The organism is Bacteroidota bacterium, from assembly GCA_016713765.1.
Classification (GTDB): domain Bacteria; phylum Bacteroidota; class Bacteroidia; order AKYH767-A; family 2013-40CM-41-45; genus Pollutiaquabacter; species Pollutiaquabacter aromativorans.
Window position 1 is genome coordinate 1 of sequence record JADJON010000003.1, and the last position, 115,343, is coordinate 115,343.

Below are 115,343 nucleotides of genomic sequence, written 5' to 3' on the forward strand. Positions count from 1 at the left end.
TCCGGTCGTCGTCAACTCGATGCGATCATCCAGTTGACTCCCGCTCGACAAGCAGGACTTCACGCTCGAAACGGAGGCGACGCATACCGGGAGGCAACTTGGGAATTGCGGGATCCCTGGGTTACCCGGAACAAGAACGTATTCCGCGGAGCCGAAGTGTTTGAATTCCGGATAAAGGGCGCGCTCGAAGCCCTTCCCAACTTCTCCGACAGTCCAAACCAAGCGACTCCTGTTCAACACCTACGAGATCGGGCCGGAAGTGTCGCTGTCTTTCAAGAAATTTCTGTTGCCGGGTTTCATGGCACGTAGCACTTCCCGTTACTTAATCGAGGTCGACGCTGACAACCGGATTCAGTACAGGACCGTCCCGACTTCCCGCCGGTCCATCCTTAACCACTACCCCTCCTTTGGCTACCAATGGCGCGGTTCAACAACACCAACGGTCCTCCGTTTTTCCGTTCGAACTGAACTCGTTTATGCCACTCGAGTCTGGGTTTCCAGGGCTCGACTCGACCAGCCTGCAGGACCCGCGCTTACGGTACAGCTACGAAATCACCTCATCGGCCGCGCGCTTTTCCGGTTGTACACCGACCAGAGATTCGGCCTAACCAGAGTTTTTGGTTCCTGCGCGCAACTTTGAAATGTCGGGGCTGGTCAGCGCGGCATCTGCTCCCGTTTAACTGGGAACGGAACGAAGAAGGCAGCTATGTATTTTCCGGCATCAAGTTTCGCAGTACATCAAGCCGGATGTGGATCTTCAGGCTACCACCACATCCTCAACAGGAACAACACCCTCGTATATCGCGTTGCAACCGGCATTGGCTTGCCGTACGGGAATTCCCGGGCGTTGCAAGATTTCGAGAAAAAAGCTTCTTCACCGGCGGCGCCAGCAGTGTCAGAGCCTGGAGCGCGTACACTGGGTCCGGGCTCTTACAATGAATCGCTCAACATCGAACAGAGCGGTGATTTCAGGTTCGAAGCCAATAACCAGTACCGTTCCTTCCTCCTCCAACTCTTCGGCTCCACCATCTTGGAAGGTGCGGCATTCGTCGATGCCGGCAACGTCTGGACACGAAACGAAGACGCGAGCCGGCCGGGATCGCAGTTCCGCATCTCCACCTTCGCACGCGAGCTCGGCATCGGCGGCGGATTGGGCATGCGCTTCAACTTCTCCTTCTTCATCCTCCGCCTCGACATGGCCGTCAAACCGCACGATCCATCCCTCGACCTGTCAGAACGCTGGGTCTATCCCAACCAAAAATTCGTCATCGGCGACATTGTTCCGAACCTGGCGATCGGGTACCCCTTCTGATGGTTCCGGGTTTCGCGTTTCGAGTTTCGAGTTTCGAGTTTCGGGTTGTTCGTGGTTAGTTATTGGTGACTGGTGATTGGATATTTGTTACTAGCTATTGGTGGTTGATTATTAATCACAAATCACGAATATCTAATCACAAGTCCCCAATCACTGTTCACTGTTTACTGTTCACTGTTCTCCCCCACCCAATTCCACAATAAATCCTACCTTTACCGCCATTCACAAAAGCATGCACACCACTATGTCATCTACGAAAATCGCTGAGTTGCTGGGAGCCGGCGCTGAGAGCCTGCTGAACCACCAGTCCAAGACCATTTCCAAAGAACACCTTCATCTTCCGGGACCCGATTTCCCCGGATCGCATCTTCGCCCCTACCAACCATAGCAACCAGGTCATCCGCAGTCTGCAGGCCTTGTATGGACACGGTCGTCTGAAAGACACCGGTTACGTTTCCATTCTGCCGGTGGACAGGGTATCAAACATTCGGCCGGTGCATCCTTCGCGCCGAACCCGATCTACTTCGATCCGGAGAACATCGTGAAGCTCGCGATCGAGGGCGGCTGCAATGCCGTTGCTTCCACCTATGGTGTGCTTGCCTCCGTTTCGCGCAAGTACGCGCACAAGATCCCATTCATCGTCAAGATCAACCACAACGAATTCCTTTCGTACCCGAACAAGTTCGACCAGATCATGTTCGGCACCGTGCAGGAGCTCTGGAACATGGGCGCTGTCGCCGTAGGAGCTGATCTATTTCGGTTCCGATGAGTCGGCCCGCCAGATCCAGAAGTGAGCGAAGCATTCGAATACGCGCACGAACTTGGTACGGCGACCATTCTGCTGGTGTTACCTGCGTAACCCCGGCTTCAAGAAGGACGGAAAAGACTATCAATTCCGCCGCCGACCTGACCGGTCAGGCCAACCACCTCGGCGTAACGATACAGGCCGATATCATTAAGCAGAAACTGCCGACCAACAACGGCGGTTATACGGCTGTCGCATTCGGCAAGACGCATCCGAAAGTGTACAGCGAACTCAGTCCCGATCATCCGATCGATCTTTGCCCGCTACCAGGTAGCCAACTGCTGCATGGGCCGCATGGGCCTCATCAATTCCGGCGGCGAATCCAAAGGCGCGAGCGACCTTTCCGAAGCCGTAACCACCGCGGTCATCAACAAGCGGGCGGGCGGACAAGGGACTGATCTCCGGTCGGAAGGCTTTCCAGAAGCCGATGACGGAAGGAGTTGCCCTGCTCAACGCCATTCAGGACGTTTACCTGTCAAGGATATCACCATCGCCTGATCATTCTCCACGCCGAACAGCCGTTGTAAAGCCCAAACGACATGTCCTGGTTCAAACGCATCAAAGAAGGCATCACCACTTCCACCAAGGAGAAGAAGGAAACGCCGGAAGGTCTTTGGCATAAGTGTACTTCGTGCAAGAACATCGTCCCAACCAAGGACCACGCCGCGCGCATGTACGTATGCGACCAGTGCGGTTACCACGACCGTATCGGTTCCGCCGAATACTTTGAGATCCTGTTCGACGAGAACACCTCTTCCGAACTCTTCCCCAACCTCAGCTCGGAAGATCCGCTCAATTTGTCGACACGAAGAAGTACACCGACCGCATCAAAGAGTCCCAGCGCAAGCGCGGACTCCAGGACGCGATCCGCACCGGTGTCGGCAAAGTGAATGGACAAGACCTCGTGATCGCCTGTATGGACTTCAGCTTCATCGGCGGCTCGATGGGCTCGGTGGTCGGTGAAAAGATCGCCCGCGCGATCGACCACAGCCTGGAGCACCGGATTCCGTTACTATCATCAGCAAATCCGGCGGCGCCCGCATGATGGAAGCCGCCTTTCCCTGATGCAGATGGCCAAGACCTCCGCCAAGCTGACCCTGCTGTCGGATGCCGGCATTCCCCTGCATCTCTTTATTGACCGATCCCACCACCGGTGGTGTCACGGCTTCCTACGCCATGCTGGGCGACCTGAACATCGCCGAACCGGGCGCTCTGATCGGCTTCGCTGGTCCACGGGTTATGAAAGAAAACCATCGGAAAAGACCTCCCCAAAGGCTTCCAAACCGCCGAATTCGTGCTGGAACACGGTTTTTGGACTTTATCGTCGACCGCCGGGAGCTCAAGGCCAAGCTGGCCCAACTCCTTGGCTTCCTGAAAAAATTAATCGGGAAGTCTAGCTATTCTGGAAATTTTCGTACATTTGCACCTCGTTTATTGACCCTTAAGTATTCGAGGAAGTAACATGAAGCTGACAACTGAAGCGAAAAAGCAGATTTCAAGAAGTTCGGTGGCGCCGAGACCAATACCGGTACGGCAGAAGGACAGATCGCCCTCTTCACCGAGCGCATTACCCATATGACCGAGCACATGCAGGTTGCGAAGAAAAGACTTCTCGACCCAGCGCGCGCTGATCCGCCTCGTCGGTAAGCGCCGGGCCTGCTCGACTATCTTCACAAGAACGATATCAATCGTTACCGGAAGATCATCGCGGAATAAACATTGAAAATAATTCAAAGATCCTCAGATTCGGAAAAGGCAGCCAGGTGGTTTGCCTTTCTGTTTTTAACGAGGCACAAAGCGGTACTATGTCACAGAAAGCAATTATCAAAAGAATTCGACCTCGGCGATGGCCGTAAAGGTCACGATCGAAACGGGACGTCTGGCCGAAGCAGGCCGACGGATCCGTCGTTGTACGCATGGGCGATGCCATGTTGCTCGCCACCGTGGTCTCAATACGGAACCCAAAGCCGGCGCGGACTTTCTTCCGCTGACCGTCGACTACCAGGAAAAATTCTCGCTGTCGGACGTTTCCCCGGCGGCTTCCTCAAGCGCGAAAGCCGCATGTCGGAATATGAGATCCTCATCTCCCGACTGATCGACCGCGCCCTGCGTCCGATGTTCCCGGATGACTACCATGCCGACACCCCAGGTGATGGTCACCCTCATCTCGGCGACAAGAACGTCCAGCCCGACGCCCTCGCCGGCTTTGCGGCTTCCGCAGCCATTACCATCTCCGACATTCCGTTCAACGGTCCGATCTCCGAGTGCGCGTCGCGCGCATCGACGGCAAGTTCGTGATCAATCCTTACACCGATGAGCTCGCGAAGGCCGACATCGACCTGATCGTAGCCGGTTCGAAGGACTCCATCGTGATGGTGGAAGGTGAAATGGAACAGGTGAGCGAAGAAGAGATGCTCAAGCCATCCGCTTCGCGCATCTGGCCATCGTCAAGCAGTGTGAAGTGCAGGAAGAGCTGCGCCAAATGGCCGGAAGCAAGCCCAAGCGTTTACTCGCACGAGACCAACGACGAAGCCTCCGCGAGCGCATGCGGAAAGAACTCTACGACCAGGTGTACGCCATCGCCCGTTCGGCCAACCTGAACAAGCACGAGCGCAGCGAAGCCTTCTCGAAGATCAAGAAGCCTTCATCGCGTCCATCCCCAAGAGCAACGTGACGAGCTGAAGCCGCTCGTCGACCGTTACTACTTCGACATCGAGAGCGACGCGATGCGTAACTGCATCATCAACGAAGGCATCCGCCTCGACGGCCGCAAGAGCACCGACATCCGTCCGATCTGGTGCGAAGTGGATTACCTCCTCCCCGCACGGTTCTCGATCTTCACCCGCGGCGAGACGCAGTCGCTCACGACCGTCACCCTCGGCAGCAAGCTCGACGAGCAGATGATCGACGTGGCCATGTACGAAGGTTCGACCAAGTTCATGCTCCCACAACTTCCCCGGTTTCTCAACCGGCGAAGTGAAGCCAACCGCGCTCCGGCCCGCCGCGAGATCGGCCACGGCAACCTGGCCATGCGCGCCCTCAAGAAAGTACTGCCCGGCGATACCGAGAATCCCTACACGGTCCGTATCGTATCTGATATCCTCGAGTCGAACGGCTCCTCCTCCATGGCCACCGTCTGCGCCGGCACGCTCGCGCTGATGGACGCCGGCATCCGGATCACGAGTCCCGTCTCGGGCATCGCGATGGGTCTGATCATGAACAAGGAAGGCCGCCACGCGGTACTCAGCGACATCCTGGGCGACGAAGACCACCTCGGCGACATGGATTTCAAAGTCCGGGTACGTCGAAAGGCATCACTGCCTGTCAGATGGACCTCAAGATCCAGGTCTTTCCTTCGACATCATGCTGGCCGCCCTGCACCAGGCATGCCGGTGTCATTGGACCGGGTGGCAAGGTCATCCAGGAAATGCAGCGCGAGACCAACACGCAGATTTCCATCGAAGAGATCAACAACGAAGGCATCATCGAGATCGCGTCGAGCGACAAGGCCGGCATCGAAGCGGCCAAGGCGCGCATCAAGGCCATCGTCCAGGTTCCTGATATCGGCGAAGTGTACGAAGGCAAAGTGAAGAACATCATGGACTTCGGCGCGTTTGTGGAATTCCTGCCGGGTAAAGACGGCCTGCTCCACATCTCCGAGATCAGCTGGAGCGTCTCGATTCCATGAAGGATGTCTTCAAAGAAGGCGAAAAGATCAAGGTCAAACTGATCGACATCGACAAGAAGACCGGCAAGTTCCGCCTCTCGCGGAAGGTGTTAAATATCCGTGTCATCCGTGTGCTAACCGATCCGAAGCACTCCGCATCTTATTGAAATCAACCAATTCAAGATTCGACAACTAGAAATTATCCTCAGCATTGGTGTTGATTTTGATTTTTTTTCGCGGTTTTTAGGTGTCGGTCATGAAGTCGTCCGCAAAGGCCGGGAAACCTTACAATGGGCAGGCAGGACCGTTATTCCGCTTAAAATCTGAAACTAATTGAATATCCTCCCGTTTCACGACCATATTCTTTTAAGTCAGAAAGCGAGGGAGCATGCGTCAGTTAAAAATCACCAAGCAGGTCACCAACCGGGAGACCGCCTCTTTAGACAAGTATTTACAGGAAATCGGCCGTGTCGAGCTGATTACGGCGGAAGAAGAAGTACGCCTCGCCCAACTCATCAAGAAAGGTGATGCCAAAGCACTGGAACGCCTCACCAAGGCCAACCTTCGTTTCGTGGTATCCGTGGCAAAACAATACCAGAACCAGGGACTTACCCTGGGCGACCTCATCAACGAAGGCAACCTGGGCCTGATCAAAGCGGCCCAACGTTTCGACGAGACCCGTGGTTTCAAGTTCATCTCCTATGCCGTATGGTGGATCCGTCAGTCCATCCTCCAGGCACTGGCCGAACAGTCGCGTATCGTGCGCCTTCCCCTGAATAAGATCGGGTCGATCAACAAGATCAACAAGACCTTTTCCAAGCTCGAGCAGGAATACGAGCGCGAACCGTCGCCGGAAGAGATCGCCGAGGCGATGTCGATGAACATCGACGACATCAAGGAAGCCCTGCGTACCTCGGGCCGTCACGTGAGCATGGACGCTCCCCTGCAACAGGGCGAGGACAGCACGCTGATGGACGTACTCGGCGACGACGACCAGCCGAACCCCGACCATACGCTCATCAAGGAATCGCTTCGCCGCGAAGTGGAACGCGCACTCTATACGCTCACCACCCGCGAAGCCGATGTCATCCGCCTCTACTTCGGACTGGCCGGCGAACAGCCGATGACCCTCGAAGAGATCGGCGAACGTTTCGACCTTACCCGTGAGCGCGTACGCCAAATCAAGGAAAAGGCAATCCGCCGGCTGAAGCATACCTCCCGTTCCAAGATCCTGAAGACCTACCTGGGTTGATCCGCCTGCGGCGGACATCCGAGGCAAAAGAGGGCGCAAAAGCCCTCTTTTTTTGTTTCCTGCCTTTTTCGATGTTATCCGTAATTTCACCACACGATAGCACCTGCCCCATGCCCCTCATAGCCCCTTCCATACTCTCCTCCGATTTCGGCAACCTCCAGCGAGACGTGGAACTGATCAACCGCAGCGAAGCCGACTGGTTCCACATCGACATCATGGACGGGGTCTTCGTGCCGAACATCTCCTTCGGGTTCCCGGTGCTGAACGCCATCCGCCAGCACGCGCGCAAGCCGCTCGACGTGCACCTGATGATCGTGCAACCGGAGCGGTACATCACCCGCTTCCGGGAATCCGGCGCCGAAGTGTTGACCGTTCATTACGAAGCCTGCCCTCACCTCCACCGTACCGTGCAGGAGATCCGCGCGGCCGGCATGGCGCCGGGCGTGAGCATCAACCCGCACACCTCCGTCGAACTGCTCGACGACATCGTACAGGACCTCGACCTGGTGCTGGTGATGAGTGTCAATCCCGGCTTCGGCGGACAGAAGTTCATCGAGCGGACCTACGAAAAGATCGAAAAGCTGCGCAACATGATCGCGCGGCGCAATTCCAAAGCGAAGATCGAAGTGGATGGCGGGGTGGACCTGGCGAATGCCGGCGCGCTGGTACGGGCAGGAGCCGATGTGCTGGTTGCCGGCAATACGGTCTTCTCCTCCCCCGACCCGTTGCGCACCATCGCCGACCTCAAGGCGATCGGCTGATGCGGGATCAGGCTCCCGCTACGTAATCTTTCAGGTATTCGAACCGGCTTGTGAGTTCGCCGTTTCCGGCGATCGTCGCGCGCTCCACGACGCCATCGTTGTCGTCGCCCAAAAGGCTCGGCATGACGCGCTCGAGCAGGTGTTTGCCAAATCCGTCTGAAGCATCCCGCGGCAGTTCGCAGGGAAGGTTGTCGATGGCCATCACGGTGATCGCCTCCTTGGAGAACGGCTCCGTTTCCCGTTCGCTCACCGGGTCATAGCCCATGAACTTATCGTCGATGGTCGTGGCCCGCGTCGTGGACGGAATGCTGCCGTTGATGTCGCAGGTCACGTCGGCGATGACGCTGATCCGGAAGTCCGGCTGTTTCATCCGGTCGAGGGTGAACAGGATGTCGGCCTTGGGGTCCCAGTACGTGCAATGGATGAGCAGGTCGGTGACCGAAGCGAACGAACGTTCGTCGCTGAAGGTGCTGCGGAAGTCTTCCGGATGTTTGTGGAAATCGGAACCGATGAAGGTGCCGCCGTCCTTTCGGACGTAGTAGTCTTCCGAATGCAACTGTACATAGACCGGCTCGCGGAAGGTGTAGTTCAGGAATTCATAGGGCGTGACCTTGCGCAGGTTGATGGCGCCCATCGTCTCACAAGCGCCGTTCGCTACGCGACCACCGCCGGTGATGACGATCTTGAGGTTCGACATGTGGGCCTTCCGCAGTTCGCGGAAGAGTTCCTTCTTGTCGTGGCAGAGGTGCGCGGGCTTCAGGTTGAACAGCCCGTACTTCAGCCCGTATCCCATGATGCCGTTGTAGGCGCCTACGATGCCGGCATAGCGACCGAAGCCGATGATGCGGTTGCCGTTCCGGTCGACCAGGCACTCGTAATCGACCAGCCGGATCTTCTCCCGCAGGATGTGCTGCAGCAATCCGCGGTTGTGCGGTTGCTTCTTGATGGTGTGTGAGAAGAAGAGGTACGTTTTTCCGGGGATCAGCTCAGATTTAGGAACTTCCTTGATACCCATCAGGATATCACAATCCGAAACATCCTCTTGTAAAGCAATGCCGGCTGCCTCGTATTCGGCGTTGGTGTAACAACGCCAGTCGCTGGGTTGCACCACAATGGTGACATGCGGAAAAAGCTCCCGCAGTTGTTGGCATTGTTCGGGAGTAAACGGAACGCGTTTGTCGCGGGGGATCTTGCCCTCGCGGATAATACCCAACTTGATCGGCTTCATACGTACTGGAAAGGGGCCTGCAAAGGTACGCCCTTCCGATGCAGGAAAAAAGCCGGCCTATCGCTTAAAAAGGCTCTTTCGAAATCGTTTATCACCCTGTTGAAGCAGCAATTCGTACGAGCCTGCCGGTAAGGCGCTCAGGTCCAGTACCGCATCGGCTTGCCCGGTGAACCTGCCTTCCATGGCCAATCGTCCGTCGAAGGTGTAGAGCGCCCAGCGTTCCGGTACGACCAGCCCATTGAAGCGTACCCGAAGCATGTCAGCAACCGGATTCGGGAAAACAAGGATGTCGACGGATTCCGCTTCCTCGATTCCGATCAGGGAAACATTGACGGTTTGAACGGAGGTATCGGATGTGCAGCCGTCACTCACCACCTGGGTGACCGTATAGATTCCGGTTGCGGTATACGTATGCGACGGACTTGCCTGAGTGGAAACACCGCCATCTCCGAAATCCCAGGATATCGATTGCGCGTTGTCGGACTGATCGGTAAACTGGAAGAGGCCATTGCCCAAAGCGCTGTAGCCAAAGCCGGCCTGTGGTTCAAACTCCCCGATGTTCCAGGTGGAAGCACTGTCGTTCACCACCGAAGCCGCGATCTGCTGGTAGTGTTGAACCCTGGCCGTGGCAATACCGGCAGTATAGGTATTCCCGACAGGAGTCGCTCCGAACAGGGTGGCATAGAATACGCAGGTTGCCAGGTAGGTACCGTCGATGCTGGGATGGCTGTTATCACCGGACCATAAGTTGAGCGTGCTGTCGGCGTACCAACTCGCGCGCCAGGCCATACCCACCGGCGCTACGAGGGCCTGATTGTCGTCGGCCATCTCCACATACGATTCGCGCAAGCGCATTTGCATGCCCTCGTAGGTGCAGATCACCGGATAGAACGCACAATTCGACTGGTCTCCGTACTTGCGCCCCCAGGTCATGAAGAAGACGGTCTTTGCACAGGGATTGCTCACGTGAATGAGGCTGTCGAGTACCTGTGCAAACGGATAAACCTCCTGTTCCACCTGGGAAGGCGGGAATGCCGGACGCTGGCTTTGCTCCTGAAGAATGACGAAATCCCAACCACCGGCGGCGATCTTCTGCAAGGTGGTGGCATCGGTGCTGTGCGCCTCAAAGGTGTAGCCGCCGGGAGCGCTGGAATCGACGATCAGTGTATCGCCTGCAGCCAGACAAAAGTTACGCAACTGGTTGGGAAGGTCGTTCACGGCTACATAGCTGTTGCCGATGAACAAGACACGAAACGTACGGGCCAGGGCAGTTCCGGAAAACAGCAACACAGCCAGGCCGGCGAAGAGTAACGATCGGGAAAGCATCAGGGTCGGGAGGTGAAGAGGAATAACAGGAGGTTATTTTCGATGAGGGAGTAATCGGCAGCTTCTACCAGTTGGTCGCCGGTGAGGTCTTCGCGCACATACCCGAAGAGAAACTGACTGACACCATTTTCTTCCTGGGCATAATCCGAAGCCTCGATCAGTCCGTCCTGGTTCACATCACCGCTGAAGAGTGTCGCCACACCGCCGATCACCTGCTGATTATTCCCATAAGCCTTCGATGCGGATAGCGTGAAATCATAGCTCACGTTGGTGGCGTCCAGGGTGATGGGGACGGCACTCCAGGTTTCAAGGGAATTGCGTTGGCGCAGTACGATGTAATACTGATTTCCGTACACCTTTCCGGGAAACGTGGCGGTAACCGTACCGTTGGTCATGAGCAACGCCTTGACTGTATCGGTAAACGCATACGGACTGGTTGCAGATGCCAAGAGCACCGTGATCGAGTCACAAACAGTCGGCGCTCCGCTTGGATTCAAAGCCGCCACCTGTTGATTCGCTCCGAGGTAAAAACCCTGGATAAAGGTCTTGAGCTGAAGATTGACCGGAACATGGTCCCCCTCTACCCTCACCTTGTCGATGTAAAGATAATTTCCGTAACGTCCAATGTTCACAAAGCTGGCGATGACGTTGCTCTGTCCGGCAAAGGCATTCAGGTTGACCGTATCCGTCCGCCAGTCGCCGGCGGCTGGATAATAAGCAGATGTACCGATCGTGGGAATCGTAGCCAGTGTTGGCCCCGGTTTGAGATACACGGTCTGGTAGTTAGTTCCGCAATTCGTTGCCACTTTGATGAGCAACGAGTCCACGTAAGACGGGTTGGTATACAACTGATACGCCACATCGAATATGAGGTGGGCGGTGGCATACTCCGTCAGGTCGATCGGAAAGGTCCGCAATTCATCCCGCTTGCCTTGCGCGTTGTAATTCCAGTTGTCGAACACGGCGGAACTGAAGCCAACACCATACGAGGAACCGGAGCCGTAACGTTTCCATACACGCTGGTCTGCACCATCGTCGTAGAGCGACCAGTTCGCCGGAGGAAAAGCGGTGCTCTCCATCGTTTCGATCACCGGCAAATTCTTACCGAGTGTTGTGATGTAAGCGGTTTTGGTGACACTGCTGGTCCCGGAACCGTTGCTGACACTGAGCGTCACGGCATACTTTCCGGGTGAGCTGTAAGTGACCGAAGGGTTCAACGAGGTGCTGCTGGATGGAGTACCGCCGGGGAAGGTCCAGGTCCTGCTGGTCGGCAGTCCGATCGAGAGATCCGAAAATTGCACCGTACCGCCCGGGCACAACTCGGTTTTGTCGGCAGCAAGGACAGCCTGCAGGGGTCGAAGGTTTTCGAACGGCGTTTCCCACATGCCCCTGCCATAGGTCGACACCCGCAGCAAAGCCTGGCTCGTGCCGTTTTCGAAGATGGTGATGTCATTGATGTTGGTTCGGGCAGGTAAACCGCTGCTGTAATTCGTCCAGGAGGAAGAAGATACCTTTCTGTAGTAAACACTGTTGCTCGCGGCGACAAATACCAATTCCTGCGACGGTGAACTTTCGTCGATGAGAATGTCGTTCCAGTTAACGGAAGGAAGTCCTGTGCTGATGTTGGTCCAATTGGTACCGTTGTTAGTTGAACGATAGACCCGTGTATTCATCACCGCGTAGAGGATGTCCGGATTGGTTTTGACGGACACGATCCCGGCCTTTGATCCGGTACCGTATGGAAGCGCGATCTGGGTAAAAGTCGGACTTCCGCTCAGTGCGTTGGTGCTTACGAACAGATTCTGATCGTTTGTGATCACATACAATCGGTTCGAATCGGCCGTGCTGATGTGCATGGCCATGATCGTCTTGTTGATGTTGCCGATCTGGGTCCAGGTCGGGGATGCCGCGGTGAGATTCGTGGTACGATAGACCTGGAGATTGCCGGCAAAAGCCAGATCCGGGTTGGATTTCGTAAAGGCGATATCCTGCAGACTGGTCGGCACAAGTCCGTAGCTATTCTCTCCGCCGGTTATCACATCCCGGCGCTTTGCGTTGGAATAGTAGTAGATCCGGGAACTGCCAGTGGTACAGTCAAACGACATCGGCGAGGTCCAGTCACCGCCACGATTACAATACCAGGCGGCATTTACGGAATACAATTCCCCGTTATCCTGTGTACCGATACTGACCGCGTCACGACGGGTAGGGCTGGTATAGCCATGATAGATCTCGTATCCATAGATGCCGTCACTCTTCGGCGTCCAGTTATTTCCACCATCGGTGCTCAACCATACTCCGCCGTCGTTCATGTTCCACAACTGGGAAGTGTTGTACGGGCTGACCGCCACCTGATGCATATCGGTATGTACCTTTTCCCACCAGTTGGTTTGCTGTGTCCAGTCGGCTCCGCCGTTGGTGGACTTCCAAACGTTATGGGCAACGAACCAGAGGACATCGCGATTGGTAAGATCAGCGCCAACGGCCACATTGTAGTTGCCTTGCCCGGCGTCGTACAACACATTGTCATAACCGGTCAGGTTGGGCATTACCGTATCCTTCATCGCGCTGAAGTTCATGCCCCCATCGGTTGATCTGAAAATCGTACCGTACTTCGCAACGAGCGCGAAGTAGACATAATTCGAATCGGCCGGTGTGACCGCGATGCGTGCACCCGTATTGGTATAGCCTGCCGGCAGGTAAACACCGGCTGTAACCTGCGACCAGGTCTCACCGAAGTCAGTGGAACGCCACAGCGTATTGGCTCCGGTAGCAAACAAGACACGCGAACTCGCATTCGCCTTTTTCACGAGATCGTAAAACGCCATCGCACCCGACTTTAACGTCCAGTTGGTGCCACCGTTGGTGGTCTTGTAAATACCGTTGCTGGTAGCTGCGACCAGGATGTTGTTGTTGGTTGGATCCATCAGCAGTTCGACCACCACTCCGGACGTGAGGCCGGTCTGTGAAAAGGTCGTACCGCCATTGGTCGACTTCCAGACTCCGCTGCCGGTGGAGTAGTAATTCGCATCACCGCCGCCGAGATAGAGCACCTGATCGTTCGTATGATCGATGCAAACAGACGCCAGGCGCGTTCCGTTTGGCATGGCATCGCAGCCGGGCGCCAGGCTCCAACTCGTACTGCCGTTGGAGGAGATGAATAACCCGCCCCTTGCACTCACAGCGTACAGCTTGGATGAATTGGACGGATGAAATTTCATCTGGGAAATCCGGCTGATACCGTGTATTTGTCCGCTTACATTCGTCGGAAAAAGCGCGGGTGCCAGCGGTGTCCAGGATGCGGTTTGCGCGCGGGATGTCCACGTGAAAGCGAACAGGATAACGAAGAGGATCAGACAGGAGACGCGTGTCATCGCTTACCCTCCTTTCCTTCAGCAGCCTTCAATTGCCGGTTGCGTTCTTCCTCCATGACCTTGCGTTCGGAGGGAGTCAGGATGCGACCGTCGTTCTGGACGAATGGCTTTACATCGCGTTGCCATTCTTCGAAACGCTTGCATTGCCAGATCATCTCCTGTCGCCAGGAAGCTTCCTCCGGACTCAGCTCGCGTAACTTTTCCCTGATCTCGGCTTCGCGCTCCGGACTGTAGCCATATTTTTCCCGTTCTTCAATTTCTTCCAACGGATTCTCGCGTCCTTGCCAGAATGCTTCGAAGGCTTTGACGGCATCGTTGTAGTTAACGGCCGTATCGTCCATCATCCGCACCCAATCAGGCAGGATGCCACTGGTAGGATCAGCTGTTTGCTGAGCCTGACAAACGGAAAAGAAGGGATAAAAGAATAAACCGATCCAGAGTAACTGGATTCGCAGGATTTTCATGCTCTCAGGAATTGGGATTCGTATTGCGCAGGGTTAGCTAATATACGTGACCGGCGGCAGAGTAGCAATGACCTGTAGCACGCAAATTCCGGGGAAAAATGGCATCTTCGCAGGATGATGAAAAGGCTTTTGATACTCGTTTTAATGCTGATTTCCGCTTCCGCGTTGCGGGCACAGGACTCCCTGCAAGTGGTGGGCATCCGTTCACCCATGAGCCGGGGCGAGCAGCCGGGGTTTGCCATTCGCATTCCACAAGCCAAACCAAAAGAACTTGGGAGCGGATGGAAAAAATATGTGCGCAGTCAATCCAAAAACAGCGTATCGCTGGAAGGTAACGAGTGGATCATGAACCGGGGACCGGTGAAAGGACTTGGCGAAGATTCGCTCATCAGCTACGCCCGATTCCGGGAGGAAGCAGGCGCGACCCTGGGCGAATTTTTTATTGGTACCGATGACCAGAATTTCTTCACCGGAGAACATGCCAAGGCGGCGCTGGTCCGCTCCTGGTTGCGGGAATTCGGCGTGCAACAATACCGGGAAGCGGTCGAAGACGAATTGAAACAGGCGGAGCGCACCCTGGACACCTACGAACAGGAACTCAAGTCGCTCGAAAACGCCAACGAGAATTCCGAAAAGAGGATCCGGGAAAACAAGCGCGACATTGATCGCTTACAAAGCGAGATCGGAGAGAACAAACGCGAGCAGGAAATGAAGAGCCAGCAGATCCTCGATCAGAAAAAAACAGTCGCCTTGTATCCGGAGGGCGAAATGCGCGATATCGAAGAAAAGAAACTGAAGCAACTCGAAAAGGAAAAGCGCAGACTGGAAAAGGATAAGGAGTCGAAGGAAGGCGATATTGACGACAAGGAGATCGAGAACAAACGCATGGACAAGGCCATCGACGAGAATACCCGAAACGTCATTCCCATAAAGCAGGAATTGATCGGTTATCAGAAAAACCTGGTGGCCGATATCAGGAAAAAACTCGAGGGCATTCGCTGATTCCCCATGCGCATTGATATCCTGACGATCCTTCCCGAATTGCTGGAAGGCCCCTTCTCCCACTCCATCCTCAAACGGGCGGAACAGAAAGGGCTTGCGGAGATTCACCTGAACAACATCCGGGAGTTCTCACTCGACAAGCACCGCAGTGTCGATGATTACGCTTATGGCGGTGGCGCGGGTATGGTCATGATGGCTGAACCGATCGTTCGCTGCATTGAACATCTACAGGAACAGCGCACCTACGACGAGATCATCTACATGACACCCGATGGTGACCTGCTCAATCAGAAGATAGCCAACGAACTCAGTCTGCGCGGCAACCTCATGATCCTGTGTGGACATTACAAGGGGATTGATCAACGCATCCGCGACCGCTGGATCACCCGCGAGATCTCGATCGGCGATTACGTCTTGTCGGGAGGCGAGTTGGGAGCTGCTGTCCTCACCGATGCGATCGTGCGGCTGCTTCCGGGGGTACTCAATGACGAAACGAGCGCCCTCTCCGACTCCTTCCAGGACGATTTGCTGGCGCCACCGGTTTACACCCGACCCGCGGACTTTCGCGGGATGCCGGTGCCGGAAATCCTGCTCAGCGGCAACTTCGCCCGCATCGACGATTGGCGGCACCAGCAGTCTGTGGAGCGAACCCGGCAACGCCGACCCGATCTCCTCAGAGGGCGTGAAAAGGAGTAAAAAAATCCATTTCGAGGCTTTTTTAAAACGAATTATTCCCTATATTTGCCGTCCGGTTTCGGGCGAACGAAGCCGTAAATAGCTGAAAATCATGGACTTGATTAAAATCGCCGCCGAAAACATCATCGTGAAGCGCGAGCACCCGGTCTTCAAAGCCGGTGATACGGTGACTGTTTACTATAAGATCATCGAAGGTAACAAGGAGCGTATCCAGCAGTACCAGGGTGTGGTATTGCAACGCAAAGGCTCCGGACTTGCCCAGACCTTCACCGTTCGCAAGATTTCCAACGGCGTAGGTGTTGAACGTATCTTCCCGCTGCAATCACCGAAGATCGACAAGATCGTAGTCGACAAGCGCGGTATCGTTCGTCGTGCCCGCATCTTCTATCTCCGCGGCATCTCCGGCAAAAAAGCCCGCATCGAAGAAAAGAAGTCTTAAGATATCCGATTCAAATTTCTCTGAGAACCCTGCACCTGCGTGTGGGGTTTTCTTTTTGAGGGACGAGATGCGGCGGACGGGTTAATGGTTCCGCGTTTCGGGTTTCGCGTTTCGGGTTGAGTAAAAATTGAAAGTGAATCCCAAGTCCTGATCTGAAATTGCCTGTAACTTGAATGGTTGAATTTGATTCCCTCGTCCCTCGTCCCTCGTCCCTCGTCCCTCGTCCCTCGTCCCTCGTCCCTCGTCCCTCGTCCCTCGTCCCTCGTCCCTCGTCCCTCGTCCCTCGTCCCTCAATACTGGTCTGTAGCCAACAAGACCAGCGTACACGCCTCTTCCGTTTCGATACCCAGCGCTTCCGCTTTCTTTTTTAGTTCAGGATTCTCGGCTCCGGGATTGAAGATGATTCGGCGTGGACGAAGGGACAGCAGGTAGTCCATCATAGTTTCTTGCGCCTTTTCACCCAGGTAGAGTGTCACCGTATCCAGATCTGTCAAGCCGGGTTGTCCGGTGAGAAACTCCACATTTTCTACCCTTCCCGGTCGTGGGGCAAGGGCCAGTACTTCGTGGCCATGCAGTAAAAGGGAACGAATCGCCTTGTTGGAATAGCGTTCAGGCTTTTCGGAAGCCCCTACGACCAAGGTTCTTTTAGAAACGGTCATGCACAAAGATACCGAACAACCAGGCCCGGCACTATGCTGTTCGTCAGCATTCCTCGATGTAGTTCAGGTCCTTGCTGAAGGTGTCGCGCAGCGTCAGGATCCCGATCAGTGCCAGCAGGGAACAGATCAGTCCCACGACCAAGGCGCTGTAGACCTTTGGTGTCGGGCTGGTTGAAAAGTATGGCTCCAGAAATTTATACAAGAGGGTTATTGGCACGACCGCACCGCGGACGAAGTTGGGCACCGTATTGGTGACCGTCGACCGGATATTCGTGCCGAACTGTTCCGAAGCGATGGTGACAAAGAGCGCCCAGTATCCGGTTGCCGAACCGAGCAGGAAGCACATGAGATAGAACCAGTCCGTTGAGGTGGAATAAGGAAATAGAAACAGCCAGACCAGGACGACGGAAAGCAAAATATATCCGATCACCACCTTCTTACGAGAGCGGAAGAACTGGCTGAACAATCCGCTGAGCAGATCGCCGAAGGAAAGTCCGATGTATGCATACATGATGGCCGTACCGGTAACCACATCCGGAATCCCGAGTTCTTTGGTGATGCCACCCGACAAGGCGATCAGGATACCGATGATGTACCAGATCGGCAAGCCGATGAAGATGCAGCTCAGGTATTTGAAGAACAAAGTCCGGCTGCGGAAGAGGGCGAAGAAGTCGCCTCGTCGCACGTGCGATTCGCTTTTCACCTTCTTATACATGCCCGACTCGATGGTTCCGATACGTAAAAAGAGCAGGAATAATCCCAGCAAACCGCCAACGAGGTAAGCCATTTGCCAACCCACCAGGGCCGTTCCAAGGTGTTCGTTGCACCAGCTTGCCATGATCGCCCCCTCCTTTCCCACGATGGACGCAAACACTGCTCCCAACGCACCAAAGGTCACGATGATCATGGTGCCATAGCCGCGGGTTTCCTTGCTCATGGTTTCCACCACCAGGGTGATGCCGGCACCCAGTTCGCCTGCCAGTCCCAGTCCTGCCAGCAGGCGCACCACGGCGTAGCTGTCGAGGGTGGTAACGAACGCATTGGCTATGTTGGCCGCCGAATACAACAAGATGGATCCGAACAGTACGGAGAGCCTTCCTTTCCGATCACCCAACACACCCCAAAGAATACCGCCCAGCAGCATTCCGATCATCTGGCAATTGAAGAGAAAGATCTCGTTACGCTCGTAGTCGCCATCCCCCAATCCAAGCGCCTGCAGGCTTTCCTTCTTGACGACATTGAAGAGGATCAGGTCGTAGATATCGACAAAGTACCCCAGGGAAGCGACAATGACCAGCAGGTTGAACGGACTACGGATAGCGGTCTGTTGTTTCATGGAATGCAAAATACAGGAAGGTGCATTAGAATAAAAGGGCTATTTCGGAAAAATAAGGGTCGATCCGGCACGCACGCCTGGCCATCACAACAGACTGGCAGACGCGTTATGAGGGGAATCCATCAAACTTGCTGGCACGACTCTTCTATCTGCATCTAGGACGTGCTCCTCATTCGGAATTCGGTATAAACCGCTTCCGTGCGAACGCTCTTCCTGATCCCGTCTTTAGGTAATGTTCAAAGTGAACCGCGCGTTCTTTCTGTTGAAAAGCTGCACACCAAATTAATGATACAGGTCGATGTTTGCTGGTAAAAACACTGCCACCAGACTGATGTCGCTTGACTCGAGCACGAAGGTCACTCGTTCTTCCGACGTAGTGCCGACCATCATTTAGTTTTAGGATATAAACGAAATACCACACGAAGGACAAATTAAAACCTAATCAGTCATCATCTAAACCACTATAATCGGTTTAATTCATTAAACGAAATTGGCACGTCTGGTGCTGCACAAAAGAATGGATGGCTTCGCCGAAGTGCACATGAACTGGACCAAGGCCAAATTTTATGGTGCAAAGTAAAAGGTCCGCCTACGCGCTAAAGCGCTTCGGCAGTTTGAAGTTGGATCCCGTCCGCCGTAGTCCGCATGAAGTGGACCATCATCAGAGCTAAGTGCGTAAAGCAAATGTCCGCCTACGCGCTAAAGCGCTTCGGCAGTTTGAAGTTGGATCCCGTCCGCCGTAGTCCGCATGAAGTGGACCTTGATCAGAGATTAGGGCGTAAAGCAAAAGTCCGCCTACGCGCTAAAGCGCTTCGGCGGACGTAGGCGGAGAGGGAGGGATTCGAACCCCCGGTGCGTTTGACCGCACACCTGATTTCGAATCAGGCACATTCGACCACTCTGACACCTCTCCGTATCCCGTGGTTCCTGAGGGGCGCAAAGGTAGGAATTTACCTTAAAATAATGGTTTATTGGCTTTGTCGTTTCGAGATTCGACGCTGAGCTAAAGCGCTGGCTACCTGAAGAAAAAGCTTTAGGCAACAGAAAGATGAGACTCCAGGCCAGGCAACAACAGAAAAAAAATCGTCCGCCAACGCGCTAAGGCGCTTCGGCGGACGTTGGCGGAGAGAGAGGGATTCGAACCCCCGGAACCTTGCGGTTCAACGGTTTTCAAGACCGCCGCAATCGACCGCTCTGCCATCTCTCCGATGCGAAAATAGGAAATACCGGCCAATCCAAGGCTTTTTCGAGCATTTCAACTGAGGTGAAAATCAGCGATTACGCTGTGTAGGCGACCAGATGCCGCTTCGCACCCCGCCCAGGTAGCGGAAGTACCCCTGGGCCAGGGCAATGTTCATGAAGACAAAATAAGCGACAAAACGCACGCTCTTCAGGTGCAAACCGAACTTGCGCAAGCTCCATTCCCAGGCCGGGGATAACAGCAGGATCACTTCCACCGTGAGCAAGACCGCCCATTCGCGCTGGTAAAAAGCAAGGCAGGCAAGGGTGAAAAGGGAAAGCAGGATGAACAGGGGCGTGAACCAACGCAGGACCTTATGCGAGAGAAAGCAGAATCCGATCGGGTTCAACGGCTGCAGGATCCAGCGTTTGAAGAAGGAGAGATTCTGAAAATTGCCTGCGGAGATCCTTGCTTTGCGCCGGTACTCCTGGTACATGTCGTTGGAGACATCTTCGTAACAGATCGCATCCAGTTCGTTGATCGAACGATACCCCTGCTCCATCACTCGCATGGCGATGTAGAAATCGTCGACCAGGTTGGTGGCCGGAACATCCTGGTACAAGGATCGTCGTAACGCGTAGCAGCCCCCGAACGGGCCCATCATCGTACCCCAGACCAGCCCTTCGTGGTACTTGATCAGATTCTCCCGCTCGATGTACGCCTTCTCCTGAAACGAGATGCCGTCGCGGCGCATACCGACGTTGAGGATGTTCGCCCCAACCAATCCGATTCGCTCATCCCGGAAATGCCGTACGAGACGGAACGCGGTTTCGGGTTCGGGCATGACATTGGCATCAGTAAGGATGAGCAGCGGGAAGCGAGCTTCCCGAACAAGGTCGTTCACCACGGAGGGCTTTCCTCTCCGTTCGGGGAAAAGGAAGATCCGGATCCTGGGCGAACGATTTGCAAATTCACGGAGCAACGAATTCGTCCTGTCAAACGAGGCATCGGAACCTACCAGTATCTCCAGCCGGTCCTCGGGGTAATCGGAGGCCAGGAGGGCTTCGAGCTTTTCTGCAATGACGCGTTCCTCGTTGTATGCGGCGATGATGAAGGAAATTCCCGGAAGTGCCGCTGCGTCCCTGGTAAATTGAACAGTGCCGGAACTTTTATCCCGGGAACGGATCGCCAGGTACAGGGGAAATAGCACATACGAGTAACAGATTAGTCCGGCACTCAACAGAAAAACGGAAAGCAGGAAGAAAAACATGCGGTTCTGGCGCGTAAAAATAGTCAAACTCAGGCGGTTTCTATCGGGTGAAGATGTCGTCTCCTTTCGTCACACCCTTGTTAAAAAAGCCGTCTTCCCTACTGAACCCCAGCCCCTTTCGTATCTTTACAGCATACCCCAACCGCCATGAAAATCAGGATCCTGTTACTTGCCATGCTATGGTCCACGATGGCCGCCGCAGCGGGTCGTGTCAAGGCTTACCTGGACCTGGCCGCGTTTGATTCACCGGGTCAGTCGCCTTATGTCGAATCATATCTCAACGTGGTGGGCAATTCCGTCAGGCTCCGGCAGCTAAGCGACGGGAAGTTTCAGGCCTCCATTGAAGTCCAGTGGATCTTCAGCAAGGAAGAGCAGATCGTCTATTTCGACAAGTACAATCTCCTCGGACCAGCGGTCGACACTTCGGTTATCAGTGTAAGCCCCGATTTCATCGACCAGGTTCGCGTTCCGCTTGCTCCCGGCGAATACAAACTGGAGGTCCGCATTCGTGACAACAACTCCGATGGCGAACCGGTCTCCGTGGTTCAGCCGTTGACCCTCCGTTTTCCTGACAAACAAGTCGGCATCTCGGATATCGAATTCCTGGAATCGATCAGAACTTCCGACGGAAAGAATAAATTCTCGAAGTCCGGTTTCGACCTCATTCCGAATGTTCATTCCTATTACCCCAAGGACATCCAGACCCTTCGGTTCTATGCCGAAGTATATCGTTCCAAAGAACTGATCGGCGGCGACTTCCTGGTTCGCTACTTTGTTGTACAGCATGAATCCAACGCCATTCAAACGGACTTCGCCGGCTTCAAACGCGTCTCCGCTGCCGATGTAGTTCCGGTCATGATCGAAATGCCGATTGATAAACTCTTGTCCGGCAATTATCAGTTGGTTGTCGAAGTGCGCGACCGGGAAAACAAAGTCCTCGGACAGCGCACCGCCTTTTTCCAGCGAAGCAATGTGCTGGAAAAACCGGTCGTCACCGATAACATCTCCGCTATTCCGGTTGAAGGCACGTTTGCCTCGCTGTTGAGTTATGAAGACACGCTTCGCCAAGCCATTGATTGTCTTTATCCGATTTCTTCCCAACTCGAATTACAGATCGCGGAGACCCAGTTGAAGATCTCCGATATCCGGTCGATGCAACAATACGTCAACTATTTCTGGAGCCGTCATGCACCCGAGGATCCGGAAAAAGGCTGGCGGGAATACCAATTGGAAGTCCAGAAGGTGAACGCTTCCTTCGGTACACGGAACATGAAAGGTTATGAAACCGACCGTGGACGCGTTTATCTCCAGTACGGACCTCCGAATACGATCGTCACCGAAACAACCGATCCCAACTCCTACCCTTACGAGATCTGGCATTACTACAAGGCCGGTGATCAGACAAACCGGAAGTTCGTGTTCTACTCGACCGAACTGTCGGCGAACGTTTATCGTCTGCTCCATTCCGATGCCCGGGGAGAATTGCAGGAACCGAACTGGGAACTGAAACTTCACAGCCGTTCACAGCAGTTCGGCGTCGATATGGACCAGGGAAATTCGTTCGATACCTACGGCAGTCAGACGAAAGAGAACTTCCGTATGCCGAAGTAATCCGAGCCTGTTAGGCCATTCCAAAAACCCTTGCATCTTTGCAGGGGTTTTTCATTCGTATGTCCAATCAGCCTGCGCGCGTCGCTGTCGTCATCCTCAACTGGAATGGCAAGAAATTCCTGGAGCAGTTTCTGCCGGACGTGATCCGTTGCAGCCAACCCCTGGGGCGCGTGGTGATTGCCGATAACGCCTCTACCGATGATTCGCTGAACTGGGTACGCAGCCATCATCCCGAAGTGGAAATCATCGCACTGCCGGATAACACCGGCTACACCGGTGGATACAATGCTTCGCTGAAGCAGGTGCAGGCCGAATTCTACGTGTTGCTTAATTCCGATGTGGAAGTTACCCCCGGATGGCTGGAACCCCTGGTAGCGCTCGCTGATCGGCACCCCACCTTGGGTGCGGCCCAACCCCGGATCCGCGCATTCAACGACCGGACGCATTTCGAATACGCCGGTGCCGCAGGTGGATTCATCGATCATCTCGGCTATCCGTTTTGCCGAGGCCGGATCTTTCAATCGCTGGAACGGGACGAAGAGCAATATGCTGATGAACTACCGGTATTCTGGGCCACCGGCGCCTGCATGTTCGTTCGCTCCAAGGTCTTTCACCAGGTTGGCGGACTTGATGATCGTTTCTTCGCGCACATGGAAGAGATCGACTTCTGTTGGAGGATCCAACGGGCGGGCTTTGATGTATGGGTCAGCCCGAAAAGTATCGTGTATCACGTGGGTGGCGGCACGCTTCCGAAGTACAATCCACGGAAAACCTACCTCAATTTCAGGAATAACCTCTTAATGCTTTATAAAAACCTGGATTTCAACGAATTCCAAAAAGTTTACCGAATTCGCTGGTGGCTGGACCGCCTGGCCGCCTTTCAGTTTCTCATCACCAGCGGCCAAGCCGACGCGAAGGCTGTTTTACAAGCCCACCGTGACTTTTTGAAACTCCGTGAACAATACCCGAAGAGTGATCAAAAGCCTCACTGGAAAGGGTTTCCAGGGGTTTATCCACGCTCGATCCTGCTGGATCACTATCTTCGCGGTGTCAAACGCTTTTCAGCATTGCAACGATATTTCCCCGCCAACGGCCGAAATTCAAGCCATCTGTAAGGCGACCGATCAAATTCAGGCAACCGTCCTCCCAGGATACACTATAATCAGGGCTGGCCGTTAGTGGCTCTGAGCACACGATTGTTATGGGTACCGAAAGCGTCGATCTATTGATCCAGCGGGCACAAGTATTGCGCTCGCGGAACGTCCATCAGGCCATGAACCTGTTGGATGACGCTCTTGCGCTTGCCCAACAGTTCGACTACAAGCAGGGAATCGCGCAAGTCATCCGGGAAAAGGCGGCTTGCCACCTCTCCCAGCAACACTACAAGCATGCGCTGACGGCTTATTCGGAAGCCTTGCAGTTCTATCGGGATCTGTCGGACCGTACCGGTCAACTGTCCTGTCTGGCGGAACTTTCGAATATCTACTTCAAACTGGGCGATTGCCCTTCGTCGCTGCAATACGTACTCGACTGCCTGAAGATCCACACCGACGCGGGCGATAGCGAAGGAATTGCGCAGTGCTACAATGAGATCGGAAAGATCTACATCTACCTGCAGGATTATCCCAACGCCATCGAACATTTCCGCAAGGCGCTTCGGATCTACGAAGGATTGAAGTTGCGGCCGGAAATGGTCAATTCATTCTTCTTCCTCGGCAACGCCTATAACTGGGCCGATGAGTTTGATAAATCGCTTTACTACCTCCTACGTGCGCAAAACGCGCTGGACGAGATCAAGGATATCGACATCCGAACCAAAGTACTCGGAAGCCTGGCCATCCTGCACACCAAGCTGAAGGAATACGACAAATCGCTGAATTACTTCAACGAAGCCCTTCGTGCCGCTGAAGACGGCGCGAGCCCTACGGTCAAGGCGCAATTGAAGAAGAGCCTCGGCAATCTGTATATCGAACTTACGCAGTACGACAAGGCAATCGATGTCCTGCTTTCCGCCATGGAAGCTGCACAGTCGTCACCCCTGGAAGCGCAGCTAGTCAAGATCCATCAGTTTCTGGCAACCGCTTACGAGAAGATCGGCGACCATGCCTCCGCGCTGGAACATTTCAAAAAGTACTTCGACCTCGACCGGGAAATCCTCAGCGAGGAAGTCAGCTTGAAAACGAAAGCCCTGCATGTGAAGTACGACCTGGAAGAGTTGCGCAAGCAAAAGGAGATAGCGGAGCTTTCCGATAAATTAAAGGAACAATTCTTAGCCAACGTCAGCCACGAGATCCGCACCCCGATGAACGGCGTGTTGGGCATGGCCCACCTGCTGGCGCGCACCAACCCTACCCGGGAACAGCAGGAATACATCGATGCCATCCGTTTGTCGGCCAACAACCTGATGGTGATCATCAACGACATCCTCGACTTCTCCAAGATCAACGCGGGGAAGATCGAATTCAGCGAGACGGAATTCAACATCCGCGAACTGATGAAAGGCATCGTGCAGATCCTGCAGGTAAAGGCGGAAGAGAAGAAGATCCAGATCGGCTGCACCATCGACTACCACGTAAAGGATGTCCTATCCGGAGACCCGATCCGCCTGAACCAGATCCTGGTCAACCTGATGGGCAATGCCGTCAAGTTCACCGAGAAGGGCAAGGTGATGCTGGACATCCGGGTACTGGAAAGTCGTGAACAAAGCTGCCGGCTGCGGTTCCGCGTGACCGACACGGGTATTGGCATCCCGGATAACAAGCTGCACAAGATCTTCGAGAGCTTCGAGCAGGTGGAAGATCATAAGCGACGTTTCGAAGGCACCGGACTTGGTCTCACCATCGTAAAACAATTGGTCGAACTGCAGGGCGGTTCCATTTCAGTCCGCAGTAAGGTCGGCGAAGGATCCGAGTTTACGGTCGACATGAATTTCCGGATCGGGAAGCAGGTCGGTCAACAACCCGTAGCGGAACCGATCCCATCCGAACAACAGGATGTACAGCATGTCCGTGTATTGGTTGTGGAAGACAATAAGGTCAACCAACTGCTGGTAAAGAACATGCTCCGGAAATTCGGTTTCGAACAGTTCGACACCGCATCCAATGGACGGGAAGCACTCGAGCAGCTTCGCAACCAGGATTATGATATGATCCTGATGGATATCCAGATGCCGGAAATGGACGGCTATGAGATCACGCGCGAGATCCGGCAACGGATGCGCCGGGAGATCCGTCTGGTTCCGATCATCGCGCTCACCGCCGATGCTTCCGACAAGGAAAAGGCACGGGCGAAGGAAGCCGGCATGAACGATTATGTCGTCAAGCCCTATACTCCGGAAGAATTGTACAATGCCATGGCCCGTTTCATTCCCGATCCGGGTGTGCCGGCTCCTGCGCGTGACGCGGTCCCATCCCGTTCCGCACTGCCGGGCATGAGTATCGACTTTCTGGAAAAGTATACGGGAGGCGACCAGGAACTTGCCATCCAACTGATTGACATCTTTCTGCGCCAACTTCCGGACGCGCTGGAAAAACTCGAGTACCACATTCCGAAAAAGGAATGGAAACAGGTTCACGCGATCGCGCACAAACTGAAATCCAGCGTATCGATTTTCGAATTGTCCGAACTGAAGAAGCGCATCATCAACATCGAGGAACATGCCCGTGACCAGGTGAACCTGGAAGAGGTACCTCGACTTTTCTCAGAAGTCAGGGAGTTGGGACGCATCGCGTCGCGAAACCTGGAAGCTGAACTGATGAAATTGCGGGCTGCTGTCCGTTCCTAAGGAACTTATTCGATCGAAAAACGATCACCCTCCATCGCCAGGGTCGTGGAGGCATAGACCGCCTTGGCCTCTTCCAACAGCGGATACAGGTTTTTATAGCGGGCAGAGAAATGTCCGATGATCAGTCGCTTGACTTGGGCATCCCGGGCGATCGCGGCGGCCTGACCGGCGGTCGAGTGAAACGTCTCCCGCGCCCGGTCCTCCAGGTCGCTAAGAAATGTGGCTTCGTGATAAAGGAGGTCAACCCCCCGAACAGTATCCGTCAGTCGAGGATCGTAGATCGTATCTGAACAAAATGCATAGGAGCGGGCACGTTGCGGGTCGAGTGTCAGCTCACGGTTGGGAATGATGCTCCCGGTTTCCGTGACGAAATCTTGTCCGGCCTTGAGTATAGGATACGCGCTAACCGGCACCTGGTATTCAGCCAGCCGTTCCCGGATGAGTTTGCGCGGGCGCTGCTTCTCACGAAAGAGGAAGCCGGTGCAGGGTATCCGGTGATTGAGGGGGAAACACTCCACCACCAGCAGATCATCTTCGTAGACTGTTCCCGGCCGTTTGGGATCGGTGAAGTGCCAATTGATCGGATACCGGAGGTTCGTCTCGGAGTACTTCAATTGGATCTCCACGATCTCGCGAAGCTCCGGTGCCGAGTAGATGTGCAATTCAGTCGTTCTCCCCTGCAAGTGCATGGTGGAGATCAGTCCCAATAAACCGAGGTAATGGTCGCCGTGCAGGTGGCTGATGAAAATGTGATTAATCCGGTGGAACTTGATGCGGTAACGGTTCAACTGGATCAAGGTTCCTTCACCGCAGTCCATCAGAAAAAACCGCTCATGGATGTTGATCACCTGAGCGGTCGGATGTCGTTGGTAAATGGGGGTAGCGGAACTGCTACCGAGAATGGTAATCTCGAAACTCATCAGTGACCGGACACGATCATCCGGCGCGTGAAAGTCTGCTTCCCGTTCGTGACAGAGTACAGATAAACACCGGATTGGAAGTCATCCGCGCGGAATTGCAGTCGGTTCTGGCCTTTTTGTACCTGATAGGTTTCGGTACTAACGATATTACCCAGCAGATCGGCAATGGTTACTACAATACGGTCCGCAGCAGGAGAGCCGACAATCACCTCAGTAATGTTGCCGAAGGGGTTGGGCAGGTTTTGCGAAACGAAGAAACCGGAAGGAACGAGGCTGGTGATTCCCACGTTCTGGTCGATATACAAGGTGTAATTATCGTTGGAAGACGGTAAGGTCTGGGGAACGCCCAACACACGGCCATACACCATCAGGTTGACGACCAACGGGTAGCTGCCGATTTGTCCACTGGTCGGCGCGCTTCCTTCCAATACGAAACATCCGTTCGAACCACCCGGAAAACTACAGTTGCTTGGATTGCAGGAATAGCTGAAACCGGAGGGTAAGCCGGTCACACCGGTAACATTGATGGAGTCGATGATCGCCGGTAATCCGAGGTACGTCGTATCTACGGGTACCAGAATCTGAAAGGTCGTCGAATAGGGAATCCCAACGGTTGCACGCGGTATGCCGGATAAGGAATCCGGGTAAATGCCGGGGCCGGCCGTTGTCGCACCCGGATCCGGCGTGCACTGTGCCATGCTACGCGACGAAACACCGAGCACTAAACATGTTGCGATCGAAAGTAAAATTGAACGCATAGGCTGGATCAGGATTCCTTGTGGAGTTGTTTTTCGACTTCTTCCATAAAGATATAATCGACCGCTTCGCTGATGGTCGGAAGGACCGTGAGCATGTTGTCGAGTTGGGAAATGGAAATGAGTTTACGGACGTGATCCTGCACGCTGGTCAGGACATAAGTACCGTTCGTATCCCGGCACAGGCGGTAACCGGTGAGGATGGCGCTAAGACCGGAAGAATCACAATACTGAACCTCGGAAAGGTCGACGATCATGTTCTTGTATCCCTGGTGGTGCATCATCACGATTTCGGCTTTCAATTCCGGTGCGACACCGGATGTCAGCTTGCTCTCGTGGACTTTGATGACCACGTATTTATCCTGTCTGTCGATCGTCAGGTTCATGTTTTTGCTGTTTATTCAAAATTACGACTAATATGGAGGGGGCTGATCACACGGCTGTTAATTTTCAACAAGCCCGGACCCTTAAATTGTTAAAAAAGCCACCTACTCTACCCGCCCCGCCAGCAGGTACAAGACGGCCATCCGAACGGCAACTCCATTCTCAACCTGGTCCAGGATCAGGGACTGGTCGGAATCCGCAACGTCGCTGGTGATTTCCACGCCGCGGTTGATCGGCCCCGGATGCAGAATGGTGATCTTCTTACCAAGACTGTCAAGGATCTCCTTGTTCAGGCCGAAGAGCATCACGTACTCGCGGAGACTGGGGAAATACCGGATATCCTGGCGTTCCAACTGGATCCGCAACATGTTGGCTACATCACACCATTCGAGTGCCTGCCGAAGGTTATGCTCGACCCGCACACCCAACTGATCGATATGCCGGGGAATAAGGGTGGTGGGTCCACAGACCATCACCTCCGCTCCAAGTTTCTGCAGGCAAAGAATGTTCGAAAGCGCTACCCGCGAGTGCAGGATATCTCCGACGATTGCGACGCGTACTCCTTTCAGATCACCCAGTCGTTCGCGGATTGAAAAGGCATCCAGCAATGCCTGGGTAGGATGTTCGTGGGCACCGTCGCCGGCATTGACGATGTTCGCCTTTACATGCCGGGCCAGAAAGACGGCCGCTCCAGGCATCGGATGCCGCATGACGACGATGTCGACTTTCATCGCCAGGATGTTGTTCACGGTATCGATGAGCGTTTCCCCTTTGCTCACGGAGGAAGATGAAGCCGCGAAATTGATCACATCGGCCGAGAGCCGACGTTCGGCGAGCTCAAATGAAAGCCGTGTCCGGGTGCTATTCTCAAAGAACAGGTTGGCAATCGTCACATCCCGCAAGGAGGGCACCTTTTTGATCGGCCGGTTGATCACTTCCTTGAAGTTCTCCGCTGTCTGGAAAATAAGGTTGATATCCTCCGGTTGGAGGTCCTTGATACCGAGCAGGTGGCGAGTGCTAAGTGGGGACATGACTGCGGGTTCAGTGTTCCGGGTTTCCTGCCTACGCTAAAGCTTCGGCAGGCAGGCGAGTAATATGTTTCTGGTTTCTAGTTTCGAGTTTCGGGTTTCCTGTCTATGCTAAAGCTTCGGCAGGCAGGCGAGTTTCAGGTTTATCATGCTGCAAATGCCGAAGCATAAACAAGGAGGTTTCATTTTCTACTATTCACTGTTTACTGTTCACTATTCACTATTCACTGACCTACACCAACCAAATCCCATCCTCCCCATCCGTTTCTTTCCATTGCACTTTTACTTTCTCCTCTGTGATGGTATCGACTGAGATGCCGATGTAATCGGGTTCGATCGGAAGATGCCGGCTGTAGCGGCGGTCGATGAGTGTGAGCAATTCTACTTTCTCGGGTCGCCCGAAGTCGATGAGCGCATCCAGGCCGGAACGGATGGTTCGTCCAGTATAGAGTACGTCATCCACCAGCACGACCTTCAAGCCCTCGATCACGAAATCCATATTCGTTGCACAGGGGGCAAGGATCTCCCTGCGGCGAAAATCGTCCCGATAGAAGGTCACGTCCAGTTCTCCCAGGCGGATCTTTCGGCCTTCCAGGATGCGTTCCAGGTGCGCTTTCAAGCGGCGGGCGACGAAAACGCCTCGCGGCTGGAGTCCGATCAATGCAGTCTTGGAAAAATCCCCGTGATTCTCGATGAGTTGATAGCACAATCGCTGCATCGTGATGTCGAGGCGGGTGGCGTCGGCCAGGGGGCGTTTCTGCATAGTCGATCCCAAGGTAGGATGTTTAAGGGGCTGTTCCAATGTCCGCGATCAGGCAGGTTGTTGCCAGCCGAATTGCCGCAGATGATGGCGGGCGTGCTTGGCCAGTAACGCTACCCACTGTTCGAAGTTGAGGTCGCCGAAGAATGGGTTACGGATCCGTTTATCGGCTTGCCCTTCAAAGCACTTGACAAAATCGTGCAGCTCTGCTTCCAACTGCCGGATCAACTCCTCCATACTGGTCATCTTAGCAGGAAGCGGTTCCACCGGCATGAGTTGATTGACGGTATTGGGACGAAACTCCTTGGGACCAACGACGAACTCCTGCATGGCCGGCACGCGTTCGGCCGGCGTAAGGATTTCAGGAAATACGTCTTTGCCATTGGCGTTACGCACCGCTTCGCAAAGATGTTCAATCATCTGATGAACGTTCATCTTTCCGAACACAGGTGGCGTAGCGGGGTCGATCATTCGTAACTGGCGGGGAAACTCTTCCAGGAGGAATTGCAGGGATGTTTGCATGGTCGGTTGGCTGGTCAACTGCTAAGGTGCATAGGAATATTCAGCCCGGAAAAAGAAAAAAGCCGTCCCAGGGGACGGCTTTTTCTTTCTTGAGCTTCTGAATTCAACATTATGAAGTTCAGTCCTTTTTATCAGAGTCCTGAGCTTTCTTTTCAGCGGCTTCGAGTTCGGTACGCAGGTTGCTGAGGGCCGCGATATCGCCAAGGGTCGTCTTTTCAACGTTCTCCTTCACTTTCTTCACTGCCTTTGCATTATCCTCGCGATCCTTCTCCTTGGTCTCCTTCTCGGCAACACGCGCGATTCCGCGGGCTTCCTCGTGGATACGGGCATGGGATACGACGATCTTACGCTGGTCTTTGTTAAACTCGATGACCTTGAAGTCGGCTTTGTCATCAGCTTTGAGGGACTTGCCGTCTTCCTTCACCAGGTGCTTGTTCGGGCAGAAGCCTTCGACACCGTAGGGAAGCGCGACTGTTGCGCCCTTCTCGCCGACTTTCAATACCGTGCCTTCGTGCAGGCTGTCGACGCCGAAGATGGTTTCGAACACATCCCAGGGGTTCTCCTCGAGTTGTTTGTGTCCGAGGCTGAGGCGACGGTTTTCCGCATCCACTTCGAGCACGACCACGTCGAGTTTATCACCCACTTTGGTGAACTCCGACGGGTGCTTGATCTTCTTGCTCCAGGAGAGGTCGGAGATGTGCACGAGTCCGTCGATGCCTTCTTCGAGTTCCACGAAGACGCCGAAGTTGGTGAAGTTCTTCACCGTAGCGGTCAACTTCGTGCCGGCCGGGTATTTCGTGATGACGTTCACCCACGGATCAGGCTTGAGTTGCTTGAGGCCGAGTGACATCTTACGCTCTTCACGGTCAAGGGTCAGGACAACACACTCGATCTCTTCGCCGACTTTCAGGAAGTCGTGCGGGCTGCGGAGGTGCTGCGACCAGGACATTTCTGATACGTGGAGGAGTCCTTCGACACCCGGAGCGATCTCGACGAACGCGCCGTAGTCGGCGAGGACAACTACTTTGCCTTTCACCTTATCGCCAACGTTGAGGTTGCCATCGAGCTGCGTCCAAGGATGCGGAGTAAGCTGCTTGAGGCCAAGCGCGATGCGCTTCTTCTCTTCGTCGAAATCGAGGATAACGACGTTGATCTTCTGATCGAGCTTGAGTACTTCTTCCGGATGCGAGATGCGGCCCCAGGAGATATCCGTAATGTGCAGCAGGCCGTCGACACCACCGAGGTCCATGAACACACCGTAGGAGGTGATGTTCTTGACGGTTCCCTCGAGTACTTGACCCTTCTCGAGCTTCTTCATGATCTCGGCCTTTTGGAGCTCGAGTTCCTCTTCGATCAGGATCTTGTGAGAGACGACTACGTTCTTGAATTCGTTGTTGATCTTCACCACCTTGAACTCCATGTTCTTGCCTACGAATTGGTCGTAGTCGCGGATCGGCTTGACGTCGATCTGGGAGCCGGGCAGGAAGGCCTCGATGCCGAAGACGTCGACGATCAGACCACCCTTGGTACGGCACTTCACATAGCCGGTGATGACCTCGTCACCTTCCAGGGCCGCGTTGATGCGATCCCAGGACTTCAGTGCACGGGCTTTCTTGTGAGAAAGCAGGAGCTGACCATTCTTGTCCTCTTGCTTCTCCACGTAAACTTCCACCTTGTCGCCGGCTTTGATGTCCGGCATGTGGCGGAATTCAGTCAGCGGAATCAGACCATCCGATTTGTAGCCGATGTTGATGAGCACATCCTTGGGCGAAACGGATACGACAATTCCTTCCACGATGTCGTGTTCGACCACCGCGTTAAGGGTTTGATCGTACATTTTCTCCATCCGGGTACGTTCCTCGGCGGAGTAATTGTTCCAGCCTTTGCCCGAAGTTTCCCAGTTGAAGGGATCTGCTTTGGGAGCAGCGGATTGGTTCGTGATTTCTTCTGTAATCATTTAATTTTTAAGTTGTTTATAGTTAAGTGGCGTCGTTTCTGTTTGGGGTCGCAAATTTAGGAATTATCTTCTTTGGTTAAAAGTGCTCAATTAGAAACTTTTAAAGGCCATTAGCAGTCTGCCATGACTTGAAATTTTGATTTTTTCAAGGGGTAGGAAGCACCACTACCCGATTGAAGGATCAGGATAATTGATTACGACCATATATTTAACATAATAATACACAAATGGGACAAAATCCTGTATTTACTCCTCTATGGACTAAAAGGTTGCAAAACATTGAAATGAAAGTGGGGAAATAACCAATCCGGAACCCCGGATCAGGCAGAAGTACCGATCGGTTCGAGGTGGCTGGCGACCTTTTGCATCAGCCACATCGGCGTACTGGTCGCGCCACAAATGCCGATTGACTGCACACCATCGAACCAGGCATAGTCGATCTCCTCCACGTCCGAAATGAAATAGGTCCTGGGGTTGACCGCGCGACAGACCTCGAACAGCGCTTTTCCATTGGAACTCTTCTTCCCGGAAACAAACAGGATGAGGTCGTGCTGTTCCGCGAACTTTCGAAGCTGGGGTTCCCGGTTGGAAACCTGCCGGCAGATGGTATCATTGGTGGACAAGTACTCGTCCTGGATCTCGCTTTCCTGTGCAAGTCTCGACCGTTCCTCAATCAACGCCTTCATGCGTTCAAAGCCGCGGGAACTCTTCGTAGTCTGAGAGAAGAAATAGATCGGGCGGGAGAAATCGATCTTACTGAGGTCATCCTCGTTGCGGATGATGAGGGCCTCCCCTCCTGTTTGCCCAACCAGGCCGTTCACTTCGGCGTGTCCGATCTCTCCGTAGATGACGACCTGTCCGTTGTTCGCCACCACTTCTTCGTAACTGGAGCGAACGCGGTTCTGGAGTTTGAGTACAACGGGACAAGAAGCATCAATCAACTCGATGTTGTTTTGCAGCGCGATCTGATAGGTCTCCGGTGGTTCACCGTGCGCGCGGATCAGCACTTTGCAATCGTGCAGTTGCCGCAAGGTCTCATGGTCAATGATCTTCAGCCCTTTGGCTTTCAGCCGCTCGACCTCGACGTTATTGTGGACGATATCACCGAGGCAATAGAGTGAACCGGAACGGTCCAGTTCATCTTCAGCCATCTGGATGGCGTAAACAACGCCAAAACAAAAGCCCGAATGCGGGTCTAAGGTGATTTTCATTCGAGATGCAAAGGTACGAAAAAGCGCTCGAACCAGTTAACTGGTTCTCAAGCCGGTGATTGCACGGAGCGCTGCCGGACCAGGTCCAGCGCGATAGCCAGTTGCTCTTCCTGGTTGAGGTCGGAATTGTCGAGCACGATCGCGTCCTCCGCCTTCCTAAGCGGGCTTTCGGCCCGATGGGTATCGGTATGGTCACGGTCCTCGATGTTCTTGCTGACTTCGTCCATCGTCACCATGAAGCCCTTTTCGTTCAGTTCGTCGAACCGCCGTTTGGCACGCACTTCCGGTCGGGCCGTCATGAAAATCTTCAGCTCCGCATTCGGGAATACCGTAGTGCCGATATCCCGCCCATCCATGACGATCCCTTTATCGCGTCCATAGCCTTGTTGTTTCTTTACCATCCTCCGGCGAATGGCTGGAATGGCGCTGACCGGACTTACCAGATCCGAGATACGCAGGTCACGAATCTGTCGTTCCACGTTCAGCCCGTTCAGGTGAACTTCGGAAAGTTTCGTTTCAGGATTGACCTGAAAAGTGATCTTGATGTGATCGAGAAAACGATCCATCTCTTCGGCATTCATCGATTCCAACTGGGCGACCGTAAGGTCGTGTTGAATCATGAATAGCGTCACTGCCCGGTACATGGCGCCGGAGTCGATGTATCGATACCCCAAATGCCGGGCTAATGCCTTGGCCAGGGTGCTTTTTCCGCAGGAGGAAAAACCATCGATCGCGATAACTAGCTTTTCTGAGCCCACTTCAGGTTCTGAACGGATGGTATACCCCCCATTTCCTTTTAACGGATAGGCAGTCATGTTTCGGAAGGCAATTTAGGAAAATGGACGATGTCAAATGGCTGCAATGCCGGTCAATCCCTGCTTCGCCCTGAAAACGAATTCACTGAATTTTCGTGCGAAGATTGATTTCAATTGGATGAGCAGGAAACCTGGCAACATACAGCCATCCAACCATCAAACTAATATCGGCAAAGTCAAAGGAACGAAGAGCCTGGGCCTGGAAAATCAGTTAGTATCTCCGGCTTTTTTCGAAAATTCAGCCAGGTTCATGGTAATCGAGAAGTGGTCGGCGCCTCCGGCCTGATGGAAATTACCGCGTCCATACCCCAGTACGAACTTGGATATCTTCAGGCCGAAGCCGAACGAAAAGCCGACCGTTCCGGGCGCGGTATCAACTACGAGCTCGCGTCTCCGTTGGAAATTATAAGCGGCACGGAGGTGAAAATTCCTGGAGAGCAGGATCTCGGTACCGATGATGAAATGACGGGAGAGTTTGTTCCAAAAGTTGATCTTCTTCTGCTGTGCCTCGCCGGTCAGTGGATCAACACCGGATAAATCAAAGGGATCATTGTACGAAAGATCGAACTTCTGAAGATGCCGATAAGTGATATTGAACCGAAGCGGCGTATGCTTTAACCTTTTCGAAACTCCCAGCAACAATTCGATCGGCAGGGGTTCCGCATTACCCTTTACATAATAGTCGATCTGCGCGCCGGCATTCCGGGCCAGGATTGTGGCTGTCCAGTTGTTGACGGTGTCCAGATACGTGGCGCTGATGTCCACACCGATTCCGAAGGAATTATAGAGGTAATAATCGCTGTAAATGAATTTCATTCCGGCCCCTACGCTGAACAAGGGATTGTATTGGTAACCCCATCCGAGGTTCAGCGCGTAGTCCGCTGCCCGGAACGTACCCTCCTGATCGCCAAACACGTTTGTCTCCCGGAACTCCCCGTAGTTGGCGTAATGCATGTAGGCGAGGAATGTTCCCAGCTTACCGTAATCCCTGGCAAAAGCGGCGTTGCCGAATTTCACGCCATCGGGATACAAGACACCGCTCAACGCGAGTGAACGGTCCATGGAAGGATTGATGAGGGACGGCGCCTGCAGGGCGGTATTCAGGTCGTGGTCCTTCACGGTAATCAATGTTCCGCCCAGCGCGGCGATACGGGCCGAAGCCGGTACGTTCAGGAACTGGTAGACATAATTACCTCCGATCTGTGCATGGGCAGCAAGCGAAGTGAGGAGAATTGCCGGCAGGAAGAGCGATCGGATGGTCCGGTGCATACGAGGTAAATGTAGGAAATTGAACAGGAACGATTCAGCGACCGGAATATTGCACACAGCAGGTACTGTTTTTCATCCTACGGTGCAACGGGCTTCCACTCCATTGCCTCCCCGTTCCACCCACAGTTCGCGGCCTCCCAGCGCTTCAAGTGTTTTCCTGATCTGATCGGGTGTCCGGAGGTGCTTGTAGTAGTCCGTCAGGGAATCGTACGTGTCCAACCGTGCCCATTCTTCCTGCTGCACTTTGCTCAGTTCCGGAAAAACATTCATGAACGTGATGAGCGGTGAAACGCGTTTCAACAGCCAGGTCAGGGTCTTGCTATTCCGAAACCTCCAATGCCAGGGAAAGAAAAAGTTCACCATTCCGTCCACGATCTTTTTGGAAGTGGTCGGACGGAGGTGCTTCAACACCTGGCGGTACCAGGTAGCTGGATTGAAATAATAGTTGATGCGCCAGGGATAATGGTCGATCACCAGTAGCCCACCCGGCTTAGCCATCGCATACAAAGCAGCGATCGTCCGCTCCGAACTGGGCGTATGCTGAATGACCCCCAGGCAGATCACCACATCAAAGCTCTTCGGCGGAAAGGGCAGTTCATAGACACTTGCCTGCGCCAATTGATAGACTTTGTCGGCTCCCATGTTTTCCCGGTTGACCTCGACAGCATTGCTCAGATCGACCGAATGAACCTGTGCTCCCGCCGAGAGCAATAACTCCGTAAAGCGACCTGCTCCGCTGCCGACTTCCAGCACTTCCTTTCCACGGAGCTGATCAATGGGAAACCCCAGACAACGCTCCAGTCGGATCCTGGTGATCGGCGTTCCGCTATGACTGTCTAATTGGGTGCGCGCAAAGTTCTTCCATTGAAAGCCGAAGGCATCGGCATAGTTCTCGGCCGGTACGAAGCGGGGAATTCCATTAATAACAGGGAATCGCTCCCCGGAGGGAGAAACCAGAAAGTCCCCTTCAAGACGAAGCGTTTGTCGACTGGAAGGTGAAACAAAAGGAATCATACACGTACGCGAATAGCGGGGCGAATGTAGGGAATTTCAGGCCGAGCTTAGCCTGCCGTAGGTCCCCGGCACTCGCCCTGATCGCTTAACCGCCGGAGGGACCGTACGTACCCGGCAAGGGTATGTCCAGCAAACGCAAGAACACTCCTAACTGGGCGCGATGATGATACCAGTGATTCAGGCACCAGGTTCTGGCGACCTGTTCTTTGGGCAGTATGAAGTAAATGGTATCGCCGTTACGCATTGTCCAGTTGTCGGTCATCCGTTCATCCGGAAACTTTTCCAGGATACCTTTAGCGGCTGCCAGGTTTTTTTCGAGTATGCCGAGCAAATCGGCAGTATCCCCGGCAACATAGGGCTTGTAATCACTCTTTTGAAAATCGAGTTCATCGTCCTCCAGGGTATTTTTAAACCAGGACGGAATCTCCGCCACATGCGTAGCCAGTCGCCCGAGGCTCATGCTCTTCGGATGGGGTTTCCAGTCAGCCTTATCCAGGGGGACTGCATTCAAAATATTTCGGGTTGCTTCCGCTTCCCTCGTGAGTTCGTTGAGGAATTCCTGTGCTCTTGTCATGATCGTTTAACTATCAATTGGTGTTTGCTTAATAAAGGAGACTCGCTTCGGTTTCGCAAAAAACTCCTGCACAAATTTTTTATAAAAAAACACCGGCTTCAGGGCCGGTGTTTTTTTACTGCTCACTTATTTGATCGCTGCTTGGGAGTATCTTCCTTCTTTGACGGCAAGGTGCTCTTGGGTGGCGCTGACGGTTTTGATGATTTACCCGGGCGGACTGCAGGTTGTTTGGCCGGTTTAGCCGGACGAACTGCAGGCTGCTTCGCGGGTTGCGTCGGTTTCACGGCAGGTTGCTTTGACGGCCTTGCAGGTTCTGGTGTCGGCTTCACCGCAGGTTCCGTCGGACGAACCGATGGCTTTGTTTCCGGTCGAGTGACCGGCTTACGATCAGGCTCGCGATCCTTTATTACCGGCTTTGATTCCGGAGCCGGGCGGGCATCCGTCGGACGATCCTTGGACGGCACGACATTGATCGGCTTCGCGCCTGTACCAGGTCTGCCGATCGCAGGATTCTTTTCGACATCCAGGTTATGGCTTGGGAAGTTCGGTCGTTGCTCCGGGCGAGGCTCCGGCTTCGGGTTGTTATACGTCTGCTGATAGACGCCTTCCCGTTGGTAATTCGTGAATACGGGTGAAGTCCTTCGTTCTACGCGATAATGCCCGTACCAGGGTTCGAAGTGATGGTGGTGGGCCCGCCAATACCACCATCCATGCCAGTGGTGGCGGTAATACCAATGGTAATAATAGTGGTCCCAATAAAAAGGTTGCCAGGAAACCCACCATCCGGGATAATAGCCCCAATACCACGGGCTTCTCCACGGACGATAGGCAGGACCATACATGAACGTGATGATGACCCAGGAAGAGGGCGCCGGAGCGTAGGTCGGCTGTGAGTTGTAATAATTGTTCTCGGTATAGTAGTTATTGGTAACAACCGTGGTTCGTTCGCCCTGGTAGCCGGGGTTGGTTGTTTCCGTAGCGGTGGTTGCTTCAGCCGGTTCGAGGATATAGTTCTTACCGTACAAGTCCTCGTCACCGATCATCTGGATCTTGACATTGTCACCCTCCTTCTGCACAAAGATAACAGCGACATCCTGCGTTTCCTTTTCATTCAGGTCAACCTGAAGCACGATGGTATGGACATTCTCTTCCGGGCGGTCCACCACTTTGATATAGTCGACCTTTCCGTCATTGTTCAGATCAAGGTTGTTGATCTTACTGGTGTCCGCGTTCAAGGCCGATTCGAATGATTCGAGGGTCGGTGATTGGCGGAATACATCCAACACAGCCGCGAGGTTCAGGTTGTCACCCGGAAGACCCAGCCGCGCGGTACTATCCTGTTGAGCCAGGGCCATTGATGAAATGGCCATCGAGAAGAAGAACAACAGGCCGTGATAGAAACTCGAACTTTTCATGGTTCAGGTATTTTTAAGTGATGATGAGATGGACGGCTTGGATAATCAGCGTAATGCTACACATCCTAAGCAAAATTCTGAATGACAAGGATCAGGCCAGATTCTACTGAGCGACAGATTAAGGGTTCATGGTTTTCGATTCCATCAAATTTAAGGTAGGGTTTTCCACATTTTTTCACCTCCCACTAAAATGCACCCTGCTGAAAGTCGCGAATACTGGTGGCTTCCGGGGATTTTGGAATAGAAATGAATTAACAACGGTGTTAATAACGATTCGCCGGCGGAAACTTCCAACCGAATCGTATGTGCATTTTGAGGCGTAAACAACTGGTGAAATTTCTCTGAGCCCATTTAGTTCTGCCCGAAGAATTACTCACTCAAAACAACGACTCGATGATTCAACGAAACGTAAAGATCCTGCTAACGGCCTTGTTGGCAATGCTCCTCTCCGCATCCACCACCGCACAGATCGCGAATGTCAAAGGTCTCTACGTCAACTTCATCAATTCCTGGCTCGGCAATACGGTGGAGGAAGACAAGATCCTCGATTACTGCCAGGTGAACGGCTTCAATTACATCACCCTGTACGACCTGAACCTGCTGAACTGGTCGGCTACCCAAAAGACGCAACTCGCCGCTTTCATTACCAAGGCGAAGAATGTTTACGGCGTCCAGCAGATCGGCGCTTCCGGTGAAACATCGAACTTCTTTCGCAATTACATCGTCCCCTACAATACCGGAAGGACCAACGCCATCGAGCGATTCAATGTTTTCAATTTCGAATTCGAATTCTGGCTCACCGCCAGTATTGCCAGTTACTACGGCCCGGTTTACCTGACGCCGAACGGATTCACTTCCGACACCGCCGGGGCTTTCGCATTCGCCCGACGGGAGTACGCCAGGATCGATTCCATGGCTACCGTTTACGGCATCCTGAATGAAATCTACCTCGGCTGGCCGAACACCGGACAGATGCAGCAACTGGTCACGTATTCCGACCGCATCCTCCTGCACGCCTACCGGCCTACCGATGTCGACGTCTATCCCTATACGCAAAGCCGGATCTATGACATTGTCAGCGCAGGACGGCCGGTGCAAATCATGCCGATCTTTTCCGCCGAGACCAGCTTCATGGGTCCCTGGCTTACGAACAATCCGATCACGAAACCCTATCAGACCTTTTCTTCCGGCTACGGTCTCGAATCGGCGAATGTCAAACAGCACGCGAACCTGCAGGGTTACCAATGGTTCCTGTATTCACTCATGCCGAAAACTTCGCTCGTGAACGCGTCGATCAGTACGAGCGGCCCAACCACCTTTTGCTCCGGAAGCAGTGTAATACTTACCGCCAGCACCGGTGCAACCTACTTGTGGAGTCCGGGCGGACAGACCACGCGTTCTATCACGGTCAACGCTGCCGGCTCCTATTCGGTCACCGTCACCGGAGCCGCCGGTAACAGCGCGACCTCCGCCCCTGTCGTGGTAACCGTTAACACAGCACCCACGGCGCCGACGATTACGGCGAATGGGCCGACCAGCTTCTGCAGCGGTAGCAGTGTCATCCTGGTCGCGTCCGCAACGTCCAATTACCGCTGGTCGAATGGCGCCACTACACAAGCAATTTCGGTATCCTCGACCGGAAGCTATTCCGTCAGCACGACGAACAATTTATGTACGGCAACATCAACGCCGGTCACCGTGGTCGCTTCTCCCGTACCGGCAGTAACGACGATTTCCGTCATCGGTTCACCCAGTTTGTGTCCGGGAGCCACCGTTACCCTGACCAGTTCCGCTTCCAACGGGTATCTCTGGTCCAACGGCGCTACCACGCGATCCATCGTGGTCAGCGCTGCCGGCACGTATAGTGTGCGTGCCTATTCCGGTCCTTCCTGCTACCGGGCTTCGGCAACCATTACGACGACTGCCCTGACCGGTCCCGCAACTCCTGTGATTTCCCTGCAAGGATCACCGCAGTTGAGTAATAGTCAGCCCACCGTAACGCTACGCTCCACCTCGGCAAACGGGTATGCATGGTCCAGCGGGCAGACCACGCGTAACATCACCGTCAATTCACAAGGCAGTTACCGGGTCACTGCCATTGCAGCCAATGGTTGCAGGGCCACTTCCGCCCCGGTGATCGTTTCTGCGAATGGTTGTACCCCGCCCGCTGTTCCGGTCATTACCGTCAGTGGTTCCACCGTACTGATTCCCGGACAAACCGTGACTTTGACCAGCAGCGCCGCAGGCGGATGGCTGTGGTCGACCGGAGCAACGACGCAGTCGATCGTAGTATCCACTGCCGGAACCTATACCGTTCGCGCATACAACGCCGGAAGTTGCTTTTCCACTTCCAATCCTGTGACAGTGCTCCTGGTCAGTGCCCGTTTCAGTGCTGACCAGTCACAGCCATCGACACAGTCGGAGCCAGTGCTGTACCCGAATCCGGTGAAATCCTCCGCCCATCTGGAGTACACCGCATTTACAGAAGGAACTGCGCGGATACGCGTGTTCGATCTGACGGGACGCCTCCAACTGGATCAGGAATTCCCGTCAGAGCCCGGCCTTAATCGCGTGGAGATCAACACGGATCCGCTCCCTGCTGGTTCTTATGTGCTGTTACTCAGTGGCGAACAAGAAAGATCGGTCCGAATGGTCGTTCAGGATTAATTGAACGCCCTTTTTGCGTAATTTCGCAGATTGCCGTTTTCTCCCGTAGCGGGAGGGCGTAGTCTGTATATGTCGAAGCACCGCGTACCCAAGGGCTTGCTGGAAATTTATGGCGCCCGGGTTCACAACCTGAAAAACATCGATGTCACCCTGCCGCGTGAACAGTTGGTGGTCATCACCGGACTGAGCGGAAGCGGGAAGTCATCGCTGGCCTTCGACACGATCTATGCGGAAGGTCAGCGTCGCTACCTGGAGAGTTTTTCCGCCTATGCCCGGCAGTTCCTGGGCAACATGGAACGGCCGGATGTCGACAAGATCAGCGGACTGAGCCCGGTCATCTCGATTGAGCAGAAGACCACGAACCTGAACCCACGTTCTACCGTTGGCACCATTACCGAGATCTACGACTTTCTTCGCCTGCTGTTCGCCCGTGCTTCGGAAGCATTCAGCTATGTGACGGGCGAGAAGATGATCCGCCTGAGTGATGAGCAGATCGTCGAATTGATTCAAAAGAAGTTTGACGGGCGCAAAGTGCTCCTGCTTTCACCCCTGGTCAAAGCACGTAAAGGACATTACCGGGAATTGTTCGAGCAATTGCAGCAGCAGGGCTATCTCCGTGTCCGTGCCGATGGCAAAGTGCTGGAATTGAAAAAAGGGCTGCAGCTCGACCGCTACAAGGTACACGATATCGAACTGGTCGTGGACCGTCTCGAGGTGAACGACGGCGCCACCAGTCGCTTAACGGAATCGCTGACGCTCGGCATGAAGTTGGGAAAAGGGTCTGTCATTCTCTTCGAACCGGACCAGGAGAAAGACCACTATTATTCCCGACACCTGATGTGCCCGACATCGGGCGTCAGCTACGACGAGCCGCAACCGAACACCTTCTCCTTCAACTCGCCCTATGGTGCCTGTCGCCGGTGCAACGGCCTCGGCACGATCAGCGAGGTTGACCTCAAGAGCATCATCCCCGACCCCAAGCAGACGATCAAAGGCGGAGGTATCATTCCGCTGGGACCGCAGAAAGACACCTGGATTTTCAAACAACTGATCGCGCTGGGAAGGAAGTATAATTTCAACCTGGGCACACCGATCGAGGAAATTCCCGAAGAGTCGATGAACATCATCCTCTACGGTTCCGACGATGTGTTGAATGTGGCCATGGATTACTCCAGCGGATCGACCTATCACCACAGCATTACCTGGGAAGGGATCGTCAATTTCATCATAGACCAGGACAACGAAAGCGCTTCGCCGTCGCTTCGCCGCTGGATACAAGGCTTCATGCAACAGGTCGAATGTCCCGAGTGTCACGGATCCCGACTCAAGAAAGAAGCACTGTACTTCCGCATTGCGAACAAGAACATTTCCGAACTGGCGCATCTTGATATCCTGCAATTGAGCCGGTGGTTCGAGCGTCTGGAAGCGGATCTAAGTGCGCGCCAGAAGAAGATCGGTCACGAGGTCATCAAAGAGATCCGTAAACGGCTGAAGTTCCTGCTTGATGTCGGGCTCGATTACCTCACGCTGCACCGCTCCGCCCGGACACTCAGCGGCGGCGAATCGCAACGCATCCGACTGGCTACCCAGATCGGATCGCAATTGGTCGGGGTGCTTTACATCCTCGACGAACCGAGTATCGGCCTTCATCAACGCGACAATGTACGGTTGATACGGTCACTTCAGGACTTGCGTGATACCGGTAATACCGTGATCGTGGTTGAACACGATAAGGAAACCATCCTTGCGGCCGATCATATCCTGGATCTTGGTCCGGGTGCCGGCGTGCACGGCGGCCGCGTCGTTGCCGAAGGAACTCCTGAAAGTATTCTGCAACAGAGCAGTCTGACCGCCGACTACCTGAATGGCCGTCGTCAAATCGCGCTGCCGGAAAAGCCCCGAAAAGGTAACGGCAAGCACCTTGAGCTGAAGGGAGCAACAGGCAACAATCTGAAAAAAGTCAGTGTCAGGATCCCCCTGGGGAAACTGGTGGTTGTGACCGGCGTATCGGGCAGCGGTAAGTCGACACTCATCAACGAGACCTTATATCCCATCCTGAACCAGCATTTTTTCAACGCGCTGCAGAAGCCGCTCCCCTACCAGAGCATCAAAGGATTGGAGCATATCGACAAGGTCATTGAAATCGACCAATCGCCGATCGGGCGGACACCGCGTTCGAATCCCGCCACCTATACCGGAGTCTTTACCGACATCCGCAATCTGTTCGCTTCGCTTCCGGAAGCAGCCATTCGCGGCTACGCACCCGGACGGTTTTCCTTCAATGTAAAAGGAGGCCGCTGTGAGACCTGTCAGGGTGGTGGCATGCGGGTCATCGAGATGAACTTTCTTCCTGATGTTTACGTGGAATGCGAAACCTGTCATGGGAAACGCTACAACCGGGAAACACTGGAAATCCGTTACCGGGGCAAGTCGATCAGCGATGTACTGGATATGAGTATCGAGCAGGCCGTCGACTTCTTTTCCAACCTGCCACACATCGTACACAAGATCAAGACGCTCCAGGAAGTCGGACTGGGTTACATCACGCTCGGACAACAGAGCACCACGCTATCGGGCGGGGAAGCACAGCGTGTCAAACTCGCTACTGAATTATCCAAGCGTGACACCGGCAATACATTTTACATCCTGGACGAACCGACGACCGGTTTGCACTTCGAAGATGTCCGCATTCTGCTGGAGGTACTGAACCGACTGGTAGAAAAAGGCAACAGCGTGCTGGTGATCGAACACAACATGGACGTGATCAAAGTAGCCGATCACATCATTGATCTCGGTCCGGAGGGCGGTGAGCGAGGCGGCACCATCATTTGTGAAGGCAGTCCGCAGGAAGTGGCCAAATCGCAAGAGAGTGTGACCGCCCAGTTCCTGCGCAAGGAACTGGAAGAAATGGCCCAGCTGGCTGCAAGGCGTTGATCCGAGAACCGGCTGAACTTCCTTATTACAAGGCAATTTCGCCCCGGCAACCTTCTTTGTTCGCCATCGTATTAACAGGGCTAAACCCTCTCCCGCGGCGATTGTTACCTACAAACGCCTGTGTTGAACTAACGTATTATTATGAATCTGGATGAATTAAAAATCAGGAAAGCTTTTTCGGACAAAGACTGGCAGGAAATCAAAGCATTTGATACCTGGCAGATCTTCAAGATCATGGCCGAATTCGTGGACGGATTCGAAAAGCTGAGCAAGATCGGGCCGTGTGTTTCCATCTTCGGTTCCGCCCGGACAAAACCGGAGCATCCCTACTACCAACTGGCAGAGGAGATCGCCTACAAACTCACGAAAGAAGGATACGGCATCATCACCGGTGGCGGACCCGGCATCATGGAAGCGGCCAATAAGGGAGCGCGTACTGCGGGCGGGAAATCCGTCGGGCTTAACATCGAACTGCCATTCGAACAAAGTTCCAATCCGTATATCGACCGGGACAAACTCATCACCTTCGATTACTTCTTTGTCCGGAAACTGATGTTCATCAAATACGCGCAGGGATTCGTCGTCTTGCCGGGAGGTTTCGGAACGATGGATGAACTCTTTGAGGCCTTGACCCTGATACAAACCAAAAAGATCGGTAAGTTCCCGATCGTACTGGTCGACAAGGACTACTGGCAGGGATTGATGGATTGGGTAACTAAAACCTTCATCAAGGAGGGCATGATCGATAAGAATGACATGAACCTGTTCAAGGTCGCCGATTCTGCGGATGAGGCGGTTCAGCATATCAATGAATTCTACTCGCGCTACCTGTTGAAACCCAACTTCTGAGTGCGATTTTTCAGTCGTAACGAAGGCCGTGAGATGCATTTCACGGCCTTTGGTTTTTAACATGGCGGGATGGATAACTGTAAGCAGACAAACCATCCGATTTGAGCTGAAAGCCAGTACTTTGATACGACGCAAAAGCGTATATCATGTTCAAACTGCTCAGCACCTTCCTCTCCGCCTCTGTTCTCTTTGTCTTGTCGTATTTTTTCAGCCCGGAATCGGGGCCGCATGTCAGCATAGACGCGCCGCCACAGATCCGCCCGGGCGAATCAGCGGAAGTCAGGCTGACCGTCGATAAAGGTTCCATGACCGGTTTTGCCCGACTGCAAGTCTTTCTTCCGGAAGGACTGACGGCTGACGGCGGCGCCTTGCAGAACTCCCAGTTCCTGCACGAAGACAATTTCATCAAGTTCATCTGGATCGATCTGCCGACAGATTCGATATTCACGGTCAGTCTGTTCCTGCATGTTGCACCGGACGCACAGGGAACCAAATACCTGAACGGGTTCTTCTCTTATCTGGAAGAAGAAGTTTCCAAAAAAATCACCTTCCAGGAAACCGCGATCGAGATCAGCCCGAACGCAATGGCCACTACCCTTCCGAAACCCGATGTTACCCGTCGGATCATTGCCAACAATCCCGAAAACGGTTCCTATCGCGTTGAGCTTGACATCCGTCCCAACAGCGGACAACTATCGGCCCGTTTCATCGATCAGCTTCCGGCAGGATTCACGGCCGAAGCGATCGAGTCCAAGGGCGCGGAGTTCAGCCAGGATGCGGAAAAAGTGATCTTCCGTTGGACGGCACTCCCGCAGGATTCCCTGTTCACGATCAGTTATCAGGCGACAGGCCCCGTTACAGCCGGTGCCCCGGAAATTTCCGGTATGCTGGTTTTTGGAACCGAAGCCATCGACTTGAATGACGCCACCGCGGCCACGGATACCGAACCTGCCGACCTGATCGTGGAAGAACTGCTTGCTACCACAGCAGCGAAAGAAAGCAACCCGACAGCCTCATCAGCACCTGCCGACATTTCCGTTCCTGCGCCCCAAGCCGGATTGTACTTCACCGTTCAGGTCGCTGCCACGAACCGCAGTCCGAAGCGTGATAACGCCTGGTTCGAGAGCCGTTTTCACTTCAACCGCCAGGTCAGCCGAACCGAGCATGAGGGCTGGAACAAGTACCTGATCGGACAGTTTCCTTCCTATGAAGAAGCCCGTTCCGTTCGGGATAAGGCGCGTGGTGAAGTCACGGATGCCTTTGTGGTGGCTTACGATGAAAACGGGAACCGCATTCCCGTAGGCCAGGCCCTCAGCCGGAAACCCTTGAATCAGTAAGCAGTATAACAGGGATCATTCTACCCACTCCACTGGACATCGCCACCGGCCGGCACCTACGTGCATGCAATCCGACACCATGATCAAGAAAGTACTGCTACCGCTTCTCCTGCTTTTCAGTTGCTCACAAGTCGTCGTTGCGGATGAACCGAATCAGACGAGTACCGAGACCGAAAAAAGCCGTCCGGTACGTTTGCCGACACTGGGCATCAGTCATGGTGTGATGAGTTTCATCGGCGATATCGGTTACCATCGTTTCAATGAGCCGTTATGGAATCGTTCCGGTTTGCAATTCGACCTGCAGTATCCCCTCCTGCCCCGTTTCAGTGTTTCAGCCTTTCTTCTTTCCGGCCGTATCGGGTCGAATGATTATGTCCCGGAACGCCCGTTGAACTTCCGTGCATCCATCGTTTCGGAAGGCGTATTGTTGCGCTACGAATGGATCAGCAATAAAATGAACCAACAGATCCTCATCCCGTACATTACGGGCGGGATCGGTTACACCTTCTTCATGTCCAAAGCCGATCTGAAGGACGGCCAGGGACGCACGTATCACTACTGGAGCGACGGTTCCATCCGCGACCTCGCGGAAGATGCTCCGAATGCTGCGGATGCGGTCAGGATCTACCGGGATTATGACTACGAAACGGACCTGCGCGACGCCAACCTCGACGGTTTTGGGAAGTATCGCCCAGGCACATTGACGATACCAGCGGGAGCGGGTGTCCGGATGCGAATTTCCGGACGTTGCTCCATTCAACTGGGTACGATCCTTCACCTCTACCGGACCGATCTGTTGGAATCCGTCAACGCGGAAAGTGCCGGCAGCCGCAAAGGAAATTCGGATAACGACAAACTCGTCTTCACCTCAACGGGCTTTCGTTACGATTTCTCGGGTCCGCGGGAAAACAGTAAGAAGGCAAAAGGTTATCGGGTGCGGAAGGAGGACGTGAAGAACATCGACTTCAATGCCTTGTTGTCGGAAGACGCCGACGGCGACGGAGTTCCGGATGTCCGGGATGATTCGGCCGCATCGCCGGAAGTCGCACGCAAGAACGTGGATGTATCGGGCAAACCGGTGGATACCGATTATGACGGCATCCCCGATTACCGCGACAAAGAACCGAACAGCGGCCGCGACGCGGTGGTAACGGAGGAAGGCATTACCATCACCCAACAAATGGTGGAAGAGAAATTCCGTCGCGACTCACTGGAAGCACTGCCTGCTGTTCGTGAATATCTACAGAGCTTTGACCGTCTGACACAGCGCAAGGCAGCGGCAGGTCAGCCGCCTCAGCCGCAAGACCGGACCTTTATCCCATCGCAGTATCTCCGACTCGACCGCGACCTGAACGGCACCATTTCACCGAATGAAGTAAGTGCAGCGATCGACGAGTACATGGAAGGCAAATCGCCGTATACGGTGGCGGAATTTTATCAGTTGATTGATTATTTCTTCGGTCAACGACGATAGGCGGTTGGCAGTAGGCAGTAGGCGGTAGGCGGTAGGCGGTAGGCAGTAGGCAGTAGGCAGTAGGCAGTAGGCAGTTGGCAGTTGGCGGTAGGCGGTAGGCGGTTGGCGGTTGGCAGTGGATACAGGATTCATCCTTCCACCGCGATCACTTCGGCTTGTAAGTTTGGCGTTGAAACGATTATTTGTACTAGTTAGTATTTAATCTGACAGATAAGGGTTATCTTTAGGATACGAAACATAACAATAACCCCTAAACTGTCAGACAATGAATACAGAAGCTAAGTTAATCAAAACCAAGTTAGGCTTGTTGAAGTTAGCCGAACAATTGGGTAATGTATCCCAGGCGTGCAAAGTGATGGGCTATTCACGGGATAGTTTCTATCGGATCAAAGAGTTGTACGATACCGGTGGGGAGACGGCTCTGCAGGAGATCAGTCGGAAGAAGCCGATACTGGCCAATCGGATGGATATAGCCTGGGAGAACGCCATCGTACAGATGGCCACCGACTATCCGGCCTACGGTCAGCTTCGTGCATCGAACGAGTTGCGTAAGAAGGGGATTTCTGTTTCACCGGCCGGGGTACGGTATATCTGGATGCGGCATGATCTGGAGACCTTTGCCAAGCGTCTGAGCGCTTTGGAGGCGAAAGTGGCTCAAGACGGACTGATTCTCACCGAAGCGCAACTGGTTGCCATGGAAAAGAAACGGGAACAGCAGGAAGCCATTGGCGAGATTGAAACCGAACACCCCGGTTACCTTGGAGCCCAGGACACGTATTATGTGGGCAATATCAAGGGTGTAGGCCGGATTTACCAGCAAACCTTCATCGACACCTACAGCAAAGTAGCCTTTGCCAAATTGTATGACCGTAAGAACGCCTTGACGGCAGCCGATATGCTCAACGACAAGGTGCTACCATTCTTTGAGGAGCATGGCTTGCCGCTGCTTCGGGTACTCACAGACCGGGGTACAGAGTACAACGGCAAGCGGGAGAGTCATGAGTACAGTCTTTATCTGACACTGGAGGATATCGATCATAGCCGTACCAAGGCCCGGCATCCTCAAACCAACGGCATCTGCGAACGCTTCCATCGGACAATCCAGAACGAGTTTTATGCGGTTGCCTTCCGAAAAAGGTCGTTGGATCGCTGGAGGAATTACAGAAGGATCTGGATCAGTGGATAGAAGAGTACAACTGTGAAAGGACACACACCGGAAAATACTGCTTTGGTAAAACACCAATGGAGACATTCCTGGACAGCATACCCTTGGCGCAAAGTAAAATGCTCGATAAATTAGCAACCGGTTAAAAGTTATTCCGGGCGACGGATCCTTAAAAATCCGTCAGACCGGAAATAACTTTTAACCAACCCTGTCTGTCAGGTGAAGTTCTAACTATTACAGATTATTGACCTATACTGTTTACTGTTTACTATTCACTATTCACTATTCACTATTCACTATTCACTATTCACTATTCACTATTCGCTATTCGCTGTTCACTCCCCACCCTCTTCCTACCTATTTCGACCTTTTGTAAGGATTTCGGGCTTTTTTAGAAAACTACGGGCAACTTCTCTGGTACAATGTTACACGCCGGCCTATATCCGGACGTGAACCATTACCATGCTGCAACACCCACTCCAGATCCTTTACATCGAGGATGATGATCTTGACCGGATGATCATGAAACGTGCCCTGAACAGTTCGGGCTTGCCGGTAGAATTAAGATTCGCGGAAAACATCGATGCGGGCCGAGAAGCCACGCAGGGGGTCGAATACGACTGTATTTTTCTGGATTATAATCTACCCGGCGGTACGGGTCTGGAATTGTTGAAAGTGATCCGTGCTTCGGGCAATAACTCCCCGATCATCATCGTCACATCTCAGGGTGATGAGAAGATCGCTGTGGAAGCCATGAAAAACGGCGCCAACGATTATATTCCGAAGAGTTTCCTGTCTGCCGACGGCCTCTCGCAAAGTCTTCGCTTCGTACTTCGATTCCGGGATCAGGAAAGGGAACGCATACGGCTGCAGGAGGAACTCAACGCCGCGCAGCAGCAGTTGCAGGCTGTAGCTTCCAACTCACCGATCATCCTGTTTGCATTCGACCAGAACCAGCAGCTTGCGCTGCTGGAAGGCCGCAGTCAAACGCTTTTCGGCATTGCTCCGGAAGCGGTACTCCACCAGGGGCTTATCGAAGTCCAAAGCAAGCTGCCGATGAACGCGGAAGACGTCACTACCGCGATGCACGGAAAGGAAGTCACGACAGTAGTGGCATTCAACGACCGATATTTCGAGATCTACTACGCGCCGGTACGTGATGCCAGTCAGCAGATCTCCGGTGTCATGGGAATCGCGGCGGACATCACGACCCACAAAGCGGCAGAAGACCAATTGCTACAAGCAAAGCAGATGGCCGAGGAAACTTCGCGCATGAAGGAACAATTCCTCGCCAACATGAGTCATGAGATCCGAACCCCGATGAACGGGATCATCGGCCTGACCAGGATCCTGCTGGAAACATCGCTCACAGAAGAACAAGAACGCTATCTCCAATCCATCAAGACCTGCTCGAACAATCTTTTGGTGATCATCAACGACATCCTGGATTTTTCAAAGATCGAAGCCGGCAAGATGAACTTCGAACAAGTGCCGTTCAGGATGAACGACATCGTTGCGCATACGATCGAGTTGTTCCAGACCAAGGCCGATGAAAAATCGATCCGGCTGGTGCAGGAGATCGACTCGCAAGTGCCGATGGCGTTGATCGGTGACCCTACCCGACTGAGTCAGATCCTGAACAACCTGGTCAGCAATGCCATCAAGTTCACCGACAAGGGCGACGTGACGGTTCGGTTGAGCCTTCGGTCGAAACGGGACCAGGATGTCACGGTCGATTTCGAAGTCCGGGACAGCGGAATCGGCATCCCTGAAAAGAGCCTCGACAGCATCTTTGAGAGCTTCACCCAGGCATCGAGCGACACGACCCGAAAGTTCGGCGGTACCGGTCTCGGGCTTACCATTGTGAAGAAGCTCATTGAATTGCAGGGCGGCGCAATCACCGTCCGCAGCAAGGTCGGTCAGGGTACCACCTTCGCTTTTCACATCAGTTTCCCGATCGCGACGGAAGCTTCCTTCCGTCCGGTGGAGATGATCCAGGAAGACAAGCTGGATATCTCGCATCTGCGCATTCTGATCGCGGAAGACAATCCCGTGAACCAGTTGATCGTGAAAAAGCTGTTCAAAGACTGGAAGACCGAAGTACAATTCGCCGACAACGGCAAACTGGCGATTGAGCAATTGCAGCAGGCGAATTTCGACCTGATCCTGATGGATATCCAAATGCCCGAAATGGACGGAAACACGGCGGCTCACTACATCCGCACCGAGTTACCGGAACCTTTCCGGAGCATCCCGATCATGGCCATGACCGCACACGCCACGCAGGCCGAACGGGACAAATCCTTTCAGGTCGGTATGAACGAGTATATCAGCAAGCCGTTTGATCCGGCGGAGCTTAGAAAAAAGATCCTGGCTATAACCCAAGACCGTAAAACTCCGTTAAATCAAGCTGCCGAACCGGCCGCAACTACCACTACGGTGCTACTCCCTGAATCCAACAACAACGGAAACGTGACGAAAAATCCAGCCAGCCCTGAACAGGTGCAGGCAATCCTGTCCGAGCACAAGATCAACCTCACTTATCTAAAGTCGATCGCTGACGGCAACGACGGGTTCATCATTGAGATGATCGAGATGTTCCTGAACAAGACGCCGGAAGCGTTGGAGAAGATGGAAGCCTGTTTCCGGGAAAAGAACTGGGAGGAATTGCGTCAGATCGCCCACCGCATCAAACCCTCGTTTGGTTATGTAGGGTTGGCGACTACCCAGCAGATGCTGGCGGAGATCGAGAAACTCAGTGAAGACCCGAGTGGCGATCCCTCGCGTGTAGGGACCTTGATGGGAGAGGTTCGGCAGATCAGCCGGTCCGCCTTTTCACAATTGGAACAGGAACTAGGCAGTATGCGCTGAAGCCGAAGCTTATGCAGTAATTACTGACCTTCCCCTCTTGAAAACTTCAACACCGCTCCGGAATGTTCCGGGGCGGTTTTTGCTTTTATCGCTATCTTTCGGCCTCTTAGAAGAATGAAGATCCTCGTTTGCGAAGACGATGAAATGGTGCTGAAGATGGTGGAGTTCAAGCTCCGAAAGGATGGCTATGAAGTCCAGTTAGCAGGAGATGGGAAAGCCGCGCTTGACCAGATCCGCAGCTTTCAACCTGACCTTATCATCACTGACATCATGATGCCCTACCTCACCGGTCTGGAGATCGTCCACCAGGTGCGGAAGACGCTCAATCTTGCCACGCCAATCATCATCGTTTCTTCTATTGGCTTGGAGAAGACCGTTTTGGAAGCGTTTCAGCTAGGCGCCGACGACTTTATCACCAAGCCATTCAGCCCGAATGAGCTTTCTGTAAGGGTGAAAAAGTTATTGATGAAAACGGCCTGATCCTTGTTTAACTTTTGCTTCCGTATTGCGTAAAGCAATAAGCGGATTCTGTAGTTAATTTCGCAGTCCGACTTCCGGAATCCCTGCCTAAAAAATGCACAATCGCTTTATTTTCAGACACATAACCCTTTTCTGGGTTATGCTCTTGCTTTCGGGGGGAAGCTTTCCGCCCAGAGCAAAGGCGATACAGCGATCGTGATCAACGAGCGTACCGACATTGACGCGCTCTTCAAACAGGCCAGGGAAGTCAGTTTTGCCGGAAACAACCTCCAGGCAAGACGTATCTTACAACGTATCCTGGAACGAAAGCCGGACTATTACGATGTCCGCACCTTTCTCGGTCGCACCTATGCATGGGATCGCCAGTATGACAACGCCCGTACCGAACTCAGCCGGGTTCTGATCGATCGGGAAAATGATCAGGACGCGTTACTGGCCCTGATCGATGTGGAAGACTGGTCGGGTAATCCCGAAGTGGCCAACCAGTACCTGAAGCTCGGCCTCAGCTACTACCCTACATCGGAGGCTTTGCTGATGAAGAAAGCCCGGTTGCAGATCAAGGCCGACGACAAGGAAAGCGCCGCGATCACCCTCCGCCGCATCCTGGATTTCAATCCCGGTAATAAAGAAGCGATCGATCTGATGAACAGTCTGAATACAGCCCGCTTGAACAACCGGGTTCAGATCAGTTACACCGTCGATTTCTTTGACCAGAAGACTTCCCCCTGGCAATTCATCTCGGCGGATATCGGGCGATCCTTCAAGTTCGGATCGGTGATCATGCGCGGAAACGTTGCCGAGCGATTTGGCAATCGTGGCTTGCAATATGAGGTGGAGAGCTTTCTCCGGCTATTCAAAGGGAACTATGTGAATGCCGCGATGGCTTTTTCTACAGCCGATCAGGTATTCCCCGGACAACGTTACTCGGCCGAGATGTACCAAAAGCTACCGTGGGGTTTCGAGCTATCCGGAGGCTTGCGCTATCTGGAATTCACCGATGGTACAACCATCTATACCGGCAGTCTGGGAAATTACTTCCGCGATTATTGGATCGCTTTCCGCGCGTTCATCACACCCAAGCCGGACGTAGTGACCTCCGAGAACAGTTTCTTCGCCAGGACTTCCCAGACCCTCATTCTGACCATGCGTAAATACATGGGCGATGCCGACAACTTCATCGGCTTGCGTGCAGGGCGCGGGGATTCACCTGATGAACGACGGGTGATCGATGCCACGACTCCCCGACTACGTTCCTGGTCCGGTGATCTCGAGGTACAGCGTCGGGCATTCGGGCGATGGATTGTCCGGGCCGACATGGGCTATGCCTACGAGGAGATCCGTCAGGACACCTATCAACAACGTATCACACTGGGACTGCAATTAAGAACCAATTTCTAATCCGCCACATGCATCGATTCCGGCAAATAATCGCGCTTCTTTTTCTCGGTTTCGTCCTTTTCTCCGGACAAGTCCTTTCGCAGACACCTGCAAAAGCTCCCGCGAAGGTGAAGGAAGATCCGCGTGTAACAGCCCGCAGGTTCTTTGAGAAAGACACGATACACACCATTCGGATCTACTTCCCTCAGTGCAACTATTGGGATTCGCTGACCTATTACAAGAAGATCTACGACTCGCTGGAAGTTTCAACCTATATGTTGGCCACGGTCATCATCGACGGTAAAAAGATGTATTCCTGCGGTGTGCGATTCAAGGGCGAGTCCTCTTATGAATTCTATCCGGGTAAGAAAAAGCCCTTTCGAATCAAGTTTAACAAATTCGATAAAAAGCAAGATTATCAGGGAATTGAGGAGATTAACTTAAACAACAACTTCAAGGATCCAACCATGATGCGGGAGAAGTTGTACCTCGACCTGATGAACAAATATGACCTGCCGGCACCTCGCTCCTCTTATGCCAAGGTTTACCTGAACGACAAATACTGGGGACTGTACACCCTGACGGAACCGATCGATAACGAGTTCCTGAAAAGCCGGTTCCGCAATGAGGATGGCAACCTGTATCAGGGCGAACCGGTGGCCAGTATGGCATTTCTGGGTAATGATCCGACCAAATACTGGAACCGGTACGTCAAGAAGAACAATCTGAAGCAGAATGACTGGACCGACCTGGTCAAGCTCATTAAACTGATCAACGACTCCACCCTCTCGGATGCGGCCTATGCCACTCAGTTGGACGGGATCCTGGATACGGATAAGATGCTGCGCGCCTGGGCCATCAATAACCTTATCGGGAATATTGATGCCTATAACATCTTTTATCCGCACAACTACTTCATTTACCACGACAGCCTGGATGGACGTTGGAAATGGATCAGTCTGGATGGCAACTATGCCTTTGCCGCCTGGAACCCGATCATGAACCTGCCCCAACTCCAGCGTATGAGCGTCATGGTACCGGATTCGACCCCCTACCGGGATCCTCGTCCGCTGATGGAGCGTACGATCGGAAAGAACAGCTTCTATCAAAAACGCTACCTGAACATCCTGAAAGAACTGGTGAATTCCGATTTTCTTCCGGAACGGATGAACGCGAAAATCGACAGCTTATCGCTCCGGATCCGGGTTTCGGTCTATGCCGACCTGAACAAGATGTACTCAAATGCGGACTTCGACACCAACCTGGAATCGACCCTTGGCGATCCGTTGGACCCGGGTAATTTCATTCCCGGCTTGAAGGCCTACGTTGCCGAGCGCCGACGGTTCATCGAAGCGGAAATCGAGGAGTTGGAACGAAAATTCCGTTAACATCCCATTCCTAAGAAGAAGCGCCCGATCGGCGCTTTTTTTTGGTGAACTTTCCGGATTTTTACGGGTATAATCCCGTACCCAATTCCACCGGTGAACCGTCTTCTTCAAATCAACTGGACCGACCTGCAGTACTCCGCCGACGAGTTCAGCCGGGAAGTATACACCTTCCCGCTGCACATCCGGATACTGATCGGTATCACCCTTACGTTTGTCGTAGTAGTCATCGTGCTGCTGGCCGTTATTCTGGGAAGTCGTATCCACAAGACACGTCGCGCCAGAACCCGGGAGGAGTTACGCAGAAAGTACCAGCCGGTTTTCATGGAACTCCTGTTCGGCAGTGACGAACCGTTTTCCGAACAGGATCCGAAACGATTGTTCGATCCGCTCGACCTTCAGACTCCTTTCCATCAGGAGATCCTGCTGGAAGAGACCATCCATTTGCATGAGAATTTCTCCGGCGAAACCGCCGCGCGCTTAGAACATCTGTTTGTGAAGTTGGGCTTCCACGAAGTATCGAAGCGTCGGTTGCGCGAGAAGCGCTGGGACAAAGTCGCCAAAGGCATGCGCGAACTCTCGCTCATGAATGTCCGTGAAGCGGAGCCCCTGATCAGTCCGTTCCTCAAAAGCAAGAACGATATTCTCCGGAAAGAAGCCAGGGTGGCGCTCGTCAACCTGTCGGTCAAGGATCACTTGTCGTTCCTTTCGCGGGAGACCGAGCCGCTGACCGACTGGGACCAGGCGGTGATCTATTCCATGATGAGCAAAATGCCGGAGCTTTCCATTCCCGACTTCTCCGCCTGGCTGGATTCCAAGAACCCGACCGTAGTCGAGTTCTGCATCAGTATGATCGGCGCGTTTCGGCAGCAGGAATCGTTGCCGATCCTGATTCGTCTCCTGAACGATCCGGTGGAGAAACGCAAGCTGCTGGCGATCCGGGCGCTACGCGAACTGGGAGCAGCAGCTGCGGAGCAACCCCTGCTCGACCTCTACCCTTCCGCCAACAGCGAGATGCGCCGGGAGATCCTGCGTACCCTCGAAGTGATCGGAAGCGAGCGTAGTCTCCAGCCGATCCACCAACTCCTTTTGCAGCCGGTCAGCGACCTGCCCTTGGCCATCCAGGCCGTACGCTCCCTCCTGGCCACCGGCCCGCGCGGCGTACAACTTGTCGAACAACTTTCCGTGCACGGCGATCCCAAGATCCAACAGGTGATCCGTCACGCCAGAGATAAACGCCTCTGATCCGCTATGGGATATTTCTTCTATTACTTCACCAAGTTCGCGGATCACTTCATCCTCATCTACAGCGGATTGTTGTTTGCCACGTACTTCACCCTTTCGGCGCTTTCCGCCCGGGAGATCATGGGGTACATCCGCCGCAACAGCTTCATCGACTACCGGGATATCCTGACCGCGCCTTCGGCTCCGGCCGTTTCGATCGTCGCTCCCGCTTACAACGAATCGAAGACCATCGTCGAGAACGTCCGCTCGCTATTGAACATCCACTATGTCAATTTCGAGGTGATCATTGTAAACGACGGCAGTAAGGACGACACCTTGCAGTTGATGATCGATGCGTATGAACTGGAGCCGGTTCCATACGCCTTCGATGAAACCCTCCACCACAAACCGATTCGCGCGGTTTACAAATCGCGGATCCCTTCCCTCAGCAAGCTTACGGTCGTCGACAAGGTAAACGGCGGCAAGGCAGACGCGCTCAACGCGGGCATCAACGTCTCCCGATTCGACTACTTCGCGGCCATCGACGTCGACTGCATCCTTGAATACGAGTCATTGCTGAAGATGGTCAAACCCTTCATGGACGCGACACCCGATGAGACGGTCATTGCCGTCGGCGGCGTGGTGCGCATCGCCAACTCGTGCGAAGTGACCGAAGGCAAGATCACGGAAGTCAACCTGCCTCACCAAATGATCCCGCGTGTACAGGTGCTCGAGTACATCCGGGCATTCCTCCTTGGGCGTATGGCCTGGAGCCGGTTGAACGGTCTCATCCTGATCTCCGGGGCGTTCGGGATGTTCGACACCCGGATAGTCAAATCCGTAGGCGGTTACACGCACCGTACGGTGGGCGAGGATATGGAGTTGGTCATCCGTATGCGCCGTCATATGGAGGAAAAGAAACGGAAGTACAAAGTGGTCTATCTGCCGGACCCACTCTGCTGGACCGAGGCGCCCTCCAGTTTCAAAGTGTTGGGGAAACAGCGAAACCGCTGGACCCGGGGCAGTGCGGAGACCCTTTGGATCCATCGCAAACTCATCTTCAATCCCCGGTACAATTTTCTCGGGATGATCAGTATGCCGTTCTGGTTCCTCTTTGAATGGCTGGCGCCGATCGTTGAAACCACGGCCTTCCTGTACCTGATCATGATGGCCTTCCTGGGTATCCTGAACGTCGAGTTGTTCATCACCCTTTTTCTCCTCATCTACGCATTCGCGATCATGTACTCGACCGCGGCAATCCTGTTCGAGGAATTGTCGTTTCACCAGTATAAGAAGAAGCGAGACATCATCCGACTCTTGGGTACCGCGTTCATCGAACCCATTATCATCCATCCCCTGACCGTTTATTACGCGATCCGGGGAAACCTGGACCTCATGACCGGGGTCCGGAACTGGGGCGAAATGAAACGGACGGGCTTTGCCAGGAAAAAATAGTCCGGCCGGCCTTGGTGCGGGGTGATTCCATCCAGGCCTCCCGCAGGATCCGCTGCATCATAGGCAGATAGAATTCCCAAAAGAATCGGTTCCGATCGGTCACATCGACCGCATTGTACATGAGGAACTTCATCCCGGTGATCCCTCTCAACTTGGCGAAGCGGAACTTGGTCGGGTTGTCGGCAAAATCGCCACAGAAGTAGTAGAACCGATAGTCGCCCGTCCGGCGAATGATCGCCGGAAAGATCTTGGGGATTCGCTTTTGAACAAGCACCTCATCCCCTGCCGGACTTGTCCCTAAAATGTACTTGGATACGACCGTATTGGAATCACTCAGGTTTTCCATGATATCCATCCAGTAAGGATAGATCAGGACACCAGGCACATTGTATTCCGACTGAAACTTCTTTTCGGTATAGATCTTCGGGATCGCTTCCTTCAATTCCCGTCCCTCTTCGAGTACCAGCACATCACCACTTTCGTGTACGAAGAGCATTCCCGGGTTATTGAAACGCCAGGCTCGGCCATTCTGTTGTCGCCAGGCACGGATGATCCATTTCGGCAGATCAGGATTGTTGACGGTATCCAGGGAAGCGATCCATCGCGCCATCCAACCGGTCCAGTGAACCCGAAACGTTTCTTCAAAATTCCGACGTACGTCCCTGGGTGTGGGGAACCCGATGGAATTGAACTCCACCACGATCGGCTTCTTCCGTTCCTTCATCTTGCGCATGAACTGCATGTCCTTCTCGGACATACCACCGTAGATGCTTTCCGACACCTCGTTCCGATCCCGGTGCCTGTACCATTCATTGCCGAGTACACCGTAGGTATCCGCACAGTACAGCAGATCGGATCGCTCCGCCACGCTGTCGAGCACGGCGTCGTTCATGGTATCGAAGTCACGGATGGCGTACTTCTCGTTCTCGCCGGGGAAGAAACCGTAATAATCCTGGTTGATATCGTAAAACGAGCTGTCGTGCCGGGCGTATTTTTCGTAATCCAGGATCCAGTTGATCGAACGATGCTTGTAGCTGTTGGAGTTCAGGACGGTCTTATCCAGAATGACCACATTCAATACCCGTTTGGGGCTGAATTCCCATGCAATCCGCATCCAGGCCGGGGTGGCGAGCACGAGGATGATACCGATCAGGATCAGACGACTTTTCACGTAAACTGTAAGAAACGACGCGTAAAAGTATTGGAATTCAGCTCCCCGGGCGCAACATCCGGAGGCGTTTTTCCCTAAAAAGATTCACAAAACACTGTTAACACCATGGCGATCACCCGCATATTCGTAGTTGAAGACGATCAGTTCATCGGGAACCTGATCAAAAAGGCGCTGGAGAAGATGGACAATGTCGATGTCACGCATTTCCTGACCCCGGAAGAGTGCCTGCAGCAACTCCACCTCAACCCGGATATCGTCACCATCGACTACCTGCTTCCCGGCATGAACGGATTGGAGTTGATGGCGAAGATTAAAAATTACAATGCTGACATCCATTGCATCATGGTTTCCGGCCAGGACAAACTGGATGTGGTCATTGAGACCTACCGTCAGGGCGCGGTCGATTACATCATCAAGAACGACAATGCGATCGTCAACCTGGAGAATTCCGTCCGCAACCTCGTGAAGACCGTAGGCCTTCGTCAGGAGAATGAAAGCCTGAAAGACCTGGTCATCGACCGGAATAAGTATAACACCATACTCGGCAACAGCGGTTCCGTGATGCGCGTCCTTCGCCTCATCCAGAAGGTCGAGAAGAGCAACATCATGGTACTGGTAACCGGACAGAGTGGAACCGGAAAGGAACTCGTCGCGAAGTCGATTCACTACAATTCCCCACGGGCCCGGAAGCCATTCGTCACGGTCAACATGGGAGCCATCCCGGCCGACCTGATCGAAAGCGAACTCTTTGGTCACGAGAAAGGCGCGTTCACGGATGCCCGTGAGCGACGTATCGGGAAATTCGAAGAAGCCAACGAAGGCACGATCTTCCTGGACGAGATCGGCGAAATGGATCTGCTCATGCAGACCAAGCTGCTGCGTGTATTGCAGGAGAAAGAAGTCACCCGCATCGGAAGCAACAAATCCATCAAGCTGGATGTCCGCGTAGTAGCAGCCACCAACCGGAACCTTGCACACGAAGTGAAGGAAGGCAAGTTCCGCGAAGACCTTTACTACCGTCTTCAGGGTTTTCTCATCCACCTTCCTCCCCTGCTGGAACGCGGTGATGACGTGGTATTGCTCTCGAAGACCTTCCTGAACGATTTCTGTAAGGATAACAAGCTGGGACCAATCACACTCACGAAAGAAGCCGCGAAAGTCCTGATGGAATACAAGTGGCCTGGAAACATCCGCGAGTTGAAAGCCGTCATCGAACGAGCGGCGATCATGTCGGAGAATGCCACGATCCAGCCCGAAGACCTCATTTTCGCTCAATAACACCACTTCTCCTCTCTCAAGAAGCCGGCCTTGTGCCGGCTTCTTCATTTTCCAGTCTGCCCTCCTCCATTTTCCATCTAAACCTTACAGTTGTAAGCATACGCGTTTGCAACGAGGAGCGAATTCCTTCTGATTCCGTATCCCAGTAATTAACGCTGAATTATGCGCAGACCTCCAAGCAGACTCCGCCATCGTGTACGTCAGCGCAGGCGCATGCTCGTCATCGCGTTTGCCGGATTTGCATTCCTGGCCGGTATCGGCCTGACGATCTTTATCCAGACGGCTCGTGTTGACGATACACGCGCCGGAGAACAGACACGTGCGAGCCGGATCGTCACGATTCCGGAAGAGCACTATGTCAACGACCTGGAGATCGCAGCACCGGTCATCCGGAATACCCCGCTTGGTGATGATCAGACCCAACTCGTCCGCATTGCGAAGCCCTTGACCACCGGGGCTGAAAGCCGGAATCAATAACCGATCACGTCCTGATGTTACAACGCACCGGTTTCAAACGTCGCATACTCCGAGTCCTACTCGGCTGTATGACGCTGCTTTGTCACCAGGATGCGTCAGCCATCATCAAGACCAGTCTTATGAGCGGCAACTGGAGCAACCCCGCCATCTGGCTTCCAACCGGCGTTCCGACTGCAGCGGATGACGTCCAGATCCTGACCACCAATACGGTAACGTTGGACAACAACTTCACCGTGAACAGGGTTACCGTCATGGATGGCGGCACGCTCACCTTTAACAGCGGAATGCGGTTGACCATGACGGGCAACTTCACCGTGAATGGCACGTGCACGATGAACCGGGGAGACATCACCCTGTCCTCTCCCGGACTTCAGTTCAATCTTGGGCCGTCCTCCCAGTTTACCTGGGATCCAGGAACCAACGACGCGGTAAATGCAACGCTTTTCATTCGTGGTACAGAAAACTTCGACCCGGGATCAGTACTGATCATTAAGCGCTGGTATAACTATTCCATCCCGCTGGGCGGAATGGTGAGTTGCAACTTCGGCAACCTGACCATCAATACGCCTGGTCCTACAGCCGGCACCATCGCCGAGTGGAACCAGAGCAATTGGTTTCAAACCCGACGCGTTCTTGGCACCTTGACAATCGACCAGGGCTGGATCACACTTGACAAATCCGGCAATATTGGTACGACTTCGTTCGGTTCCATTGTCCTTACATCGGTCAATTCCACGTTTTATGGACACAGTGGTACACATCCCGGGGCCTTTACCATTCAGACCGGCAGCCTGACCAACAACGGCGGCAACTTCTTTGTCCTGCAAAACGGAAACGGTGATGCCGCTCTGCAAGTCAGCGGGAATGTATTCAACATCGGGAATATCAAAATCATTAACAATTCGGGAGTAGCCGGCGTCAGCAATGGCAATGCTCAATTGATCGTAAACGGTTCTTTCACCCAGAATACCGGTGACACACGAATCATCTACAATATCGCCACCACCAACTCCGGCACCTACACCGCGCGGTTCGGGAACCTGATTCTGAATGGAGGAATTTTCTTCGGACAAACGGGCGTGCACACTGCAGGTGGCACGAACCGGCTGGATGTGACGGGACAATTCACCATCCAGTTCGCGGTATCGACGGATAAATTCAGAGGAAGTTCGCTCTCTTCGATTGGCGTCGCCATGAATAACGCAGCATTTGAGATGACGGTGGGTGGTAACATGAGTATCAACGGACCATCGGCAGCGGAGTTCACGAGTAGCGCAGCGTCAGGAAACGAACAGGTTCAACTCAACGGAAATCTCACCGTAGCAGGTCTGACATCGAGCTTCAACTTCGGCACTTCGGCTTCGGCGCATACGGTGAATCTCACCGTGTCGGGCGCTGTGACTATCAGCGGCGGTGTACTGTTCCTCTCCAGAAATAACGGTCCGGTCACTTCCAGCCTTGGAAGCCTTGCCATCAGCGGAGGACAATTGAATGTCAAAGGAGGAACCGGAACCGGAGTGGTCGACATCAACGGAAACTACACGCATTCCGGCGGGTGGTTCCAGCTACATAACAATTCCGGTGCAGGAACCAACGATGCCGTACGCGTAACCGTAGCCGGCGCATTCAATCACTCCTCCGGCACCATACAGTTTGAGAATTACGGTATGCCGACCGGCGTCATTCACCGGCTCATACTCAAAGGATCAACGGCGGACTTTTCCGGGAATGGAATCATGACGAGCGCTTCACCGGGAACGGGCAGCGACTTCGGAGTATTATCATTTGAACGAACCGGCACGATCACTTACCGGAAGACCGGAAATGTGTACTCCATTCAGCAAGTTCTGCAGGAAATCGCAACCGGCTGCACTCTCCGATTATCTGCAGGCCCTCTCCTTATCAGCAGCCAGATGGAAACCGGCGTCTATGCCTTGACAATCGGGGTGAATGCGACCCTGGATGCAGGTAACCAACAGATCAGCAGCAACGGGCTCCAGCCCTACGCTTCGGTATTTCTTGATTCAGCTGCCGTCCTGCGAACATCGAAATCGGCCGGGCTGTACGACCACGGCAATAATGGTACGCTGGACGCGACCAATAATCTGAGTTTCAAGTTGCATCCGTATAGTATAGTCGAATACAATGGCAGCTCCTCACAAGACCTTACAGGGTATTCTGCTTCGCGCACATTAACTACCGATCAATATTACGGCATATTGCGAATCGGGCTCACCTCCGGCGCTTCCGCCAGGGCGAAGTACGACTTCATTCCGGTCAGAACACGCCTGGAACTCGTGAGCGGATCCATTGATCTGGATGGCAAGGAACTTCAATTGATGAGTGGAGACAGCCAGGCCATCACACGAACCGCAGGCGGAATCATCTCCGACGACCACTCCGGCAGCGGTTCCGGCCGGGTTGTGATGAAAGGCATTCAATCGGGGCCTCATCTCTTTCCATTCATCGATGAAAACGGGAGCTACTTACCGGTTATCCTACAACCAACGTCCGGCTTCGGCGCGGATGTGACGATCTCTTCCAATCATACGGCACAGGATAACCGGCCATTCCCCAGTGGACTCTCTACCGTGGCCGTCACAACCGATTTGATTGCCGGCCTATCGACCGATAATCTCATCGACCGGTGGTGGGAGATCACTGCCAGTGGTCTGACGGCGAATGTCTCCTTCTCCTACTCCGCACTTGAGAACACGTTACCGATTGATCTCCGACTATCGTATTTAGGCGTCGTTCGCTGGACCGGTAGCGGTTGGACCCAACCGGCGGGAAGCGGATTGGGCGTGACATTGGGTACCGGTATGGTGACCATGAGCAATGTCAGCACCTTCGGGATATTCGGATTATCGGCGAACAACCTGGCATTGCCCATTGAACTGGTCTCCTTCGAGGCAAAGGCGAAAGCTACGGAAGTAGAAATCACCTGGACAACAGCAGCCGAAGTGAACAACGACTACTTCACCATCGAACGCAGCAAGGACGGCATCGAGTTCGAAGCGATTCAACAAATTGATGGTGCAGGAAACAGTACCAATATTCTGCATTATGGAGTGGTCGACAAAACGCCGAAGTCCGGCACCTCCTATTACCGTCTACGGCAGACAGATTTTGATGGCCGATTCACTTACTCGGAGATCCGGGCAGTCAACGTGACCGGAGATCCTCCGGGGCCGGGCATCCGCATTGAACAAGCCGGACCGAATCCGTTTAATGAACTCTTCCGGGTATTCTACGCAGTCAACGATGCAACCGAAATACAAGTCATGCTCATTGACCCCGCCGGAAAACCGGTGCTGAATGATAAAGTCCTTGCCACTCCAGGCTCAAACACCTATGAGTTCCGTTATGGTTCAGGCTTGCCCAGTGGCACCTATATTTTCCACCTGACCGATGGAACTGAAAGAAGCAGCGTAAAACTCATTAAAAAATAAATGTGACTGTAAGGAATCATCCGGCTTTTCACTCCTTAAGAATGCGATCACTGTAGTTTATATACGTCCCGCCATACCCTAACCCGAACGCAATGAAGAATAAGAGGAATACACGACTTGGCAACAGAACGAGGTTATCCACCCGATTGATTTGGGTCGTTGGAACCTTTTCTGCAGTCCTGCTGATAACGGCCGGGTGGCTGGTATACCTGAACTTCCACAACCTAAGCAAGACGCGAGCGAGCGGAGAAGGTGAAAGTCAGGGTGGGGCCGTGTTGAACAACGGGGAGATCATCACTGAATTTACCTGGGAAAAAGACAGTCCACTGGAGGCTACCCTTGGCCCCGACGCAATCTCCGCCAGTGAGGACGCCCATACCTTCCGCGGTGGACGTGCTTCCACACAAGGTCTCGCAGCCGGTTCCAATGGAAACGATATCAACCTCGAACTTCCAGGCACTGAGCTCTTCGATGTAGAAGGGATCGATGTCAGCATTGACTATCGTGGGACGGAGCCGGAAGGCAGCTTTCTGAGCCGAGGGAATCATTTCAACTTCGGCATCTCGGATGGCTACTTATCCATTCAATACCGGGTCGACAACCGCAAGGGTGGTTTCACGTCCGTTAAGGAGAAGACGACCTACGAACTTCCGAAAGACGAAAACTTCCGAACCTACCGGTTCATCTACTCGCCCACTACAGGCCGCGGCGAGATCTTCGTAAACGGGATGCCGGTCTGGTCAAAAGGGGGGCTGGCGAATACCGTGATGTATTGGAAAGGAGCAGGAAACCTGTATGTTGGTCGCGGAATGAATGGCGGCGGAAAGGACATGGCGATCCTGGACAACCTGGTTATTCGGACAACAGGTACCATATCGCCACTTGCAGAGTCACTCCTTAATTTCTCCCTCGAAGGCAAAGAGAACGGCGTCAACGTACATTGGCTGACGGCTGTCAACGACCAGGTCGCCTATTTTACCGTAGAGCGATCGATCAATGGTCTCGACTTTTCCAAAGTCGGAACGATCAACGTAAATCCGAAGGCGGGAGAGTTGGGTGAATACAATTATCTTGACAAAACACCGATTGGCGAAACGGTCGCATACTATCGCATTCGGCAGACCTTCAAGAACGGAAAATTCGTCAGCCATTCACTGGCAGCCATTCGCACGAAAGCCAGTCGCGATTTCAGCATCGAACGGGTCAGTCCCGTCCCCTTCAATGACAACTTCGAGGTTTCCTACTTCATGCCGAACTCCGGTCGCGTCTGGTTACAATTGACCGATCCAAAGGGAAAAATCCTTTCAACCGAAACATTTGAAGCTCCACAGGGCAAGAACATTCACAGTTTCCGGGACAAGAACAACCTGCCACCCGGCAACTACGTCCTGCACATGATCTATGACAACAAAAAGGTCAGTGCCAACATCACCAAGAGCATGTAACGAGTAAACGACGATAAAAAGCGAAGGGCTACTGTCAGCAGTAGCCCTTCGCTTTTTTAATGAACGGGTGAATTTACCTCCTCATATCGACGTAGGTGGAGCGGCGGATATCCTGGCCGGTCACCTCGAATGTCACAAAATAGGTCCCATCAGGCAAGGGGTCGCCCTCCTTGTTCTGGCCCACCCAATCGTTGCTCGTGTAATCTTCTCGTTCATAGACCAAATTACCCCAGCGATTGAACACCCGGAACATATTATCCGGATACTGGTTCACACCTCTGATCTCATAGCCGTCGTTCTTACCGTCACCATTCGGGGAAAATCCTGAGGGCAGTTCGAGTCCGCAGAGATCGGGACCATCCAGTCGTACCACGAGCGTATCATATCCATAGCAGGTACCATCGGTGATGGTCCATACAAGCAGGTTATCGCCGACTGCAAGGCCGGAAACAGAAGCCAGCGGTGAAGAAATGCTGCTGAAGGAGGCTGTGCCGCTAAACACCGACCAGGTACCGGTTTGTCCATTTCCCAAGCCGGCATTGAGGCTGACGGTCGGCTCGCATCCGCCCTGATCCGAACCGGCATCAGCGAGCAATTGCGCGGGTTCGTCGATGGTAACTACATCCGTACTCGTACAACCGTTGGCATCCGTTGCCGTTACCGAGTATGTACCCGGAGTAAGATTCGTGATAGCAGCGGTCGTACCTCCGCCCGGTATCCAGACGAACGATGCCGGGCTGATACCGCCGGTTGTACCGGCTTGTGCGGAACCGTCCGTTTGACCGAAACAGCTTACATCAATACCCTGAGCGGTGACCGCGAAGGCGACGGGTTGTCCGATCGTCGCGGTCAGTTGCAACGTACAACCATTTGAGTCCGTGATGGTGAGTGTGGTATTTCCGGCAATGAGACTGTCAGCGGAAAGGCCGGTCTCACCGTTGGACCAGGTATAGGAGTAAGGAGCCGTACCACCGGAGGCGGCAGTTGCAGTAGCCGTTCCGTTCGCATCACCGTTGCAGCGTACATCGGTGCTGGCGCTCAGGTTGGAAACGATGGATGATGGTTGATTGACGTTGGCGGAATCAGCGACCACGCAGCCATTGTCGTCGGTGACCGTGTACGTCACATATCCACCGGAGAGGGAATCAGCGGTAAGACCTGTATCACCATTCGACCAACTCACACTGTAAGGTGCGGTACCACCGGAGATGCCGATAGCCACCGAGCCGTCGTTAATTCCGCTGCATCGTGCGTCGGTGACCGTTGGAGTAAAGACGAATGCTCCGGGCTCTGAAATGGTTGCGCTGGTGGTTTCCACGCAGCCGTTTGCATCGGTTACCGTTACGGAGATGCTTCCAGCGGCAAGGCTGTCGGCGCTACTGCCCGTGTCACCGTTGGTCCAGGCATACGTGAACGGCGCGGTTCCACCGCTCAGTGTAACCGTTGCGGAGCCGGTCGCGGCACCTGGGCACAATACGTCGGTTTGAGTACCAACTACTGCACCCATGACGGGAATCGCGGAGATCGATACGGAATCAACGGTCGTACATCCGACACTATCGGTGATCGTGACGAAGTACTGGCCACCATTGAGGCCTGTTACACTTGCTGTGGTAGCACCGCCCGGTGACCAGCTATAAGAGTACGGGGTCAGACCGTTGTAGACAAATACCGTAGCCGTACCATTGGCAGTACCACAGGTTGCAGCTACTACTGAGCCGATTGAATCCAGGATGGCCGGTGGTTCACTCAGGGTATAACTCGCATTTCGGCTGCATCCATTCGCATCCGTTAAGACAAACGTATAGGTACCGGCGGCAAGACCTGTGAGATCCTCTGATGTGGCAGTGGTCGACCACAGGTACCCATATGGATTTACCCCGCCTGAAATGGTCTGGTCGATCGAACCGTTGGTCGAACCAAAACAAGAAACGTTGAAGCCATTGAAATCGGAAACCGTTGCGAGCACATCCAACACCGGCGGTTCCGTCAAGTAGAAGTTCGTATCCAATACGCATCCGTTCGCATCAAAGACGCGGAGTCCCAGGGTATCAGCCGGCAGGTTACAGATCTGAGCGGTCGTTATGGTATCATAGCCGTTCCAATCGTAAATATATGGTATGGTTCCACCGCCGATCGCCACCGTGACGCAGGCCAGCGAGTCGCCGCTACAGGGCACGTTGAACCCGTTGAAATCCGAAAGCGTTGCCGACATGTTCATGGGCAGCGGTTCAGTGAGGGTAATGGTGGAGGTCGCGACGCATCCGTTCGAATCCGTTACGGTTACAGTGACCGGTCCGGCGAACAAGCCGATCGCCGAATCCGCCACATCTCCGTTCGACCAGGAATAGGTATAGGGACCCACTCCCCCATTCGTAGCCGCATAGGCGCGGCCGTCATTGTAACCGAAACAACTGATGTTGAATCCGCCCGAATACGTCAAGGACGTAAGTCCGATAGAAACAGAATCCGGTGCCGAGATCACGAAAGAAGTATCCTCGGAACATCCATTACTGTCGGTGATGGTAACCGAAATGGTGTCTGCCGGCAGGCCGGTCACGCTGTCGGTTGTTGCCCCATTCGACCAGGAATAAGTATAGATACCGGTTCCACCTGCAATGGAGAGATGAATTTCGCCATTGGTCGAACCATTGCAGGAGACATTATAACCCTGATAATCCGAAACCGAAGCCGTGATATTCAGAACAGGCGGATCCGATAACACGAATCCTACGGAGTCCTCGCAGTTGTTGGCGTCTTCGATCAATACCCAATACGTACCGGAAGGCAATCCACCTACCGAATCGGTTGTCGCGCCGGTGCTCCAGTTATAGGTGTAAGGCGGAGTACTGCCTCCCAGGTTCAGCAGAATGTAAGCGGAAGAGTCTCCGCTACAAGAAGCTGACGCGATGATGGTGTTATAGGAGAACGGGGTGGGTTGGGAAAGTGCTGTGGAACCGACAATGGAACAGCCGTTCACATCACGGACATAGACTTCGACTGATCCGGCCGGGAGGTTGAACAGGGTGTCGTTGATTCCGCCGTTACTCCAGAGGTAGGTATAGGGGGAAGTTCCGCCGGTCACTTCTACCCAAACGGTAGCGCTGGAATCACCCGCACAACGGACATTCACATCACCAAAGAACTGAATGGCGGTGATCAGCGGCACCAGGGTATCGGGCTCGAGGATGGAAATGGTATCCAGGCGCGAGCAACCGTTCAAGTCGGTAATGGTCACGGAGTAGAAACCGGCGAACAAACCTCCAATGCTGTCCGTCGTCTGCCCCAATGGGGTCCAGTTGTAGGTATAACCCGGGCTACCACCAGACGTATTCGCGTTGATCCAACCCGACGCTTCGCCCTTACAGACTACATCGAACTTGGTGAGCGTATTGAGCAGCGGAGTCGGTTCTGTGATCGGCGTATTGATGCTGTCCTTGCAACCGTTAACGTCCGTTACCGTGACCCAATAGTTCCCTGCACCGACACCGGCAATCGAATCAATGGTAGCGCCGGTGGACCAGAGATAGCTGTATGGCGGCGTCCCTCCTACCGGGCTAACCGACACACCACCGTTGGTGGCTCCATTGCAATCGATATTCGTTCCGCCTGGCGTCGTCGTGAAATCACTGAAGCTGGCAACCAAGAGCAACGGTTCGCCAATCGAAAAGGTACTGTCAACCGTACAACCGTTGGCGTCTTCCACGGTCACGGTGTACGATCCGGCAATCAATGTATCCGCCGTATTACCGGCATCGCCATTCGACCAACTGATGGTGTAGGGAGGCGTACCACCCGAAGGGGTAAGGGTTGCAGAGCCGTTACTGCCGCCGAAACAGGAAATATCGGCAAGGCTGAGCGAAGATCCAGGCAGGGAAACGGCGGTACCCGGTTCCGTGATCACCTGGGTGATGATCTGGGTACATCCGTTCGCGTCACGAACCGTATCCGCATAGGTGGCAGGGCCCAGGCCGGTGAGATTGGCCGTGGTGGCTCCATTTGACCAATGGTGGGTATAGGGGCCGGTTCCGCCAGAGACGGAAGTAGTAATGGTCCCGTTGCTGTTACCAAGACAAGTCACGTTGGTAAAGCCCGTGATGGATGCAACAAGGGCGGTAGGTTCCGTGATCGCTACCTGTGCGGTATCGGTGCAACCGTTGAGGTCGGTGATGGTCACCGTATAGGTACCAACACCTACCGCCGTCAGGTTGGCTGTCGTTTGCCCTCCTGGCGACCAGGCATACGTATAAGGAGTAAGTCCTCCGCTGATGCTACTGTTCGCGGAACCATCGGTACCGGCGTTGCAGCTCACGTTGATGGAGGACGCGATCCCTGCCGCGACCGGTGCAGGCGGTTCCGACAAGGATGTTTGCGCGGAACTCGTACAGCCGCTGGCATCTGTTACGGTAACGGTGTAGGTACCGGACGCAAGCGCGGTTGCTGTCTGAGTAGTTTGTCCGGATGGATTCCAGGAGTAGGTATAAGGCAAGGTGCCACCAACCGTTGTAGCTGTCACGGAACCGGTCGCAGCACCCGCACAGGCGACATTATACCCATTGTATTGCGGACTGCTGACGGTGGTATTGATAACCGGGACAACGAGTGAAAAGGAGTACGTCTGGGAACCGTTGGTCGGACAAGCATTGTCGCGCACGGTGACAATGAACGTATACGGCTGCGAACGTGCATCGGAAACCGAAGGCGTCCAGGTAAAGGTACCGATCGGGAACTGTGCTCCCACCGTTGTAAAGGTCGCGCCGGGAATCACATTGTTCCAGTTCATGATGACCGTATCCGTCGCATTGGGATCGGAGGAGTTGACCGAGAACGTAATGGTCGATCCGGGGCAAACGACCGCACTGAAATTGGACGAGCCGTTAATCCCCGTCGCGGTCGGCAACAGGTTGGGGTTACAGATCTTGGTCAGGAACTGCATATCCCGGACCACGCTACCGATGAGTACGCCGTTCCGGTATTCACGCACGAGAATCGCGGTCACCCCGATTTCGCCGTTAACGGTCGGGAACATGTTGATATCGCCGGTGACGGAGTTGATGTTGACCGCAGGGCTCGACGTCAGTGGCTGGCTGGCTGAATAGCCGGCATTGAAGGTGACATTTCCCGTCGTATTGGTCGACGTATTATAAGTGCGGGGCGTGATGAACGAATACACCAGAGAGTCGCCATCGGGATCCACGACACCATGGTTGTAGGTGAAGCTCTGATTGACACACAGGAAAGCCACCGGAATGTTGGTGAACTGAGGAGAGTTGTTCCGCTGGAAGAGGAGGTTATTGAGTGTCGCTTCCACATACATGTTGTCGTTGCAAGGGTTGTTCAGTGTGGTGATGGCACAGTTTCGGCAACACACATAGTAACTGAGCACCCAGTCCGAACACTGCTGTGGTAGCGTTACATTATTCTGGTAAAGGTATTGCTGGTAACCCGCGTTGCTGGAAGAAGAATTCGTACACTTGGTCTGAGCGGTCCGGCACGGAAAGGTGATCTCCTGTCCGGAACCCGCTACCAGATTCAGGGTAAAATTCTGATTACGCGAACAGCTCGAAGAGCGGGCGTTCAGTGTGATGGAATTGGGCGCGGCAACACCCGCGCAATCCCGGTAGAACGCAACGGTTACCCGGTACGTATTTCCGCTCACCCAAGTGTAGGTCAAATCGCTCCCGGCAGAGTGCGTAGCCTTCGCTTCGTTCACCCACAACAGTTGTGAGCAAATCATCATCAGCGCCACGGCTACTTTGTTCAAGAGATACCGCTTCGAAGTTTTGGTAAAATGATGGATCATTTCGTCTGGAATTATTTCGGGCGCGCGGTTGGACACAAGCGCCTTTAAGGAAGCAATTTCGTTGATTTTCATTGCCAGACTGCCTCGGTTCACACAGCCTTTTTAACACGCTTATACACAAATTAAAAAGGGGCTGCGCGATCAGCACAGCCCCTTTTTCAGTCGCCTGGTACCAGGTTATTTTGTCATTTCGATCACCTTGAATTCCGTCCGGCGGTTGGCCTGGTGCTCTTCTTCGGTACACTTGACATCATTCTTGCAACCGTTTACCAACACCCGTTCTCCATAGCCCTTGGCGATCATGCGGCTGGCATCAATGCCTCGGCTGGTCAGGTATTGAACGGCCGACTCAGCGCGTTTCTGCGAGAGCACATCGTTGTACTTGTCATCCGCGCGACTATCGGTATGGGAACTCAGTTCGATCCGGATACCGGGGTTGTCCTTGAGCGTTTGCACTAACTTATCAAGTTCAACAGCCGCGTCAGGACGGATGTCCCATTTATCCAGGTCGTAGTAGATGTTCTCCAGGACAATCGGCTTGTTGATGATGATCTTTTCAAGTTCCAATTTGAGCTTCACGAACATGTTCTCGCTGCGGACTTTACCAACGGTGCTTACGATCTCCGTATTGGTGAAGAATCCGTCCTTACTACCAACAACACTGTATTCCGTCTCCCGGTTCAGCTTGAACATGAACTTACCGTCCGGACCGGTAACAGCGGTTTCCTTCTTCCCGGTCTTTCGGTTCAACAATTCAACCAACACACCGGCCAGCGGTTCTTGGGTACCCTTCTCTACGGCGATACCTTCCAAAGTGAAACGCAGGTCGTTAATCGCAAAGGCGTAGATCTGATCGATTTCCGGATTCCCTCCTCGATTACTGGAAACGAAGCCACCGGTTGCACTGTCATTCACCGCGATGCCAAAGTCGTCAAAACTGGTGTTGAGCGGATAACCTACGTTCTCCGGACGATTCCAGGAACTTCCGGCTTTCTCGGCACGGTAAAGGTCGAGGCCGCCCATGCCGTGACGGCCTTCGGAACTATAGTAGAGTACGGAGTCTTTCCAAAGGGTCGGGAACACGTCGTTATAGGCGGTATTTACAGCCGGGCCCATATTTTCCGGCTGGCTCCAGGTGCCGTTGACTTTGCGGCTCAACCACAGGTCAACGCCTCCCTGACCACCCGGACGATCGCTGGCAAAGATCATCGACTGGCCGTCGGATGACAAGGTCGGATGACCGGTACTGAAATCGTCGCTGTTAAAAGGAACTTCCGTCATGTTGGACCAGGATGTATCCTTTCTGACGATCTGGTAGATCTTCAAATTGACCACGTCCTGATTACTCTTACCCACCTTCTTCTTCACGTAGTTGTTCCGCGTAACGTAAGCGGTATCGCCATTCGCTGTAAACGCCACAGGACCTTCGTGATAAATTCCATTCACCGCTCCCTGCATCGCTTTCGGGCTGCCGGGTTTACCACTGCCATCGAGCTTGGCGTAGTAGAGATCGAGGAACGGACGGGAGGTCCAGGCATACGTCTTTGGAGACGCTTTCATAGAACGGTCGGTGACAAGGACCAGTCCGTCTTTGTAATAGACCGGAGCGAAATTGACCTGACCGGAATTCAGCGGGCTCACTTCTAGGGTGTACTTGGCACTATCGGCTTTCCAACCGGCAATACTGTCGCAACTCTGACGAATCCTGCGCGCCGTCTCATCTCCCGGAACGCTGGCCAGGTAGAGATCCAACTGCTCCTGCGCTTGCGGGTACTTGCCGCTGCGCATGAGGAGTTGACCGTAATGCAGACGGTCAATGGGTTGAACGCTGGAAGACTGGACAACTTTTGCATAGGATTGCTCCGCCTTGCTCCAGTTGTTCATGAGCCTGTAGCTGTCAGCCAGTTTTCGTTCGGCCTCCGGAAAGCTCTTTTTACCTAAGGCTTTCTCGTATTCGGTTACCGCCTGGCTATAGGCGAGCTGGTTGTAGAGGCGGTTGCCCTGCCGGACATGATAGCTGGCACAACCGCTGAAAAGCAAGGAGGCGGCTGTCAATCCGGTGAGCAGTGTATGGCGAATCGTCATGGGCGTATGTGGAAATCGACTTGTTCTTGAAATGGTGTACCCGAGGGACTGTGGACGAGCTGATCGTCAGCTTCGGTCATTAGAAATACCGGGGAGTTTTCATCTTCATGATATCATAGCCGAAGTCATATCCGATCATGATCTCATGGGAGCCCTGGCTATAGTTCTTCATTTCCGTAGTCGTGAAATCGTAACTGTATCCGATCCGGAGTTTCTTGCTCACCTGCAACTCCACCAAGCCTACGATCGCGTCCTGCGTACGGTAGCTGCCGCCGATCCAAAGCACGTTTGCCAGCAGGACATTCAGGTTGAAGTCGGCTTCCACAGGAGCGTTCTGCACGTATTTAACCAATACGCTGGGCTTCAAAACGACGTCCGGATTCACTTCCAGTACCGTTCCAACCGTCGCGAAGTAGTGGCGTACCTGACGCGGCACTACTTCCCCACTGCTGAGGTCCAGGCTAAGGCTTTTTTCAGGATCGTAACTGATGATGGTCGGTACGCTCAGGCCTGCATAGTATTTCTCACCATACAGATAGAGACCGGCACCGACGTTCGGCAGGAAGCGTGTTGCTCGATCACCTGCAAAGGTCGGGTCACCCGGATCGAAAACGATGAGGTCACTGTTCTTATAGGAGTAGTAACCACCGCCGGCGCGTAGTCCAAGCGACAGCTTACTCTTCCCGAACGCTTTCAAATGGTAGGCCGCATTCAGGTAGGCGTCCGTGCGATCGGTAACGCCGATCTTGTCATGACTGAGCAACACACCCCATCCCAGGTTGGTCAACCCGACCGGGCCGTGAATGCTGGCGATCTGAGTCTCGGGCGCGCCCTTGAAGTCAACCCACTGCTTTCGATAAAGCAGGCTGGCCATCATGTAATCCTTGCTGCCGGCATAACCCGGATTGAGCAACAGGTGGTTGAACATGTACTGGCTGACAAGGATGTCCTGCTGGCCGGAGGCAGATAAGCCGCTCAACAGCAGCACCAGGCCTAAGAGTATCTTGCGTAGCGTCATTGTCGCAATATTCGTGTTTTTAGTTCGTGTAAAGTCTTATTTTTCTCCTCTTGCTCAAGGAACAATCAACAGCGGTCGGTGAACAGCGCAAAGGATTTTAATCTCTTATTGTCTGCGCAGATCGACGTAGGTGCTCTTCCGCAGGTTCTTCCCAACTACTTCCAGGACGACGAAGTAAGTGCCGTCCGGCAGCGGGTCGCCGCTATTGTTTTGTCCAACCCAATCTTCGTTTACGTAATCTTCCTTGTCATAGACCAGGTTGCCCCAGCGATTGAACACCCGGAATACGTTGTCCGGATAGCCTTCGATACCTTTGATATGATACCCGTCGTTCTTTCCATCACCATTGGGTGAGAAGCCGCTCGGAAGTTCCAATTCACAGGCATTGTCATAATCCACGCTAACGGTATCGGCAGCAGAACACGGACCGTTGGTGATGGTCCAGAGAAATACGGTATTACCGACCGGCAGGTCCGTGACGGATGTCGAGTCGTTCGTCGGATCAGCGAGATTGCCGCTTCCGGTTACGACCGACCATATGCCTACTCCATTGATGAAACCGCGGGCGATCAGCACGGCATCATTCGCGCAAACGAGTTGATAGTCTCCCGCTTCCGCATTCACCGGCTCCGCTGCCGTAATCAGCAGGTAGTCCGTGGTGGTACAAGCGCCGTTGGTGATCGTCCAGTTCAGGGTATCGGTACCGTAATCGATCAGGGTGGCTACGGCGTTGGACAATACGGGATTGTCGAAGGTGGTGAGACCGGCTGATGTCCAGCTTCCGCTAAAGCCCGCCACATTCGTGGCATTCAACTGCACAAAACCCAGTCCGCAGAAAGCCGTGTCACTGCCGGCGTTGGCGGCGATGTTCGTATAGTTGAAGATGGTCAGTTCATCCAGGCCGGAACAACCGTCGGCGTCCGTCACGGTCCAGGTCAGGCTGTTGAAGCCGGGCTGCAGATTATTGGCGACGGTGGTCGGGTTGGTGGCATTGACAAAGGATGCGCCGGTTGAGGATGTCCACTGACCGGTCATACCGGCACCTAAGGTCGCTTGCAACTGAATGCTGTTCCCTACACACAAGGCGGTATCATTGCCCGCGAAGGCGTTCACCGGCGAAGGCTGATTCAGGTTGACTGTTTGCTGGAAGGTGCAGCCGTTATCGTCGGTGATCGTCACGATATAGATACCGGCATCGACCGAGCTCAGATCCTGAGAGGTGGCTCCGCCGGGATTCCAGAAATAATCAAAGCCACCGGTGCCGCCGCTTACGGAAATATCAATCGAGCCATCCGACCCTCCGTAACAGGTAGGCTCGATGGTGCTGTTGACGGTCACGGTGATCTGGCTGGGCTCGCTGATGCTGATGGCACTGGTACCGGTGCAACCGTTGGCATCGGTGACGGTGACCGTGTAATTGCCGGCGATCAGGTTGGTAACGGAGGCATTCGTGCCGCCATAAGGTTGCCAGTCGTAGGTGTAATTCGGTGTGCCGCCATTCACGATGGAGACAACACCGATGCCACTGCTGTCATTATAACAGGATGCATCCGACGAAAGCACGGTCAGGTTGATCGGCGCCGGCTCTGTGATTTGCACCGTATCGAAAGAGGAACACCCATTGGCATCCGTGATACCGACAGCATAAATACCTGCGCCCAGGTTGAAGGCCGTATCATTGGTTTGTACGGGTGTCGTATTCCATGAGAAGGTAAAGGGCGGTGTGCCATTCTGGGGGACCGCTACCGCGATACCGTTGGTCTGACCGTTACACAAAACCGATTGAATCGCGCTGGCGATGGGCGGTAGTATGTTGCTATCCGAAACGGTTACCGGCAGTGAACTGGTACAGCCGTTGGAATCCGTTACAGTAACTGTATAAGCACCGGCGGCCAGACCCGTGATCGTGGTGGTTGTCTGCCCCCCGACCGACCAGAGGTATTGGTAACCAAAAGAGAACGGAGTTCCACCACTGGCCGACGCGCTGGCCGTTCCGTCAGACGCGCCGCAGGTGGATTGCGTGGAAGAACCCGCAATGACAATGGCTGCCGGTTCATCGATGTTCACAGTATCGGTTCCGACACATCCAAGGCTGTCGGTCACCGTCACGATATAGGTGCCTCCCGAAAGCCCGGTTGCCGTTGTTCCGAATTGAGGAGGCACGGTATTCCAGCTATACGTATAGGAAGGAGTTCCACCGCTTGCAGCGACTGTGGCGGTTCCGTTGGCGTCACCGTTACACTGAAGATCGGTAACGGAAACCGTATTGACATTCACCGCCGGTGCGGAAGGATTGATCGTGGCATTGGCGGTGGCCGTACAATTTCGGCTGTCGGTCACCGTGACGATGTAGGTACCGGGAGCCAGGCCGGTGGCAGTATCGTTGAGCGTCGGGGGAACCGTATTCCAGGAATAGGAGAAGCCGGGAGTGCCACCGGCTGGAGTAGCAACGGCGATACCACTGTTTGACCCTGCACACGGAGGATTGGTCGTAGCAGTTGCCACGGTCAGCACCGCGGGATCATTGATGGTGACAATAGACTGACCCACGCAGCCGGTTACCGTATCGGTGATGGTAACCGTATAGGTACCGGCAGCAAGGCCGGAGATGCTCGCGGTCGTCTGGCCACCGGGCGACCATACATAGGTCAGGGATCCGGAACCGGGCACTACGGTCGCGACGCCGTCATTGGCTCCGTTACAGGAAATATCCGTTCCGGTCGCCGTATAGAGTGGCGAGTTAACGAAAACCTGGAACGAGTACGTTTGGAAACCCACGTTCGGACAAGCGTCATCGGTCACCGTTACCGTGAACGTATAGGGAGTCGGACGAACATCGGCCGGTGAGGGAGTCCAGCAGAACTGACCGGTCGGGAAAGGAAATCCGCTGACGGTAAAGGTGGCACCGGTAATTCCCTGGTTCCAACTCATCGTCACGATCTGATTCGGGTCGATGTCGTTCGACAGGATATTGAAGCACAGGTTGGTGCCTGGACACACCGAAGTGTCACGGGACGCTCCCCCATTGATGCCGCTGGCGGTTGGCAGGTTGTTGCTGCAGGCGCGCACGTAGATCTCCATGTCACGAACGACGCTACCGATCAGCACCCCGTTGCGGTATTCTTCTACCAGCACGGAAACGACCCCTACTTCTATTTGAGTAGGCGTCAAAGTCAAATCACCGGTGGCGCTGTTGATGGCAAATGCAGGAGAAGACGTGATCGGATTCGTAGCCGAGTAGCCGGGTAAAAATGGAATGGAGTCGGTAGCGTTGATGAGGGGGTTCACCAGGCTGTAAACCAACGAATCGCCATCGGGATCGATCACCCCGTGGTTATAAGTGAAATTCTGTCCGACACATAGAAAAGCTACAGGAATGTTGGTAAAGCGCGGAGAAGAATTGCAACTAAGGTTCAGGTTATCGAGCGTCGCGGCGATGTACATGCCGGGATTGGTTCCTTCCAAACAAGGTGACGCTACCAACATTGTTGTAATGTCGCAGTTCCTGCAGCAGTAGGACCAACTGATCACCCAATCGGCGCACTGCATCGGGAAGGTGATGATGCCGCTGTACTGATACTCCTGGATTCCGGGAATGGTGGAAGCGGGATCGTCACAACTCGTGACAAGGGTCGGACACGGATAGGTGATTTCGTTACCGGTGCCGGTGACCAGCAACAAGGTATCGGTGAAATACTGATTACAACTTGCCGAGCGGAATTCGATACCCACTCCGAGCGGTGCTGCCGATCCACGACAATCACGGTAAAAGGTCAGGTCGATCCGGTAGGTGTTGCCTCCCAGACAGGTATAGGAGATGTCGGAACCGACCAGGTGCGTTGCCGAGGCCTTTTTCGGCATCAGACTGGCCGTTGCGGCAATGGTGATCAACAGGATCAGGCGGCGGACAAGTTCTTTCATGGAATTGCTTTCGGGTCGGATCGGTGGAGGGCATTCGCTCCCCCACCCGCTTCCGGGTACTGTAAGACTTAACGCATTTTTACTTGATTTCAGCTAAAAAGTTCCATGCGCAAGCTTGTTTAATGCTTTAAAATCATAAAAAAACCCACCCTTCTTATTAAGGGTGGGTTAAATCCAAGTGTAAGTTGGCTGCTTAGGAAACCGCGTTCGGAATATCCTCCTTGTGGATCTCGAAGTGATCCTCTTCTTCCTTGTACTTCATGATCTGATCCAATGCGTCCGGCACAACATCACTGCAGATGGTAATGAAAGACCCCTTCTTTGCATGCTTGATCGCATAGTCGATCGCCAGGGATTCCTTCGGCATGACCTTGACGGGCTTGGAAGCATCGACGGAATGAATGCCCTTCATCATCAAATCAATGATCTCCTGTTCACTTCTGCCGCGCAGGTTCTTATCCTGCCGGATGATGACTTCGTCAAACATCTGAGCCGCCAATTCACCAAGCGAGACGATATCCTCGTCGCGGCGGTCGCCGACGCCGGCGATGATGCCGACTTTCGGCCTGGCTTCGATCCGCTCCAGGAAGCGTGCGATGGCCTGGAATCCGGCCGGGTTGTGCGCGTAGTCGACCATGACGTCGAACTTCTTGAACTGGAACAGGTTCATACGGCCCGGAGTTTGTGTCGGCGACGGGATGAAGGTCTCCAACGCCAAACGGATATCTTCCACCTTGAAGCCCCGAACGAATCCCGCCAACACGGCCGGTAAGATGTTTTGGATCATGAAGACGGCTTTCCCCGAAAAGGTCAACGGAATATTGATCACCTTGTCGACCCGGATCTTCCAGGTGCCTTTGCAAATCGTGATATAACCGTTCTCTACGATGGCGGCAATGCCGCCACGCTCAGTATGCTTCTGGATGCGGGGATTCTTTTCGTCAAGCGAAAAGAGCGCGACATTGCAACTGACCGTCTTCCGCATCTCATACACCAGGTCGTCGTCGGCGTTGAGGATGGCATAACCTTCCGGCAATACGCTTTCGGCTACGACACCTTTCACCCGTGCCATCTCTTCGATGGTGTTGATGTCTTTCAGCCCCAGGTGATCGGCGCTGACATTGGTCACAATGCCCACATCGCAGTTGTGGAAACCAAGACCGGATTTCAGGATACCACCGCGCGCGCATTCGAGGACCGCGAAATCAACCGTCGGATCTTTTAGGACGAATTCCGCGCTGAGCGGTCCGGTGCAATCCCCCTGCTCCACCATGCGGTTCTGAATGTAAATGCCGTCGGTCGTGGTGAAGCCGACCTTATGCCCCATCGTCTTCACGATGTGCGCAATGAGGCGCGTGGTCGTGGTCTTACCGTTGGTGCCGGTAACCGAAATGATCGGGATGCGCGCGGTGCTGCCGGGAGGATAGAGCATGTCGATCACCGGTTCGGCTACGTTGCGCGGGAGCCCTTCGGCCGGGGCGATGTGCATGCGGAATCCCGGGCCGGCATTCACTTCCAACACGGCTCCGCCATTCTCGTGCAAGGGCACTCGGATATCGGGCGTCATGATATCGATCCCGCAAATGTCGAGTCCGATGATCCGCGCGATCCGCTCCGCCATGAAGACATTGTACGGATGCACGACTTCGGTCACATCGGTGGACGTGCCGCCCGTACTGAGGTTGGCGGTACGCTTGAGGTGCAGTTCTTCGCCGGCTTTGAGCACCGTGTCGAGTGTATAACCCTTCTCCTCGATCATGGTCGCGGTGGTGTCGTCAACCTTTATCATGGTCAACACTTTCTCGTGACCATATCCGCGCCGGGGATCGCTGTTCGTGATGTCGATCAGTTCGCGAATGGTGTGCTTGCCATCGCCGGTCACCATGGCGGGTGTACGCTTGGCCGCCGCGACGAACTTGTAATCGATGACCAGCAAGCGGTGATCGTAACCGGTAATGAAACGCTCGACAATGACTCCGCGCGAAACACGCTTTGCCAGCGCGAGTGCTTCGATCGCCGCATCCATATCCTGGACATTGATGGTTGCGCCACGTCCATGGTTCCCGCCGACCGGTTTCACGACGATCGGGAAACCGACACGGTCGATCGCAGTACGCAGATCTTCTTCATCGTACACGACACGGCCACGCGGAACCGGGATGGAAGCATTCTCCAGGAGGTTCTTGGTCTCTTCCTTATCACATGCCACCTCTACTGCAATACTACTCGTCGTACTGGCGACCGTCGCCTGGATGCGGCGCTGATTCTTTCCATAACCGAGTTGCACCAGGGAATGCCGATTGAGGCGGATCCACGGAATCTTGCGTTTGATGGCTTCGTCGACGATGGAGCCGGTAGAAGGTCCAAGTCGTTCGTCTTCGCGGATCTCACGCATGCGCTGGATATCGTCGGCCAGGTCATAGGTTTCGCCTTTGTACAGCGCGTCGCATATCCGTACTGCCGCCTTCGCGGCATAGATCCCGACTTTTTCTTCCATGTAGTTGAACACGACATTGTATACACCATGCTGGCCGGTACTGCGTGTGCGTCCGAAGCCGACATCCATGCCTGCCAGCGTTTGGATCTCGAGTGCGATATGCTCCACCACGTGGCCCATCCACGTTCCTTCGCGCACGCGTTTGAAGAATCCGCCTGCATGCCCTTCCGAACATTCGTGTGAATACATGGAAGGAAACATCTTCTCCATACGTTCCGCAAAGCCGCTGATCTTGTTCGTCGGCAAATCCTCCAACTCTTCAATGTCCAGCTTCATCACAATCAATTTGTGACGTCGAATGGACCAGTAGTTTGGCCCGCGCATCACGCGAATGTCCTGTATCTTCATAAGGAAAGGGGGTATCGGTGTTTTTGGTCGTTTCAAAGTAGTAAGAAATCCTGAACCGCCAAAATTTGCCCGAAAAAGGCCATCTAACCCGTATCCTTCCCACATTCCTAACGTTATATAGTGCTGAAACGCCCGTCCAATGCGGGGATTTCTATCTTTGCGCTGCCAAAACGCTTTCAGTCAAACGAATATGATGATTCCGAAGGGTAAACTGATCTCCATCGGCGGGAACGAAGACAAGGGGACAGAACCCGAACCACTTTTCACCCAAAAGAACAACCTCAATTTCTTCGAACTGCAGATCCTTTCCAGGATCATGCACGAGTGCGGCGGCCATGACGCGCACATCGAGGTGATCACCAGCGCTTCCTCCATCCCGGAAGAAGTCGGACAAAACTACCTCGACGCCTTCGGCAAGTTGCATTGTACGAATGTCCGCATCATGGACATCCGCAATCGGGAAGACGCTCAGAACCCGGAGATGATCGAGCGCATCCGCAACTGCGACGGAGTCATGTTCAGCGGCGGAAACCAGCTTCGCCTCTCCTCCATCTTCGGCGGAACCCAGTTCCTGGAGATCATCACGGAGCGCTACTTCCACGAGGACGGTTTCGTCATCGCCGGCACGAGTGCAGGCGCCATGGCCATGTCGAATACGATGATTTACCAGGGCAGCAGCTCCGAAGCGCTCCTGAAAGGCGAAGTGAAGATCACGACCGGCCTTGCCTTCATGCGCGACGTGATCATCGATTCACACTTCGTAAAGCGCGGTCGATTCGGACGCCTGACTCAGGCTGTGGCGGCCAACCCATCCTGCATCGGGATCGGGCTTGGCGAGGACACCGGCGTACTGGTCACCGAAGGTCGCTACATGGAAGCGATCGGATCGGGCCTGGTCATCATCATCGACGGACACCACATCCGTCACACCAACATTGCCGACCTGAAGGAAGGCTCCCCCATCTCCATTGAGAACATCATCGTTCACGTCCTTGCCAAAGGCAACTGCTTCGATCTGAAGGAGCGGAAGTTTTATGTGGAGGGTGTGACGCAGAATAGGTAAACCTCTTATTAATAGCATAAAAAAATCCCGCTGTTGATGCAGCGGGATTTTTTTATGCCAAAAAGCCATTATTGTATGACAATGCTTCGCACATCGACCACGTTGCCTTGTGCATTGATCAGATAGATGAAGTAAACACCATTACCTGTCCACGTGTTCAAGTCAAGGTAATAGGATTGCATGGTAATCGTGCTGGTGAAGACCGTCTGACCCATCGTATTATCGATTCGCAGTGAATAGCCATTCATCGTACCATAATTTGATCCACAATCAATCGTGATATGATCACGGCCTGGATTCGGGTAAACCCGGATTGAATTCTGATACGTTACCGGACGGAAGGAGGTCAGGTTCGCATTGATGATGAGTGTATCGGTTACCGTTACGTGATCGAAACAGAGTTCTTCATAATAAAGCGCCGCCACTTCAGAAGAATCCAGGGCACGGTCGTAAATTCGGATATCATCAATAACTCCCTGGAAGAAGTCATCCGATGTAGTATTATTTCCAAAATACATCTCTTGGCCGTATGTACTAAGTGGCCCGGAAGCCGCTTGATCGACGATCAACTGGTTATTGACATAGAACTTATGCCTTGAACCATCATACGTAGCTACAACAAAATACCAGTCGCCCGGTGTCCAATAGTTATTCGGCGTACTTGCTCTACTTTCATTTCCATTAATTGCCAGTGACGAGCCTATGAACCACGAATTATTATAATCAGCTCCTGCCCCCAACTTATACTGATAATAGGGTGCAGTATGCGAGGTATATCCTTTAGCTAACAAAGGGCTGTAACCATCGCCGGTAAAAAAATCACCTTTAAACCAGGCGCACAAAGAGATTTCGGCCGAGGGATTAAGTGATGAAGCATCATTTACCAGAATGAAGTCATCAAGACCATCAAAGTAATAGGCGCTGGAAGCCCGGCCAAACCGATCCTGTTCAGGCGTCGGGCCATTAATCAATATACCGTTATTACCATTGCCACTTTCATCATCTGCATTCCCGTTAAAAGGCCAATAACCTCGGAGGCCATTTGTCGGGACCTGAGCAGCTGCTCCCAGCCCGATCATCATGAAACAAAATAGAAGTCTGTATCTCATTTTTTAAGGTTTTAGTTTACCCTAAAATAATGCAAATTATCAATTACTTCAAAGTAAAAAGTTGATCAAAGGCTCTTCCTCAACCAATAATTTAAAACCAGAAGCCGCCATACCAGCGTAGCGTGACGGTTACTACCATTCTTAAAATCTTTAATGACAGGTTCGATTTTGGCAACATCCCATGGGAAATCTTTAAAAAACGGCTGGTCCAATAGGTATTTCAGGGGGCCTCTCAGCCATTTCACCTCACCAGGGGTCACAAATCCCTTTTTATCCTTTCTGTTAAAAATCTCCTCAGGAATAACTCCCCGCATGGCGTGTCGCAAGAGGCGTTTGGTTTGTCCGCCTTGAATCAAGTGTCGATCAGGTAAGGAAAATGCAAACTCCACAAGGCGATGGTCCAGAAATGGCACCCTGGATTCAATGGAAAATGCCATGCTGTTCCGATCCTCATATAAAAGCAGGGAAGGCAAAGAGGTAGTAAAGGTTAGGTGATACAAGAATTCCTGAAGGCGAGAATACCCAAACAACTTCTTTAAGTACACATCTGATCGAACTCCGGAAAGCAAACGCGGGTAATAACGATCATACTCGAGCCTATATAATTTATTCTCACTCGAGAATCCGGCCAAGATGCTTTTCAATAAAATATCCCTACCCTTACTTGACCCGAAGTTCTGATCGATCATGTGATGACGCCATTCACTTAAGCCTTGCGCAAATCTGAATTTCGCAAAACTTCCGCCAATCAGCCGATAGAAGGAGTGCATATACCCGCCAAGGAATTCGTCGCTCCCTTGACCGTCGAGCAATACTTTGATATTCCTTTCTGATGCGGCACGCATGACAAAAAACTGGGAGACAGGCGACGAGCCGGCTATGGGAACATCTGCATGATACAAACACCGTTCGAATGCATCGACAAGTTCGCTTTCCTGAGGTTTATAGAATGTCGGTTGAAGATTCGAAAATTTATTCAAAACATGCTTCGCCCAAGGACGTTCGTCCACCTCTCCCTCTCCATCATAATAGACCGTAAACGTCTTAAACTCTTTTGTTGAATAAGCAGTACCTATCGCTGAAGCGATTGCGGAAGAATCGATGCCGCCGCTGAGGCAACCGCCGATCTCAACATCACTTCGCATATGCAGGCGAATGCTGTCGAAAAACAACTCACGAAACCTATCCGCACTATCCTCGAGGGAAAGACCAGTGTCAGCATGCGCAGCAAGATCCCAATACTGGCTTACTTCGATCTGGCCGTTCCTTAAGACCAGATTGTGTGCCGCGGGAAGCGAATGGAGTCGGGAGTAATAAGTTTGGTCGCGGTACTCCATCCATCCCAACTGGAGACCCCGGGATACTTGATCCAGATTAATACTGCGCTGAAAAAAGTCGAGATCGAAAAAAACTTTGTATTCAGAGCCGAAATAAAATCCAGGGCCACTTCTTGAATAATAAAATGGTTTGATGCCAAAACGATCGCGTGAACAGAATAATTCCTGCTTGGACGGGTCCCAGATCGCCATGGCCCACATTCCGACGAAATCCTCTACACAAGCATGTCCCTTTAATGCATAGCTCTTTAAAATTACCTCGGTATCTGATTGCGTTTTAAATCGAACTCCTTTTAACGCTAATTCAGCTCTTATTTCCTGGTAATTGTAAATCTCTCCGTTGAAAACGATGACGTTACCGGTTTCAGCATCAATCATGGGTTGATTAGCTTCTTCCGATAAGTCAATAATGCTGAGGCGGTTATGGCCCAAGCCAATGCCATTCTTAAACCACAAGCCTTGTGCATCCGGACCGCGATGCAAAATTCTTCCCAGTTGCTTTCGAAGAATTTCTCCTGCCCGATGCTCAGACACATTAAAGTCAATAAAGCCTGCAATTCCGCACATACTAGGGGTTGAAGATACAAAGAAACGAAGGCCCGCTTGCGAACAGAATGCAGATCAGGAAAGAATCAAACTTGCAAGTGCACCGGCCAATTCTCTCCTTGCATACTTAGCAGGTTGCGTCCGAGCAGTATTCGAGAATCCGGAAATTAACTCTTGCAGATGCTCACGGATCCCTGATTCTTCCTCCCTCCCAAACATCCTCCCCGCTCCCGTCTCTTTCAGGATCGTAGCGGCGTCTCCATCGACCGGGCCCAAGGCGATAATGGGACGTGCGGCGCCCAGGTATTCGAAGAGCTTTCCGGTCAGGATGCCGTTCGCCTTCGGTACATCCGGGATAACCAGCAACAAGGCATTGCTTTCCTGCATGTAACGCGTAGCCTCCCGATGCGGGACGTGCCCGATGAACTCCGCAATGTCCTGCAAGCCGTACGCCTGCAGGATCGGCTCCAGCGCCGCCCGTGTACTGCCGACAAATCGCAACCGCAACGGCAATGACGTACCCTGCTTTCGCAATGCTGCAACCGACTGAAAAAAGGCACCCGGACGATAACTCTCCGCCATCGTTCCAACATAGGTGATCCGAAAAACATCTTGTGGCGGTGCGACTGCCGGATCGAAATCGCCCGGATCGAAACCGTTCGGGATCACATGGATCTTTTCCGCCTTGACCCGCTCCGACTTGGCGGCGAACATACGCCGTATATCCGGGCTCACGACCAACGCATGGTCGCATTGCTCCAGCACTTTTCGTTCCAGCTTCCGATCCACCGCCTTCGCCAAACCGGTATGCAACAAGTCAGGATAATAATAGATATCGGTCCACGGATCCCGGAGATCCGCGATCCAGCGAACATGGGGAAAGCTGCGGTTGAGCGCCAATCCGATCAACTGGGAACTGTGCGGCGGCGAAGAAACCACGATCGTGTCGATCCGCTCTTCGCGAATGAGCCGCGCGGCTTCGCGCAAGGCGTATTTCACCCAGCCTTTCCGCGCGTCAGGAAGAAAAAAATTACCACGCACGAAGCGCAGCAACTTCTGCGTCCACTTTTCCTTGTCCTTATTGGCAAACCCTCCATACGGGATCTTGTTCTTTCCTCCGACGAAGCGCGACAGCACTTGTAAGGGCTCAAAGGAACCGGTCCGGATCACCCGTAGGTTTGGCGGGACTTCGGATGACAAACTAGGATCCTCGACCGGATAGGTGGCTGCCGCTGCATCAACGGTCAGCACGATCGGTTCAACACCGAACTCCGGCAGATAACGCGCCATCTTGAGCGAACGCTGCACGCCCGCGCCGCCACTGGGCGGCCAGTAATAGGTGATGTAGAGGACTTTTCGAGGAGCCGCGCTCATGGCAAACCGGTCGCGGATCAGGCAGGACGCTTACGCAAGGCCAGGAAGCCCATGCCGGCGCAAAAGAGGAGCAGCAACGACGAACTTGCCAGCGCGATCTTCTCGCCCACGACAACCGCCCGTGGTTCGAACCGGAACTCGATCGTGTGCTTGCCGGCCGGGATGCGCATGGCACGCAACACGTAGTCGGCACGGAAGTAATCCGCGGGCTTACCGTCGATCGTGGCGTTCCATCCTTTGTCGTAATAGATCTCCGAAAATACCGCCAGTTGCTCGGTCGAGGCGGAGCTTTCGTACTTCAGGTGATTCGGCTGGTAGTCGGTGAGCCGGATGAAGGCACCGGAATCCGGAGCCGCGGTAAATCCTTTGACAAGATCAGCGTAGCGCTGGTCAACCACGAGCGTACGGGACGGATCGAACCCGCGAAGCGCGGCAATCTCGGAATCCGCATTCGCTACCAGTTCCACATTCTGCACAAACCAGGCATTGCCCAATGCACCTGTATTGATGAGCGGTGCAGCATCGGGATTGTACACGATGTATTTCGTATTGAGCATGTTGACGGCCGGTTGACCGGACAATACGCCAAGCGTTGAAGAATCCTGGTTTTGTAAGGCGTTGCGCATTCCCATCAACTCGGGCGCGAGCTCGTTCTCGATCAACTCCTGGTAGCGCTTCAGCTTGGCGCCGTGGTACCCGCCGATCGACTGATGACGATACGACGTGCTCGCATCGTTGAAGGTGCTCTCCGCCAGGTTCAGGACCCGATAGCTCTTGGCGGGATCCTGCAGGATCACCTGGTCAGCCGTGGTCATGGGATACGCCTCCGCTTTACCCTTGCTGGCGCGCACATAATCATCGTCGCCAAGATAGCGCGCGTTCACACTCCACATATCAACGAGTACGAGGGCCAACAGACCGAACACGAAATACTCGGCTTTGTAACGCATACGCGCGAAGGACACGATCAGTGCGGCGCCTAACAAGAGGAACAGGAATGAGCGCCAGGCGTCTGCCGTCACGATGGCCTTGCGTGCAGTGCTCAGGTTGGTGAAGATGTTGTCGACCACGTCCTGCGAGATACCCTGGTTCTTTGCCGTAGCCATCACCTGTTCATATTCTCTCGTCGAATAGAACGAGGTGAACATGCCCGGCGCGACCGCTATCAGTAAGGTCAGGCCCAGCGTGATCCCAATGGCATAGTACAGGCTTTTCGCATGCTGCTTGAAGTAATCCGGTTCCCGGATCAACTTATCGAGTGCCAGTATACCTAACAGCGGCATGGCAAACTCCGCGATCACGATGATAGTAGTCACCGCCCGGAATTTGTCGTAGCCCGGAACAAAATCGAGGAAGAAATTCGTCAGTCCCATGAAGTTCCTGCCCCAGGAAAGCGTGATGGACAACAGGAAGGCCGCCAGCAGCCACCATTTTTCCGGACCCTTGATGGTCAGCAGCCCGAGCAGGAATAACATGCAGATAATGGCGCCCACATAAACCGGTCCGGAAGTAAACGGTTGCTCGCCGAAGTACGCGCCGAAACCGCTTACGTATTGCCGGAAGTTACTTTCGACCTTTTGCAGTACGTCCTTATTGTTTTTCGCGATAGGCTCACTGGCGCCCCCTTTGATGCTGGGCACGAGCAGACTCAGGCTCTCGCCCACCCCGAAACTCCAGTCGGTGATATAATCCCGGTCAAGACCACTGGTCTTGTTCTCTTTCTCGCTGGTCAGTTCCGACTTCCCGCGGGTGGAGTACTTGCCGTACTCCTGGGTGGCCCAGAGGTTGGTGATGTTCGAGCCGACAGCCAGTCCGGCTGCGACCAACAAGATGCCGGTCGCCTTGAAGAAGTAACCAAGCCGGTTCTCCCGGAATGCATTGTACAACTCCATGATGCCGAGCAGCACCACGGTCAATAAGAGGTAATAGGTGATCTGAAGGTGATTGGCATACAATTCCAACGAGAGCGCCAGACCGGTGATCGCGGCTCCCAACAACATCCTTCCCCGGAATGTGAGCAACAGGCCCGCCACGACCGGGGCCATGTAGGCGATCGCGTGTGCCTTGGTATTGTGCCCGGCTTCGATGTAGATGAAGAAATAACTGCTGAACGCGAATGCGACAGCACCCAAAATGGAAAGCCGTTGATTGACGCCCAGGACGATCAGTAAAAAGTAAAAACCCGCCATCAGCAGGAACACCATGTTGGCTGGCGTAGGAAGCCCCAACTGGACGACTTTATCGAGGTACTGCACCAGGTTGGCGGCATAGACGGCCGAGATCTGATACGCCGGCATTCCGGAAAACATGGAATTCGTCCAGTAAGTATCCTCGCCGGTCTTTTCCTTGAAACTGACGATCTCCTGCGCCATACCCTTCCAGGTCGTGACGTCCGACTGCTTGATCTCCTTACCCTGGAACAAGGGTAAAAACACCAGCACTGACAACAGCAAAAAGAAGGCGACAGCCAGGATATGCGGGAGGTACTTCTTCATAGAGATGGTTTGGAAGGACGAAGATAATCGGTTTCGGGTTCCGAGTTAAATAGAAGGCGAGGGACGTGGGGCGAGGGACGAGGGACGAGGGACGTGGGACGTGGGACGTGGGAAGTGGGAAGTGAATGGAGTTGCGAGGTGCGTAGGAGTTAGGGACGAGGGACGAGGGACGAGGGACGAGGGACGAAAATCCGACTAAACACACAACTCAATGAAGCCAAGTTTCAAATCGATCAACTTTCATCTTTCAACTTTCAACCATCAACCAACCCGAAACCCGGAACTCGAAACTTTTAGACCCTAGTCAACTTCCTCATACTCCACATACTCCCCCTCATCCCGCTGCTTCTTTTGCACCCGGACGCTGCCGGCTTCCTTTCGGCTGCGCTCGCGTTCGAGGTCGTCGGCGGCTTTGCGGAAGGATTGCAGGGCGTTGTAATAGAGGAACCGGCGCAGGAAGCCGAAGGCGATGAACGCCACGATGAAGACGAGCAGGAATTCTTTGAAGGACACGGAAGGTTCGGTTTACCGGCTCAGGTAGAGGTTGCGCTCCGAATAGACTTTTTGAAAGAACTCGTCTTCCAGGTCTTCGATGAAGTAGATGGCTTCGCCCGTCGATTTCATTTCAGGTCCCAGTTCCTTGTTGACGTCCAGGAATTTCTCAAAGGAGAAGACCGGGACCTTGATCGCGTATCCGCCGGTCTTGGGTTGAAACTTGAAGTCGTTCACCTTGTTGGCTCCCAGCATCACTTTGGTGGCGTAGTTCACATACGGTTCGTCGTAGGCTTTGGCAATGAAGGGCACGGTGCGCGAGGCACGCGGGTTGGCCTCGATCACGTATACGGTCTCGTTCTTCACGGCGAACTGGATGTTGATCAGTCCTTTCACCTGCATGGCCAGGGCGATCCGCTTTGTATAGTCTTCGATCTGTTTCATCACGACGGGCGACAGGTCGAACGGAGGCAATACGGCATTGCTGTCGCCGCTGTGGATCCCGGCCGGTTCGATGTGCTCCATGATGCCGATGATGTACACATGCTCCCCGTCGCAGATGGCGTCGGCCTCCGCTTCGATGGCTCGGTCGAGGAAGTGGTCGAGCAGGATCTTGTTGTCAGGAATGTCCTGCAGGATCTTCACCACGTGCTCCTCCAACTCCTCTTCGTTGATCACGATCTTCATGCTCTGTCCGCCCAGCACGTAGGACGGTCGCACCAGCAGCGGGAAACCGAGTTCACGAGAGACCGGTCCGCTCTGGTCCGCGTTCTCGACCACGCCGAATTTCGGGTACGGGATGTTCAGGTCGCGCAAAAGTGTAGAGAAACGGCCGCGATCCTCCGCCAGGTCGAGCGACTCGTAACTGGTCCCGATGATGCGGAAGCCATACTTGTTCAGCTTCTCAGCCAGCTTCAGGGCGGTCTGTCCGCCCAACTGCACGATCACGCCCTCGGGCTTTTCGTGCAACAGGATCTCGTAGATATGCTCCCAAAAGACCGGCTCGAAGTAGAGCTTGTCGGCGATGTCGAAATCGGTCGACACGGTCTCCGGGTTGCAGTTGATCATGATCGTCTCGTACCCGCACTCCTTCGCGGCCAAAACGCCGTGCACGCAGGAGTAGTCGAACTCGATCCCCTGCCCGATCCGGTTCGGACCCGAGCCAAGGATCACGATCTTCTTCTTGTCGCTGACGACGCTTTCGTTCTCTTCGTCGAAGGTGGAGTAATAGTACGGCGTCCGCGCCTCGAACTCGGCCGCGCAGGTGTCCACCAGTTTCCACACGCGGTGGATGCCCAGCTCCTGGCGACGACGGAATACCGCGCTCTCCAGGCAACGCACCAGGTGGGCGATCTGCCGGTCGGCATAGCCTTTCTTCTTGGCCTCCATGAACAGCTCGCGCGGCAGGTCCTCGATGCGGTATTGTTCGATCTGCTTTTCCAACTGGATCAGCTCCTCCACCTGGCGCAGGAACCAGGGATCGATCTTGGTCAGCTTCTGGATGGTGTTGAACGGAATACCCAGCTTGAACGCGTCATAAATATGGAACAGCCGGTTCCAGCGCGGACGCTCCAGGCTGTCGAGGATGTCCTCCGCGTCGCGGATCTCGCGACCGTCGGCGCCCAGGCCGTTCCGCTTGATCTCGAGCGATTGACAAGCTTTCTGCAAGGCCTCCTGGAAACTCCGACCGATGCCCATCGCCTCGCCCACCGATTTCATCTGCAGGCCGAGGTGACGGTCGGTGCCCTTGAACTTGTCGAAGTTCCAACGCGGCACCTTCACGATCACATAGTCGAGCGTCGGCTCGAAGAAGGCCGAGGTGCTCTTGGTGATCTGGTTCTTCAATTCATCGAGGCGGTAGCCGATGGCCAGCTTCGCCGCGATCTTGGCGATCGGATAACCCGTCGCCTTCGAAGCGAGCGCCGAGGAACGCGACACGCGCGGGTTGATCTCGATGACGATGATCTCGTCTTCGTTGTTCGGGTTGACGGAAAACTGGATGTTGCAACCGCCCGCGAAATTGCCGATCCCGTTCATGCACTTGATGGCCAGGTCGCGCATCTTCTGGTAGGTGGTATCGGGCAGGGTCATGGCCGGGGCCACAGTGATCGAATCGCCCGTATGGATACCCATCGGATCGAAGTTCTCGATCGAACAGATGATGATCACGTTCCCGGCGGCGTCGCGCAGCAATTCGAGTTCGAACTCCTTCCAGCCGAAAATCGACTGCTCGATCAGCACCTCGTGTACCGGGGAAGCGTGCAGGCCGCGGTTCAGCGCGGCGTCGAATTCTTCCCGCGTGTTCACGAAACCACCGCCCGTGCCGCCGAGCGTAAACGACGGACGAATCACCAGCGGAAAGCCGATCTCCTGCGCGATCTCCTTGCCTTCGAGAAACGAGGTGGCCGTACGGCCTTTGCAGACACCGGCATTCAGCTCCAGCATGCGCAGCCGGAATTTCTCCCGGTCTTCGGTCGTGTGAATCGCGTCGATGTCGACGCCGATGATGCGCACCCCGTACTTTTCCCAGATGCCGGCCTTCTGGCAGTCGATCGCCAGATTCAAGGCGGTCTGTCCGCCCATCGTAGGAAGCACCGCGTCGATCTTGTGCTTTTCCAGGATCTCGATGATCGACTTCCGGGTGAGCGGCTTCAGGTAGATGTGGTCGGCCGTGACCTTGTCGGTCATAATCGTCGCCGGGTTCGAGTTGATCAGGATCACTTCGATCCCCTCTTCTTTCAGCGAACGGGAAGCCTGGCTGCCCGAATAATCGAATTCACAAGCTTGTCCGATGATGATGGGACCGGAACCAATGATGAGGACGGAATGGATGCTGGTATCGCGCGGCACGATGGTCAGGTTGCGTGTGTCCTCCCGGGCCCCTTGCCGGATTTGTAACTAATTAATTTTCAATAAATTACAAATTGAAAAGGGAGCAGCGGTAAAGACCCACGGGTTTGCGCGAAGATACAGGAAATGTGGCTCCCGTTTTCCCGAGTTTTCGACAGCATGTTGATAAGCATCGGTGCCCGCCCGCACACCATCGCCGGTGCTCCTTTGCGTACTTTCGTCGCGTGTCAAGCCCGCAGTCAGTCAAGCACGGTCCGTTTCATTGGGAATACCTGGTGTTTGGCAATGGCCCTGAACTCTTGCTTGCATTTCACGGCTTTGACAACAACGCCGACGATTTCCGGCTCTTCGAGCCCTTGCTCGGTCAACAGTACACCATCGTGGCCGTCAACCTGTTCTACCACGGCCGCAGTTACGCCGAAGGGGCGCCCGACCAACTGCAATTCCGCCGCGAAGACCTGCAGGCGCTGATCACCCAACTGCTCGAGCGCTTTCCGCATGCTCGATTTTCCCTGTTAGGATTCAGCCTGGGCGGTCGCATCTGCCTCGAACTGGTTTCGCTCTTCGCGGGTCGTGTCGATCGTTTGATCCTGCTCGCGCCCGACGGACTGGTGATCAGTCCCTGGTACGTCTTCGTGACGCGCACCATCGCCGGACGCTGGCTCTTCCGCCGCGTGCTGAGACGTCCGCAACGATTCCTCCGCCTTGGCGGATGGTTGCGCACGCTCGGGCTGGTCGGCGAGAAGCAATACAAGTTCGCCCTCTCCTACTTCGGCAGCGGACCGCAGCGCGAACTCGTGTTCAAGGTCTGGATGATCTTCCGCTACCTGCTGCCCCGCAAAGCCGCGCTGAGCGCCGCCTTGAAACAACACCCCGTCCGCACCGACCTCTTCTTCGGCCGCCGCGACAGCATCATACGGCCATCGTTCGGAATAATCTATCAGAAAAAGGTGGACGCACAGGCCAACATCCACATCCTCGAAACCGGACATAACTTGCTCAAGCCGGATGTTGCGGAACGGGTTGCGGCGGTTTGCAGTAGGCAGTAGGCAGATTGCAAGTTGAAAGTTGAAAGTTGAAGGTTGCCCCCTCGGTCCCGTTCCTCGGTCACGCTCCTCCTTCACCCCTAGCAGCTAATTGAAGCGACACGCCGACCGCTCCGTCCAACCGCCTCCACCCGCTGTCCGCTCGCGGGAGCTCGCTGCCATCGGGGCTATTCACCGGCAACCGGCTTCGTCAGAAAAAAAAAAAACGACCCCGGCACTAGGATTATTGCGCCCCTACGGGGCTATCGAGATGTGTTCGGAGGCAGTGCATATACGAACGTCGAAAAATACTGGTCCGATTTTTCAACATGGATTCATTTCATTGGCTTCTTGATTCTCACTTCATCGCAGCTATCTTCCCGTCTCTCACAACTACCTACAAACTCGCTGCCATCGGGGCTATTCACCGGCAATCGGCTTCGTCAGAAAAAAAAACGCCCCCTAGGATTATTGGGCCCCTACGGGGCTATCGAGATGTGTTCGGAGGCAGTACATAATCGAACGCCGGAAAATACTGGTCCGATTTTTCAACATGGATTCATTTCATTGGCTTCTTGATTCTCACTTCATCGCAACTAACTTCCTGCCTCTCACAACTACATCCAAACTCGTTACCCTCGGGGCTATTCACCGGCAATCGGCTTCGTCAGAAAAAAAACGCCCCCTAGGATTATTGGGCCCCTACGGGGCTATCGATAAGTGTTTCACGATATTACACTCATTAACGCCTTGATTGCTTTTGCTGACCACAACTCATCTGGATTGCACTCTCCTTTTTTCCTTTCCTCGCTCCTCGCATCACGCACCTCGTAACCCGATCCCGTCCCTCGCCCCTCGACCCTCTTAACTTCGGTCTTGCAACTCGCGTCTCCCTTCGCGCACCTCGCATCTCGTCCCTCGTCCCTTCTAACCTCGTTCCCCGGTCTCGTAACTCGCACCTAAAAAAAAGGGGCCATCCTTCCGGACAGCCCCAATTCTTCATTCGCTCTAGGCGATTATTTCTTCTTGAACTCGCTGGAAACGGTCAGTTTCTTGCGGCCACGTGCACGGCGGGCAGCCAGGACGCGGCGGCCGTTGGCGGTACTCATGCGCTCACGGAATCCGTGCTTGTTCTTCCTTCTGCGGTTCGAGGGTTGGTAAGTCCTTTTCATGATATCGGGCCGGGTTGTTTATCCGGAAACAGGACGGCAAAGGTAGGATTTCAATTCAAAAACACAAACCTGACCAATTTTTTTCTGTACAAAATGATACTGAAAATAGCCCAAAAGGCGGTTTTTCGCAAATTAATTGGGTTTAAGCGGCAGATTCAGCATGCATCCAGGCACAAGCACGGCACGATTCTCAACCCTTCCTGGTTTGGAGCAGCCGACTAGTCATTTACAACAATCAACCTGTGGTTGGCACACAGGTCGCCTTCGCGGTAGGCCTGTACCAGATAACTTCCGGGAGCTATCCCCTTCAGGGACAAAACTAAGTCTGGTTCTTGCCCTGAAACCAGGAGTTCTTTCAGCAGCAACCCAGTAAGTGAACGCAATTCTATCCGGTAATAATGGCGATTTGCATCTCCGAAGCGCAAGCGCACAGTAGATGAAGCCGGATTAGGGTAAACGGAAATTGACTCCTTTTCCAAATCTCGAGTTCCGGTCCATTCCAGTGTATCGCAAGGGGAACCAAGCAAGCGGCCAAGACGGTAATTGGGCGGGCTTGGAAGTTTGCTATAACCTAGACCTGGATAATACAAAGCTGAGCGAATAAAGCCGCAAGCCGGCGCCGGCAAATCGGGATTGGGAATAGAAGCGATCCAATTACCCCCACCGCAATAGAGATAAATAACAGAGTCAGGAGCTAAAAATGGGAAACCAAATTGATTGACCTGGCCATTTGAGGTATCGCGGGTTCCGTCGTATGAAGCAACATGCCTGATTGAGCCGGCTTGCCCTAACAAAGTCATGTCTAACTGATAGATCTGAGTAACTTGAACAACATACAGGAATCTTGAGTCGGCAGAGAAAGCGAGCCCCACAAAGTCATTATGAACTGGATTGTAATAAAACTGGTTTGTGTCCGGGAAATTCGCAAGTGCCGGCAATAGAACAGGATTGCTTAGTTCGCCCGAACATCGGTCAAAATTGAATAACTCCAACCCATTCCTAAAATCAAACCTTGCATACCAGTTTCCATCCGGTGAAAATACCGGTGTTCCGATACCTAAATATGGAACCTTTGGGAAACCAATGACTTGATCCTATACAAACCTGCCATGCGGAGTCGATAATATCTTATAATATTTATTTGAAGTAAACTTCTGTACTAATACCCACCAGTCACGGCCATTTCCATGCTGTACAGCCGCCAACAAACCCGGCTCGAACGTATCCGCCGATAATACGACTTCTGAATTAACTAAACATTCACCAGAATCATTTCTTGCATAAGGATTAATCTCAGTATGCAGTACAGATAATGGATATGGATATGTTAAATGATTGCTATAATCCATGTGAAATAAATCATATAATTGGCCGCTTGGATCCCCACGTTTTACTCCAATAATACCATTAAGACAATACGGGCCGTAATCATAATAAAAGCCAGGAGCTAATGAATCTGTTCCTGGCATTTTTCTTAGATAGCGATTCTCAACGAAAGCTCCGTTGGAATGAAACAACAGGCTGTCATTTGAGTCGGAAATAGACATGGGGGACCATACTTGATTGGCCATGGTAGAAATTTGATCAAGCCTCAATGACGCATTCCTAAAACTCATCAATACGGAACCCTGACCTGGCACTGTACTAATACCTATTACATATTGCTGCGCAATCAGTATTTCAAACGACAACAAACACAGGATAGTCGTCAAACTAAGAACGAGACAGGCCTTTCTCATCGCAGACAAATTAAAGTTTGACCAACCTTGCCTGAGCATATTCTACGCCCGATTCCCCTTTTAATTGCACAAAATAAACTCCAGCTGGAAAATCTGAAATATCTAAATTCACTTGATTGATTTGACAAGGAAAGACCCTTACCGGGCGGCCAAATTCGGCCAACTTCGCATTGAATTCATCAGAGACCGCTCGCCGCCCCACTTCATCAATCCCGCACAACCGCCAGCCGCCGACTGCCCAACACATAACCATTCTGCTGAGCCTGAAGCATGTACAAGCCAGCAGGCAGATCGCCTACCCACAGCCGGGTTGGCGCCCCGCTTGTTACTGAAACGCGCTTCAACAAACGACCATCCAACGAATACAAGGAATAAACCTCTGCGGCCGCTCCTCCGGAGACCCCGGATCCGGCTTTCAAAGATACCAGCACTTCATGAATTGCCGGGTTGGGAGACAACTCCCAAACAATTTCCGTCTGTGTGCCTGAAGCAACTCCTGTCCACTCCAAGGTATCGCAAAGCGAACCCGTCAAGCGACCAAGATCATAGTTGGGGGGCTGAGGAAGCCCTGCATAGCCAAGCCCAGGATAATATAAAGCAGCTCTGTTGAACCCGCATGCAGGAGCGGTAAGATCTGGATTGGGGATGGAAGCAATCCATTTCCCACCTCCATAGTATAAATAAATAACTCCATTGGGTGCGAGGAAGGGGGTCCCAAATAACATCCGCTGATTATTCGTAGTATCCCTTGTACCATCATAAGATGCCACTAATTGAATGGCACTCGCTTGACCGATTAGTTGTAGATCTAATTGGTAAAGTTGATTTGTACGAACAATGTAAAGATATCGTGAATTTGGTGAGAAAACTAATCCGGTGGGATCGTTATGATTCTGATTATACCAAAATTGATTCGTATCGGCGAATAAACTAGTTGGCAGTGAAATTACACTCATAAAGCTTCCACTACAACGATCAAATTCCAAAAGCTCCAACCCATTCCAATGGTCAAAACGAGCATACACCGTTCCATCTGGGGAAAAAGCCGCTGCCCCCGCTTCAAGATAACTAAGTTTAGGACTCCCTATTACCTGCTCCCTAATAGTTATCCCCTCTATCGAATTTAATATAATAAAGTACTTATTTGATTCGAATTTTTGAACTACAAGCCAAAAATCACGCCCGTTTCCTTGCCTTGTGCTAACTATAAAACCTGGAACTAGTGTATCTCTCAATACAACTTCCGAATTAATAATGCATAAACCAGTATCATTATTGCTAGCGAAATTAATGGAAGTATGCAATAATCGCGAAGGCCACAATCCTTGCAATAAACTATCATAATCTACATGAAATAAATCAAACAGAGCACTGGTTGGCTCTCCTCGTGGAAGTGCGATAATACCCATCTGACAAGGAGCGCCATAGGTATAATAAAGTGGCGGAGCCAAACTATCCGATCCCGAAATCTTTAATCCATATTTATTCTCGGTACATTCTAACTTCTAACGCAACATTTTGTTAAAAATAATACATTTGTCTTAACTGCATTTTTTCATGATTTCGTTTTCGAAGACATCAAAGGGAGATTTCCAGTTGAGCGTTTTGCGTGGCCTTTCGTTCAACAGGTCCTGAACTCGTTTCAATTCCCGCCGCGTGATTTTATTGAAGTCGGTTCCTTTCGGATAAAAATCCCGGATGAGCATATTCATGTTCTCGTTGGATCCGCGCTCCCAGGGAGAGCCTGGGTGACAGAAGTACACTTTCATGCGCGTATTCTTTGAGAACAGCTTGTGCTCGGCCATTTCGTGTCCCTGATCATAGGTCATGGACTTCTTCATTTGCCTGGGAATTGATTTGAACTCTTTCTCGAAAGCTCTTCGGACACTTTCTGCGTCTTTCGCCTTCAGTTTTACCAGTATCACAGCCCGGGTTTTTCGTTCAACGATGGAGCCAATGGCGGACTGATGCCGTTTTCCAACAATCAGGTCTCCTTCCCAATGCCCAGGTACAGACCGATTGAGAATGTAATCAGGACGCTCGTCGATGCTCACCATGTCCGGGATCTTACCCCTGCGCTCAATGGACAACCCTCTCTTGTTTCGTTTTTTCTTCTTCTGACGCAAACTCGCAATCAATTCCTTGCGCAAATCGCCTCGGGGCATCATATAGATGAAAGTATAGATCGATTCGTGGGATATCTGCATTGTTGGATCATCTGGGAATTCCTCTATCAAATGTCTTGAAATTTGTTCAGGAGAGTAACGCTTCCTGAGTAATCCGCGAACTTCCGCCAGTAAAGCAGGGTTGGCATCCAACTTCCTTGTTTTTCGTTGAGTGACACGTCTGAGTTCGGCCAAATGCTGAGCCTCGATTGCAGAGTAGTAGCCATCAAATCGGTCCAATTCTCGCGTAATGGCACTAGTGGGGCGCCCCAATTCCTGCGCTATCGCAGTACAGGTATACCCTAACCCAAGGAACGTCTCGATCTGGATTCGCTCCTGTAAATCAATTCGTTTATACTTGCTCATGTTGCAACATATGAATAGTTTTATGTTGCGTTAGGAACTTGGAAGTAAGCTCTATAAAACTTCCATTCGAATAGAACAAAAGACTATCATCTTGATCAGAAAAAGAAATTGGAGTTACCGGGAAATTTTTCTGGGTACTAATCAATCTTAAATTTGGGATGCTTCCATTAAAACTCATTAACACCGACCCTTGTCCGGGCACAGTGCTGATACCCATGACATACTGTTGCGCAATTGAAGATGAAACTCCTGTCAAAACTAAAAGAAGACAAGTGAAGGTAGCAAAGTAGCGTTTCATAATATGAAATTAAAGCTTCACAAATTTTGCCTGACCTGTCCAAACACCTGAACTTTCCATTATTTTCAATATATAGATTCCAGGAGGAAGGTCATATACATCAAGGTTAATAGAACCACGACTGCTTTTAAATTCAATATCTTGCTTGAGAATACCGTCAGTTGAAATTATTCGAATTGTTAATTCCGATTCAGGGATTGCGCTGGAAAATTCCAATTTAAGGAGATCATGTACCGGATTCGGTGAAATTATAATATCACCAAAGGACAAATTACTACTCCTATATCCAAAACCCTGCTCTGTACAAGCCAAACTATCCTGATACACCATGCCAGGAATAAAAAGACTTATTATACTCCTGGCACGAAAAACCAAATCCCCACCTAACATTGGACACATAGCTGCAATGTCGTACAAGGTGGTTAGATCCGAAGTACTTAATTCATTGAATCCCGTTTGTGTTAACTTCGAATAAATGCTGCTGATTGATTGGTCCCACTGCACTAAATCGCTGCCTTCCGAATCAAGTTGAATCAGGGCATTTTCAGCAATTTGTGCCGCTGAAACTTCAGCTATCGTTTTTTCGGAATCCAAATAATCCAACATCATGGATAAGGATTAATTAATCTACAATATCTACTTTTTCTCAATTCAAACAAACTTTACAAAACCAGCAGGGCGAAATTCGCGAACAATTACGCTCGATCCGTTATTACTATTTAATGAGTCATCAATGAACTTAAAAAAAACAATCAAAATCCCACATATACGACCTTTTTCGTCGCAAAGAACTCCTCCCGGAAATGGTCGGACAGCGAAAAGACCGTTGCGGGGCGGTTGAATTCAGCCAGTTCTTCTTCCAGGTCCCCGCCTTTCAGGTACAGGATGCCGTTCCTCAGGGCATTTCGTCCGCCCGGTTCGATCAGGTGCCGCGTATGCTGGTAGAATTCCTGCAGTCGGGTCACAGCCCGCGAGACCACGAAGTCGCAGCGGCGTTTCAACTCTTCCGCCCGGATCTGCTGGGCACTGACGTTCGTTAACCCCAAGGCCTCCGCAACGCCCTCCACCACTTTGATCTTTTTTCCGATCGAATCGATCAGGTGGAACTGACTGTCGGGGAAAAGTATCGCCAACGGAATCCCCGGAAACCCGCCGCCGGTTCCCACGTCAATCACCCGCGTACCCGCCACGAAACTGATCACCTTCGCGATCCCGAGCGAATGCAACACGTGCCGCTCGTACAGGTTCTCCATGTCCTTCCGCGACACCACATTGATCTTCGCGTTCCACTCCCCGTACAACGCCTGCAAGGCCGCGAAGCGCTCACGTTGCTGTTGCGTCAGTTCGGGGAAATAGCGTTCGAGGAGAAGCAAGGGACGTGGGACGAGGGACGAGGGACGAGGGACGGGGGACGAGGGACGAGGGACGAGGGACGAGGGACGGGGGACGAGATGCGAGGTGCGAGAAAATAGGGACGAGGAACGTGACCGAGGAACGAGGAATTGAAATGAGTTACGAGGGACTAGGCACGAACCGATTGTACTAGTTACTAATTACTAGTTACCAATTACCAGTTACTAATTACTAATTACTAATTACTAATTACCAACCCGAAACCCCAAACCTCAAATCTGTTCTTCCTGATTCTTCAGGATCTGATACAAGAACTCCCGCGCGCGAAAGAGTTGGGCTTTGACGGTGCCGAGGGGAAGCTGGAGTTCGTCGGCGATCTCTTCGTAGGAACGTTCCTGGAAATATCGCAACTCCACCAGGCGCTTGTAGCGGGGCTTGAGCTTCTCGACCACGTCGCGCATGAGCGCGGCCTTCTGCTTCTTGATCATCTTCTCCTCCGGGTCGAGCATCGGCGACTTGATCTCGAACTGCATCTCCTGACCACTGTCGTTCTCCATGCTCTTATCGATCGAGAACGTGTACTTCCGCTTGCGGCGGATGAAGTCGATGCAATTGTTCGTCGCGATCTTGAACAGCCAGGTGCTGAAGGCGAAGTCGGGTGTGTACTGGTGCAGGTTCTTGAACGCCTTACCGAACGCTTCGATGGTCAGATCCTCCGCGTCGTCGCGGTTGTTGACCATTTTCAACAGCATGAAGTAAATGCTGTCCTTGTAGCGCGACATCAGTTCGGCGTAAGCCTTCTGGTCGCCCTTGACAGCTTGTTGCACCAGCTTGAAATCAACCTGGGCTTTTTCGGAGAGATTCGGATTTACTTCCATGCGCGTTTTTTGGTAAGGAGTTGAGCGAGGTAGATGATCGGGAGGAGGAAGCTATACAGCAGTTCCAGCAAGGGATAGAGCCAGATGAGGTCCTTCTCCCGCAGCTTCGACGCGCTATATGCAAAGATAGGCAGTTTCAGGGCCCACACGACGCCGGCCGCCACCAGGGCTTCTTTCGTGCGCTGTCCTGATACCAGCAGGGCGATCAGACTCAGCCAGACCAGCATCGGACAAATCCCTGCCAGGAATAACTGGAAACGATGACCACCCTTGTAATATTTCGAGGTAGTGGTATGCCGCACTTTCTGGTTGAACCAGTCTGCGAACCGCTCCTTCGGAAGCGAATAGGTGAACGAATCCGGCTGTACTTCTATGGCCGTATTCGCTGACGTGGCGTTTTCATTCACAAAAAGGTCGTCGTCGCCCGACGGCAGGTGATTATGCCGCGCGAAACCCTTGTTGCGAAAGAACAGGTCCTTCCGGTAAGCCAGGTTACGACCGGTTCCCATATAAGCGTTCCCGCCCAGCGCGAAGCCGAAATACTGCATCGCGATGAAGGCCGTATCGAATCGGATCAGCTTGTTGAGAAAGCCGGGCATGCGCTCGTAAGCGCCATAACCCAGTACGATCTCCTTGCCGTCGCGGAAATTGTACTGCATGTTCGTGAGCCAGTTCCGGCTGGCCGGACGACAATCCGCATCGGTGAACAGCAGCCGGTCATGCTTCGCAGCTTTGATACCCAACGTGATCGCGAACTTCTTGCCGTGCTTGTACTTCTCCTGTTCCTGGATATTCACGACCCGCAGCCGGGGATATTCCTTCTCTGCAGCTTCCAGATACTCACCGCTATCGTCCCAGGAACAATCGTTCACCACAATCACTTCGTATTCCGGATAGGCCTGATCAAGAACGGCTGGCAAGAATCGCTGCAGATTCTTCGACTCGTTGCGGGCACAGATGATGACCGACACGGGCTTCGTCTCACCACCGGATGCGGCGACTTTCAGGAACGCGAATCGCCGGTACACCAGCCAGTAAAAGAGCAGGTGAACCGTCCCCGCGCTGATCAACAACACCAACAAGCCTGTACCTATCGTCGCGACGTCCGTCCGGATCATATAACATCGTCTTTTCCAAAAGGAAAGACACTCCCGACAAAAGTAAAAGTACGCGTCCCGGCAAAGTCCGTATCTTTCGCGAAATATCAACGCTCCAATGTGAACAGGGAGATGCGGGTTCCGGGTGTCGGGTTCCGGGTTCTTAGTTCCGAGTTCCGGGTTTCGAGTTCCGGGTTTCGAGTTTGTGCATCGTTAGTAGTCGATCTCCTCGTTCCTCGGTCACCTCTCTCGCTCCTCCCTTCAATTCATCCCCCCTCGTCCCACCTCACTCCCTTCAATTCCTCGTTCCCCGGTCACGTTCCTCGCAACTCCCTTCGTCCTTCCCCATGTTCTCCCTCCTCCGCACCCTACCCGACTCCGCTGCCAGAGCCGGAGAGCTGACGACCGACCACGGGAACATCCCCACGCCGATCTTCATGCCGGTAGGGACCGCCGGTACGGTCAAGGCAGTGCATCAACGCGAGTTGGTCGATGACATCCACGCGAAGATCATCCTGGGCAATACGTATCACCTGTACCTCCGGCCGGGACTGCCCATCCTAGAAGGTGCCGGCGGTCTGCACAAATTCATCCACTGGGACCACCCCATCCTCACCGATTCCGGCGGCTATCAGGTGTACTCCCTGGCCGATAAACGGAAAATCACCGAAGAGGGCGTCTCCTTCACTTCCCACATCGACGGCTCCAAGCATTTCTTCTCGCCCGAGAAGGCGATCGACATCCAACGCTCCATCGGCGCAGATATCATGATGGCGCTCGACGAATGCACGCCCTACCCCTGCGACCATCGTTATGCGAAGAAGAGCATGGAGATGACGCACCGCTGGCTGCAGCGCTGCCTGAAGCACTACCGGGCTACCGAACCGAAGTACGGCCATTACCAATACCTCTTCCCGATCGTCCAGGGCAGCACCTTCCGCGACCTGCGGATCCAGTCGGCCGAAACCATCGCTGCTGCAGGAGCCGAAGGCAACGCCATCGGCGGCTTGTCGGTCGGCGAACCCGCCGAAGTGATGTACGAGATGACCGAAGTGGTCAACAACATCCTGCCGAAAGACAAACCCCGCTACCTGATGGGCGTCGGCACGCCGATCAACATCCTGGAAGGCATCGACCGGGGCGTCGACATGTTCGATTGCGTAATGCCCACCCGCAACGCGCGCAACGGCATGCTGTTCACCCGACAGGGCATCATCAACATCCGCAACGAGAAGTGGAAGGACGATCACGGACCGATCGACCCCGACGGCACCAGTTTCGTCGACCAATACTACTCCCGCGCCTACCTGCGCCACCTGGTCGTGAGCAAGGAGATCCTCGCCGCCCAGATCGCCACGCTGCACAACCTCGCCTTCTACCTCGACCTCGTCACCGAAGCCCGCCAACGCATCCTCGACGGCAGCTTCAAGGTCTGGAAGGAAGGGATGGTGAAGGTGTTGGGACGTAGACAGTGAACAGTAAACAGTGAACAGTGAATAGTGAATAGTGAATAGTGAATAGTGAATAGTGAATAGTGAATAGTGAATAGCGAATAGTTATAGGTTGTTTTCTAAAGATAAAAATCAAATTTAACACGATTGTTTTTTCAAAACACCACATATGTTTGCAATAATGACGCGAATAGTCAGCCGAAATATTGAAAGTGAATTCCTGCCCTCAGCGCTCTTGAAAAATCAGAACTTACCTGTACTAGTTAGTATTTAATCTGACAGATAAGGGTTATCTTTAGGATACGAAACATAACAATAACCCCTAAACTGTCAGACAATGAATACAGAAGCTAAGTTAATCAAAACCAAGTTAGGCTTGTTGAAGTTAGCCGAACAATTGGGTAATGTATCCCAGGCGTGCAAAGTGATGGGCTATTCACGGGATAGTTTCTATCGGATCAAAGAGTTGTACGATACCGGTGGGGAGACGGCTCTGCAAGAGATCAGTCGGAAGAAGCCGATACTGGCCAATCGGATGGATATAGCCTGGGAGAACGCCATCGTACAGATGGCCACCGACTATCCGGCCTACGGTCAGCTTCGTGCATCGAACGAGTTGCGTAAGAAGGGGATTTCTGTTTCACCGGCCGGGGTACGGTATATTTGGATGCGGCATGATCTGGAGACCTTTGCCAAGCGCTTGAGCGCTTTGGAGGCGAAAGTGGCCCAAGACGGACTGATTCTCACCGAAGCGCAACTGGTTGCCATTGAAAAGAAACGGGAACAGCAGGAAGCCATTGGCGAGATTGAAACCGAGCACCCCGGTTACCTTGGAGCCCAGGACACGTATTATGTGGGCAATATCAAGGGTGTAGGCCGGATTTACCAGCAGACCTTCATCGACACCTACAGCAAAGTAGCCTTTGCCAAATTGTATGACCGTAAGAACGCCTTGACGGCAGCCGATATGCTCAACGACAAGGTGCTACCGTTCTTTGAGGAGCATGGCTTGCCGCTGCTTCGGGTACTCACAGACCGGGGTACAGAGTACAACGGCAAGCGGGAGAGTCATGAGTACAGTCTTTATCTGACACTGGAGGATATCGATCATAGCCGTACCAAGGCCCGGCATCCTCAAACCAACGGCATCTGCGAACGCTTCCATCGGACAATCCAGAACGAGTTTTATGCGGTTGCCTTCCGAAAAAAGGTCTTTGGATCGCTGGAGGAATTACAGAAGGATCTGGATCAGTGGATAGAAGAGTACAACTGTGAAAGGACACACACCGGAAAATACTGCTTTGGTAAAACACCAATGGAGACATTCCTGGACAGCATACCCTTGGCGCAAAGTAAAATGCTCGATAAATTAGCAACCGGTTAAAAGTTATTCCGGGCGACGGATCCTTAAAAATCCGTCAGACCGGAAATAACTTTTAACCAACCCTGTCTGTCAGGTGAAGTTCTAACTATTACAACTTACCTTTGGCTGTTCACTATTCACTGTTCACTATTCAGTAAAAACTATTCGCTGTTCGCTATTCACTATTCGCTGAATAACCCAACACAGCCTCCACTCAGTACGCGCCCCATTGAAAATCCTCGACCGCTATATCATCCGCAAGTTCCTGGGGACGTTCTTCTTCTCCCTGGCCTTGATCATTTTGATCGCGGTCATTTTCGACATCTCTGAAAAGATCGACGACTTCATCGAGCGCAAGGCGCCGTTCAGCAAGATCGTATTCGACTACTACTTCAACTTCATCCCCTACTTCGCCAACCTGTTCGCGCCGCTGTTCGTGTTCATCTCGGTGATCTACTTCACCGCACGCATGGCCGCCAATACGGAGATCGTCGCCATCCTGAATTCCGGCATCTCCTTTCGTCGCATGCTCCGCCCCTACTTCATGGCGGCGGGATTCCTGGCTGCGCTCTCGTTCTACTTCAACGGCTGGGTGATCCCGCACAGCAACAAAGTGAAACTCGAGTTCGAGAACGTCTACATCAAGAACCCCGTCGAATTCAAGGATCGCAACATCCATCGACAAATCAGTCCGGGTGTGTACATGTACATGGAAAGCTATAACAACGTCGACAACATCGGCTACCGCTTTTCACTCGAACGCATCGAAGACGGCAAGCGCGTGTGGTTCCTGAACTCCGACCGGATCGTGTGGGACAGCACGGCTTCCCGATGGAAAATCGAGAACTATTACATCCGCCGAATCACCGGATTTCGGGAAACCCTCACCAACGGATGGCAGCTTGACACTACGTTATCGATAAAGCCTGCAGACTTCCGCCGGCGACTTAACATTGTCGATGCGATGGATACACCGGCCCTCAGTGCTTTCATCGAAGAGGAAAAGATCAGCGGTTCCGAAAGCATCAATTCGTACCTGGTCGAGAAATACCGGCGCATCGCACTGCCGTTCTCCACGTTTATCCTGATGCTGATCGGCGTTTCCCTTTCCAGCCGGAAAGTTCGGGGAGGAATCGGCTCTCAACTTGGACTGGGGATTACCCTGAGTTTCGCTTACATCCTTTTCATGCAGGTCGCGAATACCTTCGCCATCAGTGGCTCGATCCCGGCCATGATCGCGGTCTGGATCCCGAACATCGTATTCGCTTTCGTCGCCGTTTACCTGCTACGGGTCGCCCCTAAATAGCAGCTGATTTTTCTCAGGCTTCGAGTGTCCGGGTTTGAGTACCTTTCGGCTACCCAAATCCGACTACCCATGAAAAAATCGCTACTCGCCCTGCTTTTCCTGACCGGCAGCGCCAGCGCACAATGGACATCCGACCCCAGCCTCAACACCATTGTCCACGATGACGCGGGATTGGAGGAAGTCGTTCCGCTCACAACACCGGGTGATAATGGCTCCACCATCATTTCCTGGTTCGCGGCGAACAGCTCCGGCAACTACGACTTCAAGATGCAAAAGCTGGATGTCGACGGCTACGGTCAGTGGGGAGCCACCGGAAAATTCATCAGTACCTACCCACAGAACTCCGCCCTCTTTCGCTACGACCTGACGAGCGATCTATTCGGCAACTCCGTCGTCGCCTTTCAGGACATGCGCCTGGGCATCCTTTCGGTATTTGCCTACCGGCTCGGTGCAAACGGAACATTGGGATGGAACGCAAACGGCATTCCCTGCTTCGACAGCCTTTCAACCGGGGGTATCGCACCGGATGTAGCAATTGCTCCCGGCTCGGGAAACGCCTTCGTAGCCTGGAATGCCGATGACGGCAACGACCGTTGGATCTCCATTCAGTGCATCGCCCCGAACGGATCCTTTATCTGGGGAAATACGCCGCTGCGGATCAAGGACAGCACCGGCGTGGTGAACTATAGCCGGCCTCAGGTAGTTCCGATGGCAGGGACCGACGATTTCCTGGTCTTCTACGTACAGGAAACCGGAAACTTCCCCTTCACTTCTACGATGTTCGTCCAACGCTATACCGCAGCGGGTGTCGCGGTCTGGTCGAACGCGGTACAGGTTTCCACGAAGACCATTCCTTGGGTTCACTACCCGTCAGTAATACGAGACGACGCGGACGGACTCTACATCGGTTTCAATACCTCCAACCCGGTCATGTCCACCATGAACGATGTCTATGTTCAGCACATCGATGCCAATGGCAATCTCTGGAATGCAACCGGATTCGAAGCCAGCACATCCACCACGACACACAAGGAACTAGTCGCACTGCGTGCTAACATGTCCCCGGGAGTACACTGGCTGCTGATGAAAGAACTCGACAGCAACCAGGGTCAGGCAGGTGTTACGGTCCAAAAGTTCGACAACACCGGCACGATGCTTTTAGGCGCGAACGGAGCCTCCGTCACCCCGATCAGCGCGACCTACGACGAACCCTGGGATATGCAGGAAGTCACCAACGGATACATCATCGCCTATGCCAACGGCTCCTTCGGCAACCAGGAGCTTCGCGCTATCCGCATCGACGACAACGGCGCTACCGTTTGGCCTTCACACGTGGTGATGAGCAATGTCGCCAGCAGCAAAGGCGATGGCAGCATGCTTCGCTTCCATTCCAACAATGTAGTGGTCGTATGGGACGATGAACGCCAGGACCGTGGTGTTTACGCGCAGAACATCGACATCGACGGCAACCTGGGCGTGCTCACTGCGATCGAAGCAAGCACCCAGACTCCGGAATTACAAGTCGCCCCGATACCGTTGACAACTGCATCGAACATTCTGTTGCCGCGAGACAGCAAGCTGGAGCAACGACTGGAATTGTTCGATATGCTGGGTCGTCCGCTCGGAATGCTATCCGTACCTGCTACCCGCCAGTTCGTTTCCATTCGGGAACTGCTATCGGGCGACCTGCCCTCCTCCGGTACCTTCTTGTTGCGTTATACATCGGGATCGGTATCGATTATGAAAAAGTTGATCCGATAACCGCCATTCATTCGAAATAAAAAGGCCGCGAACATGTCGCGGCCTTTTTTTGTAGGAAACTGATCCGTTACTCTGCGGCACCAAAGGTGGTTTGGTTTTCGCTGATTCCGTTCGACACGCGCAATACATACAAACCCTGTGCGAGCTTGCCTGCCCGGATGGAGTAACGGGAGGTACCCGGGGTTACGCGTTGCATTTCCGAGTGTACGATACGCCCGGTGAGATCAGTGATCGTAAAGGTCATGTCCTGCTCACGCGCAGCACTCAACTCAACGCCTACCAGGTCACGGACCGGATTCGGGAACACGCTAAGCGAACCGATACTGGCAGCTTGCTGCATGCCGAGACAAGCATCGACCCTTACTTCCTGAGAAGCGCTGTTGGTACAACCCCGGTTATCCGTATAAGTGTAAACAATTGTATGAGTTCCGATCCCGGCAATACCCGGATCAAACGCCGCGCCAACAATTCCGGGACCTGTAAACGTACCACCCAGCGGCAGCGGCAACAGGTTAACGCGACTGTTGTACACACAATACAAGGTATCAAGGCCGGAGAAGCTCACCGTGGGCGGTTGCACAAACAAAACGCGCGTGGTATCGGAATTGGAACAGCCATTCGGGTCCGTTACAGTCACCGTCCATACACCAGCCTGAGTAGCTGTAGCGGACTCCGTGACGGAAGGCCAGGGAATTCCATCAACTGCCCAGGAATACTGAAAGCCTGCTCCCAGCGGTGCATTCAGCGTTACGGAGCCGGTACCGCAATCATACAGCGTATCCGATCCGGCATTGATCGTTGCCGCGGGTTGACAGGCTGTCGAGCGCAGTCGGTAAACAGTACCGCCGAGCGCAGCGACATAAAGCTCACCCCATTTGTCTTCGCCAAAACCTACAATGGCGCTGGCACCCAAACTACCCAGGTTGGTATGGGTGAAGCCACCGGCTCCGTCAGGTTCCAGCGTCCGGATGGAAGAAACACCATAGTCGGAGAAAAAATACTTGCCATAAATATCAGCATATCGGGCGCCGCGATACACGTAACCTCCAGTCACGGAATATCCGGACGAACGCGGGTAAAAGTGAACCGGCGAAACGTAATTCGACTGAGCGAGACAACCAGCGGTATTGTAGCTGGCATTGGCTTCGTAACACCTCCAGCCGTAATTCAATCCGCCGCCGGAACCGTAGGGTTCGTAATCGATTTCTTCGTAGGTCCCTTGCCCTACATCTCCGATCCAAAGATCTCCGGTTGCACGATCGAAGCTCCAGCGCCATGGGTTCCGGACGCCCAGCGCCCAGATCTCTTCCGCGCCAAGAGAAGGATTTCCGGCAAAGGGATTGGTTGGAGGAATACTATAGGTCGGGTTGGAAGGGTCCACGGCGATGCGCAACATTTTTCCGAGCAATGAATCCGGGTTCTGCGCGCGGTTCTCCGGGTCACCGCCGGAACCTCCGTCACCCATCCCGATATAGAGATACCCGTCCTTACCGAACTGGATATGTCCGCCGTTGTGATTGGAATACGGCTGGTGGATCGTCAGCAGGATTTCTTCGCTATTCGCATCCGCGCTATCGGGATTGGTTGCACTGACATGAAAGCGGGAGATGCGCGTATCACCGTCCGGACGACGGGTGTAGTTCACATAAAACACCTGGGACGTCGCGAAGTCGGGAGGAAACGCCAGACCCAGACAACCCTGTTCGCCACTGTACAATACCCGACCGACAATGTCAAGAAACGGTACCGGGTTGATATTGCCGGCCGTATCCAGAATGTTGATCTGACCGTTCTGCTCGAGAACGAAGATCCGGCCATCGCCGCAATTCTTGATATCAACCGGTGATGTGAAGCCCGAAGCGAACGGCGTAAGCGTTACCTGGGACATGGAAGGAACGGTCAGCCCGATCAGGCTGACCAAGACGCAGAGTACTTTTTTCATAGAAGGATGGGAAGACTAGTGCTTCTTCCAAAAGTAGCAAAAGGGCACGTTTCTTCCCCGACCTGAATAAAAAAAGGGGCCCGCGGGCCCCTTAACAGGTCGTTCTTCCGTAAATCAGAAAATTACCTTAAAAGTGAGGAATACAATGGCTGAAACAAGGATCGCGTCTACGACCAACAGCATATACAAGCTGATCGGGAGACTTTCCTTTGCCTGCGCCTCGGGATAAACCGTGCGCCCTGCATCGTCTTCCTCCATGTGGTTGTAGGTAACAACAGGTTCGTTTTTCATGAGGGGTGGTTTTAACGCAGGATACAACCGGAAAAGTCGCCCGTGTGAACAAGCATTCCGTTCCGCTTTCATTTGTAAGAAATGGTCGAAAATGCGACATGAACTCCACCTGAGCACGCAAATCCCGGCGAAATCTCGTTTTGCCTCTTCCTGTACCAATGCTTAAGTTTGGGAGAAAGCCAGACTCCGATGCGAACACTCGCCTATCCCATACTATTGCTGCTCTTCATCCCAGCTTTTTGTGACGCCCAAAGCATCTTCTGGACGGAAAATTTCAATAATGGTTGTCCGGATAATTGCGAAGCCGCTACCTACACCGGACCGAACGGCAATTGGACCGTAACGTCGATCGGTACCCAGGGCTCTGTGGCGAACGAATGGTTCATCAGTTGCTCCGAAAACGGCGAAGCGGTAGGCGCCTGCGGAGCTGGCTGTGGGAACGATCAGACCCTGCACATTGGAAGCGTTCCTTGTACCCTCTGCCTGTTTTGTCCGAATGGCGATTGCGGCGCATCCTACAATGCAGGCCCGGCATTTTCAGGTGAAGACCCGACCACGGATAAACGCGCAGCATCACCCGCTATCAACACACTCGGTCGTACCGGACTAAGCATTTCTTTTCAGTACATCGAAAACGGCGCAGGCATCAACGACGACGGAAGCGTGGAATACAGCAGCGACGGTGGTGCTACCTGGACCCAGCTCGTCAATCTCGCAAAGACCAACACCTGTCCGAGCGGACAAGGCGTCTGGACAGCCTATAACGCAACGCTTCCACCTGCCTGTGAGAATGTCCCGGACCTTCGGATCGGATTCCGTTGGAAGAACAACAGCGACGGTGTAGGGACCGATCCTTCCTTTGCAGTGGACAACCTCACCTTGTCCGAATCGTCGGCTTCCCTTCCCGTTGCGCTCTTTTCTGTATCCGATACGCTTGGCTGCGATTCACTTTGCGTAACGTTCAGCGATCTGAGCACTGGAACTCCTACCACCTGGAATTGGTCGTTCCCAGGCGGCCTTCCCGCTACCTCCACAGCACAGGACCCGGGCACGATCTGCTATTCCACTCCGGGAACTTACTCCGTTACGCTGACGGTCTCCAATGGCGCAGGCAGTAACACGCAAGTGACAACCAATTTGATCCGCATCCAGGCAGGTCCGCGAGCGGATTTCAGTTGCTCGGATTCCACGATCTGCGCAGGCGATTCGATCGACTTCTTCGATCAATCGATTGGCACGATCGCATCCCGCACCTGGCTTTTTGCCGGTGGCACACCTTTCACGTCCGGCGACCTTAATCCTTCCGACATTCTGTTTTCCAATCCGGGTGCTTACACGATCACCCTGACTGTGGACGACGGACAATGCAGCAACAGCAAGTCGCAGATCAACTTCATTACCGTCCACGGCCTACCTCAGCCGGTGCTGACCGCTGCCGGCCCGGATGTCTTCTGTGATCCGATTTATCTGTCATATCAATGGTATGAGCTCAGCTCGGGTCAGTTGACGGAAACCGGCCCTTCGCTGCTGGGAGTCCCAAGCGGTTCCTACTTCGTGTTCGTTACCGACAGCAACGGTTGTAGTGGATATTCCGATACCCTTGCGGTGATCAACGATGGCTTTGGATCCGTTCATACCGCGCCGGTTTCGGTTTTTCCCAATCCTGTTGGTGATGAGCTCATACTCCGGCATATTGCAACAGCATGTTACCGGGTCGAACTCTGGAATCTGCAGGGGCAACTGCTGCAAAGCCTGGGGTTAAGCTGCAATTCGGGTAAACTACCCCTGCCGTCACTTACTCCCGGATGTTACTTGCTTCGCTTTACGAACGAACAAGGCTCTTTCCAACAACGCCTGATCAAACGATGAGCGGATGGCAGTGCGGCACGTGCTGATGATAGCCCCATGCGGTTTCTGCTCCAACCCCGAGACCGCCGGCGATAACGCATTTCAACAACAGGGAATCATCGATCCATTGGCGCATCAATCAGCGGCCTTAGCTGAATTCAACGCGGCTGTAGTCCGGCTCGAATCCGCGGGGATCCGTGTCAGCCGCTTTCAACCGCCCGACGAACAGACGCCCGATGCGCTCTTTCCGAACAATTGGTTCAGCACGCACGAGGATGGAACCCTGGTGCTGTATCCGATGAAGGCCGTTAATCGCAGGCTGGAACGACGATCGGAATTCATCGCCTGGCTGCAAACGAACTACCCCGGCACAATCGATCTCCGTCAGTTCGAACAACAGGGCATGTTTCTGGAAGGGACCGGCAGCCTGGTGTTGGATCGGATGAACCGCCTAGCTTTCTCTGCACTTTCTGATCGCACACATCCGGCCTTAGCAGAACGGTGGGCAAAGCAAATGGGCTATTGCCTGTTTACCTTTAAAACGAAGGATGAACAGGAACGACCTTACTACCACACCAATGTGGTACTATCGGTCGGTGAGCACTGGGCGATCTGGTGTCCGGATGCAATGCCCTTCGAACCGGAGAAAAAGGAATTGGAACATCTCCTCCGTCAGTTGGGCAAAGAACAGATCACCATCACGCGAAAGCAGCTCTCGGCATTCTGCGCCAACGTCCTGGAATTGGAAAATGAAAGCGGCTCGAAACTGCTGGCAGTAAGCTCGACCGCCTGGGATGCATTTACGCCTCAACAACAGCATCAGCTTCGCAGGTATTGTACTCCGCTGATCTTCGAAATTCCTGTCATCGAGAAAACAGGAGGCGGAGGCATTCGCTGTATGCTGGCAGAATTGGCTTAAGCAGAAACGCATTCATTGCGAAAGCAAGTGAAACGTAACACCCCAATGGACGGCTACACCAAATGGATAGTAATTATACGAGCTGACGCGCACCAACCCGTCCGGGTACCGAACATAGGATTCTTCAAACGCCGGACGTAGTACCGGTATATCAAACTGAAGCTGTAACGGAACGATCGAAACGATCCGGCTAAGGTGCAGCCGGGAGGTGAATCCGAAGATACCACGCATACCACCGCTCGACCTGGAAGAACTCCAAAAATATCCGCTATCGGATCGCAATTCGAATTCTTCCTCCACGACGTCGAAACCCATTCCGCAAGAAACCTGCAGTTCAAACGCCGTTCGTTGTTTTCGCGGATAGGGCAAAAAGACGAAATCAAATAATGCTGCTGCCTGCGTGAGGTGAAATTTGTATGCTAACGGTAATGGATTAAGACTGCCTACAGGTCGACCCATTAAAAGCGAAAACGTCTTGCGCTGAAGGGGCAGCTGGACGGACAATTGCAGATTGCGACGAAATCGATACGCTGCCTGCAACTTGATCTGGGTCGGTGTCGGCTTGAACTCAAGTCCCCTGGCTGCCGTGGGCATCCCGTTGGAGTTCGTAGTCAACAGACCAAAACCCGCACCCTCATAGGCATCCACCACATCCGTTTGCTCTGAATACCCGCCGCCGCCCAGCAGCAAACCCAATTGCAAACGCCGGTAGGGAAGAAAATGAACCGCCGGTTCGCGATACGTCGGCGAATAATACTCACGTTCGCCGCTCAGGAACTCGAGCTTTCGTAAGCTGTCCGTTCGCAATACCAACACCTCTTCCCTTCTACCCTTCCCTGCCCGAACGATTAAGCTGTCGTTGGTCTGCCGGATCAGTCGGCCGGTAACCGTCTCCTCGCTCCGCAGGTGAATGATCACTTTCCGGGTACGGGGTGTGTCGCTCGTGTAGGCATTGAAATAAATGCTCTCGCCGGAAGCATAGGTTAACGAGGTAAGATCCTGCTTGGAGATCCTTCGCGAGACCCCGGTCTGAGGATTCGTACTGAAACGAATGAAACCGAATCCGGATTGTTGAACGGCCCCGCGTTCGATACTGCCGTCTTTGTACCGCACGATATCCTGGCCGTAAACGTGGGCACTGAACAGCACCAACACAATCGATAACCACCAACGCCTGGTCAGCATGCGCGAGAAGAAGCTATCGTACTGCAAGCCGGCAGCCATGATCACATGTTGCGCCGGTACTGACCGCCGACGGCGAAAAGGGATTTGGTGATCTGTCCCAGGGAACAATACTTCACTGCTTCCATCAGCTCGGAGAACATGTTCTTGTTCTGAACGGCCGCCAGTTGCAGGCTCTTCAGTTGATCGCCCGCCTTCTTTTCATTTCGCGCGTGGAGGTCTTTCAACATGCTGATCTGGTACTCCTTCTCTTCCGTCGTTGCCCGGATCACTTCAGCCGGTATGACGGTCGGCGATCCTTTCGAGGACAGGAAGGTGTTCACGCCGATGATCGGGAACTCGCCGGTATGCTTCAGGGTCTCATAGTAAAGACTCTCCTCCTGGATCTTGCCGCGCTGGTACATGGTCTCCATAGCGC

General features: G+C 53.4%; 79 protein-coding genes, 2 tRNA genes and 5 pseudogenes (1 of these 86 running past the window's edge). 37 read left to right on the plus strand and 49 right to left on the minus strand.

Annotation, left to right across the window (positions count from 1 at the left end; genetic code table 11):
- The first annotated feature begins 706 nt into the window (after positions 1-706).
- The 7 genes and pseudogenes from IPJ96_10835 (at position 707) to IPJ96_10865 (ending at position 7,797) form a co-directional block, all read left to right on the plus strand.
- Positions 707-1,312 carry a BamA/TamA family outer membrane protein gene (locus IPJ96_10835; GenBank protein MBK7910834.1) on the plus strand — a complete coding sequence of 202 codons (606 nt, stop codon included), beginning with the start codon at positions 707-709 and terminating at the stop codon, positions 1,310-1,312.
- A gap of 244 nt (positions 1,313-1,556) precedes the next feature.
- Positions 1,557-2,739: pseudogene (locus IPJ96_10840) on the plus strand (class I fructose-bisphosphate aldolase).
- Positions 2,657-3,578: pseudogene (locus tag IPJ96_10845) on the plus strand (acetyl-CoA carboxylase carboxyltransferase subunit beta). Before IPJ96_10840 ends, IPJ96_10845 begins: the two co-directional pseudogenes overlap by 83 nt.
- Before the next feature lies 1 nt (position 3,579).
- A pseudogene (gene rpsO / locus IPJ96_10850) lies at positions 3,580-3,833 on the plus strand (30S ribosomal protein S15).
- Positions 3,834-4,033: 200 nt separating this feature from the next.
- Positions 4,034-5,951, plus strand: a pseudogene (gene pnp / locus IPJ96_10855) (polyribonucleotide nucleotidyltransferase).
- A 221-nt stretch (positions 5,952-6,172) separates the two neighbouring features.
- A complete protein-coding gene (locus IPJ96_10860; protein MBK7910835.1) occupies positions 6,173-7,036 on the plus strand; it encodes a sigma-70 family RNA polymerase sigma factor in 864 nt (287 codons plus the stop codon).
- 110 nt (positions 7,037-7,146) lie between these two features.
- Positions 7,147-7,797 carry a ribulose-phosphate 3-epimerase gene (locus IPJ96_10865; protein ID MBK7910836.1) on the plus strand — a complete coding sequence of 217 codons (651 nt, stop codon included), beginning with the start codon at positions 7,147-7,149 and terminating at the stop codon, positions 7,795-7,797.
- 7 nt (positions 7,798-7,804) lie between these two features.
- Here the strand turns inward: IPJ96_10865 and IPJ96_10870 are convergent, their stop codons facing one another.
- The 4 genes from IPJ96_10870 to IPJ96_10885 are packed head-to-tail and all read right to left on the minus strand — an operon-like array spanning position 7,805 to position 14,189.
- Entirely contained in the window at positions 7,805-9,025 is a 1,221-nt protein-coding gene (locus IPJ96_10870; protein MBK7910837.1) for an alanine dehydrogenase, read from the minus strand.
- Positions 9,026-9,082: 57 nt separating this feature from the next.
- Positions 9,083-10,351 carry a PKD domain-containing protein gene (locus tag IPJ96_10875; protein ID MBK7910838.1) on the minus strand — a complete coding sequence of 423 codons (1,269 nt, stop codon included), beginning with the start codon at positions 10,349-10,351 and terminating at the stop codon, positions 9,083-9,085.
- A complete protein-coding gene (locus IPJ96_10880; GenBank protein ID MBK7910839.1) occupies positions 10,351-13,725 on the minus strand; it encodes a PKD domain-containing protein in 3,375 nt (1,124 codons plus the stop codon). Before IPJ96_10880 ends, IPJ96_10875 begins: the two co-directional genes overlap by 1 nt.
- Positions 13,722-14,189 carry a hypothetical protein gene (locus IPJ96_10885; protein MBK7910840.1) on the minus strand — a complete coding sequence of 156 codons (468 nt, stop codon included), beginning with the start codon at positions 14,187-14,189 and terminating at the stop codon, positions 13,722-13,724. Before IPJ96_10885 ends, IPJ96_10880 begins: the two co-directional genes overlap by 4 nt.
- Before the next feature lie 144 nt (positions 14,190-14,333).
- Here IPJ96_10885 and IPJ96_10890 point away from each other — a divergent pair, with 144 nt between their 5' ends.
- From IPJ96_10890 to rplS, 3 genes are all read left to right on the plus strand, one after another.
- The gene (locus IPJ96_10890) at positions 14,334-15,191 is read left to right on the plus strand and encodes a hypothetical protein (protein MBK7910841.1); all 858 of its coding nucleotides are present in this window, start codon (positions 14,334-14,336) and stop codon (positions 15,189-15,191) included.
- Positions 15,192-15,197: 6 nt separating this feature from the next.
- Positions 15,198-15,887, plus strand: coding sequence for a tRNA (guanosine(37)-N1)-methyltransferase TrmD (trmD, locus tag IPJ96_10895; GenBank protein ID MBK7910842.1), 690 nt, complete (start codon positions 15,198-15,200; stop codon positions 15,885-15,887).
- A 91-nt stretch (positions 15,888-15,978) separates the two neighbouring features.
- Positions 15,979-16,326 (plus strand): 50S ribosomal protein L19, encoded by a 348-nt coding sequence (gene rplS, locus IPJ96_10900; GenBank protein ID MBK7910843.1) that lies wholly within the window; start codon positions 15,979-15,981, stop codon positions 16,324-16,326.
- Positions 16,327-16,616: 290 nt separating this feature from the next.
- Here the strand turns inward: rplS and IPJ96_10905 are convergent, their stop codons facing one another.
- The 6 genes from IPJ96_10905 to IPJ96_10930 form a co-directional block, all read right to left on the minus strand.
- Positions 16,617-16,985, minus strand: coding sequence for a CoA-binding protein (locus IPJ96_10905; GenBank protein ID MBK7910844.1), 369 nt, complete (start codon positions 16,983-16,985; stop codon positions 16,617-16,619).
- A gap of 43 nt (positions 16,986-17,028) precedes the next feature.
- Positions 17,029-18,321, minus strand: a complete 1,293-nt coding sequence (locus IPJ96_10910; protein MBK7910845.1) for an MFS transporter — start codon at positions 18,319-18,321, stop codon at positions 17,029-17,031.
- A 169-nt stretch (positions 18,322-18,490) separates the two neighbouring features.
- Positions 18,491-18,742, minus strand: coding sequence for a GIY-YIG nuclease family protein (locus IPJ96_10915; GenBank protein MBK7910846.1), 252 nt, complete (start codon positions 18,740-18,742; stop codon positions 18,491-18,493).
- Between the two features lie 405 nt (positions 18,743-19,147).
- Positions 19,148-19,234, minus strand: a tRNA-Ser gene (locus tag IPJ96_10920).
- A gap of 206 nt (positions 19,235-19,440) precedes the next feature.
- Positions 19,441-19,528, minus strand: a tRNA-Ser gene (locus tag IPJ96_10925).
- Positions 19,529-19,592: 64 nt separating this feature from the next.
- Positions 19,593-20,798 carry a glycosyltransferase gene (locus tag IPJ96_10930; GenBank protein MBK7910847.1) on the minus strand — a complete coding sequence of 402 codons (1,206 nt, stop codon included), beginning with the start codon at positions 20,796-20,798 and terminating at the stop codon, positions 19,593-19,595.
- A gap of 120 nt (positions 20,799-20,918) precedes the next feature.
- Here IPJ96_10930 and IPJ96_10935 point away from each other — a divergent pair, with 120 nt between their 5' ends.
- The 3 genes from IPJ96_10935 to IPJ96_10945 all read left to right on the plus strand — a co-directional run bounded on the left by IPJ96_10935 (position 20,919) and on the right by IPJ96_10945 (position 26,166).
- A complete protein-coding gene (locus IPJ96_10935) occupies positions 20,919-22,382 on the plus strand; it encodes a GWxTD domain-containing protein (protein ID MBK7910848.1) in 1,464 nt (487 codons plus the stop codon).
- Between the two features lie 59 nt (positions 22,383-22,441).
- Positions 22,442-23,497 (plus strand): glycosyltransferase family 2 protein, encoded by a 1,056-nt coding sequence (locus tag IPJ96_10940; protein MBK7910849.1) that lies wholly within the window; start codon positions 22,442-22,444, stop codon positions 23,495-23,497.
- Positions 23,498-23,583: 86 nt separating this feature from the next.
- Positions 23,584-26,166 (plus strand): tetratricopeptide repeat protein, encoded by a 2,583-nt coding sequence (locus IPJ96_10945; GenBank protein MBK7910850.1) that lies wholly within the window; start codon positions 23,584-23,586, stop codon positions 26,164-26,166.
- Between the two features lie 5 nt (positions 26,167-26,171).
- Here the strand turns inward: IPJ96_10945 and IPJ96_10950 are convergent, their stop codons facing one another.
- The 13 genes from IPJ96_10950 to IPJ96_11010 all read right to left on the minus strand — a co-directional run bounded on the left by IPJ96_10950 (position 26,172) and on the right by IPJ96_11010 (position 38,790).
- Positions 26,172-27,086, minus strand: a complete 915-nt coding sequence (locus IPJ96_10950; protein ID MBK7910851.1) for a ribonuclease Z — start codon at positions 27,084-27,086, stop codon at positions 26,172-26,174.
- Positions 27,086-27,784, minus strand: coding sequence for a T9SS type A sorting domain-containing protein (locus IPJ96_10955; protein MBK7910852.1), 699 nt, complete (start codon positions 27,782-27,784; stop codon positions 27,086-27,088). Before IPJ96_10955 ends, IPJ96_10950 begins: the two co-directional genes overlap by 1 nt.
- A 68-nt stretch (positions 27,785-27,852) precedes the next feature.
- The gene (locus IPJ96_10960; protein ID MBK7910853.1) at positions 27,853-28,227 is read right to left on the minus strand and encodes an STAS domain-containing protein; all 375 of its coding nucleotides are present in this window, start codon (positions 28,225-28,227) and stop codon (positions 27,853-27,855) included.
- A 102-nt stretch (positions 28,228-28,329) separates the two neighbouring features.
- Positions 28,330-29,256 (minus strand): aspartate carbamoyltransferase catalytic subunit, encoded by a 927-nt coding sequence (locus tag IPJ96_10965; GenBank protein ID MBK7910854.1) that lies wholly within the window; start codon positions 29,254-29,256, stop codon positions 28,330-28,332.
- Positions 29,257-29,485: 229 nt separating this feature from the next.
- Positions 29,486-30,016 (minus strand): bifunctional pyr operon transcriptional regulator/uracil phosphoribosyltransferase PyrR, encoded by a 531-nt coding sequence (pyrR, locus tag IPJ96_10970; GenBank protein MBK7910855.1) that lies wholly within the window; start codon positions 30,014-30,016, stop codon positions 29,486-29,488.
- 48 nt (positions 30,017-30,064) lie between these two features.
- Positions 30,065-30,535 carry a DinB family protein gene (locus IPJ96_10975; protein ID MBK7910856.1) on the minus strand — a complete coding sequence of 157 codons (471 nt, stop codon included), beginning with the start codon at positions 30,533-30,535 and terminating at the stop codon, positions 30,065-30,067.
- Between the two features lie 118 nt (positions 30,536-30,653).
- Positions 30,654-32,492 (minus strand): 30S ribosomal protein S1, encoded by a 1,839-nt coding sequence (gene rpsA / locus IPJ96_10980; GenBank protein MBK7910857.1) that lies wholly within the window; start codon positions 32,490-32,492, stop codon positions 30,654-30,656.
- 320 nt (positions 32,493-32,812) lie between these two features.
- Positions 32,813-33,703 (minus strand): 4-hydroxy-3-methylbut-2-enyl diphosphate reductase, encoded by an 891-nt coding sequence (locus IPJ96_10985; protein ID MBK7910858.1) that lies wholly within the window; start codon positions 33,701-33,703, stop codon positions 32,813-32,815.
- A 47-nt stretch (positions 33,704-33,750) separates the two neighbouring features.
- Complete coding sequence (locus IPJ96_10990; GenBank protein ID MBK7910859.1) at positions 33,751-34,518, minus strand: (d)CMP kinase; 768 nt, start codon at positions 34,516-34,518, stop codon at positions 33,751-33,753.
- A gap of 207 nt (positions 34,519-34,725) precedes the next feature.
- Positions 34,726-35,787: a type IX secretion system protein PorQ gene (gene porQ, locus IPJ96_10995; protein MBK7910860.1), complete on the minus strand. Its 1,062-nt coding sequence runs from the start codon at positions 35,785-35,787 to the stop codon at positions 34,726-34,728.
- A gap of 72 nt (positions 35,788-35,859) precedes the next feature.
- Entirely contained in the window at positions 35,860-36,801 is a 942-nt protein-coding gene (locus IPJ96_11000; GenBank protein ID MBK7910861.1) for a class I SAM-dependent methyltransferase, read from the minus strand.
- 85 nt (positions 36,802-36,886) lie between these two features.
- On the minus strand, positions 36,887-37,375 hold the full coding sequence (locus tag IPJ96_11005; GenBank protein ID MBK7910862.1) for a DinB family protein: 489 nt from the start codon (positions 37,373-37,375) through the stop codon (positions 36,887-36,889).
- Positions 37,376-37,497: 122 nt separating this feature from the next.
- A complete protein-coding gene (locus tag IPJ96_11010; protein MBK7910863.1) occupies positions 37,498-38,790 on the minus strand; it encodes a hypothetical protein in 1,293 nt (430 codons plus the stop codon).
- A gap of 393 nt (positions 38,791-39,183) precedes the next feature.
- Between IPJ96_11010 and IPJ96_11015 the strand changes: the two genes are divergently transcribed.
- From IPJ96_11015 to IPJ96_11070, 12 genes and pseudogenes are all read left to right on the plus strand, one after another.
- A complete protein-coding gene (locus IPJ96_11015) occupies positions 39,184-41,457 on the plus strand; it encodes a T9SS type A sorting domain-containing protein (GenBank protein MBK7910864.1) in 2,274 nt (757 codons plus the stop codon).
- Positions 41,458-41,526: 69 nt separating this feature from the next.
- A complete protein-coding gene (gene uvrA / locus IPJ96_11020) occupies positions 41,527-44,391 on the plus strand; it encodes an excinuclease ABC subunit UvrA (protein ID MBK7910865.1) in 2,865 nt (954 codons plus the stop codon).
- A 141-nt stretch (positions 44,392-44,532) separates the two neighbouring features.
- Complete coding sequence (locus tag IPJ96_11025; GenBank protein MBK7910866.1) at positions 44,533-45,240, plus strand: TIGR00730 family Rossman fold protein; 708 nt, start codon at positions 44,533-44,535, stop codon at positions 45,238-45,240.
- A gap of 146 nt (positions 45,241-45,386) precedes the next feature.
- Positions 45,387-46,577 (plus strand): SPOR domain-containing protein, encoded by a 1,191-nt coding sequence (locus IPJ96_11030; GenBank protein MBK7910867.1) that lies wholly within the window; start codon positions 45,387-45,389, stop codon positions 46,575-46,577.
- 64 nt (positions 46,578-46,641) lie between these two features.
- On the plus strand, positions 46,642-48,051 hold the full coding sequence (locus IPJ96_11035; protein ID MBK7910868.1) for a hypothetical protein: 1,410 nt from the start codon (positions 46,642-46,644) through the stop codon (positions 48,049-48,051).
- Positions 48,052-48,316: 265 nt separating this feature from the next.
- Positions 48,317-49,362, plus strand: a pseudogene (locus tag IPJ96_11040) (IS481 family transposase).
- 316 nt (positions 49,363-49,678) lie between these two features.
- On the plus strand, positions 49,679-52,087 hold the full coding sequence (locus IPJ96_11045) for a response regulator (protein MBK7910869.1): 2,409 nt from the start codon (positions 49,679-49,681) through the stop codon (positions 52,085-52,087).
- Positions 52,088-52,201: 114 nt separating this feature from the next.
- The gene (locus IPJ96_11050; GenBank protein MBK7910870.1) at positions 52,202-52,567 is read left to right on the plus strand and encodes a response regulator transcription factor; all 366 of its coding nucleotides are present in this window, start codon (positions 52,202-52,204) and stop codon (positions 52,565-52,567) included.
- Positions 52,568-52,762: 195 nt separating this feature from the next.
- Positions 52,763-53,965, plus strand: a complete 1,203-nt coding sequence (gene yaiO, locus IPJ96_11055; protein MBK7910871.1) for a YaiO family outer membrane beta-barrel protein — start codon at positions 52,763-52,765, stop codon at positions 53,963-53,965.
- An 8-nt stretch (positions 53,966-53,973) separates the two neighbouring features.
- Entirely contained in the window at positions 53,974-55,332 is a 1,359-nt protein-coding gene (locus IPJ96_11060; GenBank protein ID MBK7910872.1) for a CotH kinase family protein, read from the plus strand.
- 93 nt (positions 55,333-55,425) lie between these two features.
- On the plus strand, positions 55,426-56,574 hold the full coding sequence (locus IPJ96_11065; GenBank protein ID MBK7910873.1) for a HEAT repeat domain-containing protein: 1,149 nt from the start codon (positions 55,426-55,428) through the stop codon (positions 56,572-56,574).
- A 6-nt stretch (positions 56,575-56,580) separates the two neighbouring features.
- A complete protein-coding gene (locus IPJ96_11070) occupies positions 56,581-58,008 on the plus strand; it encodes a glycosyltransferase family 2 protein (protein MBK7910874.1) in 1,428 nt (475 codons plus the stop codon).
- Here the strand turns inward: IPJ96_11070 and IPJ96_11075 are convergent.
- Positions 57,947-59,179 carry a hypothetical protein gene (locus tag IPJ96_11075; protein MBK7910875.1) on the minus strand — a complete coding sequence of 411 codons (1,233 nt, stop codon included), beginning with the start codon at positions 59,177-59,179 and terminating at the stop codon, positions 57,947-57,949. The two genes, IPJ96_11070 and IPJ96_11075, sit on opposite strands and share 62 nt — an antisense overlap.
- 111 nt (positions 59,180-59,290) lie before the next feature.
- Here IPJ96_11075 and IPJ96_11080 point away from each other — a divergent pair, with 111 nt between their 5' ends.
- The 4 genes from IPJ96_11080 to IPJ96_11095 all read left to right on the plus strand — a co-directional run bounded on the left by IPJ96_11080 (position 59,291) and on the right by IPJ96_11095 (position 65,831).
- Positions 59,291-60,457 (plus strand): sigma-54-dependent Fis family transcriptional regulator, encoded by a 1,167-nt coding sequence (locus tag IPJ96_11080; GenBank protein ID MBK7910876.1) that lies wholly within the window; start codon positions 59,291-59,293, stop codon positions 60,455-60,457.
- A 162-nt stretch (positions 60,458-60,619) separates the two neighbouring features.
- Complete coding sequence (locus IPJ96_11085) at positions 60,620-60,934, plus strand: hypothetical protein (protein MBK7910877.1); 315 nt, start codon at positions 60,620-60,622, stop codon at positions 60,932-60,934.
- A gap of 14 nt (positions 60,935-60,948) precedes the next feature.
- Complete coding sequence (locus IPJ96_11090) at positions 60,949-64,386, plus strand: T9SS type A sorting domain-containing protein (protein ID MBK7910878.1); 3,438 nt, start codon at positions 60,949-60,951, stop codon at positions 64,384-64,386.
- Between the two features lie 92 nt (positions 64,387-64,478).
- Positions 64,479-65,831 carry a hypothetical protein gene (locus IPJ96_11095; GenBank protein ID MBK7910879.1) on the plus strand — a complete coding sequence of 451 codons (1,353 nt, stop codon included), beginning with the start codon at positions 64,479-64,481 and terminating at the stop codon, positions 65,829-65,831.
- Between the two features lie 73 nt (positions 65,832-65,904).
- On the opposite strand, the gene IPJ96_11100 is transcribed toward IPJ96_11095, so the two are convergent.
- The 5 genes from IPJ96_11100 to cphA form a co-directional block, all read right to left on the minus strand.
- The gene (locus tag IPJ96_11100; protein MBK7910880.1) at positions 65,905-71,634 is read right to left on the minus strand and encodes a gliding motility-associated C-terminal domain-containing protein; all 5,730 of its coding nucleotides are present in this window, start codon (positions 71,632-71,634) and stop codon (positions 65,905-65,907) included.
- Positions 71,635-71,811: 177 nt separating this feature from the next.
- On the minus strand, positions 71,812-73,719 hold the full coding sequence (locus tag IPJ96_11105) for an OmpA family protein (protein ID MBK7910881.1): 1,908 nt from the start codon (positions 73,717-73,719) through the stop codon (positions 71,812-71,814).
- Positions 73,720-73,798: 79 nt separating this feature from the next.
- A complete protein-coding gene (locus tag IPJ96_11110; GenBank protein ID MBK7910882.1) occupies positions 73,799-74,737 on the minus strand; it encodes a type IX secretion system membrane protein PorP/SprF in 939 nt (312 codons plus the stop codon).
- Positions 74,738-74,842: 105 nt separating this feature from the next.
- Positions 74,843-78,658 (minus strand): gliding motility-associated C-terminal domain-containing protein, encoded by a 3,816-nt coding sequence (locus tag IPJ96_11115; GenBank protein MBK7910883.1) that lies wholly within the window; start codon positions 78,656-78,658, stop codon positions 74,843-74,845.
- A 193-nt stretch (positions 78,659-78,851) separates the two neighbouring features.
- The gene (cphA, locus tag IPJ96_11120; GenBank protein ID MBK7910884.1) at positions 78,852-81,503 is read right to left on the minus strand and encodes a cyanophycin synthetase; all 2,652 of its coding nucleotides are present in this window, start codon (positions 81,501-81,503) and stop codon (positions 78,852-78,854) included.
- A 190-nt stretch (positions 81,504-81,693) separates the two neighbouring features.
- On the opposite strand from cphA, the gene IPJ96_11125 reads away from it, so the two are divergent.
- A complete protein-coding gene (locus tag IPJ96_11125; GenBank protein ID MBK7910885.1) occupies positions 81,694-82,566 on the plus strand; it encodes a cyanophycinase in 873 nt (290 codons plus the stop codon).
- A 68-nt stretch (positions 82,567-82,634) separates the two neighbouring features.
- On the opposite strand, the gene IPJ96_11130 is transcribed toward IPJ96_11125, so the two are convergent.
- The 6 genes from IPJ96_11130 to carB form a co-directional block, all read right to left on the minus strand.
- Complete coding sequence (locus tag IPJ96_11130; protein ID MBK7910886.1) at positions 82,635-83,648, minus strand: T9SS type A sorting domain-containing protein; 1,014 nt, start codon at positions 83,646-83,648, stop codon at positions 82,635-82,637.
- Positions 83,649-83,740: 92 nt separating this feature from the next.
- Entirely contained in the window at positions 83,741-85,579 is a 1,839-nt protein-coding gene (gene asnB, locus IPJ96_11135; protein ID MBK7910887.1) for an asparagine synthase (glutamine-hydrolyzing), read from the minus strand.
- Positions 85,580-85,633: 54 nt separating this feature from the next.
- Positions 85,634-86,932 (minus strand): glycosyltransferase family 4 protein, encoded by a 1,299-nt coding sequence (locus IPJ96_11140; GenBank protein MBK7910888.1) that lies wholly within the window; start codon positions 86,930-86,932, stop codon positions 85,634-85,636.
- 17 nt (positions 86,933-86,949) lie between these two features.
- Complete coding sequence (locus tag IPJ96_11145; protein MBK7910889.1) at positions 86,950-89,427, minus strand: YfhO family protein; 2,478 nt, start codon at positions 89,425-89,427, stop codon at positions 86,950-86,952.
- A 300-nt stretch (positions 89,428-89,727) separates the two neighbouring features.
- Entirely contained in the window at positions 89,728-89,940 is a 213-nt protein-coding gene (locus IPJ96_11150) for a hypothetical protein (protein ID MBK7910890.1), read from the minus strand.
- A 12-nt stretch (positions 89,941-89,952) separates the two neighbouring features.
- The gene (carB, locus tag IPJ96_11155) at positions 89,953-92,769 is read right to left on the minus strand and encodes a carbamoyl-phosphate synthase large subunit (protein MBK7910891.1); all 2,817 of its coding nucleotides are present in this window, start codon (positions 92,767-92,769) and stop codon (positions 89,953-89,955) included.
- 224 nt (positions 92,770-92,993) lie between these two features.
- Here carB and IPJ96_11160 point away from each other — a divergent pair, with 224 nt between their 5' ends.
- The gene (locus IPJ96_11160; GenBank protein MBK7910892.1) at positions 92,994-93,818 is read left to right on the plus strand and encodes an alpha/beta fold hydrolase; all 825 of its coding nucleotides are present in this window, start codon (positions 92,994-92,996) and stop codon (positions 93,816-93,818) included.
- A 992-nt stretch (positions 93,819-94,810) separates the two neighbouring features.
- On the opposite strand, the gene rpmH is transcribed toward IPJ96_11160, so the two are convergent.
- The 10 genes from rpmH to IPJ96_11210 form a co-directional block, all read right to left on the minus strand.
- Complete coding sequence (gene rpmH, locus IPJ96_11165) at positions 94,811-94,966, minus strand: 50S ribosomal protein L34 (GenBank protein ID MBK7910893.1); 156 nt, start codon at positions 94,964-94,966, stop codon at positions 94,811-94,813.
- A gap of 218 nt (positions 94,967-95,184) precedes the next feature.
- Complete coding sequence (locus IPJ96_11170; GenBank protein ID MBK7910894.1) at positions 95,185-95,904, minus strand: hypothetical protein; 720 nt, start codon at positions 95,902-95,904, stop codon at positions 95,185-95,187.
- A 156-nt stretch (positions 95,905-96,060) separates the two neighbouring features.
- The gene (locus IPJ96_11175) at positions 96,061-96,537 is read right to left on the minus strand and encodes a hypothetical protein (protein ID MBK7910895.1); all 477 of its coding nucleotides are present in this window, start codon (positions 96,535-96,537) and stop codon (positions 96,061-96,063) included.
- A gap of 374 nt (positions 96,538-96,911) precedes the next feature.
- Positions 96,912-98,114: a T9SS type A sorting domain-containing protein gene (locus tag IPJ96_11180; GenBank protein ID MBK7910896.1), complete on the minus strand. Its 1,203-nt coding sequence runs from the start codon at positions 98,112-98,114 to the stop codon at positions 96,912-96,914.
- A 132-nt stretch (positions 98,115-98,246) separates the two neighbouring features.
- Positions 98,247-99,236 (minus strand): IS30 family transposase, encoded by a 990-nt coding sequence (locus IPJ96_11185; protein MBK7910897.1) that lies wholly within the window; start codon positions 99,234-99,236, stop codon positions 98,247-98,249.
- Positions 99,223-99,534 carry a hypothetical protein gene (locus IPJ96_11190; protein MBK7910898.1) on the minus strand — a complete coding sequence of 104 codons (312 nt, stop codon included), beginning with the start codon at positions 99,532-99,534 and terminating at the stop codon, positions 99,223-99,225. Before IPJ96_11190 ends, IPJ96_11185 begins: the two co-directional genes overlap by 14 nt.
- Positions 99,535-99,543: 9 nt before the next feature.
- Entirely contained in the window at positions 99,544-100,143 is a 600-nt protein-coding gene (locus IPJ96_11195; protein MBK7910899.1) for a T9SS type A sorting domain-containing protein, read from the minus strand.
- 143 nt (positions 100,144-100,286) lie between these two features.
- Entirely contained in the window at positions 100,287-100,907 is a 621-nt protein-coding gene (gene rsmG, locus IPJ96_11200) for a 16S rRNA (guanine(527)-N(7))-methyltransferase RsmG (protein ID MBK7910900.1), read from the minus strand.
- Between the two features lie 252 nt (positions 100,908-101,159).
- Entirely contained in the window at positions 101,160-101,765 is a 606-nt protein-coding gene (locus tag IPJ96_11205; protein ID MBK7910901.1) for a sigma-70 family RNA polymerase sigma factor, read from the minus strand.
- The gene (locus IPJ96_11210; protein MBK7910902.1) at positions 101,756-102,883 is read right to left on the minus strand and encodes a glycosyltransferase; all 1,128 of its coding nucleotides are present in this window, start codon (positions 102,881-102,883) and stop codon (positions 101,756-101,758) included. The genes IPJ96_11205 and IPJ96_11210 overlap by 10 nt, the downstream gene beginning before the upstream one ends.
- 326 nt (positions 102,884-103,209) lie before the next feature.
- On the opposite strand from IPJ96_11210, the gene tgt reads away from it, so the two are divergent.
- The 4 genes from tgt to IPJ96_11230 all read left to right on the plus strand — a co-directional run bounded on the left by tgt (position 103,210) and on the right by IPJ96_11230 (position 108,743).
- The gene (gene tgt / locus IPJ96_11215; GenBank protein MBK7910903.1) at positions 103,210-104,337 is read left to right on the plus strand and encodes a tRNA guanosine(34) transglycosylase Tgt; all 1,128 of its coding nucleotides are present in this window, start codon (positions 103,210-103,212) and stop codon (positions 104,335-104,337) included.
- 313 nt (positions 104,338-104,650) lie between these two features.
- Positions 104,651-105,697 carry an IS481 family transposase gene (locus IPJ96_11220; GenBank protein MBK7910904.1) on the plus strand — a complete coding sequence of 349 codons (1,047 nt, stop codon included), beginning with the start codon at positions 104,651-104,653 and terminating at the stop codon, positions 105,695-105,697.
- 208 nt (positions 105,698-105,905) lie between these two features.
- Positions 105,906-106,982 carry an LptF/LptG family permease gene (locus tag IPJ96_11225; GenBank protein MBK7910905.1) on the plus strand — a complete coding sequence of 359 codons (1,077 nt, stop codon included), beginning with the start codon at positions 105,906-105,908 and terminating at the stop codon, positions 106,980-106,982.
- Between the two features lie 69 nt (positions 106,983-107,051).
- A complete protein-coding gene (locus tag IPJ96_11230; protein ID MBK7910906.1) occupies positions 107,052-108,743 on the plus strand; it encodes a hypothetical protein in 1,692 nt (563 codons plus the stop codon).
- Between the two features lie 67 nt (positions 108,744-108,810).
- On the opposite strand, the gene IPJ96_11235 is transcribed toward IPJ96_11230, so the two are convergent.
- Complete coding sequence (locus tag IPJ96_11235; protein ID MBK7910907.1) at positions 108,811-110,685, minus strand: PQQ-dependent sugar dehydrogenase; 1,875 nt, start codon at positions 110,683-110,685, stop codon at positions 108,811-108,813.
- A gap of 114 nt (positions 110,686-110,799) precedes the next feature.
- Positions 110,800-110,976, minus strand: coding sequence for a hypothetical protein (locus IPJ96_11240; protein MBK7910908.1), 177 nt, complete (start codon positions 110,974-110,976; stop codon positions 110,800-110,802).
- 189 nt (positions 110,977-111,165) lie between these two features.
- Between IPJ96_11240 and IPJ96_11245 the strand changes: the two genes are divergently transcribed.
- On the plus strand, positions 111,166-112,845 hold the full coding sequence (locus IPJ96_11245) for a PKD domain-containing protein (GenBank protein ID MBK7910909.1): 1,680 nt from the start codon (positions 111,166-111,168) through the stop codon (positions 112,843-112,845).
- A 4-nt stretch (positions 112,846-112,849) separates the two neighbouring features.
- Complete coding sequence (locus tag IPJ96_11250; protein MBK7910910.1) at positions 112,850-113,743, plus strand: amidinotransferase; 894 nt, start codon at positions 112,850-112,852, stop codon at positions 113,741-113,743.
- 12 nt (positions 113,744-113,755) lie between these two features.
- Here the strand turns inward: IPJ96_11250 and IPJ96_11255 are convergent, their stop codons facing one another.
- Together IPJ96_11255 and IPJ96_11260 are read right to left on the minus strand one after the other, a co-directional pair.
- Positions 113,756-114,967, minus strand: a complete 1,212-nt coding sequence (locus IPJ96_11255) for a hypothetical protein (protein ID MBK7910911.1) — start codon at positions 114,965-114,967, stop codon at positions 113,756-113,758.
- 2 nt (positions 114,968-114,969) lie between these two features.
- Positions 114,970-115,343, minus strand: partial view of a methylmalonyl-CoA mutase family protein gene (locus IPJ96_11260; protein ID MBK7910912.1) — the 3' portion only. The gene runs 3,007 nt beyond the window's last position; only the last 374 of its 3,381 coding nucleotides appear in the window; its start codon lies off the right edge, out of view — the gene reads right to left on this strand; the stop codon is at positions 114,970-114,972.

What these genes read in the sequence shown, in the direction of transcription:
- IPJ96_10835 (MBK7910834.1), top strand. Translation starts at nt 707, where the DNA reads ATGTATTTTCCGGCATCAAGTTTCGCAGTACATCAAGCCGGATGTGGA.
- IPJ96_10860 (MBK7910835.1), top strand. Translation starts at nt 6,173, where the DNA reads ATGCGTCAGTTAAAAATCACCAAGCAGGTCACCAACCGGGAGACCGCC.
- IPJ96_10865 (MBK7910836.1), top strand. Translation starts at nt 7,147, where the DNA reads ATGCCCCTCATAGCCCCTTCCATACTCTCCTCCGATTTCGGCAACCTC.
- IPJ96_10870 (MBK7910837.1), bottom strand. Translation starts at nt 9,025, where the DNA reads ATGAAGCCGATCAAGTTGGGTATTATCCGCGAGGGCAAGATCCCCCGC.
- IPJ96_10875 (MBK7910838.1), bottom strand. Translation starts at nt 10,351, where the DNA reads ATGCTTTCCCGATCGTTACTCTTCGCCGGCCTGGCTGTGTTGCTGTTT.
- IPJ96_10880 (MBK7910839.1), bottom strand. Translation starts at nt 13,725, where the DNA reads ATGACACGCGTCTCCTGTCTGATCCTCTTCGTTATCCTGTTCGCTTTC.
- IPJ96_10885 (MBK7910840.1), bottom strand. Translation starts at nt 14,189, where the DNA reads ATGAAAATCCTGCGAATCCAGTTACTCTGGATCGGTTTATTCTTTTAT.
- IPJ96_10890 (MBK7910841.1), top strand. Translation starts at nt 14,334, where the DNA reads ATGCTGATTTCCGCTTCCGCGTTGCGGGCACAGGACTCCCTGCAAGTG.
- trmD (MBK7910842.1), top strand. Translation starts at nt 15,198, where the DNA reads ATGCGCATTGATATCCTGACGATCCTTCCCGAATTGCTGGAAGGCCCC.
- rplS (MBK7910843.1), top strand. Translation starts at nt 15,979, where the DNA reads ATGGACTTGATTAAAATCGCCGCCGAAAACATCATCGTGAAGCGCGAG.
- IPJ96_10905 (MBK7910844.1), bottom strand. Translation starts at nt 16,985, where the DNA reads ATGACCGTTTCTAAAAGAACCTTGGTCGTAGGGGCTTCCGAAAAGCCT.
- IPJ96_10910 (MBK7910845.1), bottom strand. Translation starts at nt 18,321, where the DNA reads ATGAAACAACAGACCGCTATCCGTAGTCCGTTCAACCTGCTGGTCATT.
- IPJ96_10935 (MBK7910848.1), top strand. Translation starts at nt 20,919, where the DNA reads ATGAAAATCAGGATCCTGTTACTTGCCATGCTATGGTCCACGATGGCC.
- IPJ96_10940 (MBK7910849.1), top strand. Translation starts at nt 22,442, where the DNA reads ATGTCCAATCAGCCTGCGCGCGTCGCTGTCGTCATCCTCAACTGGAAT.
- IPJ96_10945 (MBK7910850.1), top strand. Translation starts at nt 23,584, where the DNA reads ATGGGTACCGAAAGCGTCGATCTATTGATCCAGCGGGCACAAGTATTG.
- IPJ96_10950 (MBK7910851.1), bottom strand. Translation starts at nt 27,086, where the DNA reads ATGAGTTTCGAGATTACCATTCTCGGTAGCAGTTCCGCTACCCCCATT.
- IPJ96_10955 (MBK7910852.1), bottom strand. Translation starts at nt 27,784, where the DNA reads ATGGCACAGTGCACGCCGGATCCGGGTGCGACAACGGCCGGCCCCGGC.
- IPJ96_10960 (MBK7910853.1), bottom strand. Translation starts at nt 28,227, where the DNA reads ATGAACCTGACGATCGACAGACAGGATAAATACGTGGTCATCAAAGTC.
- IPJ96_10965 (MBK7910854.1), bottom strand. Translation starts at nt 29,256, where the DNA reads ATGTCCCCACTTAGCACTCGCCACCTGCTCGGTATCAAGGACCTCCAA.
- pyrR (MBK7910855.1), bottom strand. Translation starts at nt 30,016, where the DNA reads ATGCAGAAACGCCCCCTGGCCGACGCCACCCGCCTCGACATCACGATG.
- IPJ96_10975 (MBK7910856.1), bottom strand. Translation starts at nt 30,535, where the DNA reads ATGCAAACATCCCTGCAATTCCTCCTGGAAGAGTTTCCCCGCCAGTTA.
- rpsA (MBK7910857.1), bottom strand. Translation starts at nt 32,492, where the DNA reads ATGATTACAGAAGAAATCACGAACCAATCCGCTGCTCCCAAAGCAGAT.
- IPJ96_10985 (MBK7910858.1), bottom strand. Translation starts at nt 33,703, where the DNA reads ATGAAAATCACCTTAGACCCGCATTCGGGCTTTTGTTTTGGCGTTGTT.
- IPJ96_10990 (MBK7910859.1), bottom strand. Translation starts at nt 34,518, where the DNA reads ATGACTGCCTATCCGTTAAAAGGAAATGGGGGGTATACCATCCGTTCA.
- porQ (MBK7910860.1), bottom strand. Translation starts at nt 35,787, where the DNA reads ATGCACCGGACCATCCGATCGCTCTTCCTGCCGGCAATTCTCCTCACT.
- IPJ96_11000 (MBK7910861.1), bottom strand. Translation starts at nt 36,801, where the DNA reads ATGATTCCTTTTGTTTCACCTTCCAGTCGACAAACGCTTCGTCTTGAA.
- IPJ96_11005 (MBK7910862.1), bottom strand. Translation starts at nt 37,375, where the DNA reads ATGACAAGAGCACAGGAATTCCTCAACGAACTCACGAGGGAAGCGGAA.
- IPJ96_11010 (MBK7910863.1), bottom strand. Translation starts at nt 38,790, where the DNA reads ATGAAAAGTTCGAGTTTCTATCACGGCCTGTTGTTCTTCTTCTCGATG.
- IPJ96_11015 (MBK7910864.1), top strand. Translation starts at nt 39,184, where the DNA reads ATGATTCAACGAAACGTAAAGATCCTGCTAACGGCCTTGTTGGCAATG.
- uvrA (MBK7910865.1), top strand. Translation starts at nt 41,527, where the DNA reads ATGTCGAAGCACCGCGTACCCAAGGGCTTGCTGGAAATTTATGGCGCC.
- IPJ96_11025 (MBK7910866.1), top strand. Translation starts at nt 44,533, where the DNA reads ATGAATCTGGATGAATTAAAAATCAGGAAAGCTTTTTCGGACAAAGAC.
- IPJ96_11030 (MBK7910867.1), top strand. Translation starts at nt 45,387, where the DNA reads ATGTTCAAACTGCTCAGCACCTTCCTCTCCGCCTCTGTTCTCTTTGTC.
- IPJ96_11035 (MBK7910868.1), top strand. Translation starts at nt 46,642, where the DNA reads ATGCAATCCGACACCATGATCAAGAAAGTACTGCTACCGCTTCTCCTG.
- IPJ96_11045 (MBK7910869.1), top strand. Translation starts at nt 49,679, where the DNA reads ATGCTGCAACACCCACTCCAGATCCTTTACATCGAGGATGATGATCTT.
- IPJ96_11050 (MBK7910870.1), top strand. Translation starts at nt 52,202, where the DNA reads ATGAAGATCCTCGTTTGCGAAGACGATGAAATGGTGCTGAAGATGGTG.
- IPJ96_11060 (MBK7910872.1), top strand. Translation starts at nt 53,974, where the DNA reads ATGCATCGATTCCGGCAAATAATCGCGCTTCTTTTTCTCGGTTTCGTC.
- IPJ96_11070 (MBK7910874.1), top strand. Translation starts at nt 56,581, where the DNA reads ATGGGATATTTCTTCTATTACTTCACCAAGTTCGCGGATCACTTCATC.
- IPJ96_11085 (MBK7910877.1), top strand. Translation starts at nt 60,620, where the DNA reads ATGCGCAGACCTCCAAGCAGACTCCGCCATCGTGTACGTCAGCGCAGG.
- IPJ96_11090 (MBK7910878.1), top strand. Translation starts at nt 60,949, where the DNA reads ATGTTACAACGCACCGGTTTCAAACGTCGCATACTCCGAGTCCTACTC.
- IPJ96_11095 (MBK7910879.1), top strand. Translation starts at nt 64,479, where the DNA reads ATGAAGAATAAGAGGAATACACGACTTGGCAACAGAACGAGGTTATCC.
- IPJ96_11100 (MBK7910880.1), bottom strand. Translation starts at nt 71,634, where the DNA reads ATGATCCATCATTTTACCAAAACTTCGAAGCGGTATCTCTTGAACAAA.
- IPJ96_11105 (MBK7910881.1), bottom strand. Translation starts at nt 73,719, where the DNA reads ATGACGATTCGCCATACACTGCTCACCGGATTGACAGCCGCCTCCTTG.
- IPJ96_11110 (MBK7910882.1), bottom strand. Translation starts at nt 74,737, where the DNA reads ATGACGCTACGCAAGATACTCTTAGGCCTGGTGCTGCTGTTGAGCGGC.
- IPJ96_11115 (MBK7910883.1), bottom strand. Translation starts at nt 78,658, where the DNA reads ATGAAAGAACTTGTCCGCCGCCTGATCCTGTTGATCACCATTGCCGCA.
- cphA (MBK7910884.1), bottom strand. Translation starts at nt 81,503, where the DNA reads ATGAAGATACAGGACATTCGCGTGATGCGCGGGCCAAACTACTGGTCC.
- IPJ96_11125 (MBK7910885.1), top strand. Translation starts at nt 81,694, where the DNA reads ATGATGATTCCGAAGGGTAAACTGATCTCCATCGGCGGGAACGAAGAC.
- IPJ96_11130 (MBK7910886.1), bottom strand. Translation starts at nt 83,648, where the DNA reads ATGATGATCGGGCTGGGAGCAGCTGCTCAGGTCCCGACAAATGGCCTC.
- asnB (MBK7910887.1), bottom strand. Translation starts at nt 85,579, where the DNA reads ATGTGCGGAATTGCAGGCTTTATTGACTTTAATGTGTCTGAGCATCGG.
- IPJ96_11140 (MBK7910888.1), bottom strand. Translation starts at nt 86,932, where the DNA reads ATGAGCGCGGCTCCTCGAAAAGTCCTCTACATCACCTATTACTGGCCG.
- IPJ96_11145 (MBK7910889.1), bottom strand. Translation starts at nt 89,427, where the DNA reads ATGAAGAAGTACCTCCCGCATATCCTGGCTGTCGCCTTCTTTTTGCTG.
- rpmH (MBK7910893.1), bottom strand. Translation starts at nt 94,966, where the DNA reads ATGAAAAGGACTTACCAACCCTCGAACCGCAGAAGGAAGAACAAGCAC.
- IPJ96_11175 (MBK7910895.1), bottom strand. Translation starts at nt 96,537, where the DNA reads ATGGCCAATCAAGTATGGTCCCCCATGTCTATTTCCGACTCAAATGAC.
- IPJ96_11180 (MBK7910896.1), bottom strand. Translation starts at nt 98,114, where the DNA reads ATGGGTATTATCGCACTTCCACGAGGAGAGCCAACCAGTGCTCTGTTT.
- IPJ96_11185 (MBK7910897.1), bottom strand. Translation starts at nt 99,236, where the DNA reads ATGAGCAAGTATAAACGAATTGATTTACAGGAGCGAATCCAGATCGAG.
- IPJ96_11190 (MBK7910898.1), bottom strand. Translation starts at nt 99,534, where the DNA reads ATGAAACGCTACTTTGCTACCTTCACTTGTCTTCTTTTAGTTTTGACA.
- IPJ96_11195 (MBK7910899.1), bottom strand. Translation starts at nt 100,143, where the DNA reads ATGATGTTGGATTATTTGGATTCCGAAAAAACGATAGCTGAAGTTTCA.
- IPJ96_11205 (MBK7910901.1), bottom strand. Translation starts at nt 101,765, where the DNA reads ATGGAAGTAAATCCGAATCTCTCCGAAAAAGCCCAGGTTGATTTCAAG.
- IPJ96_11210 (MBK7910902.1), bottom strand. Translation starts at nt 102,883, where the DNA reads ATGATCCGGACGGACGTCGCGACGATAGGTACAGGCTTGTTGGTGTTG.
- tgt (MBK7910903.1), top strand. Translation starts at nt 103,210, where the DNA reads ATGTTCTCCCTCCTCCGCACCCTACCCGACTCCGCTGCCAGAGCCGGA.
- IPJ96_11220 (MBK7910904.1), top strand. Translation starts at nt 104,651, where the DNA reads ATGAATACAGAAGCTAAGTTAATCAAAACCAAGTTAGGCTTGTTGAAG.
- IPJ96_11230 (MBK7910906.1), top strand. Translation starts at nt 107,052, where the DNA reads ATGAAAAAATCGCTACTCGCCCTGCTTTTCCTGACCGGCAGCGCCAGC.
- IPJ96_11235 (MBK7910907.1), bottom strand. Translation starts at nt 110,685, where the DNA reads ATGAAAAAAGTACTCTGCGTCTTGGTCAGCCTGATCGGGCTGACCGTT.
- IPJ96_11240 (MBK7910908.1), bottom strand. Translation starts at nt 110,976, where the DNA reads ATGAAAAACGAACCTGTTGTTACCTACAACCACATGGAGGAAGACGAT.
- IPJ96_11245 (MBK7910909.1), top strand. Translation starts at nt 111,166, where the DNA reads ATGCGAACACTCGCCTATCCCATACTATTGCTGCTCTTCATCCCAGCT.
- IPJ96_11250 (MBK7910910.1), top strand. Translation starts at nt 112,850, where the DNA reads ATGGCAGTGCGGCACGTGCTGATGATAGCCCCATGCGGTTTCTGCTCC.
- IPJ96_11255 (MBK7910911.1), bottom strand. Translation starts at nt 114,967, where the DNA reads ATGGCTGCCGGCTTGCAGTACGATAGCTTCTTCTCGCGCATGCTGACC.